The sequence below is a fragment of the Blastococcus xanthinilyticus genome, assembly GCF_008124835.1.
In the GTDB taxonomy this organism is placed as follows: Bacteria; Actinomycetota; Actinomycetes; order Mycobacteriales; family Geodermatophilaceae; genus Blastococcus; species Blastococcus xanthinilyticus.
In genome coordinates this window covers 1-103,992 of the sequence record NZ_VNHW01000014.1, presented here as the reverse complement: position 1 = coordinate 103,992, position 103,992 = coordinate 1, and the positions used below count along the sequence as shown (strand labels likewise).

The 103,992-nt window shown below is 74.5% G+C and carries 99 protein-coding genes and 1 pseudogene; 42 read left to right on the top strand and 58 right to left on the bottom strand.

Annotated elements, in window-relative coordinates; translation table 11 throughout:
• Positions 1-322 precede the first annotated feature (322 nt).
• Genes tyrS through argC form a run of 9 tightly spaced genes read right to left on the bottom strand, consistent with a single transcriptional unit; the run spans position 323 to position 9,667 of the window.
• Positions 323-1,615 (bottom strand): tyrosine--tRNA ligase, encoded by a 1,293-nt coding sequence (tyrS, locus tag BD833_RS18865; RefSeq protein WP_166534690.1) that lies wholly within the window; start codon positions 1,613-1,615, stop codon positions 323-325.
• Positions 1,612-2,292 carry a DNA-3-methyladenine glycosylase gene (locus BD833_RS18860; RefSeq protein ID WP_243737795.1) on the bottom strand — a complete coding sequence of 227 codons (681 nt, stop codon included), beginning with the start codon at positions 2,290-2,292 and terminating at the stop codon, positions 1,612-1,614. The genes tyrS and BD833_RS18860 overlap by 4 nt, the downstream gene beginning before the upstream one ends.
• Positions 2,293-2,294: 2 nt before the next feature.
• Positions 2,295-3,737 (bottom strand): argininosuccinate lyase, encoded by a 1,443-nt coding sequence (gene argH / locus BD833_RS18855; protein WP_166534689.1) that lies wholly within the window; start codon positions 3,735-3,737, stop codon positions 2,295-2,297.
• Positions 3,734-4,273: an arginine repressor gene (locus tag BD833_RS18850; protein ID WP_166534688.1), complete on the bottom strand. Its 540-nt coding sequence runs from the start codon at positions 4,271-4,273 to the stop codon at positions 3,734-3,736. The genes argH and BD833_RS18850 overlap by 4 nt, the downstream gene beginning before the upstream one ends.
• Positions 4,270-5,217 carry an ornithine carbamoyltransferase gene (argF, locus tag BD833_RS18845; RefSeq protein ID WP_166534687.1) on the bottom strand — a complete coding sequence of 316 codons (948 nt, stop codon included), beginning with the start codon at positions 5,215-5,217 and terminating at the stop codon, positions 4,270-4,272. Before argF ends, BD833_RS18850 begins: the two co-directional genes overlap by 4 nt.
• A complete protein-coding gene (locus tag BD833_RS18840; protein WP_166534686.1) occupies positions 5,214-6,407 on the bottom strand; it encodes an acetylornithine transaminase in 1,194 nt (397 codons plus the stop codon). The genes argF and BD833_RS18840 overlap by 4 nt, the downstream gene beginning before the upstream one ends.
• Positions 6,404-7,423 carry an acetylglutamate kinase gene (gene argB, locus BD833_RS18835; RefSeq protein WP_208092764.1) on the bottom strand — a complete coding sequence of 340 codons (1,020 nt, stop codon included), beginning with the start codon at positions 7,421-7,423 and terminating at the stop codon, positions 6,404-6,406. The genes BD833_RS18840 and argB overlap by 4 nt, the downstream gene beginning before the upstream one ends.
• Positions 7,420-8,571, bottom strand: coding sequence for a bifunctional glutamate N-acetyltransferase/amino-acid acetyltransferase ArgJ (gene argJ / locus BD833_RS18830; protein WP_166534685.1), 1,152 nt, complete (start codon positions 8,569-8,571; stop codon positions 7,420-7,422). Before argJ ends, argB begins: the two co-directional genes overlap by 4 nt.
• Positions 8,572-8,626: 55 nt before the next feature.
• On the bottom strand, positions 8,627-9,667 hold the full coding sequence (argC, locus tag BD833_RS18825) for an N-acetyl-gamma-glutamyl-phosphate reductase (protein ID WP_243737794.1): 1,041 nt from the start codon (positions 9,665-9,667) through the stop codon (positions 8,627-8,629).
• 142 nt (positions 9,668-9,809) lie between these two features.
• Here argC and BD833_RS18820 point away from each other — a divergent pair, with 142 nt between their 5' ends.
• The 4 genes from BD833_RS18820 (at position 9,810) to BD833_RS18805 (ending at position 13,531) form a co-directional block, all read left to right on the top strand.
• On the top strand, positions 9,810-10,124 hold the full coding sequence (locus BD833_RS18820; protein WP_166534683.1) for an STAS domain-containing protein: 315 nt from the start codon (positions 9,810-9,812) through the stop codon (positions 10,122-10,124).
• Positions 10,125-10,333: 209 nt separating this feature from the next.
• Positions 10,334-11,458 carry an SIR2 family NAD-dependent protein deacylase gene (locus BD833_RS18815; protein ID WP_166534682.1) on the top strand — a complete coding sequence of 375 codons (1,125 nt, stop codon included), beginning with the start codon at positions 10,334-10,336 and terminating at the stop codon, positions 11,456-11,458.
• Positions 11,455-13,329: an ATP-binding protein gene (locus tag BD833_RS18810; RefSeq protein WP_166534681.1), complete on the top strand. Its 1,875-nt coding sequence runs from the start codon at positions 11,455-11,457 to the stop codon at positions 13,327-13,329. Before BD833_RS18815 ends, BD833_RS18810 begins: the two co-directional genes overlap by 4 nt.
• Positions 13,322-13,531, top strand: coding sequence for a KTSC domain-containing protein (locus BD833_RS18805; RefSeq protein ID WP_166534680.1), 210 nt, complete (start codon positions 13,322-13,324; stop codon positions 13,529-13,531). Before BD833_RS18810 ends, BD833_RS18805 begins: the two co-directional genes overlap by 8 nt.
• Positions 13,532-13,544: 13 nt before the next feature.
• On the opposite strand, the gene BD833_RS18800 is transcribed toward BD833_RS18805, so the two are convergent.
• The 3 genes from BD833_RS18800 to pheS form a co-directional block, all read right to left on the bottom strand.
• On the bottom strand, positions 13,545-14,351 hold the full coding sequence (locus BD833_RS18800) for an SDR family NAD(P)-dependent oxidoreductase (protein WP_166534679.1): 807 nt from the start codon (positions 14,349-14,351) through the stop codon (positions 13,545-13,547).
• Positions 14,344-16,806 carry a phenylalanine--tRNA ligase subunit beta gene (gene pheT / locus BD833_RS18795; protein WP_166534678.1) on the bottom strand — a complete coding sequence of 821 codons (2,463 nt, stop codon included), beginning with the start codon at positions 16,804-16,806 and terminating at the stop codon, positions 14,344-14,346. Before pheT ends, BD833_RS18800 begins: the two co-directional genes overlap by 8 nt.
• 67 nt (positions 16,807-16,873) lie before the next feature.
• The gene (gene pheS, locus BD833_RS18790; RefSeq protein WP_166534677.1) at positions 16,874-17,941 is read right to left on the bottom strand and encodes a phenylalanine--tRNA ligase subunit alpha; all 1,068 of its coding nucleotides are present in this window, start codon (positions 17,939-17,941) and stop codon (positions 16,874-16,876) included.
• Positions 17,942-18,115: 174 nt separating this feature from the next.
• Here pheS and BD833_RS18785 point away from each other — a divergent pair, with 174 nt between their 5' ends.
• Both BD833_RS18785 and BD833_RS18780 read left to right on the top strand, forming a co-directional pair.
• A complete protein-coding gene (locus BD833_RS18785; protein ID WP_166534676.1) occupies positions 18,116-18,958 on the top strand; it encodes a DMT family transporter in 843 nt (280 codons plus the stop codon).
• Between the two features lie 70 nt (positions 18,959-19,028).
• A complete protein-coding gene (locus tag BD833_RS18780; protein WP_166534675.1) occupies positions 19,029-21,281 on the top strand; it encodes an EAL domain-containing protein in 2,253 nt (750 codons plus the stop codon).
• A 12-nt stretch (positions 21,282-21,293) separates the two neighbouring features.
• Here BD833_RS18780 and BD833_RS18775 read toward each other — a convergent pair whose 3' ends face one another.
• The 6 genes from BD833_RS18775 to BD833_RS18750 all read right to left on the bottom strand — a co-directional run bounded on the left by BD833_RS18775 (position 21,294) and on the right by BD833_RS18750 (position 25,166).
• Entirely contained in the window at positions 21,294-21,947 is a 654-nt protein-coding gene (locus tag BD833_RS18775) for a TetR/AcrR family transcriptional regulator (protein ID WP_166534674.1), read from the bottom strand.
• 115 nt (positions 21,948-22,062) lie between these two features.
• Complete coding sequence (locus BD833_RS18770; RefSeq protein WP_166534673.1) at positions 22,063-22,866, bottom strand: TrmH family RNA methyltransferase; 804 nt, start codon at positions 22,864-22,866, stop codon at positions 22,063-22,065.
• Between the two features lie 126 nt (positions 22,867-22,992).
• Complete coding sequence (rplT, locus tag BD833_RS18765) at positions 22,993-23,382, bottom strand: 50S ribosomal protein L20 (RefSeq protein ID WP_166534672.1); 390 nt, start codon at positions 23,380-23,382, stop codon at positions 22,993-22,995.
• Positions 23,383-23,423: 41 nt separating this feature from the next.
• Complete coding sequence (rpmI, locus tag BD833_RS18760) at positions 23,424-23,618, bottom strand: 50S ribosomal protein L35 (RefSeq protein WP_014376216.1); 195 nt, start codon at positions 23,616-23,618, stop codon at positions 23,424-23,426.
• A gap of 100 nt (positions 23,619-23,718) precedes the next feature.
• Entirely contained in the window at positions 23,719-24,369 is a 651-nt protein-coding gene (gene infC, locus BD833_RS18755; RefSeq protein ID WP_166534671.1) for a translation initiation factor IF-3, read from the bottom strand.
• Positions 24,370-24,647: 278 nt separating this feature from the next.
• On the bottom strand, positions 24,648-25,166 hold the full coding sequence (locus tag BD833_RS18750; protein WP_243737793.1) for a PH domain-containing protein: 519 nt from the start codon (positions 25,164-25,166) through the stop codon (positions 24,648-24,650).
• A 51-nt stretch (positions 25,167-25,217) separates the two neighbouring features.
• Between BD833_RS18750 and BD833_RS18745 the strand changes: the two genes are divergently transcribed.
• The 5 genes from BD833_RS18745 (at position 25,218) to BD833_RS18725 (ending at position 30,350) form a co-directional block, all read left to right on the top strand.
• On the top strand, positions 25,218-26,267 hold the full coding sequence (locus BD833_RS18745) for an MBL fold metallo-hydrolase (RefSeq protein ID WP_208092762.1): 1,050 nt from the start codon (positions 25,218-25,220) through the stop codon (positions 26,265-26,267).
• Entirely contained in the window at positions 26,246-26,851 is a 606-nt protein-coding gene (locus BD833_RS18740) for a uridine kinase family protein (RefSeq protein WP_166534669.1), read from the top strand. Before BD833_RS18745 ends, BD833_RS18740 begins: the two co-directional genes overlap by 22 nt.
• A 184-nt stretch (positions 26,852-27,035) precedes the next feature.
• Positions 27,036-27,707: a GAF and ANTAR domain-containing protein gene (locus BD833_RS18735; RefSeq protein WP_166534668.1), complete on the top strand. Its 672-nt coding sequence runs from the start codon at positions 27,036-27,038 to the stop codon at positions 27,705-27,707.
• A 26-nt stretch (positions 27,708-27,733) separates the two neighbouring features.
• Positions 27,734-29,137, top strand: a complete 1,404-nt coding sequence (locus tag BD833_RS23335) for a PP2C family protein-serine/threonine phosphatase (RefSeq protein WP_279536033.1) — start codon at positions 27,734-27,736, stop codon at positions 29,135-29,137.
• Positions 29,138-29,228: 91 nt separating this feature from the next.
• Complete coding sequence (locus BD833_RS18725; RefSeq protein ID WP_243737792.1) at positions 29,229-30,350, top strand: uroporphyrinogen-III synthase; 1,122 nt, start codon at positions 29,229-29,231, stop codon at positions 30,348-30,350.
• On the opposite strand, the gene BD833_RS23100 is transcribed toward BD833_RS18725, so the two are convergent.
• On the bottom strand, positions 30,347-31,201 hold the full coding sequence (locus tag BD833_RS23100; RefSeq protein ID WP_243737791.1) for a GNAT family N-acetyltransferase: 855 nt from the start codon (positions 31,199-31,201) through the stop codon (positions 30,347-30,349). The genes BD833_RS18725 and BD833_RS23100 overlap by 4 nt on opposite strands.
• Positions 31,202-31,340: 139 nt before the next feature.
• Here BD833_RS23100 and BD833_RS18715 point away from each other — a divergent pair, with 139 nt between their 5' ends.
• From BD833_RS18715 to BD833_RS18705, 3 genes are all read left to right on the top strand, one after another.
• Positions 31,341-32,801 carry an MFS transporter gene (locus BD833_RS18715; protein ID WP_166534666.1) on the top strand — a complete coding sequence of 487 codons (1,461 nt, stop codon included), beginning with the start codon at positions 31,341-31,343 and terminating at the stop codon, positions 32,799-32,801.
• A 121-nt stretch (positions 32,802-32,922) separates the two neighbouring features.
• Positions 32,923-33,714: a hypothetical protein gene (locus BD833_RS18710; RefSeq protein WP_166534665.1), complete on the top strand. Its 792-nt coding sequence runs from the start codon at positions 32,923-32,925 to the stop codon at positions 33,712-33,714.
• A 100-nt stretch (positions 33,715-33,814) separates the two neighbouring features.
• Positions 33,815-34,003: a hypothetical protein gene (locus BD833_RS18705; RefSeq protein WP_166534664.1), complete on the top strand. Its 189-nt coding sequence runs from the start codon at positions 33,815-33,817 to the stop codon at positions 34,001-34,003.
• Here the strand turns inward: BD833_RS18705 and BD833_RS18700 are convergent.
• Together BD833_RS18700 and BD833_RS18695 are read right to left on the bottom strand one after the other, a co-directional pair.
• Complete coding sequence (locus BD833_RS18700; RefSeq protein ID WP_166534663.1) at positions 34,000-34,635, bottom strand: class I SAM-dependent methyltransferase; 636 nt, start codon at positions 34,633-34,635, stop codon at positions 34,000-34,002. The two genes, BD833_RS18705 and BD833_RS18700, sit on opposite strands and share 4 nt — an antisense overlap.
• A 73-nt stretch (positions 34,636-34,708) precedes the next feature.
• Positions 34,709-35,656, bottom strand: coding sequence for an NAD(P)/FAD-dependent oxidoreductase (locus tag BD833_RS18695; protein WP_166534662.1), 948 nt, complete (start codon positions 35,654-35,656; stop codon positions 34,709-34,711).
• A gap of 68 nt (positions 35,657-35,724) precedes the next feature.
• Between BD833_RS18695 and BD833_RS18690 the strand changes: the two genes are divergently transcribed.
• Positions 35,725-36,303 (top strand): helix-turn-helix domain-containing protein, encoded by a 579-nt coding sequence (locus BD833_RS18690; RefSeq protein WP_166534661.1) that lies wholly within the window; start codon positions 35,725-35,727, stop codon positions 36,301-36,303.
• Between the two features lie 32 nt (positions 36,304-36,335).
• Here the strand turns inward: BD833_RS18690 and BD833_RS18685 are convergent, their stop codons facing one another.
• Positions 36,336-37,130 (bottom strand): AraC family transcriptional regulator, encoded by a 795-nt coding sequence (locus tag BD833_RS18685; protein ID WP_166534660.1) that lies wholly within the window; start codon positions 37,128-37,130, stop codon positions 36,336-36,338.
• Positions 37,131-37,180: 50 nt separating this feature from the next.
• Here BD833_RS18685 and BD833_RS18680 point away from each other — a divergent pair, with 50 nt between their 5' ends.
• Positions 37,181-37,645 carry a DUF2000 domain-containing protein gene (locus BD833_RS18680; RefSeq protein WP_166534659.1) on the top strand — a complete coding sequence of 155 codons (465 nt, stop codon included), beginning with the start codon at positions 37,181-37,183 and terminating at the stop codon, positions 37,643-37,645.
• A 3-nt stretch (positions 37,646-37,648) separates the two neighbouring features.
• On the opposite strand, the gene BD833_RS18675 is transcribed toward BD833_RS18680, so the two are convergent.
• The 3 genes from BD833_RS18675 to BD833_RS18665 are packed head-to-tail and all read right to left on the bottom strand — an operon-like array spanning position 37,649 to position 43,217.
• Positions 37,649-38,056 (bottom strand): Rieske (2Fe-2S) protein, encoded by a 408-nt coding sequence (locus tag BD833_RS18675; RefSeq protein WP_166534658.1) that lies wholly within the window; start codon positions 38,054-38,056, stop codon positions 37,649-37,651.
• On the bottom strand, positions 38,053-40,596 hold the full coding sequence (nirB, locus tag BD833_RS18670) for a nitrite reductase large subunit NirB (RefSeq protein WP_208092761.1): 2,544 nt from the start codon (positions 40,594-40,596) through the stop codon (positions 38,053-38,055). Before nirB ends, BD833_RS18675 begins: the two co-directional genes overlap by 4 nt.
• On the bottom strand, positions 40,596-43,217 hold the full coding sequence (locus BD833_RS18665; RefSeq protein ID WP_243737790.1) for a molybdopterin oxidoreductase family protein: 2,622 nt from the start codon (positions 43,215-43,217) through the stop codon (positions 40,596-40,598). Before BD833_RS18665 ends, nirB begins: the two co-directional genes overlap by 1 nt.
• Before the next feature lie 148 nt (positions 43,218-43,365).
• On the opposite strand from BD833_RS18665, the gene BD833_RS18660 reads away from it, so the two are divergent.
• From BD833_RS18660 to BD833_RS18645, 4 genes are all read left to right on the top strand, one after another.
• Entirely contained in the window at positions 43,366-44,163 is a 798-nt protein-coding gene (locus tag BD833_RS18660) for a TetR/AcrR family transcriptional regulator C-terminal domain-containing protein (RefSeq protein WP_166534657.1), read from the top strand.
• 126 nt (positions 44,164-44,289) lie between these two features.
• The gene (locus BD833_RS18655; RefSeq protein WP_166534656.1) at positions 44,290-45,129 is read left to right on the top strand and encodes a DUF2382 domain-containing protein; all 840 of its coding nucleotides are present in this window, start codon (positions 44,290-44,292) and stop codon (positions 45,127-45,129) included.
• Positions 45,130-45,217: 88 nt separating this feature from the next.
• Positions 45,218-45,856: a hypothetical protein gene (locus BD833_RS18650; protein WP_166534655.1), complete on the top strand. Its 639-nt coding sequence runs from the start codon at positions 45,218-45,220 to the stop codon at positions 45,854-45,856.
• 207 nt (positions 45,857-46,063) lie between these two features.
• Positions 46,064-47,185 (top strand): mandelate racemase/muconate lactonizing enzyme family protein, encoded by a 1,122-nt coding sequence (locus tag BD833_RS18645; RefSeq protein WP_166534654.1) that lies wholly within the window; start codon positions 46,064-46,066, stop codon positions 47,183-47,185.
• 28 nt (positions 47,186-47,213) lie between these two features.
• Here the strand turns inward: BD833_RS18645 and BD833_RS18640 are convergent, their stop codons facing one another.
• Both BD833_RS18640 and BD833_RS18635 read right to left on the bottom strand, forming a co-directional pair.
• Positions 47,214-48,896 (bottom strand): dihydroxy-acid dehydratase, encoded by a 1,683-nt coding sequence (locus BD833_RS18640; RefSeq protein WP_166534653.1) that lies wholly within the window; start codon positions 48,894-48,896, stop codon positions 47,214-47,216.
• Positions 48,897-48,920: 24 nt separating this feature from the next.
• Entirely contained in the window at positions 48,921-49,844 is a 924-nt protein-coding gene (locus tag BD833_RS18635; RefSeq protein ID WP_166534652.1) for an NAD(P)-dependent oxidoreductase, read from the bottom strand.
• Positions 49,845-50,012: 168 nt separating this feature from the next.
• Between BD833_RS18635 and BD833_RS18630 the strand changes: the two genes are divergently transcribed.
• The 5 genes from BD833_RS18630 to BD833_RS18610 all read left to right on the top strand — a co-directional run bounded on the left by BD833_RS18630 (position 50,013) and on the right by BD833_RS18610 (position 53,647).
• A complete protein-coding gene (locus BD833_RS18630; protein WP_166534651.1) occupies positions 50,013-50,672 on the top strand; it encodes an N-acetyltransferase in 660 nt (219 codons plus the stop codon).
• Between the two features lie 46 nt (positions 50,673-50,718).
• Positions 50,719-51,618: an alpha/beta hydrolase fold domain-containing protein gene (locus BD833_RS18625; protein ID WP_166534650.1), complete on the top strand. Its 900-nt coding sequence runs from the start codon at positions 50,719-50,721 to the stop codon at positions 51,616-51,618.
• Between the two features lie 157 nt (positions 51,619-51,775).
• Entirely contained in the window at positions 51,776-52,126 is a 351-nt protein-coding gene (locus BD833_RS18620; protein WP_166534649.1) for a YciI family protein, read from the top strand.
• Between the two features lie 4 nt (positions 52,127-52,130).
• On the top strand, positions 52,131-53,369 hold the full coding sequence (locus BD833_RS18615) for an RNA polymerase sigma factor (RefSeq protein WP_166534648.1): 1,239 nt from the start codon (positions 52,131-52,133) through the stop codon (positions 53,367-53,369).
• Positions 53,366-53,647, top strand: coding sequence for a DUF1905 domain-containing protein (locus BD833_RS18610; protein WP_166534647.1), 282 nt, complete (start codon positions 53,366-53,368; stop codon positions 53,645-53,647). The genes BD833_RS18615 and BD833_RS18610 overlap by 4 nt, the downstream gene beginning before the upstream one ends.
• Here the strand turns inward: BD833_RS18610 and arfB are convergent.
• The 3 genes from arfB to yidD are packed head-to-tail and all read right to left on the bottom strand — an operon-like array spanning position 53,644 to position 55,637.
• Positions 53,644-54,084, bottom strand: coding sequence for an alternative ribosome rescue aminoacyl-tRNA hydrolase ArfB (gene arfB, locus BD833_RS18605; protein WP_166534646.1), 441 nt, complete (start codon positions 54,082-54,084; stop codon positions 53,644-53,646). The two genes, BD833_RS18610 and arfB, sit on opposite strands and share 4 nt — an antisense overlap.
• Before the next feature lie 22 nt (positions 54,085-54,106).
• Positions 54,107-55,111: an aminoglycoside phosphotransferase family protein gene (locus BD833_RS18600; protein WP_166534645.1), complete on the bottom strand. Its 1,005-nt coding sequence runs from the start codon at positions 55,109-55,111 to the stop codon at positions 54,107-54,109.
• A gap of 31 nt (positions 55,112-55,142) precedes the next feature.
• Complete coding sequence (gene yidD / locus BD833_RS18595; RefSeq protein ID WP_166534644.1) at positions 55,143-55,637, bottom strand: membrane protein insertion efficiency factor YidD; 495 nt, start codon at positions 55,635-55,637, stop codon at positions 55,143-55,145.
• Between the two features lie 32 nt (positions 55,638-55,669).
• On the opposite strand from yidD, the gene mmuM reads away from it, so the two are divergent.
• Positions 55,670-56,578 (top strand): homocysteine S-methyltransferase, encoded by a 909-nt coding sequence (gene mmuM / locus BD833_RS18590; protein ID WP_166534643.1) that lies wholly within the window; start codon positions 55,670-55,672, stop codon positions 56,576-56,578.
• Positions 56,579-56,660: 82 nt separating this feature from the next.
• Here the strand turns inward: mmuM and BD833_RS18585 are convergent, their stop codons facing one another.
• A complete protein-coding gene (locus tag BD833_RS18585; protein WP_166534642.1) occupies positions 56,661-57,518 on the bottom strand; it encodes an SDR family oxidoreductase in 858 nt (285 codons plus the stop codon).
• Positions 57,519-57,696: 178 nt separating this feature from the next.
• Positions 57,697-57,828 (bottom strand): hypothetical protein, encoded by a 132-nt coding sequence (locus BD833_RS23330; RefSeq protein WP_279536032.1) that lies wholly within the window; start codon positions 57,826-57,828, stop codon positions 57,697-57,699.
• Between the two features lie 170 nt (positions 57,829-57,998).
• Here BD833_RS23330 and BD833_RS18580 point away from each other — a divergent pair, with 170 nt between their 5' ends.
• Positions 57,999-60,563 (top strand): DEAD/DEAH box helicase, encoded by a 2,565-nt coding sequence (locus tag BD833_RS18580; RefSeq protein ID WP_166534641.1) that lies wholly within the window; start codon positions 57,999-58,001, stop codon positions 60,561-60,563.
• A gap of 1 nt (position 60,564) precedes the next feature.
• Here BD833_RS18580 and BD833_RS18575 read toward each other — a convergent pair whose 3' ends face one another.
• A complete protein-coding gene (locus BD833_RS18575; RefSeq protein ID WP_166534640.1) occupies positions 60,565-61,434 on the bottom strand; it encodes an arginase family protein in 870 nt (289 codons plus the stop codon).
• Positions 61,435-61,494: 60 nt separating this feature from the next.
• Between BD833_RS18575 and BD833_RS18570 the strand changes: the two genes are divergently transcribed.
• The 3 genes from BD833_RS18570 to BD833_RS18560 all read left to right on the top strand — a co-directional run bounded on the left by BD833_RS18570 (position 61,495) and on the right by BD833_RS18560 (position 63,747).
• Positions 61,495-62,088, top strand: a complete 594-nt coding sequence (locus BD833_RS18570; RefSeq protein WP_166534639.1) for a GNAT family N-acetyltransferase — start codon at positions 61,495-61,497, stop codon at positions 62,086-62,088.
• A 109-nt stretch (positions 62,089-62,197) separates the two neighbouring features.
• Entirely contained in the window at positions 62,198-62,986 is a 789-nt protein-coding gene (locus tag BD833_RS18565; protein ID WP_166534638.1) for a sulfite exporter TauE/SafE family protein, read from the top strand.
• On the top strand, positions 62,986-63,747 hold the full coding sequence (locus BD833_RS18560) for a sulfite exporter TauE/SafE family protein (protein WP_166534637.1): 762 nt from the start codon (positions 62,986-62,988) through the stop codon (positions 63,745-63,747). Before BD833_RS18565 ends, BD833_RS18560 begins: the two co-directional genes overlap by 1 nt.
• 28 nt (positions 63,748-63,775) lie before the next feature.
• Here the strand turns inward: BD833_RS18560 and BD833_RS18555 are convergent, their stop codons facing one another.
• The 6 genes from BD833_RS18555 to BD833_RS18530 all read right to left on the bottom strand — a co-directional run bounded on the left by BD833_RS18555 (position 63,776) and on the right by BD833_RS18530 (position 70,031).
• Positions 63,776-64,390 carry a hypothetical protein gene (locus BD833_RS18555; protein ID WP_166534636.1) on the bottom strand — a complete coding sequence of 205 codons (615 nt, stop codon included), beginning with the start codon at positions 64,388-64,390 and terminating at the stop codon, positions 63,776-63,778.
• A 99-nt stretch (positions 64,391-64,489) separates the two neighbouring features.
• On the bottom strand, positions 64,490-65,995 hold the full coding sequence (locus tag BD833_RS18550; RefSeq protein WP_166534635.1) for a tripartite tricarboxylate transporter permease: 1,506 nt from the start codon (positions 65,993-65,995) through the stop codon (positions 64,490-64,492).
• 7 nt (positions 65,996-66,002) lie between these two features.
• Positions 66,003-66,458 carry a tripartite tricarboxylate transporter TctB family protein gene (locus BD833_RS18545; RefSeq protein ID WP_243737797.1) on the bottom strand — a complete coding sequence of 152 codons (456 nt, stop codon included), beginning with the start codon at positions 66,456-66,458 and terminating at the stop codon, positions 66,003-66,005.
• A gap of 85 nt (positions 66,459-66,543) precedes the next feature.
• The gene (locus tag BD833_RS18540; RefSeq protein ID WP_166534633.1) at positions 66,544-67,614 is read right to left on the bottom strand and encodes a tripartite tricarboxylate transporter substrate-binding protein; all 1,071 of its coding nucleotides are present in this window, start codon (positions 67,612-67,614) and stop codon (positions 66,544-66,546) included.
• 117 nt (positions 67,615-67,731) lie between these two features.
• Positions 67,732-68,400: a response regulator gene (locus tag BD833_RS18535; RefSeq protein WP_166534632.1), complete on the bottom strand. Its 669-nt coding sequence runs from the start codon at positions 68,398-68,400 to the stop codon at positions 67,732-67,734.
• Entirely contained in the window at positions 68,397-70,031 is a 1,635-nt protein-coding gene (locus tag BD833_RS18530) for a sensor histidine kinase (RefSeq protein WP_208092760.1), read from the bottom strand. The genes BD833_RS18535 and BD833_RS18530 overlap by 4 nt, the downstream gene beginning before the upstream one ends.
• 64 nt (positions 70,032-70,095) lie before the next feature.
• On the opposite strand from BD833_RS18530, the gene BD833_RS18525 reads away from it, so the two are divergent.
• Positions 70,096-71,343, top strand: coding sequence for a mandelate racemase/muconate lactonizing enzyme family protein (locus BD833_RS18525; protein WP_208092759.1), 1,248 nt, complete (start codon positions 70,096-70,098; stop codon positions 71,341-71,343).
• A 13-nt stretch (positions 71,344-71,356) separates the two neighbouring features.
• Here the strand turns inward: BD833_RS18525 and BD833_RS18520 are convergent, their stop codons facing one another.
• Genes BD833_RS18520 through BD833_RS18505 form a run of 4 tightly spaced genes read right to left on the bottom strand, consistent with a single transcriptional unit; the run spans position 71,357 to position 77,156 of the window.
• Positions 71,357-71,755 carry a tautomerase family protein gene (locus BD833_RS18520; RefSeq protein ID WP_166534631.1) on the bottom strand — a complete coding sequence of 133 codons (399 nt, stop codon included), beginning with the start codon at positions 71,753-71,755 and terminating at the stop codon, positions 71,357-71,359.
• A gap of 28 nt (positions 71,756-71,783) precedes the next feature.
• Positions 71,784-73,451 carry an alpha-amylase family protein gene (locus BD833_RS18515; RefSeq protein ID WP_166534630.1) on the bottom strand — a complete coding sequence of 556 codons (1,668 nt, stop codon included), beginning with the start codon at positions 73,449-73,451 and terminating at the stop codon, positions 71,784-71,786.
• Positions 73,448-74,440 (bottom strand): TIGR03885 family FMN-dependent LLM class oxidoreductase, encoded by a 993-nt coding sequence (locus tag BD833_RS18510; protein ID WP_166534629.1) that lies wholly within the window; start codon positions 74,438-74,440, stop codon positions 73,448-73,450. Before BD833_RS18510 ends, BD833_RS18515 begins: the two co-directional genes overlap by 4 nt.
• A 58-nt stretch (positions 74,441-74,498) precedes the next feature.
• Positions 74,499-77,156: a putative bifunctional diguanylate cyclase/phosphodiesterase gene (locus tag BD833_RS18505; protein WP_166534628.1), complete on the bottom strand. Its 2,658-nt coding sequence runs from the start codon at positions 77,154-77,156 to the stop codon at positions 74,499-74,501.
• A 165-nt stretch (positions 77,157-77,321) separates the two neighbouring features.
• Between BD833_RS18505 and malQ the strand changes: the two genes are divergently transcribed.
• A complete protein-coding gene (gene malQ / locus BD833_RS18500) occupies positions 77,322-79,151 on the top strand; it encodes a 4-alpha-glucanotransferase (RefSeq protein ID WP_166534627.1) in 1,830 nt (609 codons plus the stop codon).
• Between the two features lie 70 nt (positions 79,152-79,221).
• On the opposite strand, the gene BD833_RS18495 is transcribed toward malQ, so the two are convergent.
• Positions 79,222-82,161, bottom strand: a complete 2,940-nt coding sequence (locus BD833_RS18495) for an ExeM/NucH family extracellular endonuclease (RefSeq protein WP_243737789.1) — start codon at positions 82,159-82,161, stop codon at positions 79,222-79,224.
• A 196-nt stretch (positions 82,162-82,357) separates the two neighbouring features.
• Here BD833_RS18495 and BD833_RS18490 point away from each other — a divergent pair, with 196 nt between their 5' ends.
• The 5 genes from BD833_RS18490 (at position 82,358) to BD833_RS18470 (ending at position 86,141) form a co-directional block, all read left to right on the top strand.
• Positions 82,358-84,145 (top strand): bifunctional metallophosphatase/5'-nucleotidase, encoded by a 1,788-nt coding sequence (locus BD833_RS18490; RefSeq protein WP_166534626.1) that lies wholly within the window; start codon positions 82,358-82,360, stop codon positions 84,143-84,145.
• A 120-nt stretch (positions 84,146-84,265) separates the two neighbouring features.
• Positions 84,266-84,592, top strand: a complete 327-nt coding sequence (locus BD833_RS18485; RefSeq protein ID WP_166534625.1) for a hypothetical protein — start codon at positions 84,266-84,268, stop codon at positions 84,590-84,592.
• Positions 84,593-84,671: 79 nt separating this feature from the next.
• Complete coding sequence (locus BD833_RS18480; protein WP_166534624.1) at positions 84,672-84,872, top strand: hypothetical protein; 201 nt, start codon at positions 84,672-84,674, stop codon at positions 84,870-84,872.
• Positions 84,873-84,876: 4 nt separating this feature from the next.
• Complete coding sequence (locus BD833_RS18475; protein WP_166534623.1) at positions 84,877-85,347, top strand: hypothetical protein; 471 nt, start codon at positions 84,877-84,879, stop codon at positions 85,345-85,347.
• Entirely contained in the window at positions 85,335-86,141 is an 807-nt protein-coding gene (locus BD833_RS18470) for a DUF998 domain-containing protein (RefSeq protein WP_243737788.1), read from the top strand. Before BD833_RS18475 ends, BD833_RS18470 begins: the two co-directional genes overlap by 13 nt.
• Positions 86,142-86,154: 13 nt before the next feature.
• Here the strand turns inward: BD833_RS18470 and BD833_RS18465 are convergent, their stop codons facing one another.
• Positions 86,155-87,069 (bottom strand): DMT family transporter, encoded by a 915-nt coding sequence (locus tag BD833_RS18465; RefSeq protein ID WP_243737787.1) that lies wholly within the window; start codon positions 87,067-87,069, stop codon positions 86,155-86,157.
• Positions 87,070-87,172: 103 nt separating this feature from the next.
• Positions 87,173-87,919 (bottom strand): SDR family oxidoreductase, encoded by a 747-nt coding sequence (locus BD833_RS18460; protein WP_166534620.1) that lies wholly within the window; start codon positions 87,917-87,919, stop codon positions 87,173-87,175.
• A 72-nt stretch (positions 87,920-87,991) separates the two neighbouring features.
• Here BD833_RS18460 and BD833_RS18455 point away from each other — a divergent pair, with 72 nt between their 5' ends.
• The gene (locus tag BD833_RS18455) at positions 87,992-89,536 is read left to right on the top strand and encodes a UDP-N-acetylglucosamine 1-carboxyvinyltransferase (RefSeq protein WP_208092758.1); all 1,545 of its coding nucleotides are present in this window, start codon (positions 87,992-87,994) and stop codon (positions 89,534-89,536) included.
• 106 nt (positions 89,537-89,642) lie between these two features.
• On the opposite strand, the gene BD833_RS18450 is transcribed toward BD833_RS18455, so the two are convergent.
• Positions 89,643-90,401, bottom strand: coding sequence for an SDR family NAD(P)-dependent oxidoreductase (locus BD833_RS18450; RefSeq protein WP_166534619.1), 759 nt, complete (start codon positions 90,399-90,401; stop codon positions 89,643-89,645).
• Positions 90,402-90,492: 91 nt separating this feature from the next.
• A complete protein-coding gene (locus tag BD833_RS18445) occupies positions 90,493-92,364 on the bottom strand; it encodes a helix-turn-helix domain-containing protein (protein ID WP_166534618.1) in 1,872 nt (623 codons plus the stop codon).
• A 325-nt stretch (positions 92,365-92,689) separates the two neighbouring features.
• Between BD833_RS18445 and BD833_RS18440 the strand changes: the two genes are divergently transcribed.
• The gene (locus tag BD833_RS18440; protein ID WP_166534617.1) at positions 92,690-93,691 is read left to right on the top strand and encodes an oxamate carbamoyltransferase subunit AllH family protein; all 1,002 of its coding nucleotides are present in this window, start codon (positions 92,690-92,692) and stop codon (positions 93,689-93,691) included.
• Between the two features lie 23 nt (positions 93,692-93,714).
• On the opposite strand, the gene BD833_RS18435 is transcribed toward BD833_RS18440, so the two are convergent.
• The 9 genes from BD833_RS18435 to BD833_RS18395 all read right to left on the bottom strand — a co-directional run bounded on the left by BD833_RS18435 (position 93,715) and on the right by BD833_RS18395 (position 100,169).
• Positions 93,715-94,206 (bottom strand): SSI family serine proteinase inhibitor, encoded by a 492-nt coding sequence (locus BD833_RS18435; RefSeq protein ID WP_166534616.1) that lies wholly within the window; start codon positions 94,204-94,206, stop codon positions 93,715-93,717.
• A gap of 11 nt (positions 94,207-94,217) precedes the next feature.
• A complete protein-coding gene (hisG, locus tag BD833_RS18430; RefSeq protein ID WP_166534615.1) occupies positions 94,218-95,084 on the bottom strand; it encodes an ATP phosphoribosyltransferase in 867 nt (288 codons plus the stop codon).
• Positions 95,085-95,163: 79 nt separating this feature from the next.
• On the bottom strand, positions 95,164-95,427 hold the full coding sequence (locus BD833_RS18425) for a phosphoribosyl-ATP diphosphatase (protein WP_166534614.1): 264 nt from the start codon (positions 95,425-95,427) through the stop codon (positions 95,164-95,166).
• The gene (gene ribH, locus BD833_RS18420) at positions 95,424-95,951 is read right to left on the bottom strand and encodes a 6,7-dimethyl-8-ribityllumazine synthase (protein WP_166534613.1); all 528 of its coding nucleotides are present in this window, start codon (positions 95,949-95,951) and stop codon (positions 95,424-95,426) included. Before ribH ends, BD833_RS18425 begins: the two co-directional genes overlap by 4 nt.
• Complete coding sequence (locus BD833_RS18415; RefSeq protein ID WP_166534612.1) at positions 95,948-97,291, bottom strand: bifunctional 3,4-dihydroxy-2-butanone-4-phosphate synthase/GTP cyclohydrolase II; 1,344 nt, start codon at positions 97,289-97,291, stop codon at positions 95,948-95,950. The genes ribH and BD833_RS18415 overlap by 4 nt, the downstream gene beginning before the upstream one ends.
• Positions 97,288-97,911 carry a riboflavin synthase gene (locus BD833_RS18410; protein WP_166534611.1) on the bottom strand — a complete coding sequence of 208 codons (624 nt, stop codon included), beginning with the start codon at positions 97,909-97,911 and terminating at the stop codon, positions 97,288-97,290. Before BD833_RS18410 ends, BD833_RS18415 begins: the two co-directional genes overlap by 4 nt.
• 1 nt (position 97,912) lies before the next feature.
• On the bottom strand, positions 97,913-98,989 hold the full coding sequence (gene ribD, locus BD833_RS18405) for a bifunctional diaminohydroxyphosphoribosylaminopyrimidine deaminase/5-amino-6-(5-phosphoribosylamino)uracil reductase RibD (RefSeq protein ID WP_208092757.1): 1,077 nt from the start codon (positions 98,987-98,989) through the stop codon (positions 97,913-97,915).
• Complete coding sequence (gene rpe / locus BD833_RS18400) at positions 98,986-99,657, bottom strand: ribulose-phosphate 3-epimerase (protein ID WP_243737786.1); 672 nt, start codon at positions 99,655-99,657, stop codon at positions 98,986-98,988. The genes ribD and rpe overlap by 4 nt, the downstream gene beginning before the upstream one ends.
• An 89-nt stretch (positions 99,658-99,746) precedes the next feature.
• Positions 99,747-100,169: a VOC family protein gene (locus BD833_RS18395; RefSeq protein WP_166534610.1), complete on the bottom strand. Its 423-nt coding sequence runs from the start codon at positions 100,167-100,169 to the stop codon at positions 99,747-99,749.
• Between the two features lie 127 nt (positions 100,170-100,296).
• Between BD833_RS18395 and BD833_RS18390 the strand changes: the two genes are divergently transcribed.
• Positions 100,297-101,325 (top strand): helix-turn-helix transcriptional regulator, encoded by a 1,029-nt coding sequence (locus BD833_RS18390; RefSeq protein ID WP_166534609.1) that lies wholly within the window; start codon positions 100,297-100,299, stop codon positions 101,323-101,325.
• Between the two features lie 10 nt (positions 101,326-101,335).
• Entirely contained in the window at positions 101,336-102,811 is a 1,476-nt protein-coding gene (locus BD833_RS18385) for an aldehyde dehydrogenase family protein (protein WP_166534608.1), read from the top strand.
• A 69-nt stretch (positions 102,812-102,880) separates the two neighbouring features.
• Here the strand turns inward: BD833_RS18385 and BD833_RS18380 are convergent, their stop codons facing one another.
• Positions 102,881-103,411 (bottom strand): phosphoribosyltransferase, encoded by a 531-nt coding sequence (locus tag BD833_RS18380; protein ID WP_166534607.1) that lies wholly within the window; start codon positions 103,409-103,411, stop codon positions 102,881-102,883.
• Between the two features lie 117 nt (positions 103,412-103,528).
• Here BD833_RS18380 and BD833_RS18375 point away from each other — a divergent pair.
• Positions 103,529-103,992 (top strand): annotated as a pseudogene (locus tag BD833_RS18375) (hypothetical protein); the annotation flags it as partial.

Below are 103,992 nucleotides of genomic sequence, written 5' to 3'. Positions count from 1 at the left end.
CAACCAAAGGAATCCCTGCCACGACTGCACGAGCCATGACACGGGGTATTACTTGGCACTGACTTTCGGCACGCTGTTGAGTTCTCAAGGAGCGGACGCGCAGCAACTCCGCCCTTCCGGGCTTCGTCCCTGGCTGGAGGTCCAACTCTACGCCGGTTTCCAGACACCCGCTACAGGGGCTCCGGTCCGGCGGCCCTTCCGGGCCGCGCGGCGCAAAGAGAAAGTTACACGGCCCCCCACGGCCGGTCAAACCCACCCCCCGTGACGCCCGACACGCTGCGGCCACGCCCCCGACATCGGGCGTTCACACGGGCCCGGGGGCTCAGCCGGCCCGGCGCACGCCGGCGATCGACCGCTTGCCGCGGCGGAGGACCAGCCACCCCCCGGGCAGCCAGGCCTCCTCCCCCGGCGCAGCGTCCGCATCGGTGATCCGCTCGTTGTTGAGGTAGGCGCCGCCCTCCTTCACCGTGCGCCGGGCCTCGGAGAGGCTGGCGACCAGCCCGGTCTGCTGGAGCAGCTGCGCAAGGCTGGGCGCTGCACCGTCGACGGTCACGCTGCCCGCCTCCTCCAGAGCGGCGGTGAGCGTCCCGGCGTCCAGGGAGGAGAGGTCCTCCCGGCCGAACAGCGCCCGTCCGGCCGCCTCGGCCTGGCGGAGCTGCTCGGCGCCGTGCACGAGGAGGGTCAGCTCCTCGGCCAGCGCCCGCTGCACCGCCCGGGCGGCCGGCCGCTCGACGCTCTCGGCGACCAGCGCCTGCACCTCCTCGGCCGGGCGCTCCGAGTAGAGCGGCAGCCACATCCGGGCGTCCGCGTCGTCGGCGTTGAGCCAGAACTGGAAGAAGGCGTACGGGGACGTGAGCGTCGGGTCCAGCCAGACGGCGCCACCCTCGGACTTCCCGAACTTGGTGCCGTCGGACTTGGTCACCAGCGGCGTCGACAGCGCGTGCACCGTCGCGCCCTCGGTGCGGCGCACCAGGTCGATGCCGGCCGTCAGGTTGCCCCACTGGTCCGACCCACCGGTCTGCAGCGTGACCCCGTGCCGGCGGTAGAGCTCGCGGAAGTCGTTGGCCTGCAGGATCTGGTAGCTGAACTCCGTGTAGCTGATGCCGGCCTCGGAGTTGAGCCGCGCGGAGACCGCCTCCTTGGCCAGCATCCTGCCGACCCGGAAGTGCTTGCCCAGGTCGCGGAGGAAGTCGATCGCCGAGACGGGGGCGGTCCAGTCCAGGTTGTCCATGTACACCGGGCTCTTCAAGCCGGAGGTCTCGGCCGGCACGTCGAGGAACGGCGCGACCTGCTCGCGGATGCGTCCCACCCACGTGGCGACGGTGTCCCGGTCGTTCAGCTGGCGTTCCGACGAGGGCCGCGGGTCGCCGATCAGGCCGGTGGCGCCACCGACGACCACCACCGGCTGGTGCCCGGCCCGCTGGAGGGCGCGCAGGACCATGAACTGGAGCAGGTGCCCGACGTGCAGGCTCTGCGCCGTCGGGTCGAAGCCGGCGTAGTACGCGACCGGGCCCTCGGCGAGATGGGCGCGCAGCGCGGCCTCATCGGTGCTCTGGGCGATCAGCCCGCGGCGGTGCAGCTCGTCGATCACGCCGGAGTCGGAAGAGGAGGTCACGAGGCACCATCCTGCCCGGCCCGCCCGCGGCGTGGCTTGCCGCCCGCCCGGAACGCGCTGACCGAGGGGGCGTCGGTCTCCCAGAACCGCCAGGGCAGCTCCGTCGCCACACTGATGCCGACGCGGGGGCCCGCCGACACCGACGCGGGCGCCGCGGGGTGGGAGGGAGGCGGCCGGTGCAGCCGGACCGGGGACGACGGGTCGAGCAGATCGGTGCCGAGGTCCTCGCGCCCGACGGCCAGCGCCTGGGTGAGCCGCGCAGGTCCGCCGGCCAGGTCGCGCGGGCGGCGGGCGGCCGGGCGACGGGACCGGGCCAGCTCCTCCCCCACCACGGGCTCTCCTGCGCGCAGCAGCACCGCCGAGCCCTGCCCCTCGGGACCGACGACGACGTTGGCGCACCAGTGCACGCCGTAGCTGAAGTAGACGTACAGCCGCCCGGGCGGGCCGAACATGATCGCCGCTCGCGGCGTCGGGCCGCGGTGGGAGTGGGCCGCGGGATCGGTCCCGTCGCCGGAGTAGGCCTCGACCTCGGTCAGCCGCAGGGCCACCCGGCCCTCCGGGCGGTCGGTGACCACCCAGCAGCCGAGCAGCGACGGCGCCACGACGTCGACCGGCCCGAGCAGGTCCTCGTCCCGGACGAGGGGACCCGGCTCGGGCCGGCCGGGACCGGACGGCACGCTCAGAGGGCCGCCGCCACCGGGGAGGCCGCAGCCCAGCGCCCGTGCTCGGCGGCGAGGTCCTTGAGCGACGCCAGCTGGTCGGCCACCCGCTCGGGCGCCGTCCCCCCGCGGGCCTTGCGGGCCGCCAGCGCGCCCCGGACCGACAGGACCGACCGGACGGCGGGGGTGAGCCGCTCGTCGATGCCGGCGAGCTGGTCGTCGTCGAGCTGGTCGAGCTCGAGCCCGGCCTCCTCGCAGACGGCGACCATCGTGCCGCTGATCTCGTGCGCCGAGCGGAACGGCACGCCCTGCCGGACCAGCCATTCGGCGACGTCGGTGGCCAGCGCGAAGCCCTGCGGCGCGGCCGCCTCCAGCACCTCCGCGCGCAGCGTGAGGGTGGCGATCATGCCGGTCACCGCGGGCAGCAGGAGCATGAGCTGCTCCATGGAGTCGAAGACCGGCTCCTTGTCCTCCTGCAGGTCGCGGTCGTAGGCCAGGGGCAGGCCCTTGAGCATGGTGAGCAGGCCGGTCAGGTTTCCGACGAACCGGCCGGACTTGCCGCGGGCGAGCTCGGCGATGTCGGGGTTCTTCTTCTGCGGCATGATCGAGGAGCCGGTCGCCCAGGCGTCGTCGAGGCGCGCCCAGCCGAACTCGGTCGACGTCCAGAGGACGACCTCCTCCCCCAGCCGGGAGAGGTGGACGCCGATCAGCGCCGCCGCGAAGCAGAACTCCGCCGCGAAGTCGCGGTCGCTGACGCCGTCGATCGAGTTGTCCGACGCCCGGTCGAAGCCGAGCTCGGCGGCGACCGCGTCGGGGTCCAGCGGCAGCGAGGAGCCGGCCAGCGCGCCGGAGCCGTAGGGGCTCACCGCCGTCCGCCGGTCCCAGTCCCGCAGCCGGTCGACGTCGCGCGCGAGCGAGTGCGCGTGCGCCAGCAGCTGGTGGGCGATCAGCACCGGCTGGGCGTGCTGCAGGTGCGTCATCCCGGGGGCGGCGACGTCCTGGTAGCGCTCGGCCAGGCCGATGAGCGCGTACTCCAGCGACGAGAGCTCACCGACCAGCGACCGGACGTGGTGGCGCAGGTAGAGCCGCAGGTCCGTGGCGACCTGGTCGTTGCGGCTGCGGCCGGCGCGCAGCTTGCCGCCGAGCGCCCCGAGCTTCTCGGTGAGGCCGCGCTCGAGCGCCTCGTGCACGTCCTCGTCGGACTCGACCGGGGTGAACGTGCCCGCGGCGACCTCGTCGGAGAGCTCGCGCAGCGCACCCAGGATCTGGTCGAGCTCGTCGTCGGCCAGCAGGCCGGCCCGGTGCAGCACCCGCGCGTGGGCACGGGAGCCGGCCAGGTCGAACGACGCCAGCTTCCAGTCGACGTCCGTGCCCTTCGACAGGGCCGCCATGGCCGGCGAGGGGCCGCCGCCGAAGCGACCGCCCCAGAGCCGGGTGTGCGATCCAGGTGCGCTGCTGCTCACGTGCCGGGTTCCTCTTCCAGGTCGGCGCTCAGTTCGGGGTAGACGGCGGGGGTGCGCTGCGCGAGCGCCCGCAGCCGGTCGGCGAGGGCCGCCCCGCCGTCGGGGTCGCGCGAGACGACCAGCAGAGTGTCGTCCCCCGCGATGGTGCCCAGGACATCGGGGAGGCCCACCTTGTCCAGGGCGGAGGCCAGGAACTGCGCGGCGCCGGGCGGCGTGCGCAGCACCGCGAGGTTCGCGCTCCCCTCGGCGCTGGTGAGCAGGTCGGCCAGCAGCCGGGTCAGCCGCGCGGGCGCGGTCTGGGCCGGGCGCAGCGGGGCGTTCTCCGGCGGCAGCACGTAGGACGCCGGGGCGCCGTCGGAGCCGCGCATCTTGACCGCGCCCAGCTCCTCCAGGTCGCGGGAGAGCGTGGCCTGGGTGACCTCGATGCCCGACTCGGCCAGGAGCGCGGCCAGCTGGGTCTGCGAGGCCACCGGCTGGGCCTCGATCAGCTGCCGGATGCGCGCCTGGCGGGCCGAGCGCGTGAGGGCCTGGGTCACGCGGATCGCTCCAGGAGCCAGGCCAGCAGCGCCTTCTGGGCGTGCAGCCGGTTCTCGGCCTCGTCCCAGACCGCGCTCTGCGGCCCGTCGATGACCGCGGCGGCGATCTCCTTGCCCCGGTAGGCGGGCAGGCAGTGCAGGACGACCGCGTCGTCGGCGGCGCGGGACAGGGCCGCCTCGTCGACCGCGTAGGGCAGGAACGGGGCGATGCGGGCGTCCTGCTCCCCCTCCTGACCCATCGACACCCAGGTGTCGGTGACCAGGACGTCGGCGCCGTCCGCGGCCTTCTCGGCGCTGTCGGTCCAGCTCACCGAGCCCCCGGTCGCGGCCGCGATCCGCGCCGCCCGGTCGACCACCGCCGGGTCGGGCCGGAAGGACTCCGGCGAGCCGAGCCGCACGTGCATCCCGGCGGTGGCCCCGCCCAGCAGGTAGGAGTGCGCCATGTTGTTCGCGCCGTCACCGAGGTAGGACAGCGACCGGCCGGCGAGGCTGCCCTTGTGCTCGGCCACCGTCTGCAGGTCGGCCAGGATCTGGCACGGGTGGTAGGTGTCGGTCAGCGCGTTCACCACCGGCACCCGGCTGACCGCGGCCATGGCCTCGATGCGCTCCTGGCCGAAGGTCCGCCACACGATGGCGGCGGCCTGCCGGTCGAGCACCCGGGTGGTGTCCTCGATGGGCTCGCCGCGACCGAGCTGGCTGGTGGCCGAGTCGATGACCAGCGGATAGCCCCCGAGCTCGGCGACGCCGACCGAGAAGGAGACCCGGGTGCGGGTGGACGGCTTGTCGAACACGACCGCCACCGCGCGGGGGGTCCCGTTCGGGGTGCGCAGCGGGGTGGGCGCCTCCGCGGTGTGCCGGGTCGCCTTGAGGGAGGCGGCCAGCGCCAGGACCTCGGCCTGCTCCTCGGGCGTGAGGTCGTCGTCCTTGAGGAAGTGCCGGGTCACTGGTCGTCCTCCTGGAGAGCGGTGTCGAGGGCGGCCGGGAGGGCCGCGACGAAGGCGTCCACCTGGGCGTCGGTGAGCACGAGGGACGGGGCGAGGCGGAGCACCCCGGGAGCCACCGCGTTGGTGAGGAAGCCGGCCTCGCGCAGGGTCGTCTCCAGCGCCGCGGCGACGTCGGCGGTGAGGACGACGCCGAGCAGCGCACCCCTCCCCCGGACGCCGCTGATCCCCGCGTGGCCGAGCGCCTCGATGCCGGTGGTGAACCGGTGCTCGAGCTCCTTGGCCCGCTCGAGCAGGCCCTCGTCGCGGATGGTGTCGAGCACGGCCAGCGCGGCGGCGGCCGCGATCGGGTTGCCACCGAACGTGGAGCCGTGGGAGCCCGCGGTCAGCAGGTCGGCGGCCTCGCCGAAGGCGAGCATGGCGCCGATCGGCAGACCTCCGCCGAGCGCCTTGGCGAGGGTGACGACATCGGGGTGCAGGCCGTCGGCCTGGTGCGCGAACCAGTGCCCGGTGCGGCCGATGCCGGTCTGCACCTCGTCGACGGCGAACAGGGCACCGGCGTCCCCGGCCGTCGTGGCCGCCGACCCGAGGTAGCCCGCCGGGGCGGGCAGCACGCCCCCCTCGCCGAGCATCGGCTCGAGCAGCACCATCGCGGTGCGCTCCCCCACCACGTCGGCGAGGGCGCCGGCGTCGCCGTAGGGCACGTAGCGGACGCCGCCGGGCAGCGGCGCGAACGCCGCGGCCTTGCCGGGCTGGCCGGTCAGGGCCAGCGCGCCCATCGTCCGGCCGTGGAACGCGCCCTCGGCGGTGATGACCTCCGGGCGGCCGGTCAGCCGGCTGAGCTTGAACGCCGCCTCGTTGGCCTCGGTACCGGAGTTGCAGAAGAACACCCGGCCGGGGCGGCCGGCCAGCTCGAGCAGCCGCTCGGCCAGGGCGACGCCGGGCTCGTGCATGGCCAGGTTGGAGACGTGGCCCAGCTTCTGCGCCTGCGTGGTGATCGCCTCGACCACCTTGGGGTGCGCGTGGCCGAGGATCGTCGTCGCGATGCCGCCGAGGAGATCGGTGTACTCGCGGCCGTCGACGTCCCGGACGGTGGCGCCCGTACCGGACTCCAGGGCGACCGGCGGGGCCTTGTAGTTGTTCATCATCACCGCCGACCAGCGGCGGGCCAGCTCCTCGGTGTGCGTCGTCATGCTGTGCCCTCCTCCTGGTCCTTCGCCGGGACGACCATCGTCCCGGTGCCTTCGGTGGTGAACGTCTCGAGCAGCAGGGCGTGCGGCGTCCGGCCGTCGACGACGGTCGCGCGGCGCACGCCGCCCTCGACCGCCCGCAGGCAGGCGGCCATCTTCGGGATCATCCCGGCGTCGAGCGTGGGCAGGAGCTCGGCGAGCTCCCGGGCGTCGATCTGCTGCACCAGCGAGTCGCGGTCGGGCCAGTCGGCGTAGAGGCCCTCGACGTCGGTGAGCACGACCAGCTTCACCGCACCCAGCGCGGCGGCGAGCGCGGCCGCTGCGGTGTCGGCGTTCACGTTGTGCACGACGCCGTCGGCGTCCGGGGCGACGCTGGCCACGACCGGGATGTGGCCGGCTGCGAGCAGCGCGGTCACCGGGCTCGGATCGACGGCGACCACGTCGCCGACCAGGCCGACGTCGACCGGCTGCCCGTCCACGACCGCGGTGGTCCGCTGCGCGGTGAACAGCCCGCCGTCCTCACCGGAGAGGTGCACGGCCATCGGGCCGTGCTGGTTGATCAGCCCGACGATGTCCGGGCCGACCTGGCCGGTGAGGACCATGCGGACGACGCCGATCGTCTCGGGCGTGGTCACCCGCAGCCCGCCGCGGAACTCGCTGCCGATGCCCAGCCGGCCGAGCATCTCGGTGATCTGCGGCCCCCCGCCGTGCACGACGACCGGCAGGATGCCGCAGGTCCGCAGGAAGACCATGTCCTCGGCGAAGGCCCGGCGGCACTCGTCGTCGACCATGGCGTGGCCGCCGTACTTGATGACCACGACGTTGCCGTGGAACTCCTTGAGCCAGGGCAGCGCCCCGGTGAGGACGGCGACCTTGGCCGCGTCGCCCTCCGGGTCCTTGGTGCGCATGACCCGGCTGGTGCCCACCTTCCGCGGCAGCTTCGGCGGGGGCGACGGCTCGTCGATGCGGACGTCGGGCGGAGTGGGGTCCTGAGGGGCGGGGTCCTGGTGCTCGCTCATGTGGAGTAGGCCGAGTTCTCGTGCACGTAGGCGATGGACAGGTCGTTGGTCCAGATCGTCGCCTGCTCGGTGCCGGCCTTCAGGTCGACGTCGATGGTGATCGCCCGGCCGGTGAGGTCGACGCCCTCGCGGGGGTCGCCGATCGCGCCGCCGCGGCAGACGGTCACGCCGTTGATCGTCACGTCGACCTGGTCGGCCTGGAACGCCGCGTCGGTGGTGCCGATGGCGGCCAGCACCCGGCCCCAGTTGGGGTCGTTGCCGAACAGCGCGGTCTTAAGCAGGTTGTTGCGCGCGCAGGCCCGGCCGGCGGTGAGGGCGTCGGTGACGCTGGCCGCGTTGCGCACGGTGATCGCGATGTCCTTGGTCGAGCCCTCGGCGTCGGCGAGCAGCTGCATGGCCAGGTCGGTGGCCGCGGCGGTGAGCGCCTCGGTGAACGCCTCCGCGGTCGGCGTGACCCCGCTGGCGCCGCTGGACATCACGATCACGGTGTCGTTGGTCGACAGGCAGCCATCGGAGTCGACCCGCTCGAGGGACACGCTCGTGGCCTGCGCCAGGGCGCGCTGCAGCACCTCGGGCCGGACGACGGCGTCGGTGGTGAGGACGACGAGCATGGTCGCCAGCGACGGGGCGAGCATGCCGGCGCCCTTGGCCATGCCGCCGACCGTCCAGCCGTCACGGCCCTGCACCGTCGTCTTCGGGACGCTGTCGGTGGTCATGATCGCGCGGGCGGCGTCGAGGCCGCCGTCCTCGGACAGCTGCTGGACCGCGGCGGTGACCCCGGCGGTCACCTTGTCCATGGGCAGCCGGACGCCGATCAGCCCGGTGGACGCCACGGCGACGTCGATCGCGCCGATGCCGAGCTCGGCCGCCGCGTGCTCGGCCGTGGCGTGGGTGTCCTGGAAGCCCTCTGGCCCGGTGCAGGCGTTGGCGCCGCCGGAGTTGAGGACGACGGCGCGCGCCCGCTCGCCGGCCAGCACCTGCCGGCTCCAGAGCACCGGCGCGGCCGGGAAGCGGTTGGTGGTGAAGACGGCCGCGGCGGCGTCGTCCGGCCCGTGGTTGAGGACGACGGCGACGTCGGCGTCGCCGGAGGACTTCAGCCCGGCGGCGACGCCGGCGGCGGAGAAGCCCTCGGGGGCGGTGACTGTCACTTCGGGGCCCCCGCGGAAACGTGGAGCGCCAGCGGAGCGTTTTCGTGGGGTGAGTTCATGGCGCTACTCCTACGAGCGGGAGGCCGGAGGTCTCGGGTAGGCCGAGGGCGAGGTTGGCGCACTGGACCGCCGCTCCCCCGGTGCCCTTGGTGAGGTTGTCGACAGCGGCCACGACCACCAGCCGGTGCGCGTCGGCGTCGACGGCGACCTGCAGCGCCACCGTGTTGGCGCCCAGCACCTGGGCGGTGGTCGGCCACTGGCCCTCGGGCAGCAGGTGCACGAACGGCTCGTCGCCGTAGGCCTTCTCGTACGCGGCGCGGGCGGCCTCGGCGTCCACGCCCGGCCGCAACGGCGCCGAGCAGGTGGCGAGGATCCCCCGGCTCATGGGCACGAGCGTCGGCGTGAAGCTGACCCGCACGTCGCCGCCGGCCGCCTGGCCCAGGCCCTGGATCATCTCGGGCGTGTGGCGGTGCACCCCGCCGACGCCGTAGGCGCTCACCGCGCCCATGACCTCGCTGCCGAGCAGGTGCGGCTTCGCCGACTTGCCCGCGCCGCTGGTGCCGCTGGCGGCGACGACCACGACGTCGGGCTCGGCCAGCCCGGCGGCCAGCGCCGGGGCCATCGCGAGGGTGACCGACGTCGGGTAGCAGCCGGGGACGGCGATGCGCGTGGCGCCGGCCAGCTGCTCCCGCTGGCCGGGGAGCTCGGGCAGCCCGTAGGGCCAGGTGCCGGCGTGCACGCCGCCGTACCAGCGGGCCCAGGCCGCCGGATCGTTCAGCCGGTGGTCGGCGCCGCAGTCGATGACCAGCGTCTCCGCCGGCAGCTGACCGGCGATGGCGGCCGACTCGCCGTGCGGCAGGGCCAGGACGACGACGTCGTAGCCGGAGAGGCTCGCCGCGTCGCTGGGCTGCACCTCCATGCCGGCGAAAGGCAGCAGGTGGGGCTGCAGCTCGCCCAGGCGTCGGCCGGCGCTCGAGTTGGCGTGCACCCCGGCCAGCCGGAGGTTCGGGTGCCCGGCCAGCAGCCGGCACACCTCTCCTCCCGCGTACCCGGTGGCGCCGGTGACCCCGACCGTCCACGTCTGTCCGCTGTTCACGATGCATGACCATACACGGTCATGCATGAATGTTCATACGGGGTTTCCCAGGCTCCTGCCAGTCACCGAACGCGAAACTGTCAGTACCCAGGGGCACGGTGGTGGCTGTCCGGCGAACCGCGCCGGACGAGAGGAGCCCGCTGTGCAGATCACCGAGCCGTTCGGCGCGATCGACCTCGTCGACGAGGAGACCGGGCCGGTGCTGCGGCTGCGCGGCGAGGTCGACTCCGCCGTCGTCGCGCTGTGGGACGCCTCCGACCAGCGCCACGGTGGCGCGGTCGCCGTCGAAGCGTCCGCCGCCACCTTCCTCGACTGCCGCGGTCTGCGGCTCGTGCTCCGGGAGACCGAGGCCGCACGCCGGGCCGGCCGGATCCCCGAGCTGCGCCGGCCGTCGAACCCGGTGCGCCGGCTGGTCGACATCGCCGGCGCGACCCCGCTGTTCGCCACCATCGCCTGAGGGCTTCTGGTCATCCCCACGCGTCAGTGTCGCCGTAGGGGCGCAGTCACACCTCGCAGGCGAGCCGGTCCGGAGCGACGCTTCCATCTGGCCGGTCTGTCAACTGAGCCGCAGCTGGAGCAGGCGAGACTCGCCAGGCCTCAATCCTGGACTGCCGCATCCGCCTAGGGCACGGTCGTTCCGCTTAGCCGTTCCCAGAGAGGACCCCAGTGGAGCACGAGCTTGACCGCCACAACGAGTACCTGAGGGCCGCGCTCCAGCAGGACCGTCGCCCCCTCGGACTGTTCCTGGGAGCCGGGACTCCCATGTCAGTCCGCCCGAAAGGGGTCCCCATCATCCCGGATATCGCGGGTCTGACGACAGTAGTGCGGGCGGGAGTCACCGGAGCTTCACGGGATGTCGTAGAAGATGCCTTCGCCCAGCTCGATTCCACTTACAACCCCGTAACGCTCGAAAACCTCCTGGACTATTTGCGTCGCTTGGCCGCGATCCCCGGCACCGCAGACGTTCGAGGATTCAGCAACAGCGCCGTCTTAACCGCCGACGCGGAGATATGCGCGCTCGTTCGCGATCATCTTGAAGTGACTCTCCCCGGCATAGACACGGCGTACCACGCGATCGCACTCTGGGCTCAGGCCGCAAAGCGTCACGCTCCAATGGAAGTATTCACGACCAACTACGACTTGCTTCTCGAGCAGGCACTCGAGGCGGCGAACGTCCCATATTTTGATGGCTTCGTGGGATCGCACCGACCATCCTTCGACATTCATGCTGTAGAGGAGGACGAGCTTCCGAATCGCTGGGTCCGTCTGTGGAAGTTACACGGGTCCATCAACTGGGCCACGAGCAGCGGGGGTGACGTTTTGCGCTGCCCGACAACCGATAAATCGGACCGAGTACTTATTTATCCTAGCCACCTTAAGTACGAGCAGAGTCGCCGCCTGCCATACCTCGCCCTACTGGACAGGCTACGTGGCTTCCTCCGGCGCCCGAGTTCCGTGATTGTCAGCTGCGGTTTCTCGTACCGAGACGAACACATCAACGAGGTCATCGGGCAAGCCCTTCGGTCCAATCCGACCGCTTCAGTGCAAGCCCTCCTCTTTGGACAGTTGGAGCAGTATTCGGAGGCGCTGGCGTTGGCGCGACGTACCCCAAACTTGTCTCTTCTGGCAGAAGATGCTGCGGTCGTCGGCACTCAAACGGGCGACTGGGCCACGACTTCGACAGTGTCCACCTTCCCGTATGGAAACTTCTCAGCCTTAGGCGATTTGCTGCGAGAACTAGTCGGCGGAGCCTCGCTGTCATCCCTCCACACGAGTGCGCCGACGCCGTGAGAAACCCCGAGCTGGTTGGAGTTGTCCGAGACGTACGCGGCGACACGATTACCGCCGCACTCACGGCCGAGGCCGTCCCCGGATTGACCTTTTCCAAGGGCCACGCATATCAGGTTGGCCAAGTCGGGGCTTTTGTCCGCATTCCGATTGGTCTCGTAGACCTCTTCGGGACGGTGGTGCAAGTGGGTGCGGCGCCAGCCCGAAACTCTGAGGAGGACGACGATCGCGTGGCCTGGGCGGCGCCCGGCGATGCATGGATGCGCGTTGAGCTGATTGCGGAAAGCGCACGGGGCGAGACGGTACAGCGCGGAGTATCGCGATACCCGGCCATCGGAGACCCCGTACACTTAGTAACGGCCGATGACCTTGGCCGCCTTTACGGCACTTCTGGCAGCCTCCCCCGAACGCATGTTCGTATTGGACATATAGCGAATGCCCCACAGTTGCCTGCGACGCTCAACGTGAACTCCTTGGTATCAAGGCACACTGCGGTCGTCGGCAGCACTGGCACGGGGAAGTCCAGCACGGTGTCTAATATCCTCCACCGCATAGCCGACCCCGAGCGCTTTCCGACCGCCCGTGTCGTAGTTGTCGATGTTCATGGCGAGTACGGTGGCGGATTGCGAGATCTCGCCACTGTTCGACGAGTGCACATTGGCGACTCAGAAATCGCCCCGGACGCACAAGGGGACGCTCTGCACCTGCCCTACTGGGCCTTAAACGTAGAAGAGTTTATCGGCTTGGCTTTCGGAGCTTTAGACGACGCCAGCGGTGCCGCCGTGCGCGAATGGGTTCTGCATCAAAAGCGGGCGCACGTCGTTCGGCATCCGACGTTGAATTTGCGCGAAGTAGATGTCACCGCCGACACTCCCCTACCGTTCAGCATTCACCGTCTTTGGTACGAGTTTTACGAGCGTGCGCACGCGACCCATACTGCGCAACAAGATGCACAATCGCCAGAGACGCGCGCTTACGCACTCGATGCGAACGACGAGCCGATGATCGGCGACGCCGAACGCGTCCTCCCTCCGACATACAAGCCATTGGCCAATGCAGGACCCAGTCGGATCTACATGACGGCAGCCCCGATCAATATGAGAAGGCAGTTGGAGCATTTGGCGGGCCGGCTGCGCGATCCCAGGTATAACTTCCTATTTTCCCCCGGACCATGGGCTCCGAACTTGGACGGCGAGGTCACGGCCGGACTGGGAGATTTCCTGGCTCAGTGGCTTGGAAGTTCCACCCCGGTCGCCGTCGCCGACCTCTCCAACGTTCCTAGCGGAATCCTTCGAGACGTCGTCGGAGTCCTACTACGCGTTCTTTACGACGCTCTGGTCTGGGGACGCAACGAAGCTGAAGGGGGCCGGAATCGACCCCTGCTAGTGGTGCTGGAGGAGGCGCATCGGTACCTCGGAGAGGACGGCGCCTCAGCAGCAGCCGTCGTGGACCGGATTGTCAAGGAGGGCCGTAAGTATGGCGTCGGCATCATGATGGTTAGCCAACGACCGAGCGAGATCAGAGCCACAGTCCTCAGTCAAGTGGGTACGTTCGTAGTCCTTCGCCTATCGAACCAAAGCGACCGCGGCCTAATTCGCGCCACTCTTCCGGACAGTTTGGGCGGTCTTTTCGACGTCGTGCCCGTCTTGAGGACGGGCGAGGCTCTTCTTATTGGCGAGGCCGTACATCTACCCTCGCGAGCTCTAATCGACGTTCCGCCGTCCGACAGGCCCGATAGCTCAGATCCTTGTGTGGTGAGTTCTGACGGCTTGTCCGGCTGGAACTCAACAGTCCGTCCGAACCGCTTTGACCACCTCGCTGAGGCATGGTGGAGGAGCGGAGCTACTCCAAGAAAGGGAACCGTCGATGGATAGAGTCCCCGTGAGCTCCTCCAACATCGCGTCCGTGGGCTACGACGCCTCTTCCCTGCTCCTCGAGGTGGAATTCAGCAACGGTCGCGTATACCACTACTTTGACGTCGCTGAGATGCACTTCGACGCGCTGGTTTCAGCTGGAAGCGTGGGCGGCTACTTCAACCAAAACATCAAGCCGTTTCACGCATGCGCCGCGACCTAGCTGGCGAGCTACCTCAGGCGATCGGGTCGGTGCCGCCGTAGGGCCGGAGCCGGAGCTGCCGGGCGGCGTCGGCCGGCGTGGTGGAGCGCAGGAGGTCGAGGTCGTCCCTGCCGGCGCGCACGAAGCGGCCGGACCAGTGGTCCAGCTCGCCGGCGGCGATCGCCGCGACCAGCTCGACGACGGCCTCCGGCGGCGTCCAGTCGGTGAAGCCCTGCCACATGTGCATCGAGCGGGTCATCGGGGTGTCGACGACGCCAGGGGCGACGTCGAAGGCGCGCACTTCGGAGCCCTCCAGCCCGGCGACCAGCGACTCGGTCAGCCGCATCAGCCCGGTCTTCGCCACCGAGTAGGCGGAGTAGTCGGGGTTGGCGCGGGTGCTCATCCCGCTGGCGATGTTCACGACCCGGCCGCGGTTGCGCAGCACCATCCACGGCACGACGGAGCGGATGGTCAGCTGTGCGCCGCGGATGTGGCTGGAGACCACCTCCCACCACTGGTCGGCGTCGGCCTCCCAGACCGGGACCTCGAACTCGTCGATCAGCCCGGCGTTGTTGACCAGCAGGCCGACCTGGCCGAGCTCCGCCACCACCTCGGCCACGGCGGCCTCCACCGCGGCGCGGTCGGTGACGTCGGCGGCCACCGCGAGGGTCCGCCCGCCGGTGGCCTCGGCGACCTCGGCCATCGCCGTCCGCAGCCGGTCGCCGTTCCGGGCCAGCCCGGCCACAGCCATCCCGCGCGCGGCCAGGCCCTCGACGAGGTGCCGGCCGATGCCGGTCGACGCGCCGGTGACCAGGGCGACCTGGCCGGAAAGATCAGCCACGGAGCTGCGCCCCGAACGCCGCACCGGCCAGGACCACCGCGCGGTCGAGCGACTCCCGGGCCTCCTCACCGGTCAGCGTCCGGTCCGGTGCCCGGAAGGTGAAGGCGTAGGCGAGCGAGCGGTGCCCGTCGGGCACCTGGCTGCCCTCGTAGACGTCGAACAGCCGCACGTCCTCCAGCAGCTCCCCGGCGCCCTCGGCGAGCACCGCGCGCACCTCCGCCTCCGGGTGCCGCCCGGCGACCACGAGCGCGGCGTCCATGTGCACCGGCGGGAACGTCGAGATCGGCGGCGCCTGCGGCACCGGCGGCGCCGGCAGCGCGTCGGCGTCCAGCTCCATCACCGAGGTGCGGGGCGGCAGCTCCAGCGCGGCGCACACGCGGGGGTGCAGCTCGCCGGCGTACCCGATCACCCGGCCGTCGGCGACCAGCTCCGCGCAGCGCCCCGGGTGCCACGGCGCCTGGTTGCCCGCGCGCACGGTCAGCTCCGCGCCGGCCGCCTCGGCCACGATCCGGGCGGCCTGCACCGCGTCGGCCCACTCCGCCGGGCGGCCCGGGCCCCACCAGCCGCGCGGCTCGCGCTGCCCGGTGAGCGCCACGGCCACGTGCCAGGGCTGGGCCGGCACCGCGCCCAGGAGCGCGGCCAGCGTCGCGTCGTCCGGACGGCGGTCGACGCCCGGCAGCGGAGCGGTGCTGCGCTCCCCACCGGGGAACACCGCGCCGTGCTCGAAGACGGCGACGTCGCGCCGGCCGCGGGCGAGGTTGCGGGCCAGCGAGGCCAGCAGCCCGGGCAGCAGCGTCGTGCGCAGCGCGGGAGCCTCCTCCGAGAGCGGGTTGCGCACCGTGACCACCCGGCGGCGCTCGTCGTCCCCGGGCAGGTCGAGGGCGTCCAGCTGCGCCGTCCCGAGGAAGGGGAAGGCGGGGGCCTCCACGTAGCCCGCGTCGGCCAGCGCCCGGCCGATGCTGCGCCGCCGGCGCTGCCGCTCGGTGAGCCCGCCGCCGGGCGGGGCGGTGGGCAGGATGGAGGGGATCTCGTCGAAGCCGCGGAACCGCACGACCTCCTCGACCAGGTCGGCCGGCTCCCGCAGGTCACCGCGCCAGGACGGCGGGGTCACCCGCAGCGTGCCGCCGTCGCCGTCGACGGTGGCGCCGATCGCTTCCAGCACCTCGACCACCTGGGAGTCGGAGTAGTCCACCCCGGCGACCCGGCCGGGCAGCCCCGCGTCCAGCGCCACGACCGGCCGGGGCCCGCGGGTGTCGACGTCCACCGGCGTGCCGACGACGCGGGCGCCGCCGTGCTCGACCAGCAGCGCCGCGCCCCGGGCGAGCGCCACCACGGTGACCTCCGGGTCGGTGCCGCGCTCGAAGCGCTTGCCGGCCTCGCTGGGCAGCCGGTGCCGGCGCACGCCGCGGGAGATGCCGGCCTGCTCCCAGTGCGCGGCCTCCAGCAGCACCGCGCTGGTCGCGTCGCCGATCTCGGTCGACGCGCCGCCCATCACGCCGGCCAGCCCGATCGGCCCGGAGTCGTCGGTGATCAGCAGGTCGTCGCCGGTCAGCGCGCGGTCGACGCCGTCGAGGGTGGTGAGCCGCTCCCCCGCCGTCGCGGTCCGGACGGTGATCGGCCCGGTGACGGTGCCGCGGTCGAAGGCGTGCATCGGCTGTCCGAGCTCGAGCATCACGTAGTTGGTGACGTCGACGGCCAGCGAGATGCTGCGCACCCCGCACTGGGCCAGCCGCCGGCGCAGCGCCCACGGGCTGGGCGCGGCCGGGTCCAGGCCCTCCAGCGCCAGCATCGAGAAGCGGTCGCAGCGACCGGGGTCGGCGACGGTGACCTCCCCGGCCGGCGCGCCGGACCAGGCGGGCAGCGGCAGGTCGGCCGGGTCCCGCCAGGAGACGCCGAGCACGCCGGCGAGGTCGCGGGCGATCCCGCGCATGGACATCGCGTAGCCGCGGTCCGGGGTGACCTCGAGGTCGAAGACGACGTCGTCCAGCCCGAGGACGTCCGCGGCGGGGGTGCCCGGCTCGTAGCCGTCCCGCCCGAGCACCAGGATGCCGGCGTGGTCCTCGCCGATGCCGAGCTCGCGGACCGAGCAGATCATCCCGTCGGAGATGTGGTCGTAGGTCTTCCGCGCGGCGATGGCGAAGTCACCGGGCAGCACGGCGCCGGGCAGCGCGGCCACCACGAGGTCGCCGACGGCGAAGTTGCGCGCACCGCAGACGATGCCCCGGGGCTCGGGCTCGCCGACCTCGACCTGGCAGTAGCGGATCGGCTTCTTGAAGCCGGTGAGCTCCTCGATCTCCAGCACCCGGCCGACGACGAGCGGGCCGGTGGTGACCGGCGGGCGGACGACGTCCTCCACCTCGAAGCCCAGCCGCACGAAGGCGTCGTCCAGCTCCTGGACGGAGATGCCGGCCGGGAGGTCGACGAGCTCGGACAGCCAGCTGACGGGGACCTTCACTGTGCTCCTCCGCTGCTGCGCAGCCCGTTCGCTCCGCTCCTCGCTCGTGCCTCGCTGCGATGCTCGCTCACTGCTCAACTCCGAATGCACTGGTGAACCGGACGTCGGCCTCGGCGATGTCGTGCATGTCCGACACCGCGGAGCGGAACTGCAGCGCCCGCTCGATGCCCATGCCGAACGCGAACCCCGAGTAGACGTCGGGGTCGATGCCGCAGGCCCGCAGCACCCGGGGGTTGACCATCCCGCAGCCGCCCCACTCGACCCACTGCGGGCCGTCGCGGTGTTCGGGGAACCAGACGTCGAACTCCGCCGACGGCTCGGTGAACGGGAAGAAGTGCGGCCGCCAGCGGGTGCGGGCCTCGGCGCCGAAGAGCTGGCGCGCCAGGTGGTCCAGCGTGCCGCGCAGGTGCGCCATCGTCAGGCCGCGGTCGACGGCCAGCCCCTCGACCTGGTGGAAGACCGGCAGGTGCGTCGCGTCGAGCTCGTCGGTGCGGTAGACGCGACCGGGCGCGACGACGTAGATCGGCGGGGTGCGCGCCAGCATGGTCCGCGCCTGCACCGGGCTGGTGTGCGTGCGCAGCACCAGCCCGGAGTCCTCCGGGGCGACGAAGAAGGTGTCCATCATCGACCGCGACGGGTGGTCGGGGCCGATGTTGAGGGCGTCGAAGTTCAGCCACTCGGCCTCCAGCTCCGGCCCCTCGGCGACCTCGTACCCCATGCCCACGAAGATGTCGGCGATCCGGTCGGTCAGCGTGGTCAGCGGGTGGCGGGCCCCCCGCGGCGCCCGGTCCCAGGGCAGGGTGACGTCGACCCGCTCCTCGGCGAGCACCCGGGCGTCGCGCTCGGCTTCGAGGGCCACCTTGCGGGCGTCGTAGGCCTCGGTGACCGCGACCCGGGCGGCGTTCACCCGCTTGCCGGCGTCGGACCGGGCGGCCGGGGGCAGCGCGCCCAGCTCGCGGCGGGCCAGCAGCACCGGCGCCCGGTCGCCCAGGTGCGCCGGGCGGACCGCGGCCAGGGCCGTCAGGTCACCGGCGGCCCCGAACGCCTCGAGCGCGGCACGGACGGCCTCGTCGAGGGCCTCGGGCGAGAGCGCGGCGACCTGCTTGGGGTCGTAGGGATCGTTGGCGCCAGACACGGGACGCCATTCTGCCCGGCGACCGCCTCCGCCCGCGCCTGGGTTCCGGTGCGAGGATGCCTGGCGTCGCCGGCACCGGCGTCCTGGCTCACCGCATGGGGTCCTGGCTCACCGTCGACGCCGAGCCAGGACCCCTGACGATCAGGTGACCTGATCATCAGGGCGGAGGGCGGGATGGCGGTCGTGCTGGCGCTGGCGTCGGCGGTCGTCTACGGCGCGTCGGACTTCCTCGGCGGGCTGGCCAGCCGGCGGGCGTCGGTGTTCGGCGTGGTCGCGCTGTCCCAGCTGGCCGGGCTGGTCGCCCTGCTGGTCCTCCTGCCATGGCTGGGCGGCCCGGTCACCGCGACCGACCTCTGGGCCGGCGGCGCCGCGGGGCTGGCCGGAGCGGCGGGCCTGCTGGTGTTCTTCCGGGCGTTGGCCGGTGGGGTGATGAGCGTGGTCGCGCCGGTCACCGCGGTCACGGCGGCCGCCGTCCCGGTGCTGGTCGGCACGCTCGACGGCGAGCGGATCGGCCCGTGGGCCGGGATCGGGATCGGGCTGGCCCTCGTGGCCGTCGTGCTGGTGTCGGCGGAGGGCGGCCTGTCGGCCCTCCGCGGCGCCCGCCCGGCGAGCCTGGCGCCCGCGCTGGTCGCCGGCGCCGCCTTCGGGCTGTTCTTCGTGCTGCTGGACCGCACCTCCGCCGAGGCCGGGCTCACGCCGCTGGTCGCCGCGCGGATCGCCTCGGTGACCCTGGTGGGAGCGGTCGCGCTGGCCACGGGTGCGCCGCTGCGGGCGGGCCGGGCCGCCCTGCCCCTGGTGGTGGTCTCCGGCGTCGGCGACATGACGGCCAACGCCCTGTTCCTGCTCGCCACCCAGGTGGGCGGCCCGCTGGCGATCACCGGCGTGCTCGCCTCGCTGTACCCGGTGACGACCGTGCTCCTCGCCCAGCTGGTGCTGCGCGAGCGGCTCGTGCCCGCCCAGCTGGCGGGCCTGGCCACGGCCGCGGCCGCCGTCGTGCTGATCACGATGCCGGCTTGATCTCCCCCGCACGGGTGGGGTCCGGCGCTCCCGGCTCACGGTCCGCGGCGCGCCGGCCGATGCCTCCGCCGTGGATTCCGCGCGCCCGCTTCCCGACCCCGCCCTGACCGCGGCGCTCCTGCCCGGCGGGGTGCGTAGCGTCTTCCAGCCCATCGTGGAGCTGGACACCGGCGACGTCGTCGCCTTCGAGGCGCTCGCCCGGGGCCCCGAGGGGCCGCTGGAGCGGCCCGACCTGCTCTTCGCCGCCGCGCGCGAGGCCGGGCTGCTCGCCGAGCTCGACGCGGCCTGCCGCGTGGCCGCGTTCACCGGCGCGGCCCGGCACGGGCTGCCGGCGCCGCTGGCGCTGTTCGTCAACGTGGAGCCCGAGGTGCTCGACAGCGCGCCGCTGGACGAGCTGCTGGCCATCGCGGACTCCGCGCCCGGCGGGCTGCGGGTGGTCCTGGAGATCACCGAGCGTGCGCTCGCCACCCGCCCGGCCGAGCTGCTGCGCACGGTCGCCCGGGTGCGTGAGCTCGGCTGGGGCATCGCCCTGGACGACGTCGGCGCGGACGCCATGTCGCTGGCGTTCATGCCGTTGCTGCGGCCCGACGTGGTGAAGCTCGACCTGCGGCTGGTCCAGGAGCGGCCCGGCCCCGCGATCGCCCAGATCATGAACGCCGTGAACGCCTACGCCCAGAGCACCGGCGCCGCGGTGCTGGCCGAGGGCATCGAGGACGACACCCACCTCGCGATGGCCCGGGCGCTGGGCGCCACCCTGGGGCAGGGCTGGCTCTTCGGCCGGCCCGCCCCGACGCCCGCGACCGACCGACCGGCCGGGTCCCTGCCGCCGCGGGTCTCCGACCCCGGCGTGGACGCCGACCCCGGTTCGCCGTTCGCCTGCCTGCCCGAGGGGACCGCGCTTCGCCGTGCCCCCAAGGCGCTGCTGATCGAGCTGAGCAAGCAGCTGGAGCGCGAGGCCATGCGCCTGGGCGAGACCTGCGTGGTCACCGCCACCTTCCAGGAGGCGCGCCACTTCACGCCGTCCACCATCCAGCGCTACCGCGACCTGGTCGAGCGCACCGGCTTCGTCTGCGCGATCGGCGAGGGCCTGCCCACCGAGCCGCTGCCCGGCCTGCGCGGGGCCGACCTGGCCGCCACCGACCCGGTCCGGGGCGAGTGGGACGTCGTCGTCCTCGCCCCGCACTTCAGCGTCGCCCTCCTCGCCCGTGACCTCGGCACGACCGGGCCGGACCTGCAGCGGCAGTTCGAGTACGCGCTCACCTACGACCGGGACGTGGCCGTGCGGGCCGCCCGCGGGCTGCTGGGCCGCGTCGCGCCGCGGGTCGCGCCCGCCGCCGGCCCCGCGCCGCGCACGCCGGCACCGGTCGCCCAGCCGGCGGCCGAGCCGCACGTGATCGAGCTGCTCGGCGACCCGGCCCTCGTCCGGCGCGCCCTGGAGGCGACGCCCAGCGGTGTCTGCCTGGTCGACGTCCGGCTGCCGGACCAGCCCATGGTCTACGTCAACCCGGCGTTCGAGCGGCTGGCCGGCCTGTCGCGCGCCGAGCTGCTGGGCCGCAACTGCCGATTCCTCCAGGGGCCGGACACCGACCCGGCCGCCACCGCCCGCATCCGGGCGGCCCTCGCCGCCGGCGAGGAGTGCCGCGAGGTGCTGCTCAACCACCGCGGCCCCGAGCGCACCCCCTGGTTCAACGAGCTGCACCTGGCGCCGGTCACCGACGCATCGGGCGCGGTCGTGCAGTACATCGGGGTCCAGGTCGACGTGACCGACCGGGTGCTGGCCGAGCGCGCGCTCGAGCAGGAGCGCGACCGGGCCCGCAGCTACCTCGCGCGGATCGAGCAGCTCACGGTCACCGACCCCCTGACCGGTCTGGCCACCCGCCAGCACGTGCACGAGCAGGCCGCGACCGCGGTCTGGAACGCGCGGGCCGCCGGGGAGGCGATGTCGCTCCTGGTCGTCTCGGTGGCGAACCTCGACGCGGTGGAGGGCCGGCACGGCGCGGCGGCGGCCGAGGAGCTGCTGTGCGCCACCGCGCAGCGGCTGCGCGGCCGGCTGCGGCGGGGCGACCTGGTCGCCCGGTGGGGCCGCGACGCCTTCGTCGTGGTGCTGCCCGGGCTCACCCCGGGAACGGCGGCGGAGGAGGCCGGCCGGGTGCGCGCCGAGCTGGCGGACGGCGCCCGCGGACCGGTCGTGCTCGGGGGCACGCCGCTGGTGGTCGAGGTGCGCACCGGCGCCGCGTGCTTCCCGGCGGATGCCGACGACGTCGACGGGCTGCTCGCGGTCGCCGAACGCGCGGCCGGCCGGCTGCCGGCGCTGCGCGGCTGACCGGCGCCGCGGTCAGGCCCGCGGCGGGAGCAGGGTGCCGAGCCCGCCGTGGGCCAGCTCGGTGAGCTGGTCGACCAGCTCGGCGGCGGAGACGGTGCGGGCGGCCGACCACCAGTGCGCGGCCAGCTGCACCATGCCGACGATGCCGTACGCCCAGGTCACAGCACCCTCCGCGGGCCGCCCGGCGTCGGTGAGCCGCGCACCCAGGATCCGGCCCAGCGCGGTGGCGACGGCGTGCTCGGTCGCCGCCACGAGGTCCGCCCGCCCGGTGCGCCCGGCCTGCGCGTAGGCGAACCGGTAGAGCGCCGGCTCGTCCTCGATCAGCGACACGAAGGCGGCGATGACCGCCCGCAGCTGGGCGCGGTCGTCGCCGCGGTCGGCGACCAGCTCGCCGAGCAGCCGGGGCAGCAGGATGGCCTGCGAGATGCGGTCGAGGACGGCGTCGATCAGCTCGTCCTTGTCACCGAAGTAGCGGTAGATCACCGTCTTGGAGACCCCGGCGCTGCGGGCGACGTCGTCGACCGAGAACTCCGGACCCGCGAGCCGGACGGCCTCCACGGCCGCCCCCACCAGGTCCTCCCGCCGGGCCCGGCGGTGCTCGGTCCACCGGGAGCGGCGACCGTCGGTCGGGGCGGGCGCGTCCGCGACCCGTTGCGTGTGTTCCACGGAATCAGCCACCTTCTCTTCCAGCCCTCCCCGACGTGGACGGCGCTCGCCGCTGACCGCCATCCTCCCCGTCCGGGGCCGCCGGCATCACCTCCACGCCCGCGCAGGTCCAGGATCAGCCCGCTCCCTGGGCGAGCTGGGTGGTGTAGAGGCAGATCGCCGCGGCAGCCGCGAGGTTGAGGCTCTCGGCCCGCCCCCGCATCGGGATCCGCACCCGCGCGTCGGCCAGCGCGGCCAGCTCGGCGGGCACCCCCCGCGCCTCGTTGCCGAACAGCCAGAGCACCGGGCCCGCCAGCCGGCCGTCGGCGACCAATCCGGGCAGCTCCACCTCTCCCCCGCCGTCGGCGGCGAGGACGGTGACCCCGGCGGCCCGCAGCACCGGCAGCAGCTCCTCCAGCGGAGCGCCGCGCACGACGTCGACGTGGAAGAGGCTGCCCGCGCTGGAGCGCACCGCCTTGCCGCCGTAGGGGTCGGCCGAGCCGGCCCCGAACACGACCGCGCCGGCGCCGCAGGCATCGGCCGTACGCAGCACGGTCCCGGCGTTGCCGGGGTCGTTGAGGCCGGCCAGGGCGACCGACAGCCGCGGCGGCGTCCCCACCAGCGTCGCAGGAGCGACGTCGCGCAGCGCGCAGACGGCGACCAGGCCCTGCGGGGTCACCGTCTCCGACAGCCCGGCGGCCGCCTTCCCGGTGACCAGCCGCACCGGCACCGGGGCCCCGGCGAGCAGGTCGGAGTGGGCCGCCGCGGCGGGCTCGGTGGCGAACACCTCGGAGACGCCGTCGGGCGCCGTGGCGAGCGCCTCGGAGACCGCCTGCCGCCCCTCGGCGAGGAAGAGCCCGGCGGCGTCCCGCCCGGCGCGCCGGGTGAGCTTCCGGGCCGCGACGATGCGCGCCGACCGCTCGGTCAGCAGCTCGGTCACGCGGTCTCCTTCCGGGGCGGTGGGCGGCGGTCGGTACACACGCCGACGCCGCCGGCGCCCGGCCCCGAGGGGTCGGTCACCGACGGCGTCGGTCGGCCCGCCTGCAGGCAGCAGGCGGGGCCTCGATCAAGCGGCCTGGCTGCCGGTCGCCTGGGGGTTCGCGGCGAGCGCGGCCCGGGCGGACTCGACCAGCGTGGCGAACGCGGCCGGCTCGTTGACGGCCAGCTCGGCGAGCACGCGGCGGTCGAGCTCGATGCCGGCGAGCTTGAGCCCCTGCATGAACCGGTTGTAGGTCATGTCGTTGAGGCGGGCCGCGGCGTTGATCCGGGTGATCCACAGCTTGCGGAAGTCGCCCTTGCGGACCTTCCGGTCGCGGTAGTTGTAGGTGGCCGAGTGGAGGATCTGCTCCTTGGCCTTGCGGTACAGCCGGGACCGCTGACCGCGGTAGCCGCTGGCGGCCTCCAGGGTCGTCCGGCGCTTCTTCTGGGCGTTGACCGCCCGCTTCACGCGTGCCACGGAAGTGCTCCTGTCTTTCTAAAGGTCAGTGGAGAGGACGCTCAGATGCCCAGGAGCTTCTTGAGGTTCTTGGCGTCGGCCGGCGAGACGACCTGGTCCCGGTCGAGCCGGCGCTTGCGGGTCCCGGACTTGTGCTCGAACTTGTGCTGGTTGTTGGCCTGCTCGCGCATGAGCTTCCCGGTGCCCGTGACGCGCACCCGCTTCGCGGTGCCCTTGTGGGTCTTCTGCTTCGGCATGTCCTCGCCTGTCCTGGTCGTGTTCGTGCGGGTGGCGCGGCAGCCTGGGCTGCCGCACGCACCCGGTGGTCTCGGTGGTGCGGTCCTGCGGATCAGGGGGTCAGGCGCTGGGCGCCTGCTCCGCCTCCTGCCGCTGGCCCTGCTCGCTGGCCTTGGCCTCCCGGCCCTTGGCGGACTGCGCCGCCTGCTGCAGGGCCTGGGCGTTCTTGTGCGGAGCGATCACCATGACCATGTTGCGGCCGTCCTGCTTCGGGTTGGACTCGACGACGCCCAGCTCGCTGACGTCGGCGGCCAGCCGCTGCAGCAGGCGGTAGCCCATCTCCGGGCGCGACTGCTCGCGGCCACGGAACATCACGGTGATCTTGACCTTGTCGCCGCCCTTGAGGAAGCGCTCGACGTGGCCCTTCTTGGTCTCGTAGTCGTGCGGGTCGATCTTGAGGCGCAGCCGCATCTCCTTGATGACGGTGAGCGCCTGGTTCCGCCGGGCCTCGCGGGCCTTCTGGGCGGACTCGTACTTGAACTTCCCGTAGTCCATGAGCTTGGCGACGGGCGGCCGGGCCATGGGGGCGACCTCGACCAGGTCGAGCTCGGAGTCCTGTGCCAGGCGCAGCGCCTCGCCGATCGACACGATGCCGACCTGCTCGCCCTCGGGCCCGACCAGGCGGACCTCGGGGACTCGGATGCGGTCGTTGATGCGGGGCTCGGTGATGGCCTCTCCTCTGCTGCTGCATGGGAGGAGTCGCTGGCCCATCCGGTCACCGGGACGCAGAAGGCCCCACGAGCGTTCGCTCGCGGGGCCCACTCGCCGGTGACGCACGACCCGTGAGGGTGCATGCGCGCGCGAGCGCCGGTCGGGGACCAGCTCTCGCGTTCCGGGACCTGGGCGCCTGGGGGGCGTCAGGTGGGAGCGGGCTCCTCTTGGATCAGCGGCCCGGGGCGGGGCCGCTGGTGGTTCGCGCGCCTCGATGTAGCGGGGGGAGGCACACCCACTCTACAGCGTCCCGCCCGCTCGCGGCATTCCCCCCTGGCTCAGTCGTCGTAGAGCAGCGGCGGCCGGACCGGATCCTTGGCCCGGGCGGCGGCGTGCAGCGCGCGCAGGCCCTCCACCGCCCGCACCGCGCGCTCGCCGTCGACGGCCTGGAGGGCGTGCAGCGAGATCTCGTCGCCGTTCTCCAGCAGCAGCGACCCCCAGGCCGACGAGCGCTCGAACCGCACCGCGCGGACCGCCGTCCACGGCACCTGGTGGTGGACGACGAGGTTGCGGACCCGGACACCCGAGGCGTCGGCGTCCAGCCGGGACCGGCCGAGGAACAGCACGCCCGCGGCCAGCACCAGCCCGAGGCCGCCGATGGCCACCTGGTCGACGACGCCGTACTCGACGACCGAGTTCGGGGTGGAGGGCAGCGCGAGCGCCACCACGACGGCCACCACGAGGACGACCCCGCCCACACCGCCGAGCAGCAGCCGCATCCGGCGGGGCACGGCGCTGACAGTGGGGGCGGCGCGCACGGCGCCGGCGACGGGCGCGGCATCGGGGGAACCGTTCACGCCCCCATGGTGTCAGCTGCCGTCCCGGATGCGGCTGGCAGAGTGCGGGCCGTGGAGATCACCGGCACCGCCCAGCACGCCGCGTGGCAGTCCCGGTCCCTCCCCCCGGTCGAGCAGCTGCGCCCGGGCCTGTGGTCGCTGCCGGTGCCGATCCCGCACAACCCGCTGCGCTACGTCACCGTCCACGTGTTCGCCCTCGACGGCGGCGGCCTCGGCCTGCTGGACACCGGCTGGGAGAGCGACGCCGGCTGGACGGCGCTCACCGACGGCCTCGCCGCGATCGGGGGGTCGGTCCAGGACGTCCGCGGCGTGCTGGTGTCGCACCTGCACTTCGACCACCTCGGCCTCGCCGCGCGGGTCCGGGCGGCCAGCGGTGCCTGGGTGGCCATGCACCCGGCCGACGCGACCGCCGTCGCGGCGCTGAGCCGGACGGCGGCCGCCGACGCCGTCGCCGCCGAGGTCCGGTTCCTCATCGGCCTCGGTGCGCCGCCCGAGGAGGCCCGGGCCGACGTCGGCGGGGCGGAGAACCTGGCCGGCTTCCTGCGGATGGCGGTGCCCGACCGCCTGCTGGAGGACGGCGACGTCGCCGCGTTCCCGAGCTGGTCGCTGCGCGCGGTGCACACCCCGGGGCACACGCCGGGGCACCTGTGCTTCGCCGAGGAGCGCACCGGCCTCTTCTTCTCCGGCGACCACGTGCTGCCCCGGATCAGCCCGAACGTCTCGAGCACCCACCGGGGCGAGGCCGATCCGCTGCGCTCCTACCTCGGCTCCCTCGCCGGCGTCCGCGACCTGGCGGTCACCGAGGTCCTGCCCGCGCACGAGTGGCGCTTCCGGGGGCTGGCCGACCGGGTGGACGCGCTCACCGCCCACCACGAGGCCCGCCTGGCGGAGCTGCTCGCGGCCATCGGCGCGCATCCCGGCTCGACGCCGTGGGACCTCGCCGCGCACCTCACCTGGTCGCGCCCGTGGGAGCAGTACGAACGGCGCATGCGGATCTTCGCGGTCACCGAGACCGACGCGCACGTGCGCCTGCTGGCCGGCCGGGGCCTGGTCACGAGCAGCGGTGGAGCGGTGCCGACGTGGACGATCCGCCCCCGCTGACCCGGCAGACCTTCGCCGCCCTGGCCGATCGGATCCTGTCCCTCCCCCCGCGGCTCGGCGGCACCCGGTTGGTGAGCGTCGACGGCCCGGCGGGGTCCGGCAAGACCACGTTCGCGGCCCGGCTGGCCGCTGCCCTCGGCACGGGTACGCCGGTGGTGCACATGGACGACCTGTACGCGGGGTGGACCCTGACCGGGGCGGCGTCCCGGCTGGCGGCCGGAGTCCTGCGCCCCCTGGCGGAGGGCCGGGCCGGCGCCCACCACCGCTACGACTGGGCGGCCGGCCGGTTCTCCCCCGACCTCGTGCCGGTCCCGGCGGGCCCGGTCCTGCTGATCGAGGGATGCGGCAGCGCCACCCGGTGCCTGGATCCGTGGTCCACCCTGCGGGTCTGGATCGAGGCCCCGGAAGCCCTCCGGCTGGCCCGCGGACTGGCCCGCGACGGCGTGGACCTGGCCGGTGAGTGGCAGCGGTGGCTGGTCACCGAGGCGGCTGCGTTCGCTGCGGAGGACACCCGCCGGCGGGCCCACCTCCGGGTGGACGGCGCCGCGGGCGGCCCGCCTGCCGGATTCGTCCTGCGGACCTGACGCAGGGCGGCCGCCGGCGCGCGACGTTTGCCACCCGGTGGCGTTGCCTACCCGTCCACGGGTACGACGCCGAGTCGAGAAGCCGGCCACGCGCGGCGTACCTGGAAGGCGCCTCGTGAACGGAAATCGAACCGCGGGCCCGAACCTGCCTCTGACCGACGAACTGGCCGGGGTCTTCGCACGCATGTCGGGTCTCCTCCTGTCGGAAGAGACGGTCGAGACGTCGCTGAGCCTGCTGAGCTCGCTGGCCCACGAGACCGTGCCGGCCTCCTGCGGGGCCGGCATCTCGGTGGTCGAGGGCCCGCACCGGGTCTCGTCGGGGTCGACCGACGACCGGGTGCGGCAGGCCGACGCGCTGCAGTACGACCTCGACGAAGGTCCCTGCCTGGCCGCGGCGGCCGGGCGCGAGGTGGTCCGCGTGGACGATCTGCGGCACGAGCGCCGCTGGCCGCGGTGGGCCGATGCCGCGGGCTCCCTGGGTCTGCGGGCCGCGCTGAGCGCGCCGCTCGTCGCCGGGAACGCCGGGCTGGGGGCGATCAAGGTCTACGCCGACCGCCCCGGCGTCTTCGACCGGCGCAGCGAGCAGTTGCTCACCCTCTTCTCCGCCCAGGCCGCGTTCCTCGTCGCGAACGTCCAGTCCTACGACCGGGCCCGGCGGCTCAGCGAGGGAATGCGGCAGGCGGTGCGCGACCGGGACCTGGTGGGCATGGCCAAGGGCGTGCTCATGGGGCGCCACTCCATGGACGAGGACGCCGCGCTGCGCATGCTCGTGTCCCGGAGCCGGGACCAGGGCGTCGTCCTGGCCGACGCCGCGCGCGCCGTGGTCGACTCCGCCGCCCGCCGCCGCCGGCTGTGACGGCGAAGCCTCGGCAGCCGGCCCTCGTGGCCGGCTACGCACACGCCGACCTGTCCCTCGAGCAGCTGTGGGTCCGCTACTTCGCCCTGGGCGGCACCGCCGACCTCATGGAGGTCGACGCCTACCTCAGCGGACTCGCGACCCTTCCCGACGACCAGCACGACCTGCTGGCGCACGCCGTCAACGAACGCCTCGACGAACTGCTCGCCCGCCACCGGGTGCCCTACACCCATACGCTCCGGACGGGGCGGCCGAGCACCGGCCCGCTGGCCGCGGTGGTGACCCTCCTGGAGGCGGCCGGGACCGCACCGCCCGAGCGGCTCCCCGCCCTCGTCGGGGACGCCGGCCGGGCGCTCGGCGTCGACGTCACCGTGCACCGGATCGACCACGAGCAGCGCTGCCTCGTCCGGCTCGGCCACGCGGGCGCCGCCGGCCGGCGGCGGCTGGACGTGGGGAGCACGATGGCCGGTCGGGCGTTCCGGACCTCGCAGGTGGTCTCCTCGGACCGGGACGGCCGGCCGCGGCTGTGGGTGCCGGTCGTCGACGGGGCCGACCGGCTGGGGGTGCTGGAGGTCCGCGTCGAGGACGCGGCGGCGCTGTACGACCCGGCGCTGCGCGACCAGTGCCGGTGGCTGGCCTCGCTGCTCGGGCACGTCCTCGCCTCGGTCGAGGTCTACGGGGACGGGCTGGAGCGTCCGCGGCGGATCCGGCCCATGTCGCCCTCCGCCGAGCTCGTCTGGCAGCAGCTGCCCCCGCTGACCGCCGCCACGGAGTCCTTCGTGCTCGCCGGCCGGCTGGAACCGAGCTACGACATCGGCGGCGACGCCTTCGACTACGCACTGTCCGAGCAGGCGGTGTCGCTCGCCATCTTCGACGCGGTGGGCCACGGCATGCACGCCGGGCTCATGACCGCGGCCACGCTGGCCGGGTACCGCAGCGCCCGCCGGGACGGCCGCAGCGTGTTCGACCAGGCCGGCGCGATCGACGAGGTGGTCGCCCGGCAGTTCCCCGGCAGCCAGTTCGTGACCGGTGTCATCGGCGAGGTCGAGGTGGGTTCCGGCCGGCTGCGCTACGTCAACGCCGGGCATCCGCCCCCGCTCCTGCTCCGTGACGGCCGGGTGGTCAAGCAGCTCGAGGGCGGCCGGCGGGTGCCGTTCGGGCTGGATTCCCGGGGTCTGGTGGTGGGTGAGGAGATGCTGCAGCCCGGCGACTGGCTGGCGCTCTACACCGACGGCATCACCGAGGCCCGCGACGCCCACGGCACGTGGTTCGGCGAGCAGCGCCTCGCGGAGTTCCTGACCCGCGCGATCGGCGCCGGCCAGCCCCCGGCGGAGACCGTCCGCCGGCTGACCGCCGCCGTGCTCGACCACCAGGGCGGCCTCCTGCAGGATGACGCGTCGGTGCTGCTGGCCCGCTGGAAGCAGCCGTGACGACCGCCGTCGCGCGCCTCGCACGGAGGCCCGACACATTCCCGTAACCCCGAGGTCGGACCATGGTGCGGCACCGGCGCGAGGGGGAGATGTGACCGAGCAGGACGAGCACCCGGCCGGACCGGACCTCCCGCTGGCCGGCTACACCGTCGCGGTGACGGCGGCCCGGCGGAAGGAGGAGCTGGGCGCCCTGCTCGACCGCCGCGGCGCCCGGGTCCTGTACGCCCCGGCGATCCGGATCGTGCCGCTGTCCGACGACACCGAACTGGTCGCGGCCACCCGCCGGGTGCTCGCCGCCCCGGTCGACCTGGTCGTCGCGACCACCGGCGTCGGCTTCCGGGGCTGGCTGGAGGCGGCCGACGCCTGGGACCTGCCCCTGGTTGCGCACCTGTCGGGTTCGCGGGTGCTGGCCCGCGGCCCGAAGGCGCGCGGCGCCATCCGCGGCGGCGGGCTCGTCGACGCGTGGTCGCCGGAGTCGGAGTCCTCGGCCGAGGTGCTCGAGCACCTGCTGTCCGGTGCCGAGGGGCCGTTGGAGGGCCGGCGGATCGCCGTCCAGCTGCACGGTGATCCACTCCCCGACCTCGTCTCCGGGCTCCGCGCGGCCGGCGCCGACGTGCTGACCGTCCCGGTCTACCGCTGGGTGCTGCCCGAGGACGTCGCGCCGGTGGGGCGGCTGGTCGCCGCGATCATCGCCAGGAGCGTCGACGCGGTGACCTTCACCAGCGCGCCGGCCGCCGCCAGCCTGCTGCACGTCGCCGGGGAGCTGGGGCAGCGCGAGGCGCTGGTGGCCGCGTTCGGCGACCGGGTGCTCGCCGTGGCCGTCGGCACGGTCACCGGCGGCCCGCTCGAGGCGGCCGGCATCCCGTACACGTACCCGGAGCGGTCGCGGCTGGGGGCGCTGGCCCGCGAGGTCGTCGCCCGGCTGCCCGCGCGCGACCCGGTGCTGCAGGTGGGAGCGCACACGCTGCAGGTGCGGGGGCACGCCGCCGTCGTCGACGGGGAGCTGGTCGAGCTGGCGCCCGGCTCGCTGGCCGTGCTCCGCGAGCTGGCCCGGCGGCCGGGGCACGTCGTCCCCCGGCCGGAGCTGGTGGCCGCCCTGCCCGGCGGCGGGGACGGGCACGCGGTGGAGATGGCGGTGACCCGGCTGCGGGCCGCCCTGGGGGCACCGCTGGTGGAGACCGTGGTCAAGCGCGGCTACCGCCTCGCCGTCTAGCGCTCCGCCCCGCGGAGATCCAGCCGCATGAGCACGCGCGGGAAGCCGTTGAGCACCGAGTCGGTGTCGGCGGCGTGCACGAAACCGGCCCGCTCGAACATCGCCCGGGTGCCCACGTAGGCCATGGTGAGGTCGACCTTCGCGCCGTCGTTGTCCACCGGGTAGCTCTCGACGGCGGGCGCGCCCTGCGCCCGGGCGAACGCGACTGCGCCGCTGATCAGGGAATGGCTGATGCCCCGCCCGCGGTGGCCGGGGCGCACCCGGACGCACCACAGCGACCACACCGGCAGGTCGTCGATCCGCGGGATCTTCCGGTTGCGGGCGAAGGTCGTGTCGGCGCGCGGGTGGACCGCCGCCCAGCCCACGACCTCGGCGCCGTCGTAGGCGAGCACGCCGGGCGGTGGATCCTCGGCGACCAGTTGCCGCACGCGCTCACCGCGCGCCGGGCCCTGCAGCGCCTGGTTCTCCTTCGAGGGGATGCGGTAGCTCAGGCACCAGCACACGTTCGCGTCCGGCCGCCGGGGCCCGACCATCGTCGCGACGTCGTCGAACACGGTGGCCGGGCGGACCTCGATCGGCCGCTCGTCGACGGGCACGGCGTCGGTGGGCACGGCGTCGGTGGGCACGGCGTCGGTGGGCACGGCGTCGGTGGGCACGGCGTCGGTGGGCACGGCGTCGGTGGGCACGGCGTCGGTGGGCACGGCGTCGGTGGGCACGGCGTCGGTGGGCACGGCGTCGGTGGGCACGGCGTCGGTGGGCACGGCGTCGGTGGGCACGGCGTCGGTGGGCACGGCGTCGGTGGGCACGGCGTCGGTGGGCACGGCGTCGGTGGGCACGGCGTCACGCGGCATGGCGTCATCGTGGCAGTGGACGCCGACAACTCCCACCGCTCCGGCCCTCACCGCGGTTGCGCGGCGCGGTGAGCGGACCGTTCCCGGGACGTCATGCGCGCGCGCCGCCGGGGAAACGGCTCGTTCCTAGCGTCGCGCCATGACCTCCACCCCCACCGTCCGTCCGCCCGGCGCCGCGGCCGAACCGGCCTCCGCGCCCCCCGACCAGTCACCGCGGGGTACCCGGCGCGGGGCACAACGGCGGGCGAGGTGGATCGAGGACTACAACCCCGAGGACGCCGCGTTCTGGGCCTCGCCCCAGGGCCGGCCGGTCGCCCGGCGGAACCTGGGATGGTCGGTGCTGGCCGAGAACATCGGTTTCAGCGTGTGGCAGATGTTCAGCATCGCCACCGCCGTCCTCGCCTCGATCGGCTACGGCTTCACCAGCGACCAGCTGTTCTGGCTGGTGGCGACCGCGGGCCTGGTCGGCGCGATCATGCGGGTGCCGTACACGTTCATGCCCGCGCTGGTCGGCGGCCGGAACTGGACGGTGGTGAGCGCCGCGCTGCTGCTGGTGCCGGTGACGCTGCTGACCGTCGCGGCGACCACCGCCCAGCCCTACTGGTTCTGGGTGCTGACCGCGATCACCTGCGGCTTCGGCGGCGGCAACTTCGCCTCCTCGATGGCCAACATCTCGTTCTTCTACCCGGACAAGGAGAAGGGCTTCGCGCTCGGCCTCAACGCCGCCGGCGGGAACATCGGGGTGGCGATCATCCAGCTGGTCGGGCCGCTCGCGGTCACGGCCGGCGCCATCGCCGTCGTGGGCGGCAGCACCGGGACGACGGAGGCCGGCGACGCCCGCTACGTGCAGAACGTCGCGCTCATCTGGCTGCCGTTCATCGCACTGGCGATCGCCGGCGCCTGGTTCGGCATGGACAACCTGTCCGGCGCCAGGGCCAACGTCGCCGACCAGGCCGCGATCGCCCGCCGCAAGCAGACCTGGGTGATGTCGTTCCTCTACATCGGTGCGTTCGGCTCGTTCATCGGCTTCTCCGGCGCCTTCCCCCTGGTGCTCGCCAACGAGTTCGCCGCCGACACCTACCGCTACGCCTTCCTCGGCCCGCTGGTCGGCTCGCTGTCCCGCCCGTTCGGCGGCTGGCTGGCCGACCGGGTGGGTGGCGCGAAGGTCACCGTGGTCACCTTCGTCGGCCAGGCCGTCGCCATCGGCGGCGCCATCGCGTTCCTGCGGGCGGAGAGCTTCGGCGGTTTCCTCGCCAGCTTCCTCGTGCTCTTCGCGGTCGTGGGCATGACCAACGGCTCCACCTACCGGATGATCCCGATCATCTACCGGGCCGAGGCCGCCGCCGGCCACCCCGCCGACACCCCGGCCGAGGTGCTCTACCGCGCCCGCCGCGACACCGCCGCCGCCGTCGGCATCATCTCGGCGGTCGGCGCCCTCGGGGCGGTGTTCATCCCGCGGATCGTCTCGGAGTCCTACGGCGCGACCGGCGGGGTGGAGACGGCGCTGCTGTCGTTCTGCGGGTTCTACATCGCCTGCGTGGCGGTGACGTGGTTCGTGTACCTGCGCCGCGGCACGCTGATGCAGCGCGCGGGGGTCTGACCGCTCCGCCCACCGGGCCCGGCCCCTCGGGCCGGGCCCGGCGCCCTCCGCGTGGCCCGCGCGGGTGAGGCCGGGCCGTCCCGGGGTGCAGCCGCCCGGCCGGACGGACGAAGATCACCGCGTGACCGCAGCCGAGGAGACCAGCACCGGGCGCACGCTGATCCGGGCGGGCGGCCCCGTCGCCGGGTCGATGAGCGACGCCGCGGCCGCGGTGGTCTACGAGCCGGCCGCGGCCCGGGTGCAGGTGAGCGACCTGTTCGCCGCGACGCTGCGCACCGCCGCCGAGCAGACCGCGGGAATCACGGCCGACCGGGAGCGCGTCCGCGCCGGTGCCGTGCTCGCCTTCGCCGTCGAGCACGCCGTGACGGTGCACCGCGCCGGCCGGCCGGTGCGCAGCGACGGCTTCTTCGACGCCCGTCCCGGCAGCCGGCCGGTCGCCGACGAGGTCGCCGAGTCGGTCGTGGCCGCGGCGCGGCGCTCGACCGACGAGCGCCGGGTCCGGCACCTGGGCTACCTGCTGGCCGAGGTCGCCGTCTCCCCCGACGTCGACGGCGCGGTCGTCGGCCGGGCCCTGCAGCTGGCCGGGACGCTCAGCTGGCGGCAGCTGGCGCTGCTGGCCGCGGTGGGCCGCCGGGACCGGGTGCCGCTGCCCATGGCCCCCCTGGAGGAGGAGCCGCGGGGGTGGGCGGCCTGGGGCGCCCGTGAGGACCTCGCCGACCTCCAGCGCAGCGGTCTGCTCGACCCTCCGCCGGCCCAGGCGCGGCCGGGTGGCGCCGCGCTGCCCCGGCTCCGGATGGCCGACCTGCGGCTGACCCGCCGGGGCGTGCTGGTGCACCGGCTGCTGGTGCTCGAGATGCTGCGGGACGACGCCGTTGCCGCGGCCCTGGCCGACATGGGACTGCCGCGCAGCTGACCACTGCCGGGGATCGTTACCTGATCGTGACCTGCCGGCGTGGTCGTTTCCGCCCCCTCGGGACGTCTTCCTCGTAGGAGGACGGACGGAAGGGGAGCCGGTGACGCGCACCAGGCACGACGAGAGACCGGAGAGCGCCTCGCTGGTCGCCGCCCGCCAGCTGGCCGAGGAGGCGCACCACCACCGCCTCCCCGACCGCCGCGGGGTGCCGGCCCGCCGCCGGCCGCACGTCCCGTCGGCACCCACCGTGCGCGGCCCGGGAGCCGACCCGACCGACGCCGGCAGCTAGCCCACCGGGATCCGCCGCCGGGCGACCAGCACGGTGTCGGGCACCGGGTTGCCGGTGCGCTCCGCCGCCCCGGCGTCGCGCTCGCGGGTCGCAGTGACGACGTCGGGCCACTCCGCCGGATCGAGCACCGCGGCGACGTCGTCCGCGGTGTAGAGCGCACCGGGGTCGTGCCGGTGGTGCTCCCCGTGGCCCCAGGCCTCGCCGTGCAGGTGACCGACGACCAGCAGGGTGCCCCCCGGCGCGACGGCCGCGGCCAGCCGGCGGAACAGCGCCGCGCGGTCGGTCCAGGTCGCGTGCAGGTAGTGCGCGGTGACCAGGTCGAACCGCCCCGCCGGCGGGGTCCAGGAGTCGAGGTCGGCGTGCACCCACTCCACCCGGTCGTCCAGGCCACGGGCGCGGGCGGCCCGGCCGGCCCGCTCCAGGGCGACCGGCGAGAAGTCGACCGCCGTCACCCGCCACCCGCGCTCGGCGAGCCACAGCGCGTCGCCGCCCTCGCCGCTACCCGCGTCCAGCGCCCGGCCCGGCGGCAGGTCGGCCGCCTCGACGACGAGCTGCCGGTTGGCCCGGCCGCTCCACACCGCCGGGGCCGAGCGGTACAACTCGTCGTAGGTCTCCCGGTCGATCGCGCTCACGAGTCCTCCTCGCCGGCGCTCGTCGGCCGCGTTCGCGCAGGCAGCTGTGCTCCTCGTTCGCTCGCGAGCTCGCTCATGCCGCCACGCTCCGCCGCGCGGCCACCGCGGCCGCGGTCTCCTCGGTGGTCAGGTCACCGTTGATCATGGCGCCGGCCCGCAACCCCTGAGCCGCCGCGACGATCACCTGCGCGCCGAGGTCGCCGGCGTTGCCGGCCACCCAGACGCCGGGGACGTCGGTGCGCCCGGTCGGGTCGGCCGGCAGGTGGGTGCCCATCACGGTGCCGCCCATCTCCATCGGCACCGGCGTGGCGCCGAGCCCGGCGAGCAGGCCCGCGTTCGCGCCGAAGACCGGCGCGACGACGACCGCGTCCCGGGCGACCACCTCCCCCGAGGCGAGCCGGACGTCCGCGCCGCCCTCGAGCGCCGCCACCTCGTCGCGGACGATCCGCACGTCCCGGGCGGCCAGCTGCTCGAGCTCGTCGGCCGTGGGCTCGGACCCGGTGTGCAGGAACAGCACGACGTCGTCGGTCCACTGCCGCCACATCAGCGCACCGTGCACCCCCAACGTTCCGCGGGCCACGATGCCGACGGCCCGGTCGCGCACCTCCCAGCCGTGGCAGTAGGGGCAGTGCAGCACCGTGCTCCCCCACCGCTCGGCCACGCCCGGGATCTCCGGCAGCTCGTCGGTCAGGCCCGTGGCCAGCAGCAGCCGGCGCGCCCGCACCGCGGCGCCGCCGTCCAGGTCGGCGACGAAGCCGTCGTCCTCACGGCGGACCGCGACCACCCGGCCGGTCACGACCGTCCCGCCGTAGCTCTCGACCTCACCCCGTCCGATCGCGTACAGCTCGGCCGGCGGGGTGCCCTCCCGGCCGAGGTAGTTGTGCACGTGCCCGGCCGGTGCGTTGCGGGGCTCGCCCGCGTCCACCACCAGCACGCTGCGCCGGGCGCGGGCGAGGGTGAGCGCTCCGCTCAGCCCCGCCGCGCCGCCTCCGATGACCACCACGTCGTACCGCTCGTCCATGACCCCAACTGTGGACCCGGACGGCGCACGATGGCAATCATGGTTGCTGGAATGGCAAGCTGGCCGGCATGAGCGACGACGACGTCCTGGAGAACGTGGGCCCGCGGCTGCGGGCGCTGCGCACCGAGCGCGGGCGGACCCTCGCCGAGATCGCCGAGGACACCGGCATCTCGGTGAGCACGCTGTCGCGGCTGGAGTCAGGCGGCCGCCGGCCGACGCTCGAGCTGCTGCTGCCCCTGGCCCGCGCCTACGGGGTGGCCCTCGACGACCTGGTCGACGCGCCGGCGCCGGTCGACCCCCGGGTGCACGGCCACCCGATCCGGCGCGACGGCATGACGCTGGTGCCGTTGACCCGCCAGACCGGTGGGCTGCAGGCCTACAAGCAGCTGTTCCCGCCGCACTGGCAGGTCGGCAACACCGAGCAGAAGGTGCACGACGGGTACGAGTGGCTCTACGTCCTCTCCGGTCGCATCCGGCTGCTGCTCGGCGCCCGCGACTTCGTGCTGGCCCCCGGCGAGGTGGTGGAGTTCGACACCCGCGTGCCGCACGCCTTCTCGAACCCGTTCGCCGAGCCGGCCGAGACCCTCATCCTGGTCGGCCCGCAGGGCGAGCGGATGCACGTGCGCGCGCGGCCCGCCGACCGGTAGGGGTCAGGCGGAGCGGTCCAGGCGGTGCGGGTTCAGGCGGAGCGGGCGTAGGCGGCCGGCGTGGTGGCGAGCATGCGGCGGAAGTGCCGGGTCAGGTGGGCCTGGTCGTAGAAGCCCGCGGCCACCGCCACCTCGCCGGCCGGCAGCCCGTCGAGCAGCAGCCGGCGGGCCAGGTCGATCCGCCGGCCGGTGAGGTAGCGGTGCGGCGGGAGCCCGTGCCGCCGGGTGAAGGCGCGCACCAGGTGGGTCGGCGAGACGCCGAGGCGCCCTGCGGCGACGGTGAGGTCGACCCCCTCCACCACGTGGGCGTCCAGCAGCTCCCGCAGCGCGTCGGCGGACCCGGCATCCCGCGGGGCCCCGGGCGGGGTGACCATCCGGTCCAGGTGCTGGCCCAGCCGCTCCAGCACGAACGCCAGCCGGCTCTGCGCCTCGAGGTCCTCGGGATGCGGCCCGAGCGCGGCGTGCAGCTCCGAGACCCGCGCCCGCAGCACGGGGTCGGCGAACGCCGGCCGGTCCACCGCCCGGCCCACCCGGTCCGCGCCGAGGGTCACCGGCTCCAGGTACAGCACCCGCTTGCGGAACCCGCCGGGGAACTGCGACCGGCCGTCGTGCGGCACACCGGGCGGCAGCAGGGTGACCGCCGCCGGGGACGCACCGTGCGCGTGCCGGTCGAGGTCGTAGCGCACCGCGCCGTCGTCGATCAGCAGCAGCGTCCACGCGTCGTGGGTGTGCGCGGGGTAGGCGTGGTCGGTGAACCGGGCGTGCAGCACCTCGGTCAGGCCCGGCACCCGCGGGCGCCAGGCGACCACCTCGGCCGGGCCGGTCACGTCAGGAACGTACAAGACCGGGGGGCGGCGGCGGCGCGACGCTGACCGGCGTGACGACCGCTCAGACCGCGCCCGTGACCACCCCCGACGCCGATGAGGCCGGCCCGCCGTGGCCGACGAAGATCGTCGTCCTCCTGCGCGAGGGCCTGCTGCCGTGGCAGGAGCTCAACGTCACGGCGTTCCTGGCCGGTGCGGTGGCCGCGGCCATCCCCGAGCTGATCGGCCGCCCGTACGAGGACGCCGACGGCACCGGGTACCTGGCCATGATCCGGCAGCCGGTGCTGGTGATGACCGGCTTGGCGCAGGTGCTGGCGCAGGCCCGCGAGCGATCGGTGCAGCGGGGCCTGCCCACGTCGGTGTTCACCGCCGACCTCTTCGCCACCGGTGGCGACGCGGAGAACCGCGCCGCGGTGCGGGCGGTCCGCGGCGCCGACCTCGACCTGGTCGGGGTGGCGCTGCACGGGCCGAAGAACGTCGTCGACAAGGTGGTGAAGGGCGCCCGCATGCACCCGTAGGGATCAGACGGTGACGACGAAGGCGCCGTCCTGCTCGCGCACCGGGTACACGCGGACCGGGGCCGCCCCGCTGGTCGAGGCGCCGTCGGACCACCGGTAGGCGTACAGGTGCAGCGGGCAGACCAGCACGTCGACGTCGGTCTGCCCGTCGGCCAGCGGTCCGCCGGCGTGCGGGCAGGCGGCCTGGGTCGCGTGCAGCGAGCCGTCCCGCATCCGGAACACCGCCACCTGCACCCCGCCGGCGACGAACGCCCGGCCCTCGCCCGACGGGATGTCCGCCACCCGGCCGACGACGTGCTCCTTCCCGCGCACCGGTGCGGCCGGGCCCGGGGTGGACACCTCGGTGGCGGGCGTCCCGAGCTCGGTGCCCGGGGTGGTCGGGCGGGCGGTCTCCACGTGCGCGGCGGTCATCGGACCGGCACCTTCGGCAGCTCGACCAGCGGGAGCGAGGGGCGGAACTGCCCGGGGGTGGCCGGCGTGGCGGCGTCCTGGCCCCACGGGTCGGTGTAGGCGTCGATCGAGCGCTGCATCCCGGCGTCGAGGTCGGCGACGATGCCCTCGCCGTCCTCCAGCAGCACCGTCCTGATCCTCTCGAGCCCGACGCGGGGCACGAAGTCGTAGGTGCGCTCCAGCCAGTTGGCGTTCTCCCGGTAGTACTGCATGAACCGCCCGGCCAGTTCGATCACCGCCTCCGGGGAGTCGACGGTGGCCAGCAGGTCCCCCTTGCGGACGGTGGCCCCGGCGGCGCCGCCGACGTAGACCTCCCACTTCCCGTTGCCGACCGCGACGACCCCGACGTCCTTGACGTAGGCCTCGGCGCAGTTGCGCGGGCAGCCGACGACGGCGAGCTTCATCTTCGCCGGGCTCTCGATGCCCTGGAACCGCGTCTCCAGGTCGATGCCGAGCTGGGTGGAGTCCCCGAGGCCGAACCGGCAGAAGTCCGACCCGACGCAGGTCTTCACCGTGCGCATGCTCTTGCCGTACGCGTAACCCGAGGGCATGCCGAGGTCGGCCCACAGGGCCGGCAGGTCCTCCTTGCGGACGCCGAGCAGGTCGATCCGCTGGCCGCCGGTCACCTTGACCATCGGCACCTCGTACTTCTCGGCGACGTCGGCGATCCGCCGCAGCTGGGCCGGCGTGGTCACCCCGCCCTTCATCTGCGGGACGACGGAGAAGGTGCCGTCGCGCTGGATGTTGGCGTGGACGCGGTCGTTGATGAACTCGGCGTCCTTCTCCGGCAGGTAGTCGGTGCCCCAGATCATCTTGAGCAGCGAGGTGAGGCCCATCTTGGACTTCGCGTCGTCCCTGCCGTCGGGGGCGAGCGCCGCGAAGACCGCGGAGACGCTGCGCAGGTCGTGCTCCCGGATGGCCCGCACCAGCTCCGGCTTCGGCATGGGGATGCCGGGCACGTACCAGGACGCGGCGGGGTCCTCGGCGAGGTCGCCGTCGGCGGCCCACTCGACGATCTGCTTCACCAGCGACTTGCAGGAGCCGCAGCCCTTGCCCGCGCGGGTGCGGTCCATGACCGCGCCGACGCTGCCGCAGCCGGCGGTCACCGCCCCGCAGATGTCGCCCTTGGAGACACCGTTGCAGTTGCACACCTGGCTGTCGTGCGGCATCTCCGCGACCCCGACCTCGGCCGCCCCGTCGGAGAGGTCGACCAGCAGCCGGATCCGCTCCTCGGGCAGCGGGGCGCCGCGGTCGAAGGCCTGGGTGAGGAAGGCGACCTTGCGGGTGTCGCCGAGCAGGGTGGCGCCGACCAGCTTGTCGTCGCGGATGACCACCGAGAGGTGCACGCCGCGCTTCGGCTCGGAGATCACCAGGAACTCGTCGTCGTCCCGCTGCGGGGTGCTGACCCCCATGACCGCGACGTCGACCCCGGCCACCTTGAGCTTCGTGGCGGTGCGGCTGCCGTGGTACTCCGCCTGCGGGTCGGTGCCGGTGAGGACGTCGGCGAGCACCTTCGCGTGCTCCCAGGCCGGCGCCACCAAGCCGTACACCTCGCCGCGGTGCTGCGCGCACTCACCGATCGCGTAGACGTCGGGGTCGTCGGTGCGCAGCTGGTCGTCCACGACGATCGCCCGCTGCACCTCCAGCCCGGAGCGGACGGCGACGTCGGCGTGCGGGCGGACTCCCGCCGCCACCACGAGCAGGTCGCAGTCCAGCCGCCGGCCGTCCCCGAGCAGCACCCCCTCGACCCGCTCGGCGCCCAGCACCTCCGTCGCCAGGACGTCGAGGTGCACCGAGATGCCGAGGGACTCGACGCTCTTCTTCAGGATCGCGCCGGCCTCGGCGTCCAGCTGGGCGTTCATCAGCCACGGCATCGCGTGCACGAGCTCCACCTGCAGCCCGTGGCCCTGCAGCGCGCGGGCGGACTCGAGGCCGAGCAGCCCGCCGCCCATCACCACCGCGCGCCGGCACCGGCCGGTGGCCTCGAGCATCGCCCGCGTCTCGTCGATGGTGCGGAACCCGTAGACGCCGGGGAGGAGTTCGCCGTCCTTGCGGCGCACCCCGGCCATGGGCGGGATGAACGAGTGGCTGCCGGTGGCCAGGACGAGGTGGTCGTAGGGGGTGACGCTGCCGTCGGCGGCGTGCACCTGCTTGGCGGCGGTGTCGATCCGTTCGACGCGCACACCGGCCCGCAGGTCGATGTCGTTGTCGGCGTACCAGTCGTGGGAGTTGAGGACGATGTCGTCCTCGTGCGACTCCCCGGCCAGGACCGGCGAGAGCATGATCCGGTTGTAGTTGCCGTGCGGCTCGTCGCCGAAGACCGTGATGCGGAACTGCTCCCCGCCGCCGCGCTCGAGCACCTCCTCGACCAGCCGCGCACCGGCCATGCCGTTGCCGACCACGACCAGCCGGCCGCGCGCGTCCAGCTCGTCGTCGAGCCGCAGCGTGGTGGTGGCGGCGCGCCGCGCGCCGAGGACCGGTGCGTCCGTCCGCGGCGCCATCAGACCTCCACCAGCCCGAGGTCGACCACGATCTCGCCGGTGATGCCCTCGGGCGCCGCGGCGTGCAGCTCCACGACCGAGCCGCCGGGCAGGTCCTCCACCACGCGCAGCGGCACGTGGGTGTCGGCCCGCGCGCCGATCGGGAACCAGCGCACCGGCTCGCCGTCCCGGACGAGCAGCACGTACACCAGCTCGCCGGTCGAGTTCCCGCCGCGGAAGTACAGCGCCTGGGCGCTGCTGCCTGCGGGCACGGTGTAGCGCAGCGCGGGGTCCACCGGGCCGGGCTTGGCCAGCCCCTCCCCGGTGATCGGGAAGACGCCTTGCAGGAAGCGGGGGGTGCTCTTCACGGGGGTTCTCCGGATCGTCGTCGAGGCGGGCGTGCGGGACGGCGGGTGCGGTGCGGGGGCGGCGGGCGGGCGGCGTTCCGACGGACGGGGCTGGGTGGCCGGGGCCGGCGGCGGAACGCGTTCCTCGGGCCCCGAGACCCGGGTGACCGCGACGGCGCAGACCTTGAACGGCGGCATCTTCGACACCGGGTCCAGCGCGTCGGCGCCGGTCAGCGCGTTGGCGCTGGCGCCGCCACCCCAGTGGAAGGGCACGAACACCACGTCCGGGCGGATCGCGTCGGTCACCTGCGCGTGGAAGCGGGCCCGGCCGCGGCGGGTGGCCAGCTCGACCACGTCGTCGTTGGCCACGCCGAGGGCGGCGGCGAGGTCGGGGTGCAGCTCGGCGCGCGGGGTGGGCGCCACCAGCTGCAGGCTGCGGGAGCGGCGGGTCTGGGTGCCGGACTGGTACTGCGCCAGCACCCGGCCGGTGGTCAGCACGTGCGGGTAGTCGGCGTCGGGGCGCTCGGCGGCGTCGGCGTGCTCCACCCGCAGGAAGCGCGCCCGCCCGTCGGGCGTCGCGAACCGCTCGGTGAACAGCCGCGGCGTGCCGGGGTGCGGAGCGGCGCGGTCCTCCGTCGCGGGGCACGGCCAGAAGACGCCGCGCTCCTCGTCGATGCGCCGGTAGCTGATCCCCGAGTAGTCCGCCGTTCCTCCGGCGCTGGCCCGGCGCAGCTCCTCGAACACCGTCTCCGGGTCGCCGCTGAACCGCTCCCCCACCCCGAGGCGGCCGGCCAGCTCCGCGAGCAGCTGCAGGTCGTCGCGCACCCCGGCAGGCGGGTCCAGCGCCCGGCGCCGGCGGATCACCCGCCCCTCGAGATTGGTCATGGTGCCGGCCTCCTCCGCCCACATGGCACTCGGCAGGACGACGTCGGCGAGCTCGGCGGTCTCGGACAGGAAGAAGTCGCTGACGGCGAGGAAGTCCAGGCCGCGCAGCCGGCTGATCACCCGGCGGGCGTCGGGCGCGGAGACGGCGACGTTGGAGGCGAGCACCAGCAGGGTGCGGACGCCGCCGTCGCTGCCGAGCGCGTCGAGCAGCTCGAAGGCGCTCCTCCCGGGCAGCGGCAGGTCGTCGGGGTCGACGCCCCAGACGGCGGCGACGTGCGCACGCGCGGCCGGATCGGCCAGCGACCGGTAGCCGGGCAGCTGGTCGGCCTTCTGGCCGTGCTCCCGGCCGCCCTGCCCGTTCCCCTGGCCGGTCACGGTGCCCCAGCCGCTCCCCCGCCGCCCGGGCAGCCCGAGGGCGAGGGCCAGGTTGATCCACGCCTGCGCGGTATCGGTGCCGTTGCGGTGCTGCTCGGCGCCCCGGGCGGTGAGGACCATCGCCTTGTCCGCGCGGGCCAGGGCGAAGACCGTCCGCCGCTGGTCGGCGACCGGGACCCCGGTCAGCCGCTCGACCCGGTCGGGCCAGTAGCCGGCGACGCCGGCCCGGACGGCGTCGAAGCCGGTGGTGCGCGCGGCGACGTAGGCCTCGTCCACCAGCCCCTCGGCGATCGCGATGTGCAGCAGCCCGTTGGCCAGCGCGAGATCGGTGCCCGGCAGCGGCTGCAGGTGCAGGGCGGCGTTGCGGGCGGTGGCCGTGCGGCGCGGGTCGACGACGACGTGCTGCGCCCCGCGCTCGCGGCCGGCGTCGAACCACTGCATGGCCGGCGGCATCGTGTCGGCGGGGTTGCTGCCGACGAGCACGACGACGTCGGCCTCGGCGACGTCCGACAGCGGGAAGGGCAGCCCGCGGTCCAGCCCGAACGCGCGGTTGGCCGCCCCCGCGGCCGAGGACATGCAGAAGCGCCCGTTGTAGTCGATGGCCGACGTGCGCAGCGCGACGCGGGCGAACTTGCCGAACTGGTACGCCTGCTCGTTGGTCAGCGACCCGCCGCCGAAGCAGCCGACGGCGTCCCGGCCGTGGACCTGCTGGGTCGCCCTGATCGCGGCCACCACCCGGTCGAGGGCGTCGTCCCACGTCGTCTCCACCAGCGGGCTGGTGCGGTCGCCGGGCACGGCTCGCACCAGCGGGCGCAGCAGCCGCTCGGGGTGGTCGAGCAGCTCGGCCGACGACCACCCCTTGGAGCACAGCCCGCCCCGGTTGGTCGGGAAGTCCAGCGGCACGAGGGTCGCCGGGCGGGCGCCGGCGGTGACCGCCATGCCGCACTGCAGCGAGCAGTAGGGGCAGTGGGTCTCCGTGGTCCGCGAGACGCAGCCCCCCGGCCGGGCGGGCGCGGGGACGACGTCGGTGGACACGGCGACCAGCGTGGGCGGCGGTCGTGTCCCTTCCTCGACCTCGGTGTCAACGCTGTGTTCCGTCCCCCTCACACGGGCCCGCCGGGGAGTGTGCGGTTGCCGGGACGCAGGATGGGCACCGCAGACCGAGCCGAGGGAGGAGCGCCCGATGACCGAGCCGGACCCGCGCGCCGATCCCGACAGCCCCGAAGGGCGCGGCGGCACCGCCGCCGCGATCCCGGCCGCGCCCCCGGGCGCCGGGCGCAGCGGGCTGGACCGGCGCCGGATCCTCGGCGCGGCGATCGAGTTCATCGACGCGAACGGCCTCAACGCCCTGACGATGCGGCGGCTGGGCTCCTACCTGGGCGTGGAGGCCATGGCGCTCTACCGCTACGTGCCCGGCCGCGAGCAGCTGCTCGACGGGGTCGTCGAGTCGGTGATCGACGAGCTGTACGGCGACCCCGACGTCCACCTCGGCGTCTCGCACGGCTGGCAGGACTACCTGCAGCGCCTCGCCCACGGCGTCCGGCGGATCGCGCTGGCGCACCCGGAGGTGTTCCCGCTCGTCGCCACCCGCCCGCCGGCGGCCCCGTGGGTGCGCCCGCCGCTGCGCAGCCTGCGCTGGGTGGAGTCGTTCCTCGAGGCGATGCTCGACAGCGGGTTCACCGAGGAGGCCGCCGTCGCGGCCTACCGCGCGTACTCGAGCTTCCTGCTCGGGCACCTGCTCCTGGAGGTCTCGCAGAAGGGCGTGAAGATCAGCCCGGAGGACCAGCCCGAGGGGGTGCCCGACGCGGCGGAGAGCACCGACCTACGCAACTACCCCACCGTCGTCCGGCTGGAGTCGCTGCTCTCCCTGGACGAGTCGGCCGCCGAGTTCGAGGAGGCGCTGGAGAACCTCCTGGGGCGCCTGGAGGCGGTCCGGCAGGAGTCGCGGAGTCCGCGCCGGGGTGATCCGCGGCCGTCGTAGCGGCCCGCGGAGTTGCCGGGGTGATCCGTTTACAACGTAAGCGACCGGGCATCGACGGAAAGGCCGCGCTCCGAGAGCACGCACCGGGGCGGCCGACCCATCCCGCCTCGAACCCAGGAGCAGCACGTGATCACCGAGCAGCAGCTGAGCGCAGTCATCGGCAGCACCGCCGTCGGGCCCGACGGCAAGCTGGGCACCGTCGGCGAGGTCTACCTCGACGACGAGACCGGCCGCCCCGAGTGGGCGACCGTCCGCACCGGCATGTTCGGCACCAAGGAGGCCTTCGTGCCCCTGGCGCAGGCCGACGTCTCCGGCGAGGAGCTGCGGGTGCCCTACGACAAGGACAAGGTCAAGAACGCCCCGCACATCGACACCGACGGGCACCTGTCGCCGGCCGAGGAGCAGGAGCTCTACCGCTACTACGGCCTGGGCACCGGCACCACGGACACCACGGTCGGCATGACCGAGACCACCGGCAGGGCCGAGACCACCGGCAGGACCGAGACCACCGGCACGGCCCGGACGACGGGCACGACCGGCACCGACACCCGGGGCAGCGTCGGCCACGACACCTCCGGTCCCACCACGGACAACGCCATGACGCGGTCGGAGGAGCAGCTCCGGGTCGGCACCCGGTCCGAGGAGTCCGGCCGCGCCCGGCTGCGCAAGTACGTGGTCAGCGAGAACGTCACCGAGACGGTGCCGGTGACCCGCGAGGAGGTCCGCCTCGAGCGCGAGCCGATCACCGACGCCAACGTGGGCAACGCCCTCGACGGCCCGGCGATCAGCGAGGAGGAGCACGAGGTCGTCCTCCACGCCGAGCGCCCCGTGGTGGAGAAGGAGGCCGTGCCGGTCGAGCGCGTCCGCCTGGACACCGAGACGGTGACCGAGCAGGTGACCGTGAACGAGCAGGTCCGCAAGGAGCAGATCGAGCTGGACGGCGACGGCACGAACCCGCGCCGCTGAGGCCCCGGCGGGGGCCGGCGATCCGCCGGCTCCCGCCACCCCCCGGCCCGGCACCCCGCCGGCCGTCCCCTCCCCGAGGAGCTCCGTCATGTCCACACCTGCAGCCCATCCCGGCGACGGCGCCACCCCCGGCGCCGACGGTGCGCACTCCACGCGCGGGGTCGCCCGCGACGCCGTCGACGCCCAGCACTCCCGCTACGGCGGCATCAAGTGGGGAGCGGCGTTCTTCGGCTGGCTCTCCGCGAACGGCCTCGCCGTCCTCCTCGTCGCGCTGCTGAGCGCCGCCGGCCTGGCCCTCGGCCTCACCGAGGGGGTGTCCTCGGTCGGGGACGCCGCCGAGGACGTCGCCGACCAGGCCGACACCGTCGGGATCGTCGGCGGCATCGTGCTGCTGGTGGTCCTGTTCCTCGCCTACTACGCGGGCGGGTACGTCGCCGGCCGCATGGCGCGCTTCGACGGCGTCCGGCAGGGCATCGCCGTGTGGGTGATCGGCCTGCTCGTGGTCATCGCGCTGGCGGTGCTGGGGCTGGTGTTCGGCTCCGAGTACAACGTGCTCCAGCAGCTGAACCTGCCGCGCATCCCGATCGACGAGGGCACCGCCACCACCGCGGGCATCATCACGCTGGTCGCGATCCTGCTCGTCACGCTGCTCGGCGCCATCCTCGGCGGCAAGCTCGGCGAGCGCTACCACCGCAAGGTCGACCGCGCGGGGTTCGACGTCGCCTGACCGACGACCGACCGCAGGACCTCCGACGGGGGCCGCTCCCATCCCGGGGGCGGCCCCCGTCCGGTTGCCCGGCGCGGTCGCGGGCGGTGCAGCCGGGCGACCACGGCCCCGTGACGACAGGACGGCGGCGCCTCGGGTGGCGTGTAATGGGCACCCGGGCTCCCGTGGCGGGTCCGCGGCCAGCCCACCTCGCCTCCGGGAGCTCTCGTGTCAGTCGTCGCCGACGTCCAGGCCTGCACGGTCCGCGTACCGCTGGAGCGGCCGCTGTCGTTCTCCACCCGGGGCGTGGTGGCCCGGGAGTACTGCCTGGTCCGCGTGCGCGACCAGGACGGGGTGGAGGGCATCGGCTTCAACTACGCCGGCACCTCGGGCGGCGCCGTGGTCGCGGCCGCGGTCCGCGACCTGTTCGCCGGGCTGGTCGTCGGCGAGGACCCGTACCGGGTGGAGGGCCTCTGGCGGGAGATGTACCAGGAGGGGCTGCTGCACGGCCGGACGGGTTCGACCATGCGGGCGCTCAGCGCGATCGACATCGCCCTGTGGGACCACAACGCGCGGGCCGTGGGGCTGCCGCTGTGGCGCTTCCTGGGGGCGGTGCACCGCGACACGGTGCCGGCGTACGCCAGTGGCGGCTACTACCAGGACGGCAAGACCCCCGAGGCGCTGGCCGGGGAGGCGCGCGGGTACGTGGACCAGGGGTTCCAGGCGGTGAAGATCAAGGTCGGCCGCCTGGCGCCGGCGCAGGAGGAGGAGCGCCTCGCCGCCGTGCGGGACGCCGTCGGCCCCGACGTGCTGGTGATGCTCGACGCCAACAACGCCTGGCCGGACCTGCCCACCGCACTGCGGACGGTGCGCCGCTTCGAGGCCTACGACCCGTACTGGATCGAGGAGCCGTTCTCCCCCGACGACATCGACAACCACGCCCGGCTGGCCCGGAGCACCTCCATCCCGGTGGCCACCGGCGAGATCGAGGCCGGCCGCTGGCGGCACAAGGAGCTGCTCGACAAGGAGGCGGCCGCGATCCTGCAGACCGATGCCGCGGTGGCCGGCGGCGTCACCGAGTTCCGGCGGATCGCCGGGACCGCCGCCAGTTACGGCATCCCGGTCGCCCCCCACTGGTTCCACGACCTCCACGTGCACCTCGTGGGTGCCACCCCGAACGCCACCTTCGTCGAGTACTTCGCCGACTCCAGCGTGCTCAACTTCCGCGAGCTGGTGGACACCCAGCTGGAGGTGCGCGACGGGAGCCTGGTGCTGCCGACGACCCCTGGCATCGGATTCGGCTTCGACGAGGACGTCGTGCGGCGGTACCAGACCAGCCCCTGGAGCTGAGCCGCTCCGGCGGGCCCGGGGCGGCCCGCTACAGCCAGTCCATGTCGGCGCCCTCGGACGCCGAGAGCACCGTGGTCGCGTACAGCCGCCGCCAGCCGCGCTCCGGCACGGGGAACGCGGGCAGGTCCGCGCGCCGCTTCTCGAGCTCCTCGGCGTCGACCAGCAGGTCGATGCGCCGTTCGCCGACGTCGAGCTCGATCAGGTCCCCGTCCCGCACGAGGGCCAGCGGCCCGCCGGCCGCGCTCTCCGGAGCGCAGTGCAGCACCACCGTCCCGTAGGACGTGCCGCTCATCCGCGCGTCGGAGACCCGGACCATGTCGCGGACGCCGGCCTCGGCCAGCCGCCGCGGGATCGGCAGCGACCCCGCCTCGGGCATCCCCGCCCCGATGGGCCCGGCGTTGCGCAGGACCAGGACGGAGTCGGCGGTGACGTCCAGGTCGGGGGCGTCGATCCGCCGGGCGGCGTCCTCCGGCGAATCGAAGACCAGCGCCGGCCCCCGATGGCGCAGCAGATCCGGGGTCGCGGCCGACACCTTCATGACCGCCCCCTCCGGTGCGAGCGACCCCCGCAGGACCGCCAGGGCGCCACCGGCACCGAGCGGCGCCTCCAGGGTCCGGACGACGGTCTGCCACGACGCCGGCGGCCGGACCTCCGCGAGCTGCTCGCCGAGCGACCGGCCGGTGACGCCGACGTGCCCGGTCGCGAGCCGCGGCTCCAGCGCCTTCATCAGCACCGGCACGCCGCCGGCGTTGTGGAAGTCCTCCATGTAGCCGGCGCCGGAGGGCTTGAGGTCCAGCAGCAGCGGGGTCTCCCCCGACACCCGGTCGAAGTCGTCCAGCGTGAGGTCGACACCGGCCCGCCGGGCCACCGCGAGCAGGTGGATGATCGCGTTCGTCGAACCACCCATGGCCGACATGACGGTGAGGGCGTTCCCGAACGCCTCGCGGGTCATGATCTCGCGGGGCAGCCGGGGCTCCAGGGCCAGCGCGACCGCCTGGCGCCCGGTCGCGGTGGCGTGCCGCAGCCGGTCGCCGGACGGGGCCGGGGGCGTCGCCCCGCCCGGGACCATCATCCCCAGCGCCTCGGTCACCGCCGCCATGGTCGATGCCGTGCCCATCACCATGCAGGTCCCCGCGGTGTTGACCAGCGAGCCCTCCACCTGGCGGATCCGGGCCTCGTCCAGCTCACCGCTGCGGTGCCGCGCCCAGAACCTGCGGCAGTCGGTGCACGCGCCCAGGCGCTCGCCCTCCCACGACCCGGCCAGCATCGAGCCGACCACGTCCACGACGACCGGCACGTCCGACGACGCGGCCGCCATCAGCTGCGCCGGCACGGTCTTGTCGCAGCCACCGAGCAGGACCACGGCGTCCATCGGCTGCGCGCGGATCATCTCCTCGGTCTCCAGCGCCAGGAGGTTGCGGTACAGCATGGTCGGCGCGACGAAGCTCTCGTGCAGGCTGATCGTGGGGAAGACGAAGGGCAGTCCGCCGGCCTGCAGGACCCCGCGCTTCACCTGTTCCACCAGCCCGGGCATCAGCCGGTGGCAGGGGTTGTAGTCCGAGCTCAGGTCGGCGATGCCCACGAACGGCCGGCCGAGGTCGTCCGCGTCGTAGCCGGCCCCGGCCAGGAACGCGGCCCGCAGGTACCGGCTGAAGCCGGCGTCCCCGTAGGACGACATGTTCCGGCCGACGCCGGTGGCTTTCTCCGTCATCGCTGCACCTCCGCTGGTGGTCGCCTAGAAGCCCGATTCGGGGTCGATGGAGCCGAGCAGCGGCTCCCCGCGGGCGAAGCGGGCCACGTTCTCCGCCACGCGGTCGGCGAGCGCGGACAACCGCGCGTCCGCCGGATTCGCCGAGTGCGACGTGATCACGCAGCCGGGCTCGCGCCACAGCGGGTGGTCCGGCGGCAGGGGCTCGGGGTCGGTGACGTCCAGGGCGGCACCCCGGACGGTCCCCTCGCTCAGCGCCGCGGTGAGGGCGGCGGTGTCGACGAGCGATCCGCGACCGACGTTCACGATCCACCCGTGCCGCGGCATGCGGGCGAGCTGATGCGCGCCGATCATCGACCGGGTGGCCGGCGTCGCGGGGGCGGCCAGCACCAGGTAGTCCCCCACGGCGCAGGCCTCGTCGAGGCGGGCGACGGGGAGCGTCTCGGCGGCGCCGTCGACCGGCGCACCGGACCGGTTGACCGCGACGATGCGGCAGCGGAACGGCTCGAGGAACCGGATCAGCTCCCGGCCGATGGCGCCCGCGCCCACGATGACGACGGTGGCCCCGCTGAGCAGCCGGGTGTCCGGGCGGTCCCAGGAGGTGCTCCGCGCGGCGCGGGCGAGCTCCCGCGCGCCGGCCAGCAGCAGCGCCAGGGCGTGCTCGGCGACCTGCGGCGCGTAGATGCCGCGCACCGCCGTGAACTCCGCTGCCGAGCGCATCACCGGGTGACCGACCCAGGAGTCGACGCCGGAGAGGGCCAGCTGCACCCACCGCACGCCCGGGTGCAGGTGCTCGCCGAGCCCGGTCGGCCCCCGGTCGAGCCACACCACGGCCTCGGCCTCGTCGGAGCCCGTGAGCCGGCCGCCGCCCCGCCGCACGCCGTCCGCGATGACCGGATCCGGCCGCGGGCCGACCCAGACGGGAACGCCGGCGTCGGCGGGCTCGCTCACCGGTTCACTCTCCGCTCACCGGTCCCACTCTCTGCCCTCCGGCCGCACCCCGCCACCGCGGTGGCCCCCGGGCGCATCGCCTGCCGCCACGGGAACCCGGCGTCGCGGCGGGGCGGCGTCCTCCGGCGCCCCGCGATCCCGGGCACCGGGGCGTGGTCGAATGGCCCGGTGACCCATGGCCCCACCGTCCGGCGGATCGACGACCCGGACGAGGAGGGCCCCGACGTCCGCACCGCCGAGCAGCGGGACGTGCCGCGCGTGGCCGCCACCCTCACCCTGGCGCTGGGCGACTCCCGATGGACCCGCTGGGCGCTGCCCGACGACGGGCGCATGCAGCGGCTCACCCGGCTGAACGAGCTCGACGCCGGGCACCGCGGGGTGGGGACGGGCACCGCGTGGGTGACCGACGACGTGACCGCCGTCGCCGTGTGGGAGCCGCCGCCCGGTGCGCCCGGCACCCGACCGCTGCCCGACGACGTCCGCGCCGCCCTGGCCCGCGAGCTGCCCTACCTGTCCGGGCCGCGCGCCCGGGTGGTCGCCGAGACCGAGGCGCTGGTGACCGCGGCGCTGCCCGACCGACCGCACTGGCGGCTGCGGCACCTGGGCGTCCGCCCGTCGTCCCGGCGCCGAGGGCTCGCCGCCGCGGTGCTCGCCCCGGTGCTGGTGCGCTGCGACGCGGAGAAGACCCCCGCCGCGGCGGCGGTGTTCGGCTGGGCCAACGTGCGCTTCTTCCGCGGCTTCGGCTTCCAGGTCACCGAGACCACCCGCACCAGCGACGACGAGCTACCGCTGTGGGTGCTCGTCCGCGAACCGCTCGCCCTGAGCTGACCGCCGTCCGCCACCCGGACCGCACCCCCGACCCCCCGGAGGTCCCGTGCCCAGCCCCGCCGGCCGCCTGCTGCCCCCGCTGCTCCGCCTGCTGCGCTTCCGGCGGGAGTTCGAGCACCCGGAGGTCCTGCTGCGGGGCGTGCAGGACCGCCTGGTGCGCCCGGCGCCGTACGGGCCTCCCCGGGGGCTCCGCGGCGTCACGATCGAGGTGGACGTCCACCACGGCACCGGCTGGCCGGTCTACCGCGTCGTGCCCCGCGACCGGACGCCGGAGGGTGCCGCCGTCTACGTGCACGGCGGCGCCTGGGTCAACCAGATCCACCCGCTGCACTGGCGGCTGGTCGCCGGGCTGACCGCCCGCACCGGCACCGCGATCACCGTGCCGATCTACCCCCTGGCGCCGGTGGGCACGGCGGCGACGGTGGTGCCGGCCGTCGCCGACCTGATCGGCGCGCTGGCCGAGCGGCACGGCGCCGGGCGGGTCACCGCGATGGGCGATTCGGCGGGCGGGCAGATCGCGCTGTCATCCGCGCTGCTGCTCCGCGACCGGGGCGTGCCGCCGCTGCACCGGACGGTGCTGGTCTCCCCCGCGCTCGACCTGACGCTCGCCAACCCCGAGATCGACCTCGTCGAGCCGCAGGACCCGTGGCTGGCCCGGCCCGGCACCCGGGCCGCGATCGAGCTCTGGCGGGGCGAGCTGCCGCTGACCGACCCGCTGGTGAGCCCGCTGTTCGGTGAGCCGGCCGGGCTCGGCCCGCTGACCGTGTTCAGCGGCACCCGCGACATCACCAGCCCGGACACCCGGCTGCTGGTCGAGCGCGCCCGCGCCGCCGGCGTGCCGGTCGACCACCACGAGGAGGAGGGCCTGGTCCACGTGCACGCCCTGCTGCCGGTGCCCGAGGGGCGGCGGGCCCGCCGGATGATGGCCGCCGTCCTCGCCGGCTGAGGAGCCCGCACCTGCACCCTCCGTGCTGCTCCGGAGGTCTGGCGCTCCCGTGGCGGCGCTGGAGAGTTTCCGCACAGGTGTCGATCCGGCCGCACCTCGTTCGTACAGGCGGTGAGCGACCGGCACGCGGCCGGCGCCGCACCCACAGGAGGCAGCCATGGCGCAGTACCTGCTGAACATCGTCCAGCCGGTCGGCGAGATCCCCCCGCCGGAGTTCCTCGAGCCGGTGATGAGGGATCTCGCCGCGCTCACCGAGGAGATGCGGGCGGCGGGGGTGTGGGTCTTCGCCGCGGCCCTGCACCAGCCGGCGGCATCGACCGTCGTCCGCGCCGAGGGCGGTGACGTGCTGATCACCGACGGCCCCTACGCCGAGGCCAAGGAGTTCGTCGGCGGGTTCGACGTGATCGAGGCCGCCGATCTGGACCAGGCGCTGGTCTGGGCCGGAAAGCTCACCCGCGTGCTCGGGGGCCTGCCGGTCGAGGTCCGACCCGTGGCCCGGACCGTCTGAGCCGATGGACGACGCCGTCGCCGAGGTCGGGCGGGTCTTCCGCGAGCACTCCGGCCGGGCGGTCGCCGTCCTGATCCGCCTCCTCGGCAGCGTCGACGCCGCCGAGGAGGCGGTCCAGGACGCCTTCGTCGCCGCCCTCGCGCGGTGGCCGGCCGACGGGGTGCCGCCCAGCCCGGCCGGCTGGATCGTCACGACCGCCCGCAACCGGGCGATCGACCGCTGGCGGCGGGACTCCGTGCGCAGCGACCGGCACGCGCAGGCCGCGCTGCTCGGCAGCGCCCCCGAGCCCGTGGAGGAGGGACCCGTGCACGACGACCGGCTGCGGCTCGTCTTCACCTGCTGCCACCCAGCGCTGGCCGCGCCCGCCCGGGTGGCGCTCACCCTGCGGCTGCTCGGTGGCCTCACCACCGCCGAGATCGCGGCGGCGTTCTTCGTGCCGGAGGCGACGATGGCCCAGCGCCTGGTGCGGGCCAAGGCCAAGATCCGCGACGCCGGCATCCCGTACCGGGTCCCACGCGAGGCGGAGCTGCCCGACCGCCTGCCGGCCGTGCTCGCCGTCGTCCACCTGGTCTTCACCGAGGGGCACACCGCGACCTCCGGCGACCGGCTGGTGCGGCCCGACCTGTGCGCCGAGGCGATCCGGCTGGGCCGGCTGCTCGCCGAGCTGATGCCCGACGAGCCGGAGGTGCTGGGGCTGCTGGCGCTGATGCTGCTCACCGAGGCCCGCCGCCCGGCGCGGACCTCCGCCGAGGGCGACCTCGTGCTGCTCGCCGACCAGGACCGGTCGCGGTGGGACCGCGCGCTGATCGCCGAGGGCCAGGAGCTGGTCCGGCGGTGCCTGCGGCGGGGCCGGCCGGGGCCCTACCAGCTGCAGGCGGCGATCGCCGCGGTGCACGGCGACGCCGCGACGGCCGCCGGCACCGACTGGCGGCAGGTCGTCGCGCTCTACGACCAGCTGCTGGCCCTCACCCGGAGCCCGGTCGTCGCGCTCAACCGCGCGGTCGCCGTCGCCGAGCTCGACGGCCCCGCCGCGGGGCTGGCGCTGGTCGAGGAGCTGGAGCTGCCGCACGAGCACCTGCTGCCCGCCGTCCGCGCCGACCTGCTGCGCCGCGCCGGGCGCCCGGCCGAGGCGGTCGCGGCCTACGGGGAGGCGATCGAGCGGTGCGGCAACGAGCGCGAGCGGGCGTTCCTCCGCCGGCGCCGCGATGAGTTGTCGGCGCCGCGGCGGTCAGAGGAGGCATGAGCACCCCGACCGCCCTGGACCTCACCTTCACCGCGCCTATCGAGAAGGACGGCGCCTTCCCCACCTACCTGGTCGTGCCGGACTCCGCCGAGCTGCTGGGCACCCGCCGGGCGGTGAAGGTGACCGGCACCGCGGACGGGCACGCCTTCGCGGCCACCCTCATGCCGTCGGGCGAGGGCCCGCACTGGCTGCCGCTGCGGGCGGCGATCTGCTCGGCCATCGGGAAGAGCCGCGCGGGCGAGGAGGTCACCGTGCACCTGCAGCAGCGGCTGAGCTAGTCCCAGGAGCCGCGCTGCTTCTTCAGCTGGCCCCGCTGCTTCTTCGCCGCGATCCGGCGCTCCTGCGATCCCCGGGTGGGCCTGGTGCGGCGCCGGGCCGGCGCCGGCGTGGCCAGCGCGGCGCGCAGCACCGCGGCCAGCCGCTCGCGGGCGGCCTGGCGGTTGCGCAGCTGCTGGCGGTGCTCGCTGGCGGCGACGGTGAGGACGCCGTCGACCAGCCGCCCGCCCAGCCGGGACGCCAGCCGCGCCCGCTGCGGGTCGCTGAGCCCCGGCAGGTCCAGCGGGGCGACCGACAGCTCGACCCGGGAGTCGGCGGTGTTCACGCCCTGCCCGCCCGGCCCCGAGGACCGGGAGAACCGCCAGGAGAGGGCGCCGGCGGGCACGACGAGAGAGCCGGTGACGGGGAGGTCACCGGAGGCGTCGTCGGTCCCGGGCACCGGGACAGTGTGGCCGACGCGTTCAGCCGCCTGGCGCCAGTGGGCCCGGGGCGAGGTGCTCGGCGGTCCAGCCGGGCACCGCGCCGGCCCACTCCGCGCGCTCGGCCTCGTGCACGCCGCGCAGGATCCGGCGCCAGGTGAGCGCCCGCTGGAGCGGCGCGACGCGCAGCGCCACGTCGCACAGCTCGCGCAGCTCGGCGGCGCTGCCGTGGTCCAGCCACGGATCGAGGTAGGCGTCGCGCAGCCGGAGCATCCCAGGGTCCCCCGGCGGCAGGCCCAGCACCCCACCTGCCGAGCGGAGGGCGACGAGCAGGACGAGGAACGGGTGCGAGACCGAGGCGTCGCCCCAGTCGAAGACCCGGTGCAGACCGTCGCCGGCGAAGACGTTCCCGTCGTGCAGGTCGTCGTGCTGCACGCTCGCCGGGACGCCGCCGTCCGCGAGCTCCCGGCAGGCCGCCGCGTAGCCGCCGAGCCCGGCCAGCACGCGGGCGCGCACGTCGTCGGCGAGCCCCTCCGGGTGGCCGGAGCGCTGCGCCCCGTGGTCGGCCAGGAGGTCCGCCACGAGTGCGGGCAGCCGCTCCGGGCGGTGGTCGGGGACGCCGAGGCCGACCAGCTCGTCGGCATGACGCGCGACCTCGGCCTGCAGGCGGGCGTGCCCCGCCAGCAGCGCCGCCCAGGCGGGGAGGTCCGCGCCGGTCTCCCGCAGGGTCGGGCCGCCCTCGGGGAGCAGCAGCAGCCGCCGCTCCCGGTCGACCGCGAGCGGCACCAGCACCTGCTGCGGCACCCAGCGGCCGAGCGCCTCGGCGAGCACGGGCTCCTGCACCGAGCCCGGCCCCACCGCCTTCAGCCAGACGGCGCCCCCGCCGCGCAGCGGGATGCGGAAGGCGGTGGACCAGGCGCGCACGTGCGGCTGCTCCGGTTTCCCGGCGGGGACCAGCCCGGCCCGCGCCAGCTGCTCGGCCGCCCAGGCCAGAGCGGCGGCCCGCCACCTCGGGTCCCGCCAGGTGCGCGCGCCGGTGGGGGTCACCGGGCGACCGTAGGCGACTCCCCGCCGCCGGTCAGACCGGGACCGGGTCCGCCCCACCGGCAGCGCCGGGGCGGCAGCGCACGAGCCGGCGCAGCGTCAGCCACGAGCCGCGCAGGGCCCCGTGGGTCTCCAGCGCCTGGACCGCGTACGTCGAGCAGGTGGGCGTGTACCGGCAGCACGGCCGGCGCTTCGGGCTGATCTCGCGCTGGTAGTAGCGGACGGCGGCGATCAGCCGGGCCGCGAGGCCGGTGCCTCGCTGCTGGGCGCGGATCGCCGGCAGCGACCGCGGGGCCACGAGCATCAGCTCCAGGCCGCAGCCGATCGCGTTGGCCAGGCAGCAGCCGGTGTTGAGGAACAGCAGGTCGCGCAGGCAGGAGTCGTTGCCGCCGCGGCGGCCCCGCCCGTAGCCCCGCCCGTAGCCGTAGCCCGGCCCGTAGTGCCCCGCGTAGTGCCCGCGGTAGCCGCCGTACCCGCGTCGGGGACGCCGCCGGCGCGGGCCCATGCCGCTGCTCCAGATGAAGACCATGCGTGCGCAGGTACCGCGGGAGGATGGCCTCCATGCCTGATCTGGCCGCTGCCCTCGCTGCCGGGCCGGTGCTGCTCGACGGCGGGCTGTCCACCGAGCTCGAGGCCCGCGGGCACGACGTCTCCTCGTCGCTGTGGTCGGCTCGCCTGCTGCGCGACGACCCGGCGGCGATCGTCGCCGCCCATGCGGCGTTCGCCGCAGCCGGCGCGCAGGTGGCCACGACGGCGAGCTACCAGGCCACCGTGGAGGGGTTCGCCGCGGCGGGCGTGGACGCCGCGGCGGCCCGCCGGCTGATCGCCTCGTCGGTGGCGCTGGCCCGCGAGGGGCAGGGCGAGGGACAGGGCGAGGGGTGGGTGGCCGGCTCGGTCGGCCCGTACGGCGCGATGCTCGCCGACGGGTCCGAGTACACCGGCGGCTACGTGGCCGACGTCGGCGTCGACCGGTTGCGGGAGTTCCACCGCCCCCGCATGGAGCTGCTCGCCGAGGCCGGCGCCGACGTCCTGGCGTGCGAGACGGTGCCGGCCGCGGCCGAGGCGGAGGCGCTGCTGCTGGAGGCGCAGGCCCTCGGGGTGCCGATCTGGCTGTCGCTGACCACGGCGGTGGACGACGACGGTGTCGCCCGCACCCGCCGGGGGGAACGGGCGGCCGACGTCTTCGCGATGGCCGCCGGGCTGGACCGGGTCGTGGCGGTCGGCATCAACTGCACCGCGCCGCAGGCGGTCGGGCCCGCCCTGGCCGCGGCGGCGTCCGCCGGGAAGCCGGTCGCCGTGTACCCGAACAGCGGCGAGACGTGGGACGCCGCGGCGCGCCGCTGGGCCGGGGCGCCGGGGATCGACGAGGCCGAGGTCCCCGGCTGGGTCGGCGCGGGCGCCCGGCTCGTCGGTGGCTGCTGCCGCGTCCGCCCGACCGACGTCGCCGCGCTCGCCATGATGATCAGGTGACCTCAGCACTGGTGGTCCTGGCTCACCACCGGTGCTGAGCCAGGACCCGGAACGATCAGGTCACCTGATCAACAGCGGGCGGTCACAGGATCGGCTTGCCCCCGGTGACGGCGACGCGGGCGCCGGAGACGTAGGAGGCCTCGTCGCTGGCCAGCAGGACGTAGACCGGCGCCAGCTCGGCGGGCTGCGCGGGACGCCCCAGCGGCACCTGCTGCCCGAAGCTCTCCACCTTCTCCTCGGGCATGGTCGCCGGGATCAGCGGCGTCCAGACCGGGCCGGGGGCGACGCTGTTGGCGCGGATCCCCTTCTCGGCCAGCAGCTGCGCGAGGCTGGCGGTGAAGTTGGCGATGCCGGCCTTGGTCATCGCGTACGCGATGAGGTTCGGGCTCGGGTTGTCCGAGTTCACCGACGAGGAGTTGATGATCGAGGCGCCCGGCTGCATGTGCGGGATGGCGTCCTTGGTGAGGGTGAACATCGCCGAGAGGTTCGTGGCGACGGTGAAGTCCCACTCCTCGTCGGAGATCTCCTCCAGCGAGTCGTGGCTCATCTGGTACGCGGCGTTGTTGATCAGGATGTCGATCCGGCCGAACTCCTCGACTGCCTTCGGGACGATGGTCTTGGCGTGCGCGCGGTCGGCCAGGTCCCCGGGCACGAGCACGCACCTGCGGCCGGCCTGCTCGACGTACTTGGCGGTGTCCTGCGCGTCCTCGTGCTCGTTCAGGTAGGAGATGAGGACGTCGGCTCCCTCGCGGGCGAACGCGATGGCCACGGCGCGGCCGATGCCGCTGTCCCCGCCGGTGATCACGGCGACCTTGCCGGTCAGGCGGCCGGAGCCCTGGTAGCTGTCCTCGCCGTGGTCGGGCTTGGGCGTCATCGCGCCGAGGGTGCCGGGGGTGCTCTGCTGCTGGGCGGGCTGGGACTCGGGGCGGGGCGACGACATGGCTGTCCTCCGGAACACGTGGCGGAGCCGGACCCGAGCGGTCCGGCCTCGACCGCGCGCTACCCGCCGGAAGCAGCAGGGAACCCAGGGCCCCGGACAGCGCGCGACCCGGGCGGTGGGAGAGACGCACGAACAGCGCGTCTCCCCTACCGCCCGGGTCGAGGGGCTGAACCGGGGCTCAGGCGGCGCGCGCCACCGGGGCCTGGTCGGCGGTGGCACCGAGGGGCACCCACCGCATCTCGAGCCGGCGCCGGCCCGTCGGGTCGGTCACGACGGTCCACCGGCACTCCGGGCAGAAACGTTCACGCATGCTTGCAGCCACCTTCCGTTCATTTCTTGTTCACCTTCTTCTCCGAGTACGGCACGGGTCACACTCTTCCGCACGTCTCGTTATCGGATCGTTATCGTCTGTTTCGGATCAGCGCGTCCTGGGCCTCGCTCGGCGGGAGCCGGCCGGCATCGGGCACGCTGGTGGGCCTGATGACCACCACGACCGCTCCCCCGCTGCTCGCGGACCCGACCGACCTCACCGCGCTGCGCGCCACGGGCGGCGACGCCGACGAGCTGTTCGCCTCCTTCGCCGCCTGGGCCGAGGCCGGTGGCACAACGCTGTACCCGGCGCAGGAGGAGGCGCTCATCGAGCTGGTCAGCGGTGCGAACGTCGTCCTCGCCACCCCGACCGGCTCGGGCAAGTCGCTGGTGGCCACCGGTGCGCAGTACGCGGCACTGGCCGCCGGCCGGCGCAGCTACTACACCGCGCCGATCAAGGCGCTGGTCAGCGAGAAGTTCTTCGCCCTGTGCGGGGTGTTCGGGGCCGAGAACGTCGGCATGCTCACCGGCGACGCGAGCGTCAACGCCGGGGCGCAGATCATCGCCTGCACCGCCGAGGTGCTGGCCAACATCGCGCTGCGCGAGGGGGCGGACGCCGACATCGGCCTGGTGGTGATGGACGAGTTCCACTTCTACGGCGACCCCGATCGCGGGTGGGCCTGGCAGGTGCCGCTGCTGGAGCTGCCGAAGGCGCAGTTCCTCCTGATGAGCGCCACGCTGGGCGACGTCACCTTCCTGCGCGAGGACCTCACCCGCCGCACCGGCCGCCCCACCGCGCTGGTGGCCAACGCCGAGCGCCCCGTGCCGCTGCACCACTACTACGCCACGACCCCGATGCACGAGACGATCCAGGAGCTGCTGGACACCTCCCAGGCGCCGGTCTACGTCGTCCACTTCACCCAGGCCTCGGCGCTGGAACGCGCGCAGGCCCTGATGAGCGTGAACGTGGCCACCAAGGAGCAGAAGGCCGCGATCGCCGACCTGATCGGCGGCTTCCGCTTCTCCTCCGCCTTCGGGACGACGCTGTCCCGGCTGGTCCGCCACGGCATCGGTGTCCACCACGCCGGGATGCTGCCCAAGTACCGGCGGCTGGTGGAGCAGCTGGCCCAGGCCGGCCTGCTCAAGGTCATCTGCGGCACCGACACCCTCGGCGTGGGCATCAACGTGCCGATCCGCACCGTCGTGTTCTCCGCGCTGTCCAAGTACGACGGCACCCGCACCCGGCTGCTGCAGGTGCGCGAGTTCCACCAGATCGCCGGCCGGGCGGGCCGCGCCGGCTACGACACCGCCGGCACCGTCGTCGTCCAGGCGCCCGAGCACGAGGTGGAGAACCTTAAGCAGTTCGCCAAGGTCGCCGACGACCCGAAGAAGCGCCGCAAGCTGGTGCGCAAGAAGGTGCCCGACGGCATGGTGCCGTGGAGCGAGGCCACGATGAACCGGCTGGTCGAGGGCGAGCCGGAGAAGCTGACCAGCCACATGCGGGTGACGACGGCGATGGTGCTGGACGTCGTCGACCGGCCGGGCGACCCGTTCGCCGCCATGCGCCGGCTGCTGACGGAGAACCACGAGCCGCGGAAGAAGCAGCTGCGGCTGATCCGCGACGCGATCGGCATCGCCCGCTCGCTGCTGCAGGCCGGCGTGCTCGAGCGGCTGCCCGAGCCCGAGCCCGACGGCCGCCGCTACGACCTGACGCTGGACCTGCCGCCGGACTTCGCGCTCAACCAGCCGTTGTCGACCTTCGCGCTCGCCGCCATCGACCTGCTCGACCCGGAGTCGTCCGCCCAGGACTCCGGAACATTTGCCCTGGACGTCGTCAGCGTCATCGAGGCCACCCTCGACGACCCCCGGCAGATCCTCTCGGCGCAGCTGAACAAGGCCAAGGGCGAGGCCGTCGCCCAGATGAAGGCCGAGGGCATCGAGTACGACGAGCGCATGGAGCTGCTCGAGGAGGTCAGCTACCCGAAGCCGCTGGAGGAGCTGCTCGGGCACGCCTTCGAGGTGTACCGGCAGTCCAACCCGTGGGCCGCCGACGGCGCGCTCTCGCCGAAGTCGGTCGTCCGGGAGATGTGGGAGCGGGCGTTCACCTTCCGGGAGTTCGTGAACACCTACGGCCTCACCCGGGCCGAGGGTGCGGTGCTGCGCTACCTCTCCGACGCCTTCAAGGCGCTGCGCTCCGGCGTTCCGGCCGCCGCGCGCACCGAGGAGGTCACCGACCTGGTCGAGTGGCTCGGCGAGCTGGTGCGGCAGGTGGACTCCTCGCTGCTGGACGAGTGGGAGGCGCTGACCAACCCGGACGACGGCGCGGTGGCCGAGGTCGCCGTCCCCGCCCGGCCCCGCCCGCTCACCGGCAACGAGCGCGCGTTCACCGCGATGGTGCGCAACGCGCTGTTCCGCCGCGTCGAGCTGTGGGCCCGGCGCCGCTGGTACGACCTGGGCGAGCTGGACGCCGGCGCCGGCTGGGACGCCGACCGCTGGGGCGAGGTGGTGCAGGCCTACTTCGCCGAGCACGACGAGGTGCGGACCGGCGGCGACGCCCGCGGCCCGGCGCTGCTGATCTGGGACAAGACCGACCCTCGGCTGTGGAAGGTGCGGCAGATCGTCGACGACCCCGCCGGGGACCACGACTGGGGCTTCGACGTCGAGGTCGACCTCGAGGCCTCCGACGAGGAGGGCGCCGCGGTGCTGCGGCTCGTCGACGCCGGACGAAAGGACTGAGCTAGCCGGAAGTCGTGCGTCCGGCGATGGCCTCGAGCAGCTCCAGCGCGGTGTCGCGCATCCGGCCGTGCGCGTCGTGCGCGGGGTCATAGGAGGCCAGCGCCGCGGACGTGACCGGGATCCGATCGGCCGCCAGGTGGAGCACCTGCCGCACCTCGGCGGCGGAGAGCCCGTCCGGTGCGGCGTAGTCGTTCGCGGGCGCGATGGACGGGTCGTGCACGTCGAGGTCGACGTGGACGTGCAGGACGTCGACCCGCGCCGCCAGGGCATCGAGAGCCACGGCGACCGCTGCCGGATCCCGTGCCTGCGCCGGCCGCAGCCAGGTCACGTCCGACGCCTCGAGCACCCGGGCCTGCGCCTCGCTGAGGTCGCGAGCGCCGACCAGGACGACGTCGTGCTCGGCGAGGGGCGTGAAACCCGGGACGGTCGCGGTCAGCGACTGCCAGCACCGGCCGACGACCATAGCGAGCCCCTGCCCGTCGAGGAACCCCGAGGTGTCGGCCTCGGGGGTGTTGAAGTCGCCGTGCGCGTCCAGCCAGAGCAGACCCACGCGCCGGTCCGTTCCGGCGAGCATGCCGAGGGTCGTGTTGCAGTTGCCGGCCAGGAGCAGCGGCACTTGCCCGGCGGCCCTCGCCTGCCCCACCGCGACCGACACGAGCCGCTGCAGCTCGAAGGCGGTGGCCAGTTCGGCCTGCCAGCCCGTCTCCGACACCAGCACCTGCTCGACGACGGCGTGGCCGCGCTCGCGCAACCTCGACGCGGCCCCGGCCTCCGCCAGCGCCGTCGGGCCGGCACCCATCCGGGTGTTCCGGTGGCCGGAGTCCCACGGCACCCGCAGCAACCGGATGGGCGGAGGATCCGTGGCGAGCACGACAGCAATTTCAGCACCCGCCAGGGCTGCCGGCGACCTCCGTGTGCTCGAATCGAGGCGATGAGCACGCCGGACTTGCGCCACGCCACGACGTCACGGCTGCGGCTGGACGCCGTCGTGCCGGAAGACCTGGACGACCACTACGCCCTGCACTCCGACCCCGGCGTCTGGCGGCACCTGCCGTCGGGGGTGCACACCTCCCCCGAGCGCACCAGGGAGGGCATCGAGCACTCCGTCGGCCACTGGTCCCGCGACGGCCTCGGCTACTGGACGGCGCGGCTGCGCGCCGACCTGCCCGGGACGGCGCTGACCGCGGGTGACGTCGTCGGCACCGGCGGCTGCGCCCTCCGCCTCGGGACGGAGTGGTGGAACCTCTACTACCGCTTCACCCCGGCGGCCTGGGGGAAGGGGCTGGCCGCCGAGCTCGTGACGGCGGCGATCGACGCGGCGCACACCCTCGCCCCCGACCGGCCGGTCGTCGCCTACCTGCTGGAGCACAACGCCGAGTCCCGAGGGCGAGCCGAGCGCGCCGGGCTGCAGCGGGTGTGGCGCGGACCGGACGCCGGCAACCCCGACCCGGCCGCCGTCCGCCTGGTGTACGCCGACCGGCCGCTGGACGAGGATCTGCTGGGGCGCGTCGCCGCCCACGACTGATCCCCCGGACCGCGTCCGTGCCCGGGAACGCGCGCGGGTGTGAGGAGATCGACCGCCCGTCGGGACGTGGCGGAGCTCCCCGCGTGCGAGGCTCCACGGCGATGGGCGCATGACGGGGTGGGAGATGGTGGCGGTCGCAGCCGCCGGGTTCTTCGCCGGCGGCATCAACGCCGTCGTCGGGTCGGGCACGCTGGTCACCTTCCCGGTGCTGCTGACCGTCGGGCTGCCGCCGGTGACCGCCACGATCAGCAATTCCCTGGGGCTGGTGCCGGGCAACGCGGCCGGGTCGCTCGGCTACCGCCGCGAGCTCGGCGGCCAGGGGCGGCTGCTGGTGCGGCTGCTGCCCGCCTCGGCCCTGGGCGCGGTCACCGGCGCGTTCCTCCTCCTGACCCTCCCCGCCGCGGCCTTCGAGACGATCGTCCCGCTGCTCGTCGGCCTCGCGGTCGTGCTCGTAATCGTCCAGCCCTGGGTCCAGCGGGCACTGGCCCGCCGCCGGGCCGCGGCCGGCGTGGTGGAACCCGACCAGCTCCGCCTGTCCCGCGGGCGGCTGGCGGCCCTGCTCGCCGCCGCCTACGGCACCGGCAGCTACGGCGGCTACTTCGCCGCCAGCCAGGGCGTGCTGCAGATCGGCATCTTCGGCATGCTGCTGCCCGAGTCGCTGCAGCGGCTCAACGCGATGAAGAACGTGCTGTCCCTGACCGTGAACGCCGTCGCGGCGCTGGCCTACGTCGTCGTCGCCGGCGACCGGATCGACTGGGCCGCCGCCGGGCTCGTGGCCGCGGGCTCGCTGGTCGGCGGGTACGTCGGCGCGTCCGCCGGCCGGCGGCTGCACCCGGTGCTGCTGCGCTCGGCGATCGTCGTCCTGGGGATCGTGGCCATCGTGGTGCTGCTGACCTGATGGACCCGCTGGAGTTCGCCTTCCTGGTGGCCGCTGGCATCGGGGCGGGCCTCGTCGGCAGCATCGCCGGCCTCGCCTCGCTGATCAGCTACCCGGCCCTGCTGGCCACGGGTCTGCCCCCGGTCACCGCGAACGTCACCAACACCGCCGCGCTGGTCCTCACCGGCGTGGGTTCGGTGAGCGCCTCGCGGCCGGAGCTGCGGGGCCAGGGCCGGCGGCTGCTCCCGCTGGCCCTGGCCGGCCTGCTCGGCGGCGCCACCGGCGCCCTGCTCCTCCTGCGCACGCCGGAGGGCGGCTTCGAGCGGATCGTGCCGTGGCTGATCGCGGGGGCCTCGGTGACGATCCTGGTCCAGCGGCCGCCGCGCGAACTCGCCGCGGAGGTCGCGCACCGGGCGCCGCGCGACCGGTGGTGGCTGCCGCTGGCGGTCTTCGCCATCGCGATCTACGGCGGCTACTTCGGCGCCGCCGCGGGCGTCCTCATGCTCGCGACCCTGCTGCTCACCACCGGCGAGGGCCTGCCCCGGAGCAACGCCCTGCGCAACGCCGTCATAGGCGTCGCCAACTCGGTGGCGGCCCTCGGTTTCGTGCTGTTCGCGTCGATCGCCTGGGCCTCGGCGCTCCCGCTGGCGATCGGGTCGCTCGCCGGTTCCGTGATCGGCCCCCGGGTCGTCCGGGTGGCGCCGCAGGCGGCGCTGCGCCGGGTCATCGCCGTCGCCGGCCTGGGGCTGGCGGTCTACCTGGCCGTGCAGGCCTACGCCTGACCCCGGGGAGACCCCGGGGCCCGGCGGATCAGCGGCTGACGTAGGCCGCCAGGAAGAACACGAACCCGCTGGCCAGCAGCAGCAGCCGCCCCGGGGTGAGGCCGTTGAGCAGCCCGGCGGTGACCTCGACGTAGGCCGGCCGGATCACGGCGTCCCGGGCGCGCTGGCGCATCATCCGCACCTCGTCGGCGAGCAGGATCCCCGCGCTGCCGAGCATCCCGAGGCCCAGCACCAGGAAGACCATGGCCAGCCGGTCGGCGAAGCCCTCCGCGGTCCCGGCGAGCACCAGGACGGCGATCAGGCCGAGCGCCAGGCCCAGCAGCCCGCCGGCGACCGGCGCCCAGGGGCCCATGACCGTCAGCGGCCCACGGCGCGGCATGCGCGGGCGCGGCCGGACGCTCACCGGCGAGGTCGCGTGCATGCCGGGGACGACGTCGCCCTCGGCGGCCGCGTCCGGGCCACCGGCCTGCGGCTCCTCGGCCGGTGCGGCGGCCGGCTGCTGAGCGGCCGGGGCGGCCGGCTCCGCGGCCGGCTGCCCGGCTGCCGCCGGCGGTGCCGCCTCGGGGGCGGGAGCCGGCGGCCGGACCACCGGGATCTCCGCGGTGTTCGTCCCGACGGCCGTGCTTCCGTTGCGTTCACTCATGACTCATCACCTCAGCGGCCACGCTAGGCGCACCCGTCGCACGCATCGGGGACGCCGCCCCGGTGGACCGGTCACGCATGGTGATGCCGCGCCGGGCGCCTAGGACTCCTCCTCGAACACGACGTCGCGCTTGCGGCGAATGGACGGGAGGACGGCCAGCACGAAGGCGCCGAAGGCGAGCAGCAGCAGCACCGCGGAGATCGGGCGGGTGACGAAGACGCTCGGGTCACCGTCGGAGATGATCAGCGAGCGGCGCAGGTACTCCTCCAGCAGCGGACCGAGCACGAAGCCCAGCAGCAGCGGCGCCGGCTCGTTCCCCAGCTTGATCAGCACGTAGCCCAGCACGCCGAAGAACGCGATCGCGTAGATGTCGTAGGCGTTCAGGCCGATCGAGTACGTCCCGATCGACGCGAACGCGATGATCGCCGGGAAGAGGAACCGGTACGGGATGGTCAGCATCTTCACCCACAGCCCGATCAGCGGCAGGTTCAGCAGCACCAGGAAGAAGTTGCCGATCCACATCGAGGCGATGAGGCCCCAGACCAGCTCCGGCTCCTCGTTGATGACGTTGGGGCCCGGCACGATCCCCTGGATGATGAAGGCGCCGAGCAGCAGCGCCATGATCGGGCTGACCGGCAGGCCCAGGGTCAGCAGCGGCACGAACTGGGTCTGGGCGGCCGCGTTGTTCGCCGACTCCGGGGCGGCCACGCCCTCGATGGCGCCCTTGCCGAACTCGTGCGAGTTCTTGGACACCCGCTTCTCCACGGAGTAGGAGACGAACGAGGCGAGCACGTGCCCCGCGCCCGGCAGCACGCCCAGCACCGTGCCGAGCCCCGTGCCCCGGAGCACGGGGCCGCGGATCCGGCGGAAGTCGGCCCTGGTGAGCCAGAGGTTCTTCACCTTCTGGACGGCGACGCTGCGGGTGATGTTGCCCTCGAGGTTGCGGAGGATCTCCGCGACGCCGAACAGCCCGACCGCCAGGGAGACGAAGTCCAGACCGCCGTACAGCTCGCGGAGGCCGAAGGTGAACCGCGGGGTGCCCGAGACGAGGTCCTGCCCCACCGTGCCCAGCAGCAGCCCGAGCACGATCATCGCCAGCGCCTTGAGCACCGAGCCGCTCGCCAGCGCGATGGAGGCGATGAGCCCCAGCACCACCAGCGAGAAGTACTCCGCCGGGCCGAACAGCAGCGCCGCCTCCGAGATCGGCACCGCGAACAGGGCCAGGGCGAGGGTGCCGACCGTGCCGGCGAAGAACGACCCCAGCGCGGCGGTGGCCAGGGCCGGCCCGGCGCGCCCCTGCCTGGCCATCTGGTGCCCGTCGATGGCGGTCACCGCCGCCGACGACTCACCGGGCAGGTTGATCAGGATCGCGGTCGTCGACCCGCCGTACTGGGCGCCGTAGTAGATGCCCGCGAGCATGATCAGCGAGGTGACCGGATCGAACCCGAAGGTGATCGGCAGCAGCAGGGCGATCGTCGCCGTCGGACCGATGCCCGGCAGCACGCCCACCGCGGTGCCGAGCGCCACGCCGATGAAGGCGAAGAGCAGGTTGATCGGCGTGAACGCCGTCTCGAACCCGAGGCCGATGTTCTGCAGGATCTCCATCGGCCGGTCAGCCCTCCAGCCAGGGGCCGACGTAGGGCAGGCGGAGCTGCAGCGCGATGACGAAGATCAGGATGCTCAGGGCCGTCAGGGACACCGCGATCACCGCGGACGGGATCACGCGGGCGTTGCGCCCCGCCATCGCCGTCAGGAACACCGTCACCAGCAGCGAGGGCACCAGGCCCAGGCCGCGCACGGTGTAGCCGAAGAAGAGCAGGGCGGCCACGATCAGCGCGCCGGCCTTCCACGGCACCGGCCCGAGGTCGTCGCCCTCGCCGGCGACGAACGCCTTGACCGCGATGGCGATGCCGAGCAGCACCAGCAGGCTGCCCAGCACGAGGGGGAAGTAGCCCGGCCCCATGCGCAGGGCGCTGCCGACCTCGTAGGTGCTGGCGGTGATGGCGAACGCCAGCCCGAAGCCGACGAACACCGCGCCCGCGAGCAGGTCCTTGCGCGCACCGTGCATCTTCACAAGCAGGTCCTCACGGGTCGAGGAGGACGGTGGGGCGGCCGGCGCGCCGCCCCACCGTCATCGGTGGTCGGTCCGCTGGTCAGTCCGCCGCGACGCCGGCCTCCTCGATGATCGGCTGCCAGAGCTCGATCTGGTCCTCGAGGAGCTGGCGGTGCGCTTCCGGGGTGGCCTCCTCCTGGCTGAACGGAGCGGCGCCGAGCTCACCGAGCTGGCTGACCACGTTCTCGTCCTCGAGGGACGCGAGGATCGCGGCGGAGAGCTTCTCGCGGATGCCCTCCGGCGTCCCGGTCGGGACGTAGAAGCCGTGCCAGACGCCGACCTGGAGCTCCTCGAGCCCGGCCTCCTCCGTGGTCGGCAGATCGGGGAGGGTCTCGACCCGCTCGGGCGTGGTGACGGCGTAGGCCTTGATCTGCCCGCCCTGGATCTGCCCGGTGGTGTTGGTCGTCTGGTCGCACATCAGGTCCACCTCGCCGGCGACCAGGTCCTGGAGCGCCGGGCCGGTGCCCTCGTAGGGCACCTCGGTGAGCTCCACCCCGAGCGCCTCCTGCAGCAGCAGCCCGCACAGGTGCGACGCGGCGCCGATGCCGGCGTTGGCCAGGGTGATGTCGGCCGCGTTCTGCTCGACGTACTCGACCAGCTCCTCCATGGTCTGCGGCTCGAAGTCGTTCCGCGCGACGATCGTCATCGGCACCTGGGTGACCAGGCCCAGCGGCTCGAAGTCCTCGAGCGGCGCATAGGGCAGGTCCGGGTACAGCGACGGCGCGGTGGACATGCCGATGTGGTGCATCAGCACCGTGTAGCCGTCGGGGTTGGCCGCGGCGACCTCACCGGCGGCGATGGTGCCGCCGGCGCCCTCGACGTTCTGGACGACGACGGTGCCGCCGAGTTCCTCGGCGATCGGCTCGGCGACCAGGCGGGTCACCGTGTCGGTCGGCCCTCCGGCCGAGAACGGCACGACGAAGGTGATGTCGTCCTCCGGGAAGGCCTCGGCGGCCGCCGGGTCCTCCTCGCCGCCACCACCGCCCCCGCCGCCGCAGGCGGCGAGGACCAGGGAGGCGGCGGCGAGGCCGGCCAGGCGGGAGCTCCGGCCGAGGGCGTGCCGAGCCGAGCGTGGGCGCGCGACGACGGTGTCACGGTGGTGCAGGGACATGGATCGAACCCTTCGGGGATCGCGGACCGGCTCCGGACGGGCACACCCTGCACCACCAGATGTGATGTGGACCATATTTCGTCCATTCTGGTCACGGGGCCCACGGCCCGGCCCACGTCACCGCCAGCGGTACTCCGTCTCCGGCCGGCCGGCGCCGCCGTAGCGCGGCGTGCGCGTGGCCAGGCCGGTCTCGGCCAGGTACTCGAGGTACCGGCGGGCGGTGATCCGGGAGGTGCCCGTCCCGGCGGCGGTCTCGGCGGCGGACAGCCCCTCGCCCCTGCGCAGGGCGGCCACCACGGCGTCGAGGGTCTGCGGGTGCATGCCCTTCGGCAGGGTGGCCTGCCGCTGGGGGCGCGGCCCTTCCAGCGCCCGGTCGACGTCCTCCTGCCCGGTCGCGTCGCCGTCCGCGGAGAGCCGGTCGCGGTAGTCGGCGTAGGCGACCAGCCGGTCGTGCAGCGCCGCGTAGGTGAAGGGCTTGAGCAGGTAGCCGACCACCCCGAGGGCAGCGGCGGCACGGACGGTCGACAGCTCCCGGGCCGAGGTGACGGCGAGGACGTCGACGTCGACGCGGGCCGACCGGATCCGTCGGCACAGCTCGACGCCGTGCGTGTCGGGGAGGTGCATGTCCAGCAGCACGAGGTCCACCGGCGTGCGCGCCAGCGCGTCCAGCGCCCGCGCCCCGGTGGCGGCCACGGCCGCGGTGCAGAAACCCGGCGTGCGGTCGACGTAGGTGCGGTGCGCCTCGGCGGCGACCGGCTCGTCCTCGACCACCAGCACCCGGATCACGGGACGGCCGCCACGACGGTGCGGACCGGCAGCGACACGGCGAACTGCGCCCCCGGGCCCGGGCGCACGGCGACCGAGCCGCCGTTGCGCCGGACCGCCTGGGCGACGAGCGCCAGCCCGAGACCCCGGCCGGCACCAGCGGAGGGCACCTCGCCGGCGTCCTTCGTCGTCCACCCCCGGTCGAACACCCGCGGCACCTGCTGCTCGGTCAGGCCGGGGCCGCTGTCCTCCACCCGGATCTCGAGCCGGTCGCCGTCCACCCAGGCGGCGAACTGCACCTCGCGCGGCGGAGCGCCGGCGAGCGCGGCGTCGATGGCGTTGTCGAGCAGGTTGCCCACGATCGTCACCAGCTCGCCGCTGGGGATGCCGGTGGCCGAGACGGCGGTGCCCGGGTCGATCTCCAGCCGCACGCCCCGCTCGTGGGCGGTGGCCGACTTGCCCAGCAGCAGCGCGGCGAGCACCGGCTCCTCCACCGCGTCGACCACGCGGTCGGTCAGCCGCTGGGCCGAGGCGAGCTCGGCGGTGGCGAACTCCACGGCGTCCTGCCCCCGGCCGAGCTCGATCAGCGACACCGTGGTGTGCAGCCGGTTGCCGGCCTCGTGCGCCTGGGCCCGCAGCGACTCGGCGAACGCGCGCACGCTGTCCAGCTCGCCGGTGAGCGCCTGCAGCTCGGTGTGGTCGCGCAGGGTCACCACGACGCCGGCCGAGCTCCCCTCCGCATGCGCGTGCACCTGGTTGACCACCAGCACCCGGCCGCCGCTCACGTGCACCTCGTCGACGGTCTGCCGCTGCCGGCACAGCGTCTCGGCGAGGTCCGCGGACAGCCCCAGCTCGCCGACGTGCCGGCCGGTCGGGTCGACGTCGAGGGAGAGCAGGCGGCGGGCCTCGTCGTTGACCAGCTGCACCCGCTGCTCCCCGTCGACGAGCATCAGCCCCTCGCGCACCGCGTGCAGGACGGCCTCGTAGTAGTCGAGCATCCGGGCGAGGACGGGGGCGCCCAGCCCGCGGGTCTGCCGCCGCAGCCGCCGGCTGATCAGCCAGCTGCCCGTGCTGCCCACCGCCAGGGTGACCAGGCCGACGCCGACGATGCCGGGCAGCGACCGGGCCAGGTCCACCCCGATCGCGTCCAGGGTGATCCCCGCCGAGACCAGCCCGACCACCTCGCCGTCCCGGCCGACGATCGGCCCCGTCGCCCGCACCGACGGGCCCAGCGTGCCGGTGTAGGTCTCGGTGAAGGTCCGGCCGGCCAGCGCCGGCTCGATCGTGCCGATGAACGAGCGGCCGATCTGCGCGGGATCGGGGTGGGTGAAGCGCGTCCGGTCGGGGGCGAACACGGTGATGAACGACGTCCCGGTCTCCCGGCGCACCGCCTCCACGTACGGCTGCAGCACCTCGGTCGGCCGAGGGCCGGTCACCGCCTCGGCGACCAGCGGCGAGGTGGTGAGCGCGGCGACGATGGCGGTCGCCTGCACCTCGGCGTCGTGCTGCGCCGTGCGGTGGGCGTTGACGTAGGCGACGGCCGTCGCCGTGAGCACGATGACGGCGACGACCAGACCTTGGAGGAGCAGCAGCTGGCGCGCCAGGCTGGTCGGCCTGGAGCGGCGCCGCAGCGGGAACCCGGGCCTGCGCACGCGGCCAGTGTGCCCGCCCCGGAGGTGACGTGAGTCACCCAGGCGCGCCGGGTCCGGGAACGAAATGAACGAATCCCCCGGCGCCGTCGGGGCAGGCCGCATCGTGGACACCGCCGTCGTCAGAGAGGCCGGGCCCGTGCGCATCGTCGACATCCGCGAGAAGACCGTCCCCATCCAGGCGGACATGTCCAACGCCTTCATCAACTTCTCGAAGATGACCGTCAGCGTCCTGGCGCTCGTCACCGACGAGGTCCGCGACGGCGAACCGGTGATCGGGTACGGCTTCAACTCCAACGGGCGGTACGCCCAGGGCGGCCTGCTGCGCGAGCGGATCATCCCCCGGGTGCTGGCGGCCGAGCCGGCCGGCCTGATCGGTGCGCACGGCGACCTGGACCCGGAGCTGATCTGGCGGGCCGCCATGACCGACGAGAAGCCCGGCGGCCACGGCGACCGCGGGGTCGCCATGGGGATCCTCGACATGGCCGCCTGGGACCTCGCCGCCAAACTCGCCGGCGTCCCGCTCAACCGGCTGCTCAGCGAGCGCGCCCGCGACCCGCGCACGCCGGCCACCCCCGCGGAGCGGGTCTGGGTCTACGCCGCCGGCGGCTACTACTACCCCGGGCGCGGGATCGATGCCCTGCAGGCGGAGATGCGCGGCTACCTGGACCTGGGCTACCGCACGGTGAAGATGAAGATCGGCGGCGCCCCGCTGGCGGAGGACCTGCGGCGCATCGAGGCCGTGCTGGACGTGCTGCCGGACGGCTGCGACCTCGCGGTGGACGCCAACGGGCGCTTCGACCTCGAGCAGGCGCTGGCCTACGCCGACGCGCTGCGCGCGTACCCGCTGCGCTGGTACGAGGAGGCCGGCGACCCGCTGGACTTCGAGGAGCTGCGCGCGCTGGCGGAGCGCTACCCGGGCCCGCTGGCGACCGGCGAGAACCTGATGTCCTTCCAGGAGGCCCGGAACCTCGTCCGCTACGGCGGGCTCCGGCCCGACCGCGACATCCTGCAGATGGACCCGGCGCTGAGCTACGGCGCGACCGAGTTCCGGCGGACCGTGACGATGCTGTTCGACTCCGGCTGGAACCCCGACCGCTGCGTGCCGCACGGGGGGCACCAGTTCAACCTCTCCCTCGCCTCGGCCTTCCACCTGCACGGCTGCGAGTCCTACCCCGGCATCTTCGAGCCCTTCGGCGGGTTCGCCGACGGGTACCCGATCGAGGACGGCCACGTGCGGCTGCCGGACGCACCCGGCATCGGCCTGGAGCAGAAGGCGTCCCTCGGCCCGGTCCTCCGCGACGTCCTGGCCTGACGTCCGGGGGCGGTCAGGCGGTCGCCCCGCCGCCGGGCGCCCAGTCGGGGGCGAACCCGCCCAGCTGCGGGTGGAACATCTCGTCACCGCTGTGCTGGGTGAACTCCACCTTGAGGCGGCCCTCCTCGAGCCCGCAGGCCCGGGCGCACACCTCGACGATCCCGCGGGCCAGCCGTTCCCGAGTCGCCACCGGCCGCCCGGCGCGCACGTCGCACATCACCAGCGCCGCCGGCTCGGGCTCGCCCGAACCGCACCGCCACACCCCGCCGGGCCCGAGGTCGTGGATCGCGACGGTGATCAGCTCGGGCCGGACCTGCATCACCTCCGCGTAGACCGCGCCGAGCTCGCGGGCGAGGGCCCGCTTGGCGCCGGCGTCCAGGCGGAGCGGCAGGTCCAGCTGCAACGACGGCACGAGATCTCCCGGATCGGGTCTGCTGGTCTCAGGGCAGCCGGCGGCTGCCCTCCCGCACCGCGCGCAGCCAGCGGTGGCCGTAGCCCTCCAGCGCCACCTCGACCGAGCCGTCGTCGGCCACCGGGCAGGCGCCGTCCTGCAGCAGGTCGTGCAGCACGGCCCCGCCGAGGTCGGGCAGCCGCAGCGGCACCGACCGCGGCTCCGAGGCGAGGTTGTGCACGGCCACCAGCGTGCCGTCGTCCCAGACGCAGCAGTGCGCCAGCACCGCGTCGTGGGGCTGCTCGAGCACCGCGAAGCTGCCCCAGCCCAGCTCCGGCGACTCCCGGTAGCGGCGGATCAGCAACTTCATGAACGACAGCAGCGAGTCGGGGTCGCGCCGCTGGTCGGCGACGTTGACGAACTCGGGCGCGAAGCCGCCGTCCACGACCGGGCCGGGCAGGTCCTCGGGATCCGCGGTCGAGAAGCCACCGTTGCGCCCCGAGGTCCACTGCATCGGGGTCCGGACGGCGAGGCGTCCCTCGGCGTCGAGGTCCTCCCCCATCCCGATCTCCTCGCCGTAGAAGAGCACCGGGGTGCCCGGCAGCGAGAAGAGCAGGCTGTAGACCATCCGGATCCGGCGCGGATCGCCCTCCAGCATCGGCGGCAGCCGGCGCCGGAGGCCGCGGCCGTAGACCTGCATCCGCTCCTCGGGCCCGAACGCGGCGAAGACCTCGGCCCGCTCGTCGTCGCCGAGCTTGTCCAGGGTGAGCTCGTCGTGGTTGCGCACGAAGGTGGCCCACTGCGAGTCCGGGTGCAGCTCCGGACGCTGCCCCAGCGAGGCGGCCAGCGGCCCGGCGTCGGCGCGGGCGAGCGAGAGGTAGAGGGCCTGCATGCCGTTGAAGTCGAACTGCATGGTCAGCTCGTCGCCCTCGGCGCCCCCGAAGAACTCCAGCTGCTGCTCGAACGGCAGGTTCACCTCGCCGAGCAGGACGCCGTCGCCGACGCGGCGGCCCAGGAACGAGCGCAGCGAGCGGAGGTACTCGTGCGGCTCGGGCAGCGCCTCGTCGGCGCCCGGCTGGGTCTCGAGGAAGAACGGCACCGCGTCCACGCGGAAGCCCGACAGCCCGAGCTGCAGCCAGAAGCCCATCAGCTTGGCGACCTCGTCGCGCACCCGCGGGTTGGCCACGTTGAGGTCGGGCTGCTCCTTGTAGAAGCGGTGCAGGTACCACTGCCCGGTCGGCTCGTTGAACGTCCAGATGCTGTCCTCCTGGTCGGGGAAGACGACCTGCTCGGAGGTGTCCGGCGGCTCGTCGTCGCGCCACACGTAGAAGTCGTGGAACGGCGACTCCCGGCTCGCCCTCGCCGACTCGAACCAGGGGTGCTGGACCGACGTGTGGTTGACCACCAGGTCGGCGATGACGCGCATCCCCCGGTCGTTCGCCGTGCGGATCACCTCGACCAGGTCGCCGAGGCTGCCCAGCCGCGGGTCGACGGCGTAGAAGTCGGTGATGTCGTAGCCGTCGTCGCGCTCGCAGGTCGGGTAGAAGGGCATCAGCCACAGGCAGGTGACGCCGAGGTCGGCGAGGTGGTCGATCCGCTGCGCGAGCCCGGGGAAGTCGCCGACGCCGTCGCCGTCCCAGTCCAGGTAGGTCTCGACGTCGAGGCAGTAGACGACCGCGTTCTTCCACCACAGGTCGGCGGTGTCGGTGATCCTCACCGGTCCACCGCCACGGCCGGCGCCGGCGCCGTGACGCCGAGCTGGGGCAGCACGCGCTCGCCGAAGGCGTCCAGGAACGGGCGCTGCTCGACACCGACGTGGTGCAGGTAGATGTGCTCGAACCCCAGGTCGAGGTACTCCTGGAGCCAGGCGGTGTGCTGGCCCAGGTCGGCCGACACCCGCACCGCGCCGGTCACGCCCTCCGGGGTCACGTGCGCGCTGGCCTGCTCGAAGGCCTCCGGGCTGTCGAGGTCCCAGCACAGTGGGGGCGGGAAGACGTTGCTGCGCCACTGGTCGTGCGCGATCGCCAGCGCCCGGTCCGGGTCGGGGTCCCAGGAGACGTGCACCTGCAGCGCCAGGGTCCCCCGCCCCCCGGCGTCCCGGTAGGCAACGATCATCTCGCGCAGCTTGTCGTGCGGCTGGTTGATCGTCACCAGGCCGTCGGCCCAGGCGGCGCCGTTCCGGGCGGTGGCCACGCTCACCGCCGGGGCGATGAGCGCCGGCTGGCGCTCGGGCAGCGTGTAGACCTTGGCGCGGTCCACGGTGACCAGCCCGTCGTGGCTGACCTCCTCGCCGGCCAGCAGGGCGCGGATGACCGCCACGCACTCGAGCAGCCGGGCGTCGCGCACGTCCTTGCGCGGCCACTTGTCGCCGGTGACGTGCTCGTTCATGGCCTCGCCGCTGCCGAGCGCCACCCAGAACCGCCCCGGGAACATCGCCCCGAGGGTGGCGATGGCCTGCGCCACGATCACCGGGTGGTAGCGCTGGCCGGGCGCGTTCACGGCACCGAACGGCAGCGACGTCGTCGCCATCGCCGCGCCCAGCCAGGACCAGGCGAACCCCGACTCCCCCTGCCGGGGGTTCCAGGGGGTGAGGTGGTCCGAGCACATCGCCGCGGTGAAGCCCACCTCCTCGGCGTGCCGGACGGCGTCCAGCAGCGCCGCAGGGTGCACCTGCTCGTGGGAGTTGTGGAATCCGATCACCGGCATGGCGTCTGCCTACCGGAGCCGGCGCCGCCCGGCCAGGCGGACCGGGCAGGACCGCAGCTCAGGCGGGGGTGCCCTCACCCGACGGCGCCGGGACGGTGCGGCCGAGCAGGAGCAGCTCGGCGTCGGTGGCCGACAGCGGCGCGGCGAACAGGTACCCCTGCGCGAACTCGCACCGGGCGTCGCGCAGGAGGTCCCGCTGGCGCTCGTCCTCGACGCCCTCCGCCACGATCTCCAGGTCCAGGGTGCGGCCGAGCTCGACCAGCCCGCGCACGATCGGGGGCAGCTCGGCGCCGTCGATGGTGGCGATGAACGACCGGTCGATCTTGAGCACGTCGACGGTGAACTGCCGCAGGTAGCTCAGCGACGAGTAGCCGGTGCCGAAGTCGTCAAGCGCCAGGCGCACGCCCAGGGCCCGCAGCGCGGCGAGCTGCTCCGCCGCCCCCTCGGGATCGCGCACCAGGGCCGTCTCGGTCACCTCGAGCACGAGCGCCCCGGCGGGCAGCCCGCTGGACGCCAGCGCCCCGGCGATCTGCCGGACCAGGTCCGGCGAGGCCAGCTGCACCGCCGACACGTTGACCGCCATGGTCAGCCCGGCCCCGGGGTACCGGCTGCGCCAGCCCGCGGCGGCCGAGCACGCCTCGCGCAGCACCCAGGCGCCGATCTCGCCGATCAGGTCGAGGTCCTCGGCGACCGGGATGAAGCGGTCGGGCGGGATGGGGCCGAGCACCGGGGAGTGCCAGCGCAGCAGCGCCTCGAACCCGACCACCCGGCCGTCGGCGAGGTCGACGACGGGATGGTAGACCAGCCGCAGCTCGTCCCCGGCCAGCGCACCCTGCAGCTCCGCCTCCAGCGCCCGCCGCTCCACGACCGCCGCCCGCATCGCCGGGTCGAACACGGCCACCCGCCCGCGGCCGGAGGTCTTCGCCGCGTACATGGCGATGTCCGCGTCGCGCACCAGCGAGTCGCCGGTCGCGTCCGCGTCGCTGACCGCGATGCCCACGCTGCCGGAGACGGTCACCGACTGGCGGCCGATCCGCACCGGCCGGCGCAGCTCGGCGAGCATCCGGTCGCCGGCCGCGGTCACCTCGGCGACGTCGTCGACCTGCTCCAGCAGAACGGCGAACTCGTCACCGCCCAGCCGGGCCAGCGTGTCGCCGGCCCGGACCGTGGTGGCCAGCCGGCGCGCCACCTGCTGCAGGAGGAGGTCGCCGGCCTGGTGGCCGAGGCTGTCGTTGACGGCCTTGAAGCCGTCGAGATCGATGTAGACGACGGCGGCGGTGTCGCCGTGCCGCGCGTTGTGCCGGAGCGCCTGCTCGACGCGCTCGGCGAACAGGGCGCGGTTGGCCAGGCCGGTGAGGCCGTCGTGGAAGGCCTGGTGGGCCAGGCTCTGCTCGGCCCGCTTCCGCTCGGTGATGTCGGTGGCGTGGATCACCACTCCCCCGACGTCCGGGTCGGCGGACAGGTCGACCAGCCGGACGCCCACCCACAGCTCCTGCCCCCGCCAGCGCCGGGGCAGCTCGGCGCTCACGACCGCTCCCCCGGCGGCCACGGCCTCGGCGAAGACCGCGCGCGCCGCTTGCGGATCGAGCCCGGCGCCGCGCACCAGCTCGCCCTCGGCGGGGTCGGCGGACAGCTCCACGCCCAGCAGCGTCGCCAGCGGCGTCGGGTCGCCGAGCAGCCGGCCCGACCGGTCGATCACCAGCACCGCGTCGGAGGAGTGCGCGGCCAGGGCCGCGTTGCGCCGCGCCTGCGCGCGGACCAGCTCCCGGGCCTCCGCCTCGGCCCGGAGCAGCCGCGCCGTGCGGAGGAAGACCAGCAGCACCAGGACGGAGGTGGCGCCGAACAGCGACAGCGGGGTCTGCTCCCGGCCGGTCAGGTCGTGCACCAGGTCGAGCGCGCCCGGGACGAGCAGCGCCCCGAGGCACACGGCCAGCCGGGCCCGGCCGGCCTGCTCCCGCACCCCGGTCGCTGCCGCGTCGCGGTGCGCCCACGGACGGGCGGCCACGGCGAGCAGGCCGGCCCCGAGCATCCACCCGGTCGACAGCAGCGACGGGACGACCTCCGGATCCGGGGCGAACATGTAGGCGAGGTCCGAGGCCAGCCAGCAGGCGGCTCCCGCGGCGACGACGAGGGCGGCGGGGTCCCGGCGCCGGCTGCCCGACATCACCCGGAACACCAGGGCGATCAGGGCGGCGTCCAGGGCCGGGTAGAGCGCCCAGACCAGCCGCACGCCCAGCGGCTGCGAGGTGTCGGCGAGGGTCTCGGCCACCGTGATGTCCCACATGACCGCCAGCACGGCGACGAAGACGATGACCGCGTCGATCCACCCGTCGAAGCGGCCCCGGGCGGTCTGCCCGCGGCTGCCGGCCATGCGGGTGAGGGCCGCGGCGAGAGCGACGTAGGCGCCGAGGTAGGCGACGTCGGCGACGGAGACGTCCACGTCGGCGCCGCTCCGGACCAGCACCTCCCAGACCACGTCACCGACCGCGGACGCCGTGAGCCCGACCGCGATGAGCAGGCGGGCGGGCCGGGCCGGCCCGGTGCGGATGCCCGCCCAGGCGAGAGCCGCGGCACCGGCGACGACGAGGACGTAGAGCACCTGGGCGAACGCGGTGCCGTCGGCCGCCACGTGCGCGCCCACGAGGACGGCGACGCCGAGCAACCAGCACGCGGCCCGCCGCAGCCGGGCCGATCGTCGCGCGGGCTCCTCGCCCATCACTACCGCCTCCGTCCGTGGTCCCCGCATCTTCGGCAGCCGGCGCCCGTTCCCCGACCCCCCGGGCCGGCGCGCCGCCCCGTTGGGGTGAGCCGGGTGCCGGAGGAGACCGGCGCCACGCCCGCCCGACCTGCGGGCACCCCCGACCCCGGCGAGGATCGCGGGGTGACGACGACGCCGACGACCGACGACTGGGGAATCGATGCGAGCTGGCTGGATGCGCTCGACGAGGAGCACCAGGTGGCCCAGGGGACGATCGACACGCTGCGGGAGGTCATCGGCGAGCCCCCCGCCGACCTGGACGACCGGGCGCCGATCGTCGCCCGCCCCGGCGACGCCCTGGAGATCGACGAGGCCGACGTCGTCTGCGAGGACGGCGAGGTCCGGCACATCGACGGGGAGCTGCCCGCCGACTTCCCGCTCGGCTACCACTGGCTCCAGTCCCCGGAGGGCCACCGCCGGCGGCTGATCGTCTCCCCCGGCCGCTGCTGGCTGCCGGAGGGCCGCGCCTGGGGGTGGGCGGTGCAGCTCTACGCCACCCGCGGCCGGGACAGCTGGGGCATCGGCGACCTCGGCGACCTGCGCACCGTCCGCCGCATGGCCGCCGACCAGGGCGCCGGGTTCGTGCTGATCAACCCGCTGCACGCGGTGGCGCCGATCGCGCAGCAGGAGGCCAGCCCCTACCTGCCGGCCACCCGCCGGTTCCGCAACCCCATCTACCTGCGGGTCGACGAGGTGCCCGGCGCCGACACCGTCGACCTCGAGGCCGACGCCGGCCGGGCGCTGTCCGACGGTCCGCTCATCGACCGCGACGCGATCTGGGCGCGCAAGCGCGACGTGCTCATGCGGATCTTCTTCGCCCACGGCGGCGGGGAGGCGTTCGCCCGCTGGCGCGGGGAGCAGGGGCAGACCCTGCAGGACTGGGCCACCTGGGCGGCGATCGCCGAGGAGCACGGGGCCGACTGGCACACCTGGCCGGAGGAGCTGCGCCGCCCCGACGGCCCGGGCGTCACCGCCTACGCCGAGCAGCACGGTGCGGTCGTCGCCTTCCACGCCTGGCTGCAGTGGGCGCTGGAGCTGCAGTTCACCGCCGCCACCGACGGCATGACGGTCATCCAGGACCTGCCGATCGGCTTCGCCGGCGGGGGCGCCGACGCGTGGACCTGGCAGCAGGTGCTGGCCGACGGCGTCAGCGTCGGCGCCCCGCCGGACGCGTTCAACTCCGCCGGCCAGGACTGGGGCTCCCCGCCGCTGATCCCCTGGCGGCTGCGGGACGCCGACTACGAGCCGTTCATCCAGTCGATCCGCGCCACCATGGCCGGTGCCGGGGGCCTGCGGATCGACCACGTGATGGGTCTGTTCCGGCTGTGGTGGGTGCCCGCGGACGGTAGCGCCGCCGACGGGGCGTACGTGCGCTATCCGGCGGAGGACCTGCTCAACATCGTCGCGCTGGAGAGCTCCCGCGCGCAGGCGCTGGTGGTCGGCGAGGACCTGGGCACGGTCGAGGACGGCGTCCGCGAGGCCATGGCCGAGCACGGGGTGCTCTCCTACCGGCTGCTCTGGTTCGAGGACGACGACCCGAGGGAGTGGCCGGCCGAGGCGATGGCGGCGATCACCACCCACGACCTGCCGACCGTGGCCGGGCTCTGGACCGAGGCCGACGTGGACGAGCAGCGGGAGTACGGGACGGGCACCGACGAGGAGCTCGAGCGCGGCCGCAACTCGCTGCTGGCGCACCTGCCGGGGCTCTCCGACGACGCGACCGTCGAGCAGGCGGTGGAGCAGGCGCACGCGCTGCTGGCGACCGCTCCCTCGCTGCTGCTCTCGGCCACCCTCGACGACGCGCTCGGCGAGCAGCGCCGGCCCAACATGCCCGGTGCGGGCGACCGGCCGAACTGGTCGCTGCCGCTGCCCGTCCCCGTCGAGGACCTGGCGGGCCACCCCCTGCTGCAGACCGTCGCGCGCACCCTCGCCGAGGGCATCGACAGCGACTGACCCCCACGACGCGACCGGCGCGGCACCTCGTCGAGGTGCCGCGCCGGCGCGCGTTCAGGGAGCGGTCAGGTCACGAGTCGGCGCCCTCCTGCTCCTCGGTACCCCGGCCCCTGCCCTGCTCGAGGACGTCGGTGCCCGAGCCGCCGATGAGCGTGTCGCCGCCGTTGTTCCCGCGCAGCGTGTCGTCGCCGGCGCCGCCGAGCAGGGTGTCGTCCCCGTTGTCGCCGTCGATGACGTCGTTCCCGTCGCCGCCGCAGACGACGTCCTCGCCGTTGCGGCCGGTGATGGTGTCGTCGCCGCCCAGGCCCATGATCACGTCGCGGCCGTTCGTGCCGCGCAGCACGTCGTCGCCGTCGGTGCCGACGATGGTCGGCTCGAGGCCCTGGCACAGCTGCGGGGCGACCGCCGTCGCGGCGTACTCCTCGACCTGGTTCAGGCTCCGGCGGGTGCCGGACGCGTCGGTGTAGACCACGTTGACGTAGACCTTGGACGCCGCGACCGAGGTCTTCCCCGACGGGACCAGGACGTAGCTGCGCTCACCCGGGGCGAGGGTGATCGGCTGCCCGGCCGGGAAGTCGGCGGTCGCGTTGAACTTGATCGTCAGCGGGACGTTGCCGGTGTTCTCGGCGAACTGGGCCAGGAACACCTCGCCGTTGATCACCTGCGCCTTGACGTTGCTGTTGATCCCGGGCGTGACGACCTGCTCCTCCTCCTGCAGGTCGATGCCGAGCAGCAGCGGGTCGTGGTCGCTGGAGCGGTAGGGGTTCGCCGCGTACAGCTCCGGGTCACCGGAGTACTGGTAGGCGAAGGACTCCACCGAGTTGATGTTCCAGTGCACCAGGTCGGTGACCTTCGCCGTCAGCTCCTCGGTGGCCAGCGCGTGGTCCAGCGAGCCGGACAGCGCGTCGAACACGTAGCTGTACGAGCCCCCGTCGAACCGCTCGCCGAGGTCGGTGTAGCCCTCTCCGCGGAGCACCTCGATCGGGTCCTCCTGGGTGTAGGCGTTGAAGTCACCCATCAGCACCACGTCCGGGTCGCCGGTTGATGCCTCCAGCTGCTCGGCGAAGACCGCCAGCGACTGCGCCTGCCGCACCCGGTCGCCGTTGAAGTTGCCCTGCCCGGTGTCGGCGTTGTCGCCGCTCCCGCTGCCACCCTTGGACTTGAAGTGGTTGGCGACCACCGTGAAGTCGTCGCCCTCGGCGGTGAAGGTCTGGGCGATCGGCTCACGGGCGTTGGACCACACCGACTCGTCGACCAGGCCGACCGACTCCCCGACCGGCGTGACGGCGGCAGGCTGGTAGATGATCGCGTTGCGGATGACGTCGCGGTCGACGTCGTACAGCTCCTCCGGGAACGGCACGAACGCCCACTTCTCGGCGCCCGCCGCGGTGTTCAGCCGACGCACCAGGTCGGCCAGTGCGGTGTCGGCGTTGCCCGGGGTGTAGCCGGTGGAGTCGGTGTCCTCGATCTCCATCAGCGTCACCACGTCGGCGTCCAGGGCGTTGATCGCCGGCACGATCTTGCCGGCCTGCTCCTCGAGCTCGGCCTGGTTCGGCGCGCCGCGGCCGACCCCGCCGAAGGTGAGGAAGTAGTTGAGCACGTTGAACGCGCCGAGCTGGACGTCGCCACCGACCTCGCCCGGCTCGGCCGGGCGGGTGTTCTGCGGGGCGAAGACGCCGTCGGCGGTGCCGTCGGCCGGCTGCAGCCGCCACGCGTCGAACCCGTAGCCGAGCACCAGGGGCTCGGTGAAGGTGAGCTCGTCGCCGACCCGGACCGGGGTCGTCGGCGACAGGTACGGGGCGGTGGTCACGCTGACCCGGCTGCTGAGCGCGTCGTCGAGGACGATCCGGCGCAGCGCGTTCTCCGCCGCGATCTCCTCGGCCTCGGGGGTGCCGGGCCGGGCCAGCTCGGTGGGCTGCACCAGCAGGCCGTCCTCGGAGAGGGTGAGCTCGCCGTAGCTGGTGAGGGCGTAGACCTCGCTGACGGTGAGGGTGTCGGCCGGGGTGACGCGCATGCCCTCGAGGCGCTCGCGGGCGGCGTCGTCGTCAGGCAGGTCCAGCGGGGTCGCCGCCGGCAGGTCCGCGGCGGTGCCGTCGGCGCAGACGCCCGCGTTCACGCCGGCGCTGATCTGGGTCTGCTCGAAGTACTCCTCGGCCGCGCCGGTCACCGCGACCGTGTCGCCCAGGTCGACCTCGACGTCGGAGAAGACGAACACGCCGTCGGAGGTGGCGGCCTCACCGTCGCCGTCGGCGTCCTGCAAGTAGAAGCCGGACAGCCCGGGGACGTCGCCGACGACGACGCCCTGCACGGTGACCGTGGAACCGGCGAGCGGGGTGGTCGCGCCGGCGCCCTGGACGTCGCCGATCTCGTGCGTCACCGGGGTCTCGCAGACCTCGCCGGCCGGCGGCGGGTCCACCGGCCCGGGGGCGGTGGAGTTCACCGTGCCCTTGGTGGCGGCGGCCGGACCGGACCAGACGAGCGCGTCGGTGGCGGCGTCGTAGCTGCGGGACAGCGACTGGCCCGCCGGCTCGCTGCCGGTCTCCGACACGCCGATGTCGGTGCTGGTCACGCCGGCGGCCGGGCCGCCGGTCGCGGTGAAGGCGCCCTCGTAGGAGAGGAACTCCAGCACCTCGGTGCCCCGGACCAGGGCGACCGCGTCCGGCGAACCGTTCTGGATGCCGTTCGACGGGTACTCGACGACCGCCACCGCCGGGGCGTCCGCGGGCGCGGTCACCACCGGGAGCGGGTCGGTGTCGTAGGTGGCGCCGTTGCCCCCGTTGTAGAGGACGACGGACAGCCCGGCCGAGCTGGTGCCCGCCGGGAGCTGCACCTCGACGAACTCACCGGCATCGGTGCCCGCGTTGTCGTAGTGGAGCTCGGAGATGAACGGGGCGGTGGGCGGCGCCGCGGAGGCGAAGGCGGGCAGGCCCACCACCGCCATGGAGGCGGCGAGGGTGCCGAGAGCAGTGCGACGCGCGAGGACGCGCGGCCTGCCGATGCGTACGAGCACGGAGGAGTCCTTCCGGACGGACGGGGAGACGCCGGAACGTTAATCCGACCGGGTGACACGTCGCACTACGGAAGGTGACGTGGACGTGACGGAACGGTCCGGCGTGGGATGTGTCACACATCGTCACCCCGTCACGCGCCGTTCACCTTCCGGTGTGACGCTCCCCGGGCAAGCTCCCCACCGACCCCGGAGCGTCATGTCTCTGAACCACCTGCGCCGCGGCACCGTCGTCGCGACCGTCGCCGCCGCCACCCTGGCCGGCGGCACCCTGACCGGGACCGCCGTCGCCCAGCCCGCCGCGGCCCCGGAGCCCGACTTCACCCTGACGCTGCTGCACGCCAACGACCTCGAGTCGGCCCTGCTGCCCACCACGACCGACGAGGGCGAGACCTACGGCGGCGCCGACCGCTTCGTCGAGCTGATCCGGCAGCAGCAGATCGCCGCCCTGACCGGCCCGCGCACCGACGGCATGGCGAAGAAGCGCGGCGTCGTCACCGTCTCGGCGGGCGACAACTTCCTGCCCGGGCCGCAGCTGGCGGCCAGCGAGGACTCGCGGCGTCCGATCTACGACGTCACGGCGTTCAACGCCGCCCGCTTCGACGTGTCGATCCCCGGCAACCACGACTTCGACCTCGGTCCGGAGTTCTTCGCCGAGTGGATCGGCCAGCTGCGCCCGCAGACCACTATCGTGTCGAGCAACCTCGGCTTCGAGGCCGAGCCGACGCTCCTCGCCCAGGTCGAGGACGGCACCATCGTCACCTCGCACGTGGTGCGCGAGCGCGGCGAGCAGATCGGCTTCATCGGGCTCACCACGCCCGACCTGGCCCGCCTGACCAGCTCCCGCGGCGTCACGATCGACCCCGACCTCGCCGAGATCGCCAACGCCCAGGCCGCCGCCTTCGCCGCCGCCGGCGTCGACAAGGTGGTGCTGGTCTCGCACCTGCAGGACATCGACAACGAGGTGGCCCTGGCCGCCGACCTCAGCGGCATCGACGTGATCATCGGTGGCGGCGGCCACGAGCTGCTCGCCGACGAGGGCGACCCGCTGGCGCCCGACGCGGGGACGGCGTACGGCTCGTACCCGCTGACCCCGACCGACGCCGACGGCGAGGTCGTCCCGGTCGTCACCACCAACGCGCTCTACAGCTACGTCGGCCGTCTGGTCGTGACGTTCGGCGCGGCCGGTGAGCTCGTCGAGGTGCACGACGACCTGTCCCGCCCGATCCCGGTCGTGGCCCAGGGCCCGGACGCCGTCGCGCCCAACCAGGGGGTGAACCGGCTCGTCGTCCAGCCGGTGCAGGAGTACGTCGCGGACCTCGCCGAGCAGGTCGTGGCCACCTCCGAGGTCGACCTCAACGGCATCCGCGACGACGTCCGGAGCCGGGAGACCAACCTCGGCAACCTCGCCACCGACGCCCTGCTGGCCGCCGGGCAGCGCGAGGCCGCATCCCTCGGCCTGACGCCCCCGGTCGTGGCCCTGCAGAACGGCGGCGGCATCCGCAACGCCGCCGTGATCCCGGCCGGTGACATCACGGCGCTGGACACCTACACGATCCTGCCGTTCGCCAACTTCGTCGGCGTCGCCCCGGCCATGCCGGTGGAGACCTTCGTCGCCGGCGTCGAGCGGGGCCTGTCGGGCCTGCCGGGCGCGGCCGGGCAGTTCGCCCAGGCGGCCGGGTACCGGGTCACCTACGACGTGACCCGGCCGGTCGGTTCCCGGGTCGTGGACCTGGTCCTGGACGACGGGACCGTCCTGGTGGAGGACGGCGCGCCGACCGGTGCGCTGGACACCATCTCGGTCGCCACGATCGACTTCCTGCTCCGCGGTGGTGACGGGTACCCGTTCGACGGCGTCGCCTTCACCGTCCTGCCGGTGACCTACCAGGAGGCCCTCGAGACCTATCTGGTCGAGGACCTCGGCGGCGTCGTGACGGCCGCCGACTACCCCCTCGGCGGCGAGGGGCGGATCACCCCCGCCTCCTGACCGGGAAGCCTGGACGGGCGCCCTCCGCGATCGCGGGGGGCGCCCGTTCGCGTCCCGCGGCCGGTGCGCCGTCGAACGCATGTTCGAGCCGCGTGCGAGACTTCTCCCGTGGCGGGCGGGATGAACCGGGGGCGAGGTGGCCGCTCCCTGGGCGAGCGGGCGGCGGAGTCCGGGGTCGTCCCCGAGGCCGCCCGCGCGGCACCGGCCGAGCCCCCCGTCCGCGGCCCCGTCGCGGGCTCCCCGGCGGCGCCCGAGGACGGCGGCGAGGGCCGGCACTGCTGGGTGCGTGATCCACCGGACTCCCCCGGCACGTGGCCGGGCCTGCTCGTGGAGTGGCGCCAGCGGAGCGGCGCCTGGCAGGGGCGGGTCGCGTACACGGTCAGCGGCCCGCACGGGCCGGCGCTCGTCGAGGCCTGGCTGCCCGCCGCCCGGCTGGAGCCCAGGTGATCATCCTCCCGGTTAGGCCGGGGGGCGGGCGGCTATGGCTCCTCCCGACCGCATGCCGATCGATCCGGAGGACGCCACGATGACCGAGCCCCACGACCGCCCCACCCTCGACGACGTCATGGACACCCAGGAGTCCGCGCCGCGCGACCGGCAGGAGCACGCGAAGGACCCCCACCTCAGCGACGAGGCGCTGGAGCACCGCACCGAGCAGGAGCGCCAGGCGGTGGGCTCCGACGACGCCGACCCGGCCGGCGCCGACGTCCACTCGGCCACCGACTGACCCCGTGGCACCCGGGCGGCGCACCCCCGGCGCCACTGCGCGCCTGGGTGCCGGGGACGTCGCCTGCTGGGTGGTCAAGACGTCCGTGCCGCCGGCCGAGCTCGCCCCGGGCTGGGCCCCCGGCCAGGAGCGGCTCGTGGACCGGTGCCTGCACCCCTCCTACCGCCTCGCGCTGATGTCGGGCGGGCAACCCTGCCTCCTGTGGCTGAGCGGCCGGCGGCACCCGGGCGTGCACGCGGTCGGAGTGCTCGCCGGGAGCCCGGTCGACGGCCCGGGCGGCGCCACCGCGGCCCTGCGCCTGGCCCTGCTCGAGGAGCCGGTCGGGCGAGGCGAGCTGCTGGCCGACCCCGCGTTCGCGTCGGCCGAGGTGATCCGCATGCCGGCGGGCAGCAACCCGTCGTGGCTGACGGCCGGCCAGTTCGCCGCCGTCCTGGCCCGGCTGCCGCACCCCCGCCTGGGACGATGGGTCCCGTGACGTCGACCCGCCTCCGCTGGGGTGCTCTGACCTGGCTGCTCACCCTCCAGTTCTTCGTCGCCGAGGCCGTCGCCGAGGCCCGCTACGCCGGCGCCTACTCCCGGGTGGACGACGTGATCAGCGCGCTGGGGGCGAGCGACTCCCCGGCCCGGCAGCTGATGAACGCCTCGTTCGTGGTGCAGGCCGCGCTCTTCGTCGGCGGGGCCCTGCTGCTGCGCCCGGCGCTGCGCGGTGGCGCGGCGCGGGTCGTGCCGGTGCTGCTCGGCGCCGCGGCGCTCGGGGTCCTGCTGGTCGGCGTCTTCCCCACCGACGGCAACGGGTCGCTGCACGCCGTCGGCGCCGTGCTCTACCTGGTCGGGGGCGGGCTGGGCCTGGTCGCGCTGGCCTACGCCGTCCGGCCGCACTCGGAGACGCTGGGCACGATCGTGGTGCTGCTGGGCATGCTGGCGATCGCGACGACGATCTTCTTCCTGACCGGCGTCACCGGATTCCTCGGGGAGGGCGGGACCGAGCGCGCGGCGGCCTATCCCCTGCCGCTCGGGCTGGCGCTGACCGGGGTCGTCCTGTGGTGGACCGACCGGCGTGGCGAGGAGAGCCCGGACGCGACGAGCCTGCGCGCCGAGCGCGCCCGCGAGCAGACCCGTCGTGCCGAGCAGGCACGGGCCCGCGACGCCGCACTCGAGTCGGCCGGCCGCCGGGACGCGGGGACCGCCGGCGGGACGACCCCCGGCGACACCGATCCCGACGACACCGATCCCGAGGACTACTGGGGCCCCTCCGGCCGGCGTGGCTGACCGGTCGTCCTGCTCAGGTCGCGGGGGCGCTCACCACCGCGGTCGGGGTGCGGACGCGACGCCGGGACACCGCGACGCCGGCCAGGCACACCACGCCCCCGGCCAGGGCCAGCGCCGGCGGGGTCTCACCCAGCAGGAGCCAGCCGAGCAGGATCACCAGGGGCGGGACGAGGTAGGTGGTGACGCCGAGCCGGCCGGCGTCCATCCGGGAGAGCGCGTACGCCCAGGTGCTGAACGCCAGGGCGGTGGGCACCACGCCGAGGTACACCAGCCCGGCGGCCGAGGCGGCCGGAGCGCGGCCCAGCTCGTCGGCCAGCGCCCATGCCCACGGCAGGCAGCACAGCGCACCGATGCCGCAGGCGATCGCGGTGACCTGCAGGCCCGGCAGCCGGCGCAGCAGCGGCTTCTGCGCCACGACGCCCACCGCGTAGGTCAGGGCGGCCACCAGGCACAGCAGCACCCCGACCGCGTCGGCGTCGGCGCCGCGGGTCGACGCCCCGATCAGCAGCACGCCGCCGAAGGCGACGGTGATGCCCACCACCAGCCACCTCGGGAACCCCTCGCCGAGCCAGAGCCCGGCGAACACCGCGATGAGGATGGGCCCCACGTTGACCAGCATCGCCGTCGTCCCGGCGTCGAGGTGCTGCTCGGCGGCGTTGAGCGCCACGTTGTAGACGGCGAACCACCCGACGCCGCACACCGCCAGCAACCGCCAGTCGCGGGCCGCCGGCCGGACCCAGCCACGCCGGGCCACCAGCAGGCCGAGCACGAGGGTGCCGACGAGCAGCCGCCCGAGGGCCAGGGCGCCGGGTGAGATGTCCTCACCCACCGCCCGGATCGCAACGAACGCCGACGCCCACGCGAGCACGGTGACGACGACAGCGAGCAGGGTGCGCCCGCCCAGGGCCGGGACAGCGGGGGTGGACACGGGCCGGACCATAACCTTGGCCGCCGACGGTCCCCGGCGGTTTCCGGACATCGCATCCGCCGCGGCGGTCCTCCTCCGGAGATTGGCCGGAGCGCTGCGCTCCTCAGCCGCGCAGGTGCTCCGCCCACGTGCGCCGGCCGTGGTCGCCGCGGCGGGGCAGGGCGCCGCCCTCGCGCAGCGCCGCGCCGAGCCGCCCCGGCACGGGGGTGGGCACGACCCGCGCCGCCGGGGCGCGCACCGCCGCCCACGACCGGGCGAGATCCACCACGGAGAGCTCCTCAGGGCCGCTGAACTCCACCACCCCGCCGGTCGGCCCGGCCGTCACCCGGCCGGCGAGGTGCCCGGCGGCGTCGGCGACGTCCACGGGCCGCACCCGCCACCCGACGGGCACCGGCAGCAGCCGCCCGCGGCGGGCCGTGCCGAGCAGCTCGTCGACGAAGCCGTGGAACTGGGTGATCCGCACCAGGGTGACCGGCAGCCCGGAGGCCAGCAGCACCTGCTCGGCGGCGTACTTGGCCCGGTAGTAGCCCAGCGGGACGCGGTCGACCCCGACGATGGAGACGTGCACGAGGTGGGTGAGCCGGGAGCGGTCGACGGCCTCCACCAGCCGGCGGGTGCCGGCGACGTCGACCTCCCACGGGTCGCCGCGCGGGTCGCTGGCCGCGTGCACGACCACCTCCGCGCCGGCCAGCGCCGGGCGGAGGTCCCGGCCGGTGGCCAGATCGCCCCGCACCCCACCGGGCCCGGCGCCGCGGCGGGACATCTGCCGCACCCGGTGGCCCTCCTCCCCCAGGTGCGGGACCAGCACACGTCCGAGCCGGCCGGTTCCGCCGGTGACCACCACGTCCACCCGTGCAGTCTGGCGCGCGGCGGCCCCGCATGCCCTGCCGGCCTGATCTCACATGCGAGATAACGTGGCCCGGTGACCCTCCTCGACCCGCCCACCGACGCCGCCATGCACCGGATCGGGGCGCTGGTCCGTGACGCCCGCCGGCACCGCGGGCTCACCCAGCAGCAGCTCGCCGAGCGGCTGAACACCAGCCAGAGCGCCGTCGCCCGCATCGAGCAGGGCAGCCAGAACCTCACCCTGGAGTTCCTCGGCCGGCTGTCGGCCGCGCTGGACAGCGAGCTGATCAGCCTCGGCCCGGCCGGCCCCGCGCACCTGCGGGTCACCGGCGGCCGGCCGCTGCGCGGCCGGGTGGCGGTGAAGTCGTCGAAGAACGCCGCGGTCGCGCTGCTGTGCGCGGCGCTGCTCAACCGGGGCCGCACGACGCTGCGCAACGTGTCCCGGATCGTCGAGGTGGAGCGGATCCTCGACGTGCTGCGCTCCATCGGCGTCTCGGCGACCTGGGACGAGCACGGGCACGACCTCACCCTGCTCGTCCCCGAGCACCTCGACCTGGGCGGCATCGACGCCGACGCCGCCCGGCGCACCCGCAGCATCATCATGTTCCTGGGCCCGCTGCTGCACCGGGCCACCGAGTTCAAGCTCCCCTACGCCGGCGGCTGCGACCTCGGCACCCGCACCGTGCAGCCGCACATGATCGCCCTGCGCCCGTTCGGCCTGGCGGTCGAGGCGCACGCCGGGGAGTACCAGGCGACGGTGGCGGGCCCGGCGGCCGCCGACCGCACCATCGTGCTCACCGAGCGCGGGGACACCGTCACCGAGAACGCGCTGCTGGCGGCGGCCCGCACGGAGGGCACGACCACCATCCGCAACGCCAGCTCCAACTACATGGTGCAGGACCTCTGCCTGTACCTGCAGCTGCTCGGGGTCGACGTCGAGGGCCTGGGGTCGACCACCCTCGTGGTCCGCGGCCGCGCGGTGCTCGACGCCGACGTCGACTACACGATCAGCGAGGACCCGGTGGAGGCGATGAGCCTGCTCACCGCCGGCATCGTCACCGGCTCGGAGCTGACCGTGACCCGCGCGCCGGTGGAGTTCCTCGAGGTGGAGCTGGCGGTGCTCGCGGAGATGGGGCTGCGCTACGAGCTCTCGCCGGACTACCTGGCCGACAACGGGCACACCCGGCTGGCCGACATCACGATCCACCCCTCGGAGCTGCACGCGCCCATCGACAAGGTGCACCCGATGCCGTTCCCGGGCCTGAACATCGACAACCTGCCGTTCTTCGCCGTGATCGCCGCCCAGGCGTCCGGATCGACGCTGATCCACGACTGGGTCTACGACAACCGGGCGATCCACCTCTCCGACCTGACCCGCCTGAACGCCGACGTCCGGCTGCTGGACCCGCACCGGGTCCTGGTCACCGGGCCGACCCGCTGGTCCAGCGCCGAGGTCACCTGCCCGCCCGCACTGCGGCCGGCCGTCTGCATCCTGCTGGCGATGCTCGCCGCGAAGGGCACCTCGGTGCTGCGCAACGTCGACATCATCGCCCGCGGCTACGAGCAGCTCTACGAGCGGCTGGTCGAGATGGGCGCCGACATCGAGGTCTTCCGCGACTGAGTAGCCACCCCTGACGATCAGGTGACCTGATCATCAGGGGTCCTGGCTCACCATCGACAGTGAGCCAGGACCACCGCAGGTGAGCCAGGACGGGGGCCGATGCGGGTCAGCGCTCCTGGTCGGTGGGGCGGACGAGCACCTCGTTGACGGCGACGTGCGGCGGCTGGCTGGCCACGTAGACCACCGCGCGGGCGATGTCGTCGGCGTGCAGCGCCCGCATGCCGGCGTGCATCTTCTCCGAGGCCGCCTTCGCCTCGGGCTGGGTGATGTGCGACGTGAGCTCGGTGGTGACCGCACCGGGCTCGACGAGGGAGATCCGGACGCCGCGGCCGGTGACCTCCTGGCGCAGCGACTCGCTGAAGGCGTTCACCGCCCACTTGCTGGCGTTGTAGACGCCGGCGCCCTTGCGGGCCTGCCGGCCGGCGACGCTGGACATGTTCACGATGTCGCCCGAGCCCTGCTCGACCATCCCGTCGATGGCCGCGTGGGTCATGTACATGACGCCCATGACGTTGGTCTGGATCATCCGGCGCCAGTCCTCGGGGTCGGCGCCGGCGATCGTGCCCAGCAGCATCACGCCGGCGTTGTTCACCAGGACGTCGAGGCCGCCGAGCTCCTGCCGGGTGCGGGCGACGGCGCCGGCGCAGGCCTGCTCGTCGGTCACGTCCAACGGCAGCTGGAGCACCGCCGAGCCGGCGTCCCGGAGCCGCGCGGCGAGGGCGTCGAGCCGGTCGGTGCGCCGGGCCCCGATGGCGACGGCGGCCCCCGCGCCGGCCAGGGCGACGGCGGTCGCCTCCCCGATGCCCGACGACGCACCCGTCACCAGTGCGACCCTGCCGGCGAGCGGACGAGCGGCCTCGGTCATGCGGTACCTCCTCCGCGCCGCCGGGTGCGGCGCACCGCCCCACCCTCTCCTCCGCCGCGTGCCCCCGCCTGCCGGAGGGCCCGGCCGGGGCTCAGAGCAGCGCGTCCAACCCGTCGTCCAGCCCGAGCCCCATCCCGCCGTCCAGCGGCGGGCGGGCCGGTGAGTCCAGGCCCCGCATGCGGGCGGCGTGCAGCGCCAGCAGCAGGTTCAGCCGCAGCGTCGGGTCGGTCGTGAACGGCCCGAGCATGCGCTCCAGCTTGCCGATGCGGTACCGCATGGTGTTGTAGTGGAAGTGCAGCCGGCGGGCGGACTCGGCGACGTTGAGGTTGGTCTCCAGCAGCACCCGCAGCGTCTCGCGCAGATCGGCGGAGTCGGCGTCGACCGCGTCGGCGAGCGGGCCGAGCACCTCGTCCACGTAGGAGCGCAGCTCGCTGCTGTCGGGGATGAGCGACAGCAGCCGGAACACGCCCAGCTGGTCGAAGTGGGTCACCGCCGACCCGCCGTGGATCTCCTGGCCGACACCGAGCGCGCGCTGCGCCTGCCGGTGGGCCTCGGCCAGCTCGGACAGCGAGCCCGCGGGGCGGCCGATGCCGGTACCGAGCAGCCGGCCCACCCGGCGCAGCCGGCCGTTGACCCGGGAGGTGACGGCGGAGACCAGCGCGGAGAGCTCCTCCGGCGTCCGCCCGTCGAGGGGCAGCAGCGTCACGATCTCGGTGGCCAGGCCCGCGACGGCGGCGCCGGCCACCTCCGACTCCAGGGCGGCCCGCCACCCGTCGGCCAGCCGGTCCAGCACGTCGAGGGCCCGCGTCGGGTCGGCGGTGGCGTCGGCCACGGTCTCGGTAGCGGTGACCAGCACCGCGACCGGTCCGTCCAGCCGCCACCCGAACGACCGGGTGTAGGCCAGCGTCCGCTCGGTGTGCCCGACGGCCCCACCGACCAGCCGGCGCACCAGGTCGCCCTGGAACCGGAGCTCCACCGAGTGCACCGCCTGCAGCCGGATGACCGACAGGGCGGCGATGACCGCGGCCCGCTCCAGGACGCCGCCCGCGCCGAGCATCATCTCGCCGGTGCGGTGCACCGCGACCAGCCAGCCGTGCCGCTGGTCACCGGCCATGATCGGCGCGACGGCGTACTCCCCCACCCCACCGGGCAGCTGGTGGTGTCCCGGGACGAGCAGGATGCCGTCGGCCGGGGAGAGATCGGCGTCGGCGAGCACGTCGGCCGGGGTGACGACGGTCTGGTCGGCCCGCACCCCGGAGAGCCGGCGGGACGGCGTGAGCTCGGCCAACGCATCGTCGGCGGCGGCGTCCAGCAGCCACAGCCAGTCGCTGATCTCGGCCACGTCCTCGCGCGGGCCGGCGCTGGTGACCACCTCGCGGTCGGGGCCCAGCCCCAGCACCGCGGCACCCTGCAGCATCACGGCGAGCCGCTGGGCCACCTCGGCCAGCCCGCCCCCGGTGAGCGCCACCCCGGTGAACTCGTCGTCCATGCGGGAGGACAGCGCGAGCGCCTGCGCCTGCTTGGCCACGACCGCGCCGAGGACCTCGGAGATCACCCCGTCCAGCCGGACGGTCGCCGGGACGGCCAGCACGGCCAGCCCCCGGCGGTCGGCCTCGGCGAGCAGCTCCGGGGGCAGCGGCGGAGGGCCGTCGGTGCGCCGGAAGGCCAGGGCGGCCGTGCCGGCGGAGGTCAGCCGGTCCACCAGCGCACGGCAGCCGGCCGGGTCCGCCGGCGGGAGGCGGGCACCGAGGACGAGGAGGACGTCGGGCCCGGCCGCCGCCAGCGGCTCCGCCGGGTCGTCGACCACCATGTGCCGGATCGTCCGGCCGAGGCCCGCGGCGCCGGCCGCGACGGTCGTGCCCCCGAGCACCGGGAGGTCGAGCGCCTCCTCCACGGTCAGGCCCAAGCGCTGCTGCCAGCTCGCGCGGTCGTCGCGCGGCTCGATGCGCGGCGATTCGTCCACCGCCCAGTTGCGACGGAACGGAGCCGTTCCATTACCCTGAGTCGAGGCTCTGAGTGATGCGTCACTCTGGGTCACCAGGCGTCCCCTTCCGGTCGTCATCCAGGGTGCCACACGACAGAATCCTGTCAGGTGTCCCCGGACGGCCCAGCCCATTCTTGGCGACATCCGCCATAAGAAGGCATGCGACGCGCCGCTTAGGTTCGACCTGATCCACCCGCTCGCTGGATGGTAGGCGCTCCCTGCTGCACCGTCCCGTCGGGCGCCTAGAACGAGGGCGGAGTGCCCGGTTCCGGCCTCCGCCGTCCCGCCGGGCGGAGGGCCAGACATGCGCGCGATGGACGACACCGAGATCCGGATCGACCCTGCGGAGACCGCCGCGCGGCGCGGCCAGGCCGCTCGCGCCGGCGTCCCGACGATCCCGCTGCCGCGCGAGTCCGCGCAGGACACCGCCCGCACCGCACCGGCCGGCCGGGTGGCCTCGGCCGTCCCCGCGGCCGCGAGCACCGGGGTCGCCGACCTGTTGCGCGGGCCGGTCCGCCCGGCGCGGGTGCTGCTGAGCGGGCCGGCCGCCGTCTACGTGCAGGTGGTCGGCGAGCGCGGCGGCGGCGACGTCGTCGGGGTGCTCACCAGCGACGCCGCCCGGCTGCCGTTGGGCTGCGTGCTCTTCCGCCCGAGCAACGGCCGCCCCCTGGTCGCCCTGCCCCCGGGGGCACCGGCCCAGGTGGGCGGCGGGCGGATCGTCGTCGGCGACCTCTCGGTCAGCGCGGCCGCCTGGTGGAACCCGCGGCCCCGGCTCCCCGGCGGGCGCCCGGCCCTGCTGCCCGAAGGGGTGCGGCAGCTGCGCACCGCGCTCTACGGCGAGGGGGTGCCGCACAGCTCCTTCACGCTGCCGGGCCTGCCCACCGGGCCGGGTGGGCCGCTGGCCGCGCTGCGGGGGGCGGTCCGCCGGGCCGACCTGGAGGCCGCGCTGCGCACCGCCACCCGGCTGATCGGGCTCGGCCCCGGGCTGACCCCGGCCGGCGACGACGTGATGGCGGGGGCGATCGCCGGCCTCGTGCTGCTCGGGCACCCCTCGGCCGAGCGTTTCGCCGCCGGCGTCTGCTCCCTGGCCGCCGGCCGCACCACCGAGCTGTCCCGGGCGCTGCTCCGGCACGCGGCCGCGGGACGGGTCAGCGGCGAGTTCGCCGCCGTCCTGCACGGCCTGGTCGGCGAGCGGCCGCTCGCCCCGGCCATCGCCCGGCTGCTCGCGACCGGGGCGACCAGCGGCCGGGCGATGGCCCTGGGGCTCTCCACGGCGATCGACCTGGTGGACCGCACGACCCGCTGAGCGCCGCCGGACCGGACCTGCCCTCAGGTCTGGGCGTCGACGCCGACCGGGACCGGCAGCACGGGACCGAACGAGTCCCACTGGGAGATGTGGCAGCCGTCCACCCGGGAGAGCTCGAGGTCGACGGGTTCACCGCGCCACTGGCCGGTGAGGTGCGCGGTCTGCGGGCCGCCGTACTGCTCGGTGCACATGCGGTCGGCCGGCAGCGGCGCGAAGGGGTCGGTCATGCCCGCCAGGTGGGCGCAGGCCTCCGCGGCCCGCGGGTGGCTGCCCTCGGCGGCGCCGTCGCAGTTGAGCGTCCACGTCTGCGGCGCCGCGCCCTCGCCTGCGTCGACGACGATCCGGAGCTCGTCCGCGGTCTCCCCGACGCCCGAGGCGTCGCCGTCGCCGGCATCCGGCACCGCGGAGCCGTCCCCGTTCCCGGCCGGGCTCCGCCCACCCCCGGCGCAGCCGGCCAGGGCGAGCGTGACGAGCACCAGGAGCGGCAGCACGAACGAGCGGGCCGGGCGTCGCACGGGGCGTCCCCTCAGAGTCGTGAGGCGTGGATGCTGGTGACCAGGATCGCGCGCGCGCCGAGCTCCCACAGCTCGTCCATCACCCGGTTGGTCTCGGCCTTGGCCACCATGGCGCGCACCGCCGACCACCCCGGGGTCTGCAGCGGGCTCACCGTCGGCCCCTCGATGCCCGGCGTCATCGCGGTGGCCTTCTCGAGCAGCTCGTTGGGGCAGTCGTAGTCGAGCATCACGTACTGGCGCGCGACGAGCACCCCCTTGAGGCGGCGCCGCAACTGGGCGACCGCCGGGATCTCCTCGGCGCCCTCGCGGCGCACCAGCACGGCCTCGCTGGCCAGCACCGGCTCGCCGATGATGTGCAGGCCGGCCGCGCGCAGCGTCGTCCCGGTCTCCACTACGTCGCAGACGGCGTCGGCCACGCCCAGCCGGCAGGCGGTCTCGACCGCGCCGTCGAGCTTGACCACGGCCGCGTCGAGGCCGGCGTCGGCGAGGAAGCGCTGGAGCAGCACCGGGTAGGCGGTGGCGATCCGCCGGCCGGCGAGCTGCGCCACGCTCTGGATGTCGGACTCGACCGGCGTGGCGAACCGGAAGGAGGAGCGGCCGAAGCCCAGCGGCATGACCTCGACGGCGGCCGCGCCCTCGCCGTCGGCCGGCGCGGTCTCCAGCAGCATGTCCCGGCCGGTGATCCCGACGTCCAGGGTGCCGGCGGCGACGTAGACGGCGATGTCCCGCGGGCGCAGGTAGAAGAACTCGGTGTCGTTGTCCGGGTCGAAGACCGCGAGGTCCTTGGTGCTGCGCCGCTGGCGGTAGCCGCTCTCGGCCAGCATCTCCGCCGCAGGCTCGCTCAGGACGCCCTTGTTGGGCACGGCGATGCGCAGCACTGGTCGGTCTCCCTGTTCGTGGGGGCTGGTCCTGCAGGTGGCGGGTCTTGCAGGTCGGGGGTCTTGCAGGTGGGCGGTCCTACAGGTGCGTGTAGACGTCGTCGAGGGTGAGGCCCCGCGCCAGCATGAGCACCTGCACCCGGTAGAGGAGCTGGCTGATCTCCTCGGCGGTGCGGTCGGCGCCCTCGTGCTCGGCGGCCATCCACGACTCGGCGGCCTCCTCGACCACCTTCTTGCCGGCCGCGTGCACGCCGTCGCGCACCGCGGTGACGGTGCCCGAGGCGGGGTCGGCCGCGGCCACCTTCGCGGCGAGCTCGGCGAAGAGGCTGTCGAAGGTCTTCACGGACGGGCCTCCTGGGCGGCCGGGGTGGCGGCGAAGCCGGTGGACCGCTGGGGCATCCGGAGCTCGCGCAGCACGAGCGCGGTCTGCAGGGCGGCGATCGTCGCCTCCCAGCCCTTGTCCTCGGCCGAGCCCGGCAGCCCCGAGCGGTCGCGGGCCTGCTGCTCGTCGTTCGTGGTGAGGACGCCGTTGCCGACGGGCTTGCCGGCGTCCAGCGCCACCCGGGTCAGCCCGGCGGTCACCGAGTCGCAGACGTACTCGAAGTGCGGCGTGCCGCCGCGGACGACGACCCCGAGCGCCACCACGGCGTCGTGCCGCTCGGCGAGCGCCTGCGCGACCACGGGCAGCTCGACCGCACCCGGCACCCGGACGACGGTCGGCGCCCGGACCCCGCACGCCTGCGCCGCGGCGAGCGCACGGTCCAGCAGCGCTCCGGTCAGCTCCGCGTGCCAGGTCGTGGCCACGATGCCGAGGGTCAGACCCGCGGCGTCGACCGGCCGCGCCTCGGGTGCACCGGCGCCGCTCACTGCGGCTGCTCGTTCTGCCCGAGGGGCACGTCGGTGCCCGGCACCGTGGTGGTGCCCGGTGCGTCGGCCGGGGCGGGCGCCGGGACGTCCGCGGGGCCCGCCTCGGTCTCGGGCTCGATGATGTCGAGCAGGTGACCCATCCGGTCCCGCTTGGTGCGCAGGTAGCCGAGGTTCTCCGCGGTGACGTGGCTGGGCAGCGGCACCCGGCCGAGCACGCGCAGGCCGTAGCCCTCCAGCCCGGCCCGCTTGGCCGGGTTGTTGGTCAGCAGCCGCATCGTGTGCACGCCGAGGTCGACCAGGATCTGGGCGCCGGTGCCGTAGTCCCGCGCGTCGGCGGGGAGGCCCAGGTCGAGGTTGGCGTCGACGGTGTCGGCGCCCATGTCCTGCAGCTGGTAGGCCTGCAGCTTGTGCAGCAGGCCGATCCCCCGGCCCTCGTGGCCGCGGATGTAGAGCACGATGCCGCGCCCCTCCTGGGCGACGGCGGCCAGCGCCGCCTGCAGCTGCGGGCCGCAGTCGCAGCGCAGCGAGCCGAAGACGTCACCGGTCAGGCACTCGGAGTGCACGCGGACGAGGACGTCCTCGCCGTCGCCGATCTCGCCGTAGACGAAGGCGACGTGCTCGCGCTCGTCGTAGGAGCTGCGGTACCCGACGGCGGTGAAGGTGCCCGGGGTCAGCGGCACGATCGCCTCGGCCACCCGCTCGACCAGCTTGTCGAACCGCTTGCGGTAGGCGATGAGGTCGGCGATGGAGATCAGGCAGAGGTCGTGCTCGTCGGCGAACACCCGCAGCTCCTCGCTGCGGGCCATCCCGACCGGGTCCTTCTCGCTGACGATCTCGCACAGCACGCCCGAGGGGCGCAGGCCGGCGAGCAGGGCCAGGTCGACGGCGGCCTCGGTGTGACCGGGGCGGCGCAGCACGCCGCCGTCCCGCGCGCGCAGCGGGACGACGTGACCGGGGCGGGCGAGGTCCGCCGAGGTGCTCTCGGCGGCGGCCACGGTGCGGATGGTGTGCGCGCGGTCGGCCGCGGAAATCCCCGTGGTGACGCCCTCGCGGGCGTCGACGGTGACCGTGTAGGCGGTGCCGAGCCGGTCCTGGTTCACCCGGTGCATGGGCGGGAGGTCCAGCCGGTCGGCGTCGGCCTCGGTGACCGCGACGCAGATGTAGCCGGAGGTGTACCGGACCATGAACGCCACGAGCTCGGGCGTCGCCAGCTCCGCGGCGAAGATGAGGTCGCCCTCGTTCTCGCGGTCCTCGTCGTCGACCACGACGACCGGGCGGCCGTCCTTGATCGCGGCGATGGCGCTCTCGATGGAGTCCAGCCGGGTGCGTGGCTCGCTCATCGACGCGCTCCCAGCAGACGTTCCACGTACTTGGCGATCACGTCGACCTCCAGGTTGACGGGCTCCCCCGGGGCGCGCGCGCCGAGCGTGGTCTCGCGGAGGGTGGTGGGGATGAGGCTGACCTCGAACCAGGGCTCGGGATCGGTGACGGCGCTGACCGCGCTGACGGTCAGCGAGACGCCGTCGACGGCGATGGAGCCCTTCTCGACGACGTAGCGGCCCAGGTCGGTGGGGAGGCCGATGCGGACGACCTCCCAGTGCTCGCCGGGGGTGCGGGACACGATCCGGCCCACGCCGTCGACGTGCCCCTGCATCAGGTGGCCGCCCAGCCGGGTGTGCGGGCTGACCGCGCGCTCGAGGTTCACCGGAGCGCCGTCGGTGACCGCCCCGAGGCTGCTGCGCCGCAGCGTCTCGGCCATGACGTCGGTGGTCCAGACGCCGGTGCCGTCGGCGTCCGGCTGCACGCCGGTGACGGTGAGGCAGACCCCGTTGACCGCGATGGAGTCGCCGAGCGCGACGTCGGTCAGGACGGTGCGGGCGCGGATGCTCAGGACGGCGGAGTCACCGCGGTCCTCCCGGGCGGCCAGGGTGCCCACCTCCTCGACGATGCCGGTGAACACCTCAGCTCCCTCCGTCCGTGGCCGGCCCGCCGGTGCGGGCGCCCCCACCAGTGTGCCGGGTGGGGTGCAGCCGGATCTGCACGTCCCCGCCCAGGGGGGTGAGGTCGGCGACCGAGAGGGACAGCGCCGAGCCGATCCCGCTGATTCCCAGGTCTCCCACGAGGGAGGGGCCGGCGCCGAGGAGCTTCGGGGCGAGGTGGACCACGGCCTCGTCCACCAGGCCGGCGCGCAGGAACGCGGCGGCGAGGGTGGGGCCGCCCTCCAGGAGGATCCGGCGGACGTCGCGGGCGAAGAGCTCGGCGAGCAGTTCGGCGGGTGTGCCCGCCCGGCTGACGACGGTGGGGGCGGCGTCGTCCAGCACCCGGGCGGTGGCCGGCAGCCGGTCCCGGCGGTCGACGACGACCCGCAGCGGCTGCCGTGCGGCGTTCCGGCCGGCGGCGTCCCGGACGGTCAGCTGGGGGTCGTCGGTGAGCGCGGTGCCCGACCCGACCACGACGGCGTCGCATCCGGCCCGCAGCCGGTGGACCTCGGCGCGGGCCTCGGGGCCGGTGACCCAGCGGCTGCTGCCGTCGGCGGCGGCCACCCGGCCGTCGAGGGTCGCGGCCACCTTCCAGATCACATAGGGCCGCTGCGCGCGGACACCGGTCAGCCACCCGGCGAGCGCACCGCGCTCGGCGGCCTCCCGCTCCACCCCCACGACGACGTCGACCCCGGCGGCACGCAGCCGCGCGGCTCCCCCACCGGCCAGCTCGGTCGGCTCGGGCACGGCGACGACGACGCGGGTGATCCCGGCGGCCAGCAGCGCGTCGGCGCACGGCCCGGTGCGCCCCGTGTGCGCGCACGGCTCCAGCGTGACGACGGCGGTGCCACCACGGGCCCGCTCCCCCGCCCGGGCCAGCGCCTCGACCTCCGCGTGCGGGCCGCCGGGGGGCTGGGTGGCCCCCTCGCCGGCGATCGTGCCGTCGGCGGCGAGCACGACGGCCCCCACCGCGGGGTTGGGGCTGGTCGTCCCGAGCGCGCCGGTGCCGAGCTCTCGTGCCCGGGCCATCCCGCGCAGCTCGCCGTCGGTGACGGTCACCCCTGCATCGCCGCGGCGGCCTGCTCCTGCAGCGCGGCGATCGCCGTCGCGGGGTCGTCGGCGCCGTACACGGCCGACCCGGCGACGAACATGTCCACCCCGGCCTCGGCCGCCTGCTCGATGGTGTCGGCGTTGATGCCGCCGTCGATCTCCACGATCAGCGTCAGCTCGCCGGTGTCCACCAGCCGGCGCGCGGTGCGCACCTTCGCCAGCACGTCGGCGATGAACGACTGGCCGCCGAAGCCCGGCTCGACGCTCATGACGAGCAGGGTGTCGAAGTCGGGCAGGACGTCGAGGTAGTCCTCCAGCGGTGTGCCCGGCTTGATGGCCAGGCCGGCCAGCGCCCCGGCGGCGCGGATGTCGCGGGCGACCGCGCGGGGGTCGGCGCAGGCCTCGGCGTGCACGGTGACGTTCCGCGCGCCGGCCTCGGCGTAGCCGGGAGCCCAGCGCTCGGGGTTCTCGATCATCAGGTGGCAGTCGAGCGGGACGGGGCTGACCGCCTGGACCGCCTGCATCACCGGCAGGCCGAAGGTCAGGTTCGGCACGAAGTGCGCGTCCATGACGTCGAAGTGCAGCCAGTCGGCACCGGTGATGCGGGCGGTCTCCTCTGCCAGGCGCGCGAAGTCCGCGGACAGCAGGCTGGGCGCGATCATGGGGAGCCGGGGCACGTCTGCGGAGTCTAGGTGGGCCGCGCCGGCGCCCCGCCGGGACCGGCACGGCGGGCGGGAGCCCGGTCGCTCCCGCCCGCCGCCGGGCCTCAGCCCTGGTAGGGCACGGCGACGTCCAGGACCCACGTGACGCCGAAGCGGTCGGTGAGCATGCCGTAGAGGGGCGAGAACGGCGCCGGGCCGATCGGCGCACGGACGGTGGCCCCGTCGGCCAGCGCGTTCCAGTAGCCCTGGACCTCCCCGGCGTCGTCCCCGCGCACGGAGACGAAGAAGGGGTCCTGACCGGCGTCCCACCCGCGGGCGGCCGGCACGTCGTAGGCCATGACGGCGAAGCCGTTCCCCGTGGCGACCTGCCCCCACATGACCTGGTCGGCCTCTGCCGGGTCGGTGACGGCGGAGGCGTCGGCGTAGGTGACGGCGACCAGGTCGCCGCCGAAGACGGAGCGGTAGAACTCCAGCGCCGCGCGGGCGTCGCCGCGGAAGTTCAGGTGCGTCGTCGTGGTGATGCTCATGTCGGGCTCCTCGTGTGTCGGACTCGTGGTCTCGGTGGCCGCCCGGCGGTGCCGCCGGGCGGGACGAGCCGACTCTGGCAGCAGTAGCGGTCAGGTTCGGTCCGCTTCTGCTGGCATCCTGGAGTCCATGAGCGGGACGTCGTCGCGGTTGCTGACCCTCCTGTCGCTGCTGCAGGCGCGGCGGGACTGGCCGGGTGCCGCGCTCGCCGACCGCCTGCAGGTCAGCTCCCGCACCGTGCGGCGCGACGTCGACCGGCTGCGCGGGCTCGGCTACCCCGTGCACGCGGTGAAGGGGCCCGACGGCGGCTACCGCCTCGACGCCGGGTCCGAGCTGCCCCCGCTGCTCTTCGACGACGACCAGGCGGTCGCGCTGGCCGTGGCGCTGCGGGTGGCCGCTGCCAGCGGCGTAGGGATCGAGGAGGCCGCTGCCCGGGCGCTGGCGACCGTGCGCCAGGTCATGCCCGCACGGCTGCGGCACCGCATCGACGCCGTGCAGGTCGCGGCCGCGCCGAGCCGCTCCGGCGGACGCGCGCTCGACCCGGCGGTGCTCCTGGCCCTCAGCGCCGCGATCCGGGCTCGCGAGGTCCTGCGCTTCGACCACCGGCCGGAGCGCCCCGGGGACGAGGGCGGTGAGCAGGCGGGGCCCGACGTTCCGCCGCGGCGGGTCGAGCCGCACGCCACCGTGACGTGGGCCGGCCGCTGGTACCTGGTCGGCTGGGACCTGGACCGGGACGACTGGCGGATCTTCCGGGCCGACCGCATCGCTCCCCGCACCCCGACCGGGCCGCGGTTCGCGCCGCGGCCCCTCCCCGGGGGCGACGTCGCCTCGTTCGTGCGCGGGCGGTTCCGGGGCGCGGTGGACGGCGACGCGTGGCCGTGCTCGGGCGTGGTCGAGCTCGGCCTGCCCGCTGCCGAGGTGGCCGCGTTCGCCCACGACGGCGTCGTCGAGGCGCTCGGCCCGGACCGCTGCCGGCTCACGCTCGGGGCCTGGTCGTGGACGGGGCTGGCCGCCGCGGTCGTCCGGTTCGACTGCGACATCCGCGTCGTCGGGCCGGTCCAGCTCGGCGAGGCCTTCAGCACGCTCTCCCGTCGCGCCGCCGCGGCGGGAGGTGCGCACCTCGGCCAGGTGGCGTGTTCGCCGCTCCCGACCGGGTAGGGCGCGATCCATGCCTTCCGACACGCCTCCGCCCCGCTACGACGGCTTCGACGTCATGCCCATCGCCGGCACCTGGCGCGCCGGCCGCGCGGGGAAGACCGCTACCGACACCGACCCCTACACCGGCGAGACGCTGACCGAGATCCCGCTCGCGGACGCCGACGACCTCGACGAGGCCTACGCCACGGCCAAGGAGGCGCAGCGCGACTGGGCGGCCCGGCTGCCCAGCGACCGCGCCGACGTGATGCGGCGCGCCGCCCGCATCATGGAGGCCCGCAAGGACGAGATCGTCGACTGGCACATCCGCGAGAGCGGCGCCGCGGCGCCGGCCGCCGAGTTCGAGTACGCGATCACCCTCCGCGACTTCCACGAGGCGTCGTCCTACCCGTACCGCATGGAGGGCCGGATCCTCCCCGCCGACATCGAGGGCAAGGAGAGCCGGGTCTACCGCCGCCCGGTCGGCGTGGTCGCCGTCATCAGCCCGTGGAACGTGCCGATGCACCTGTCCAACCGGTCGGTCGCCCCGGCGCTGGCGCTCGGCAACGCCGTCGTCCTGAAGCCGGCCGGGGACACCCCGGTCACCGGCGGGCTGCTGCTGGCCAAGGTCTACGAGGAGGCCGGGCTGCCGCCGGGCCTGCTGTCGGTGGTCATCGGCGCCGGCCGGGACATCGGCGACGCGATCGTCAGCCACCCCACCCCGCGGGTCGTCTCGTTCACCGGCTCCACCCCGGTCGGCAAGGGCATCGCCGAGAAGGCGGGGCTCAAGAAGCTGTCGCTGGAGCTGGGCGGCAACGGCCCGCTGGTCGTGCTGGACGACGCCGACCTGGAGTACGCCGTCGACGCCGCCGTCTTCGGGAAGTTCTTCCACCAGGGCCAGGTCTGCATGATCACCAACCGGATCGTGGTGGACGGCTCGGTGCACGACGAGTTCGTCGAGCGCTACGTCGAGCGGGTGCGCGGCCTGAAGGCCGGCGACCCCCGCGAGGGCGACACCGTGATCGGCCCGATCATCAACGCCAAGCAGCTGGAGGGCATCCAGGAGAAGGTCGCCCAGGCCCGCGAGGACGGCGCGGAGCAGCTGCTCGGCGGCGACCCCACCGGCCCGATCGGCTCGGTGCTGCCCCCGCACGTGCTGCTGGGCACCAACGAGGTGGCCACCGCCCGGCAGGAGGTCTTCGGGCCGGTCGCGACGATCATCCGGGCCCGCGACGAGGCCGACGCGCTGGCGATCGCCAACGACACCGAGTACGGCCTCTCCAGCGCCGTCTTCACCCGCGACACCCTGCGTGGCGTCAACTTCGCCCTCCAGGTGGAGGCCGGGATGACGCACGTGAACGACTCGCCGCTCAACGACGAGAACAACACCGCGTTCGGCGGGGAGAAGGACTCCGGCCTCGGCCGCTTCGGCGGCGAGTGGGCGATCGAGGAGTTCACCACCGACCACTGGGTGAGCGTCCAGCACACCCGGCGCCAGTTCCCCTTCTGACGCCCCGCCGGGTGACCTCCCGCGGGAGGTCACCCGCCCCCCTGGTCCGACCGCAGGGCTGGGCGGGCGTCAGAGGTCACCCAGGTCCTGGCGGGTGACCAGCGAGGTCACCCGTCCGAGCCGGGTGCGGACGTCGTCGGAGAGCTCGTCGACGACGAGCGAGACGCCGAGGAACTCCGCGCCCGACCGCCGCACGAGGGTCGCCGCCGCCGTGGCCTGGCTCCCGCGCTCGGCCCAGTCGTCGACCAGCAGGACGCGGGTCCCGGGGCCGAGGAGATCCTGCATGCGGAGGTCGTGCCGGCGCCTGCGGTAGTCCGCGGCCGCCGTCGTCGTCAGCGTCGCGCCCGGCAGCGCCCCCGCTGGTCCCTTCCGGACGGCGACGAACCCGGCTCCCAGGGCCACGGCGACCGGTGCGCCCACGACGAAACCGCGGGCCTCGATCCCCACCACGTGCGTGACACCGACGTCGGACCACGGCGCGGCCAGCCCCGCGACGACCTTCCGGAGGGCATCCGCGTCGGCGAACACCCGCCAGACGTCCGCGTGCCCCTCGACCCAGCGGAAGGTGTCCAGGACGGCTCGTCGACCAGGCTCGGTCACGAGCGAGACGGTAGCGACGCACGCCCGTCGGCACGACCGGGAAATGTCGTACCTGCCCTCTAGCCTGCGGGTATGTCGTCGGGTGTCGGGTTCGCGGTCGGGGTGACCGTGATGCCCGTGAGCCCGCCGTCGGAGTGGGAGCTGGTGGATCCGGAGCCGTTGCCGCGGCTGGGTGAGCCGCTGTCGGGCTGGTTGCCGGCCCGTCGGAGTGCTGCGGAGGCGGCGGGGTTGCTGGGGCAGATCGTGGTGGCCGAGGCGCAGCTGGCGGCGTTGCGGGCGGAGCTGGTGATGGATCTGGCCGCGGCCCGCCCCGCACCGGTGAGTGCTCTGCCCGGTGGGCACGGCGCGGGTGCGGTCGGGCCGGGCGGGGTGAGCGAGTTCCTGCCCGATGAGCTGGCCGCCATCCAGAACTGCAGCCGCGCCGCGGCGGTGACGCTGCTGGAGCACGCCGAGCTGCTCACCACCGTGCTGCCGGGAACGCTGGGAGCGCTGGCCGCGGGGGTGCTGGACCGGCCCCGGGCCCACGCGATCGCCGCGGAGGTGGCCGCGACCGGGCGGGAGACCGACCCGGCGGTGATCGC

What these genes read in the sequence shown, in the direction of transcription:
- BD833_RS18840 (WP_166534686.1), bottom strand. Translation starts at nt 6,407, where the DNA reads ATGACGACGCACACCGAGGAGCTGGCCCGCCGCTGGTCGGCGGTGATG.
- argB (WP_208092764.1), bottom strand. Translation starts at nt 7,423, where the DNA reads ATGAGCGAGCACCAGGACCCCGCCCCTCAGGACCCCACTCCGCCCGAC.
- BD833_RS18805 (WP_166534680.1), top strand. Translation starts at nt 13,322, where the DNA reads ATGGATAGAGTCCCCGTGAGCTCCTCCAACATCGCGTCCGTGGGCTAC.
- BD833_RS18785 (WP_166534676.1), top strand. Translation starts at nt 18,116, where the DNA reads ATGGCGGTCGTGCTGGCGCTGGCGTCGGCGGTCGTCTACGGCGCGTCG.
- rpmI (WP_014376216.1), bottom strand. Translation starts at nt 23,618, where the DNA reads ATGCCGAAGCAGAAGACCCACAAGGGCACCGCGAAGCGGGTGCGCGTC.
- infC (WP_166534671.1), bottom strand. Translation starts at nt 24,369, where the DNA reads ATGGGCCAGCGACTCCTCCCATGCAGCAGCAGAGGAGAGGCCATCACC.
- BD833_RS18735 (WP_166534668.1), top strand. Translation starts at nt 27,036, where the DNA reads ATGTCGGGTCTCCTCCTGTCGGAAGAGACGGTCGAGACGTCGCTGAGC.
- BD833_RS23100 (WP_243737791.1), bottom strand. Translation starts at nt 31,201, where the DNA reads ATGCCGCGTGACGCCGTGCCCACCGACGCCGTGCCCACCGACGCCGTG.
- BD833_RS18715 (WP_166534666.1), top strand. Translation starts at nt 31,341, where the DNA reads ATGACCTCCACCCCCACCGTCCGTCCGCCCGGCGCCGCGGCCGAACCG.
- BD833_RS18695 (WP_166534662.1), bottom strand. Translation starts at nt 35,656, where the DNA reads ATGGACGAGCGGTACGACGTGGTGGTCATCGGAGGCGGCGCGGCGGGG.
- BD833_RS18690 (WP_166534661.1), top strand. Translation starts at nt 35,725, where the DNA reads ATGAGCGACGACGACGTCCTGGAGAACGTGGGCCCGCGGCTGCGGGCG.
- BD833_RS18675 (WP_166534658.1), bottom strand. Translation starts at nt 38,056, where the DNA reads ATGACCGCCGCGCACGTGGAGACCGCCCGCCCGACCACCCCGGGCACC.
- nirB (WP_208092761.1), bottom strand. Translation starts at nt 40,596, where the DNA reads ATGGCGCCGCGGACGGACGCACCGGTCCTCGGCGCGCGGCGCGCCGCC.
- BD833_RS18660 (WP_166534657.1), top strand. Translation starts at nt 43,366, where the DNA reads ATGACCGAGCCGGACCCGCGCGCCGATCCCGACAGCCCCGAAGGGCGC.
- BD833_RS18650 (WP_166534655.1), top strand. Translation starts at nt 45,218, where the DNA reads ATGTCCACACCTGCAGCCCATCCCGGCGACGGCGCCACCCCCGGCGCC.
- BD833_RS18640 (WP_166534653.1), bottom strand. Translation starts at nt 48,896, where the DNA reads ATGACGGAGAAAGCCACCGGCGTCGGCCGGAACATGTCGTCCTACGGG.
- BD833_RS18620 (WP_166534649.1), top strand. Translation starts at nt 51,776, where the DNA reads ATGGCGCAGTACCTGCTGAACATCGTCCAGCCGGTCGGCGAGATCCCC.
- BD833_RS18615 (WP_166534648.1), top strand. Translation starts at nt 52,131, where the DNA reads ATGGACGACGCCGTCGCCGAGGTCGGGCGGGTCTTCCGCGAGCACTCC.
- BD833_RS18610 (WP_166534647.1), top strand. Translation starts at nt 53,366, where the DNA reads ATGAGCACCCCGACCGCCCTGGACCTCACCTTCACCGCGCCTATCGAG.
- yidD (WP_166534644.1), bottom strand. Translation starts at nt 55,637, where the DNA reads ATGGTCTTCATCTGGAGCAGCGGCATGGGCCCGCGCCGGCGGCGTCCC.
- mmuM (WP_166534643.1), top strand. Translation starts at nt 55,670, where the DNA reads ATGCCTGATCTGGCCGCTGCCCTCGCTGCCGGGCCGGTGCTGCTCGAC.
- BD833_RS18585 (WP_166534642.1), bottom strand. Translation starts at nt 57,518, where the DNA reads ATGTCGTCGCCCCGCCCCGAGTCCCAGCCCGCCCAGCAGCAGAGCACC.
- BD833_RS23330 (WP_279536032.1), bottom strand. Translation starts at nt 57,828, where the DNA reads ATGCGTGAACGTTTCTGCCCGGAGTGCCGGTGGACCGTCGTGACCGAC.
- BD833_RS18580 (WP_166534641.1), top strand. Translation starts at nt 57,999, where the DNA reads ATGACCACCACGACCGCTCCCCCGCTGCTCGCGGACCCGACCGACCTC.
- BD833_RS18570 (WP_166534639.1), top strand. Translation starts at nt 61,495, where the DNA reads ATGAGCACGCCGGACTTGCGCCACGCCACGACGTCACGGCTGCGGCTG.
- BD833_RS18565 (WP_166534638.1), top strand. Translation starts at nt 62,198, where the DNA reads ATGACGGGGTGGGAGATGGTGGCGGTCGCAGCCGCCGGGTTCTTCGCC.
- BD833_RS18560 (WP_166534637.1), top strand. Translation starts at nt 62,986, where the DNA reads ATGGACCCGCTGGAGTTCGCCTTCCTGGTGGCCGCTGGCATCGGGGCG.
- BD833_RS18555 (WP_166534636.1), bottom strand. Translation starts at nt 64,390, where the DNA reads ATGAGTGAACGCAACGGAAGCACGGCCGTCGGGACGAACACCGCGGAG.
- BD833_RS18550 (WP_166534635.1), bottom strand. Translation starts at nt 65,995, where the DNA reads ATGGAGATCCTGCAGAACATCGGCCTCGGGTTCGAGACGGCGTTCACG.
- BD833_RS18545 (WP_243737797.1), bottom strand. Translation starts at nt 66,458, where the DNA reads ATGCACGGTGCGCGCAAGGACCTGCTCGCGGGCGCGGTGTTCGTCGGC.
- BD833_RS18540 (WP_166534633.1), bottom strand. Translation starts at nt 67,614, where the DNA reads ATGTCCCTGCACCACCGTGACACCGTCGTCGCGCGCCCACGCTCGGCT.
- BD833_RS18525 (WP_208092759.1), top strand. Translation starts at nt 70,096, where the DNA reads ATGAACGAATCCCCCGGCGCCGTCGGGGCAGGCCGCATCGTGGACACC.
- BD833_RS18510 (WP_166534629.1), bottom strand. Translation starts at nt 74,440, where the DNA reads ATGCCGGTGATCGGATTCCACAACTCCCACGAGCAGGTGCACCCTGCG.
- BD833_RS18505 (WP_166534628.1), bottom strand. Translation starts at nt 77,156, where the DNA reads ATGGGCGAGGAGCCCGCGCGACGATCGGCCCGGCTGCGGCGGGCCGCG.
- BD833_RS18490 (WP_166534626.1), top strand. Translation starts at nt 82,358, where the DNA reads ATGTCTCTGAACCACCTGCGCCGCGGCACCGTCGTCGCGACCGTCGCC.
- BD833_RS18485 (WP_166534625.1), top strand. Translation starts at nt 84,266, where the DNA reads ATGAACCGGGGGCGAGGTGGCCGCTCCCTGGGCGAGCGGGCGGCGGAG.
- BD833_RS18480 (WP_166534624.1), top strand. Translation starts at nt 84,672, where the DNA reads ATGACCGAGCCCCACGACCGCCCCACCCTCGACGACGTCATGGACACC.
- BD833_RS18470 (WP_243737788.1), top strand. Translation starts at nt 85,335, where the DNA reads ATGGGTCCCGTGACGTCGACCCGCCTCCGCTGGGGTGCTCTGACCTGG.
- BD833_RS18450 (WP_166534619.1), bottom strand. Translation starts at nt 90,401, where the DNA reads ATGACCGAGGCCGCTCGTCCGCTCGCCGGCAGGGTCGCACTGGTGACG.
- BD833_RS18440 (WP_166534617.1), top strand. Translation starts at nt 92,690, where the DNA reads ATGCGCGCGATGGACGACACCGAGATCCGGATCGACCCTGCGGAGACC.
- BD833_RS18415 (WP_166534612.1), bottom strand. Translation starts at nt 97,291, where the DNA reads ATGAGCGAGCCACGCACCCGGCTGGACTCCATCGAGAGCGCCATCGCC.
- BD833_RS18395 (WP_166534610.1), bottom strand. Translation starts at nt 100,169, where the DNA reads ATGAGCATCACCACGACGACGCACCTGAACTTCCGCGGCGACGCCCGC.
- BD833_RS18390 (WP_166534609.1), top strand. Translation starts at nt 100,297, where the DNA reads ATGAGCGGGACGTCGTCGCGGTTGCTGACCCTCCTGTCGCTGCTGCAG.
- BD833_RS18385 (WP_166534608.1), top strand. Translation starts at nt 101,336, where the DNA reads ATGCCTTCCGACACGCCTCCGCCCCGCTACGACGGCTTCGACGTCATG.